Annotated in this window: 91 protein-coding genes (1 of these 91 cut by a window edge); 49 read left to right on the forward strand and 42 right to left on the reverse strand. The window is 73.4% G+C overall.

Going from position 1 to position 114,696, the window contains the following annotated elements:
* Positions 1-29: 29 nt before the first annotated feature.
* Positions 30-2,849 (forward strand): SNF2-related protein, encoded by a 2,820-nt coding sequence (locus ACIP4O_RS19715; protein WP_401576010.1) that lies wholly within the window; start codon positions 30-32, stop codon positions 2,847-2,849.
* Positions 2,846-5,029 carry a hypothetical protein gene (locus tag ACIP4O_RS19720; protein ID WP_401576012.1) on the forward strand — a complete coding sequence of 728 codons (2,184 nt, stop codon included), beginning with the start codon at positions 2,846-2,848 and terminating at the stop codon, positions 5,027-5,029. Before ACIP4O_RS19715 ends, ACIP4O_RS19720 begins: the two co-directional genes overlap by 4 nt.
* Positions 5,030-5,105: 76 nt before the next feature.
* Here ACIP4O_RS19720 and ACIP4O_RS19725 read toward each other — a convergent pair whose 3' ends face one another.
* Positions 5,106-5,849 carry an SDR family oxidoreductase gene (locus ACIP4O_RS19725; RefSeq protein ID WP_401576014.1) on the reverse strand — a complete coding sequence of 248 codons (744 nt, stop codon included), beginning with the start codon at positions 5,847-5,849 and terminating at the stop codon, positions 5,106-5,108.
* Positions 5,850-5,947: 98 nt separating this feature from the next.
* Between ACIP4O_RS19725 and ACIP4O_RS19730 the strand changes: the two genes are divergently transcribed.
* Positions 5,948-6,847 (forward strand): LysR family transcriptional regulator, encoded by a 900-nt coding sequence (locus ACIP4O_RS19730; protein WP_401576016.1) that lies wholly within the window; start codon positions 5,948-5,950, stop codon positions 6,845-6,847.
* A 123-nt stretch (positions 6,848-6,970) separates the two neighbouring features.
* On the opposite strand, the gene ACIP4O_RS19735 is transcribed toward ACIP4O_RS19730, so the two are convergent.
* Positions 6,971-7,867: an SDR family oxidoreductase gene (locus ACIP4O_RS19735; RefSeq protein ID WP_401576018.1), complete on the reverse strand. Its 897-nt coding sequence runs from the start codon at positions 7,865-7,867 to the stop codon at positions 6,971-6,973.
* A gap of 267 nt (positions 7,868-8,134) precedes the next feature.
* On the opposite strand from ACIP4O_RS19735, the gene ACIP4O_RS19740 reads away from it, so the two are divergent.
* The 4 genes from ACIP4O_RS19740 (at position 8,135) to ACIP4O_RS19755 (ending at position 13,323) form a co-directional block, all read left to right on the forward strand.
* Positions 8,135-8,488: a beta/gamma crystallin domain-containing protein gene (locus ACIP4O_RS19740; protein ID WP_401576020.1), complete on the forward strand. Its 354-nt coding sequence runs from the start codon at positions 8,135-8,137 to the stop codon at positions 8,486-8,488.
* Between the two features lie 166 nt (positions 8,489-8,654).
* Positions 8,655-10,523, forward strand: coding sequence for an ABC transporter ATP-binding protein (locus ACIP4O_RS19745; protein ID WP_401576022.1), 1,869 nt, complete (start codon positions 8,655-8,657; stop codon positions 10,521-10,523).
* Between the two features lie 275 nt (positions 10,524-10,798).
* Positions 10,799-11,695, forward strand: coding sequence for an alpha/beta hydrolase (locus ACIP4O_RS19750; RefSeq protein ID WP_401576024.1), 897 nt, complete (start codon positions 10,799-10,801; stop codon positions 11,693-11,695).
* Positions 11,692-13,323: an FAD-dependent monooxygenase gene (locus tag ACIP4O_RS19755; protein ID WP_401576026.1), complete on the forward strand. Its 1,632-nt coding sequence runs from the start codon at positions 11,692-11,694 to the stop codon at positions 13,321-13,323. The genes ACIP4O_RS19750 and ACIP4O_RS19755 overlap by 4 nt, the downstream gene beginning before the upstream one ends.
* A gap of 244 nt (positions 13,324-13,567) precedes the next feature.
* Here the strand turns inward: ACIP4O_RS19755 and ACIP4O_RS19760 are convergent, their stop codons facing one another.
* From ACIP4O_RS19760 to ACIP4O_RS19775, 4 genes are all read right to left on the reverse strand, one after another.
* On the reverse strand, positions 13,568-14,212 hold the full coding sequence (locus tag ACIP4O_RS19760; protein WP_401576028.1) for an NAD(P)-dependent oxidoreductase: 645 nt from the start codon (positions 14,210-14,212) through the stop codon (positions 13,568-13,570).
* A gap of 67 nt (positions 14,213-14,279) precedes the next feature.
* Positions 14,280-14,741 carry a hypothetical protein gene (locus ACIP4O_RS19765; protein WP_401576030.1) on the reverse strand — a complete coding sequence of 154 codons (462 nt, stop codon included), beginning with the start codon at positions 14,739-14,741 and terminating at the stop codon, positions 14,280-14,282.
* 386 nt (positions 14,742-15,127) lie between these two features.
* Entirely contained in the window at positions 15,128-15,709 is a 582-nt protein-coding gene (locus tag ACIP4O_RS19770; RefSeq protein ID WP_401576032.1) for a VOC family protein, read from the reverse strand.
* A 268-nt stretch (positions 15,710-15,977) separates the two neighbouring features.
* Entirely contained in the window at positions 15,978-16,667 is a 690-nt protein-coding gene (locus ACIP4O_RS19775; RefSeq protein ID WP_401576034.1) for a GntR family transcriptional regulator, read from the reverse strand.
* A gap of 621 nt (positions 16,668-17,288) precedes the next feature.
* On the opposite strand from ACIP4O_RS19775, the gene ACIP4O_RS19780 reads away from it, so the two are divergent.
* The 3 genes from ACIP4O_RS19780 (at position 17,289) to ACIP4O_RS19790 (ending at position 25,448) form a co-directional block, all read left to right on the forward strand.
* Positions 17,289-19,664 carry a transketolase-like TK C-terminal-containing protein gene (locus tag ACIP4O_RS19780; RefSeq protein WP_401576036.1) on the forward strand — a complete coding sequence of 792 codons (2,376 nt, stop codon included), beginning with the start codon at positions 17,289-17,291 and terminating at the stop codon, positions 19,662-19,664.
* A gap of 514 nt (positions 19,665-20,178) precedes the next feature.
* Entirely contained in the window at positions 20,179-24,762 is a 4,584-nt protein-coding gene (locus ACIP4O_RS19785; protein WP_401576037.1) for a glycoside hydrolase family 2 TIM barrel-domain containing protein, read from the forward strand.
* Positions 24,763-24,851: 89 nt separating this feature from the next.
* Positions 24,852-25,448, forward strand: coding sequence for a DUF998 domain-containing protein (locus tag ACIP4O_RS19790; protein WP_401576039.1), 597 nt, complete (start codon positions 24,852-24,854; stop codon positions 25,446-25,448).
* Positions 25,449-25,713: 265 nt separating this feature from the next.
* Here ACIP4O_RS19790 and ACIP4O_RS19795 read toward each other — a convergent pair whose 3' ends face one another.
* A complete protein-coding gene (locus ACIP4O_RS19795; protein ID WP_401576041.1) occupies positions 25,714-26,151 on the reverse strand; it encodes a DUF6278 family protein in 438 nt (145 codons plus the stop codon).
* A 611-nt stretch (positions 26,152-26,762) separates the two neighbouring features.
* Here ACIP4O_RS19795 and ACIP4O_RS19800 point away from each other — a divergent pair.
* Entirely contained in the window at positions 26,763-28,562 is a 1,800-nt protein-coding gene (locus ACIP4O_RS19800; RefSeq protein ID WP_401576043.1) for an SGNH/GDSL hydrolase family protein, read from the forward strand.
* Positions 28,563-28,587: 25 nt separating this feature from the next.
* On the opposite strand, the gene ACIP4O_RS19805 is transcribed toward ACIP4O_RS19800, so the two are convergent.
* The 3 genes from ACIP4O_RS19805 to ACIP4O_RS19815 all read right to left on the reverse strand — a co-directional run bounded on the left by ACIP4O_RS19805 (position 28,588) and on the right by ACIP4O_RS19815 (position 31,509).
* Positions 28,588-29,367 carry an exodeoxyribonuclease III gene (locus ACIP4O_RS19805; protein ID WP_401576045.1) on the reverse strand — a complete coding sequence of 260 codons (780 nt, stop codon included), beginning with the start codon at positions 29,365-29,367 and terminating at the stop codon, positions 28,588-28,590.
* Between the two features lie 157 nt (positions 29,368-29,524).
* Positions 29,525-30,157 carry an MBL fold metallo-hydrolase gene (locus ACIP4O_RS19810; RefSeq protein ID WP_401576047.1) on the reverse strand — a complete coding sequence of 211 codons (633 nt, stop codon included), beginning with the start codon at positions 30,155-30,157 and terminating at the stop codon, positions 29,525-29,527.
* 83 nt (positions 30,158-30,240) lie between these two features.
* Positions 30,241-31,509: an alpha/beta fold hydrolase gene (locus ACIP4O_RS19815; RefSeq protein WP_401576049.1), complete on the reverse strand. Its 1,269-nt coding sequence runs from the start codon at positions 31,507-31,509 to the stop codon at positions 30,241-30,243.
* Positions 31,510-32,122: 613 nt separating this feature from the next.
* On the opposite strand from ACIP4O_RS19815, the gene ACIP4O_RS19820 reads away from it, so the two are divergent.
* From ACIP4O_RS19820 to ACIP4O_RS19840, 5 genes are all read left to right on the forward strand, one after another.
* Complete coding sequence (locus tag ACIP4O_RS19820; protein ID WP_401576051.1) at positions 32,123-32,683, forward strand: RICIN domain-containing protein; 561 nt, start codon at positions 32,123-32,125, stop codon at positions 32,681-32,683.
* Positions 32,684-33,661: 978 nt separating this feature from the next.
* Positions 33,662-34,405, forward strand: coding sequence for an amino acid ABC transporter ATP-binding protein (locus ACIP4O_RS19825; protein ID WP_401576053.1), 744 nt, complete (start codon positions 33,662-33,664; stop codon positions 34,403-34,405).
* 15 nt (positions 34,406-34,420) lie between these two features.
* The gene (locus tag ACIP4O_RS19830) at positions 34,421-35,437 is read left to right on the forward strand and encodes a glutamate ABC transporter substrate-binding protein (protein ID WP_401576055.1); all 1,017 of its coding nucleotides are present in this window, start codon (positions 34,421-34,423) and stop codon (positions 35,435-35,437) included.
* A 244-nt stretch (positions 35,438-35,681) separates the two neighbouring features.
* Positions 35,682-36,326 (forward strand): amino acid ABC transporter permease, encoded by a 645-nt coding sequence (locus ACIP4O_RS19835; RefSeq protein ID WP_401576057.1) that lies wholly within the window; start codon positions 35,682-35,684, stop codon positions 36,324-36,326.
* Entirely contained in the window at positions 36,323-37,219 is an 897-nt protein-coding gene (locus ACIP4O_RS19840) for an amino acid ABC transporter permease (protein WP_401576059.1), read from the forward strand. The genes ACIP4O_RS19835 and ACIP4O_RS19840 overlap by 4 nt, the downstream gene beginning before the upstream one ends.
* A gap of 48 nt (positions 37,220-37,267) precedes the next feature.
* Here ACIP4O_RS19840 and ACIP4O_RS19845 read toward each other — a convergent pair whose 3' ends face one another.
* The 3 genes from ACIP4O_RS19845 to ACIP4O_RS19855 all read right to left on the reverse strand — a co-directional run bounded on the left by ACIP4O_RS19845 (position 37,268) and on the right by ACIP4O_RS19855 (position 42,850).
* Positions 37,268-38,833: an alpha/beta fold hydrolase gene (locus ACIP4O_RS19845; RefSeq protein WP_401576061.1), complete on the reverse strand. Its 1,566-nt coding sequence runs from the start codon at positions 38,831-38,833 to the stop codon at positions 37,268-37,270.
* Between the two features lie 291 nt (positions 38,834-39,124).
* Entirely contained in the window at positions 39,125-41,677 is a 2,553-nt protein-coding gene (locus tag ACIP4O_RS19850; RefSeq protein ID WP_401576063.1) for an ATP-dependent Clp protease ATP-binding subunit, read from the reverse strand.
* Positions 41,678-42,094: 417 nt separating this feature from the next.
* A complete protein-coding gene (locus ACIP4O_RS19855; protein ID WP_401576065.1) occupies positions 42,095-42,850 on the reverse strand; it encodes a hypothetical protein in 756 nt (251 codons plus the stop codon).
* Positions 42,851-43,040: 190 nt separating this feature from the next.
* Between ACIP4O_RS19855 and ggt the strand changes: the two genes are divergently transcribed.
* Positions 43,041-44,867, forward strand: coding sequence for a gamma-glutamyltransferase (gene ggt, locus ACIP4O_RS19860; protein ID WP_401576067.1), 1,827 nt, complete (start codon positions 43,041-43,043; stop codon positions 44,865-44,867).
* Positions 44,868-44,922: 55 nt separating this feature from the next.
* On the opposite strand, the gene map is transcribed toward ggt, so the two are convergent.
* Positions 44,923-45,690 (reverse strand): type I methionyl aminopeptidase, encoded by a 768-nt coding sequence (map, locus tag ACIP4O_RS19865; protein ID WP_361321415.1) that lies wholly within the window; start codon positions 45,688-45,690, stop codon positions 44,923-44,925.
* A 227-nt stretch (positions 45,691-45,917) separates the two neighbouring features.
* On the opposite strand from map, the gene ACIP4O_RS19870 reads away from it, so the two are divergent.
* Positions 45,918-46,181, forward strand: coding sequence for a helix-turn-helix domain-containing protein (locus ACIP4O_RS19870; protein WP_401576069.1), 264 nt, complete (start codon positions 45,918-45,920; stop codon positions 46,179-46,181).
* A 55-nt stretch (positions 46,182-46,236) separates the two neighbouring features.
* Here the strand turns inward: ACIP4O_RS19870 and ACIP4O_RS19875 are convergent, their stop codons facing one another.
* The gene (locus ACIP4O_RS19875) at positions 46,237-47,067 is read right to left on the reverse strand and encodes a hypothetical protein (protein ID WP_401576071.1); all 831 of its coding nucleotides are present in this window, start codon (positions 47,065-47,067) and stop codon (positions 46,237-46,239) included.
* A gap of 8 nt (positions 47,068-47,075) precedes the next feature.
* The gene (locus tag ACIP4O_RS19880; RefSeq protein WP_401576073.1) at positions 47,076-47,264 is read right to left on the reverse strand and encodes a hypothetical protein; all 189 of its coding nucleotides are present in this window, start codon (positions 47,262-47,264) and stop codon (positions 47,076-47,078) included.
* Between the two features lie 359 nt (positions 47,265-47,623).
* On the opposite strand from ACIP4O_RS19880, the gene ACIP4O_RS19885 reads away from it, so the two are divergent.
* The 8 genes from ACIP4O_RS19885 (at position 47,624) to ACIP4O_RS19920 (ending at position 60,225) form a co-directional block, all read left to right on the forward strand.
* Complete coding sequence (locus tag ACIP4O_RS19885) at positions 47,624-49,255, forward strand: hypothetical protein (protein WP_401576074.1); 1,632 nt, start codon at positions 47,624-47,626, stop codon at positions 49,253-49,255.
* 216 nt (positions 49,256-49,471) lie between these two features.
* The gene (locus ACIP4O_RS19890) at positions 49,472-50,317 is read left to right on the forward strand and encodes a nitrilase-related carbon-nitrogen hydrolase (protein WP_401576076.1); all 846 of its coding nucleotides are present in this window, start codon (positions 49,472-49,474) and stop codon (positions 50,315-50,317) included.
* The gene (locus tag ACIP4O_RS19895; RefSeq protein ID WP_401576078.1) at positions 50,260-51,600 is read left to right on the forward strand and encodes an aspartate aminotransferase family protein; all 1,341 of its coding nucleotides are present in this window, start codon (positions 50,260-50,262) and stop codon (positions 51,598-51,600) included. Before ACIP4O_RS19890 ends, ACIP4O_RS19895 begins: the two co-directional genes overlap by 58 nt.
* A 27-nt stretch (positions 51,601-51,627) precedes the next feature.
* On the forward strand, positions 51,628-53,034 hold the full coding sequence (hydA, locus tag ACIP4O_RS19900; RefSeq protein WP_401576080.1) for a dihydropyrimidinase: 1,407 nt from the start codon (positions 51,628-51,630) through the stop codon (positions 53,032-53,034).
* Between the two features lie 331 nt (positions 53,035-53,365).
* Positions 53,366-54,559: a ricin-type beta-trefoil lectin domain protein gene (locus ACIP4O_RS19905; RefSeq protein ID WP_401576247.1), complete on the forward strand. Its 1,194-nt coding sequence runs from the start codon at positions 53,366-53,368 to the stop codon at positions 54,557-54,559.
* 270 nt (positions 54,560-54,829) lie between these two features.
* Positions 54,830-55,831 (forward strand): TIGR03842 family LLM class F420-dependent oxidoreductase, encoded by a 1,002-nt coding sequence (locus ACIP4O_RS19910; RefSeq protein ID WP_401576081.1) that lies wholly within the window; start codon positions 54,830-54,832, stop codon positions 55,829-55,831.
* Between the two features lie 1,144 nt (positions 55,832-56,975).
* The gene (locus ACIP4O_RS19915; RefSeq protein ID WP_401576083.1) at positions 56,976-57,809 is read left to right on the forward strand and encodes an HAD family hydrolase; all 834 of its coding nucleotides are present in this window, start codon (positions 56,976-56,978) and stop codon (positions 57,807-57,809) included.
* 4 nt (positions 57,810-57,813) lie between these two features.
* Positions 57,814-60,225 (forward strand): glycoside hydrolase family 65 protein, encoded by a 2,412-nt coding sequence (locus ACIP4O_RS19920; RefSeq protein ID WP_401576085.1) that lies wholly within the window; start codon positions 57,814-57,816, stop codon positions 60,223-60,225.
* 154 nt (positions 60,226-60,379) lie between these two features.
* Here ACIP4O_RS19920 and ACIP4O_RS19925 read toward each other — a convergent pair whose 3' ends face one another.
* Entirely contained in the window at positions 60,380-61,444 is a 1,065-nt protein-coding gene (locus ACIP4O_RS19925; protein ID WP_401576087.1) for a biotin/lipoate A/B protein ligase family protein, read from the reverse strand.
* A gap of 292 nt (positions 61,445-61,736) precedes the next feature.
* Between ACIP4O_RS19925 and ACIP4O_RS19930 the strand changes: the two genes are divergently transcribed.
* On the forward strand, positions 61,737-62,657 hold the full coding sequence (locus ACIP4O_RS19930; RefSeq protein ID WP_401576089.1) for an inositol monophosphatase family protein: 921 nt from the start codon (positions 61,737-61,739) through the stop codon (positions 62,655-62,657).
* A gap of 93 nt (positions 62,658-62,750) precedes the next feature.
* On the forward strand, positions 62,751-64,181 hold the full coding sequence (locus ACIP4O_RS19935) for a phytoene desaturase family protein (RefSeq protein WP_401576091.1): 1,431 nt from the start codon (positions 62,751-62,753) through the stop codon (positions 64,179-64,181).
* 82 nt (positions 64,182-64,263) lie between these two features.
* On the opposite strand, the gene ACIP4O_RS19940 is transcribed toward ACIP4O_RS19935, so the two are convergent.
* From ACIP4O_RS19940 to ACIP4O_RS19980, 9 genes are all read right to left on the reverse strand, one after another.
* Positions 64,264-64,788, reverse strand: a complete 525-nt coding sequence (locus tag ACIP4O_RS19940; RefSeq protein WP_401576093.1) for an AAA family ATPase — start codon at positions 64,786-64,788, stop codon at positions 64,264-64,266.
* 130 nt (positions 64,789-64,918) lie between these two features.
* Positions 64,919-65,818, reverse strand: a complete 900-nt coding sequence (locus ACIP4O_RS19945) for a LysR family transcriptional regulator (RefSeq protein ID WP_401576095.1) — start codon at positions 65,816-65,818, stop codon at positions 64,919-64,921.
* 83 nt (positions 65,819-65,901) lie between these two features.
* Positions 65,902-67,110, reverse strand: a complete 1,209-nt coding sequence (locus tag ACIP4O_RS19950) for a glycine C-acetyltransferase (protein ID WP_401576096.1) — start codon at positions 67,108-67,110, stop codon at positions 65,902-65,904.
* A 65-nt stretch (positions 67,111-67,175) separates the two neighbouring features.
* Complete coding sequence (gene tdh / locus ACIP4O_RS19955) at positions 67,176-68,204, reverse strand: L-threonine 3-dehydrogenase (RefSeq protein ID WP_401576097.1); 1,029 nt, start codon at positions 68,202-68,204, stop codon at positions 67,176-67,178.
* Between the two features lie 226 nt (positions 68,205-68,430).
* Complete coding sequence (locus ACIP4O_RS19960) at positions 68,431-68,991, reverse strand: GNAT family N-acetyltransferase (protein WP_401576098.1); 561 nt, start codon at positions 68,989-68,991, stop codon at positions 68,431-68,433.
* A gap of 86 nt (positions 68,992-69,077) precedes the next feature.
* A complete protein-coding gene (locus ACIP4O_RS19965; RefSeq protein ID WP_401576100.1) occupies positions 69,078-70,019 on the reverse strand; it encodes a carbohydrate ABC transporter permease in 942 nt (313 codons plus the stop codon).
* A 3-nt stretch (positions 70,020-70,022) separates the two neighbouring features.
* A complete protein-coding gene (locus tag ACIP4O_RS19970; RefSeq protein WP_401576102.1) occupies positions 70,023-70,964 on the reverse strand; it encodes a carbohydrate ABC transporter permease in 942 nt (313 codons plus the stop codon).
* A 23-nt stretch (positions 70,965-70,987) separates the two neighbouring features.
* Positions 70,988-72,298 carry an extracellular solute-binding protein gene (locus ACIP4O_RS19975; RefSeq protein ID WP_401576104.1) on the reverse strand — a complete coding sequence of 437 codons (1,311 nt, stop codon included), beginning with the start codon at positions 72,296-72,298 and terminating at the stop codon, positions 70,988-70,990.
* Positions 72,295-74,169: a glycoside hydrolase family 2 protein gene (locus tag ACIP4O_RS19980; RefSeq protein WP_401576106.1), complete on the reverse strand. Its 1,875-nt coding sequence runs from the start codon at positions 74,167-74,169 to the stop codon at positions 72,295-72,297. The genes ACIP4O_RS19975 and ACIP4O_RS19980 overlap by 4 nt, the downstream gene beginning before the upstream one ends.
* 375 nt (positions 74,170-74,544) lie before the next feature.
* Here ACIP4O_RS19980 and ACIP4O_RS19985 point away from each other — a divergent pair, with 375 nt between their 5' ends.
* Both ACIP4O_RS19985 and ACIP4O_RS19990 read left to right on the forward strand, forming a co-directional pair.
* Positions 74,545-76,014, forward strand: coding sequence for an AlkA N-terminal domain-containing protein (locus tag ACIP4O_RS19985; protein WP_401576249.1), 1,470 nt, complete (start codon positions 74,545-74,547; stop codon positions 76,012-76,014).
* Positions 76,015-76,033: 19 nt separating this feature from the next.
* Positions 76,034-76,564, forward strand: coding sequence for a methylated-DNA--[protein]-cysteine S-methyltransferase (locus ACIP4O_RS19990; RefSeq protein ID WP_401576108.1), 531 nt, complete (start codon positions 76,034-76,036; stop codon positions 76,562-76,564).
* Between the two features lie 137 nt (positions 76,565-76,701).
* Here ACIP4O_RS19990 and ACIP4O_RS19995 read toward each other — a convergent pair whose 3' ends face one another.
* Positions 76,702-77,637, reverse strand: coding sequence for an NADP-dependent oxidoreductase (locus tag ACIP4O_RS19995; protein ID WP_401576110.1), 936 nt, complete (start codon positions 77,635-77,637; stop codon positions 76,702-76,704).
* A 111-nt stretch (positions 77,638-77,748) separates the two neighbouring features.
* Between ACIP4O_RS19995 and ACIP4O_RS20000 the strand changes: the two genes are divergently transcribed.
* On the forward strand, positions 77,749-78,306 hold the full coding sequence (locus ACIP4O_RS20000) for a TetR/AcrR family transcriptional regulator (protein WP_401576112.1): 558 nt from the start codon (positions 77,749-77,751) through the stop codon (positions 78,304-78,306).
* A gap of 110 nt (positions 78,307-78,416) precedes the next feature.
* On the opposite strand, the gene ACIP4O_RS20005 is transcribed toward ACIP4O_RS20000, so the two are convergent.
* Together ACIP4O_RS20005 and ACIP4O_RS20010 are read right to left on the reverse strand one after the other, a co-directional pair.
* Complete coding sequence (locus tag ACIP4O_RS20005) at positions 78,417-79,265, reverse strand: NAD-dependent epimerase/dehydratase family protein (RefSeq protein WP_401576251.1); 849 nt, start codon at positions 79,263-79,265, stop codon at positions 78,417-78,419.
* A complete protein-coding gene (locus ACIP4O_RS20010) occupies positions 79,262-79,762 on the reverse strand; it encodes an NUDIX domain-containing protein (protein WP_401576253.1) in 501 nt (166 codons plus the stop codon). Before ACIP4O_RS20010 ends, ACIP4O_RS20005 begins: the two co-directional genes overlap by 4 nt.
* Positions 79,763-79,968: 206 nt before the next feature.
* On the opposite strand from ACIP4O_RS20010, the gene ACIP4O_RS20015 reads away from it, so the two are divergent.
* On the forward strand, positions 79,969-81,069 hold the full coding sequence (locus tag ACIP4O_RS20015; protein WP_401576255.1) for a glycerate kinase: 1,101 nt from the start codon (positions 79,969-79,971) through the stop codon (positions 81,067-81,069).
* A gap of 102 nt (positions 81,070-81,171) precedes the next feature.
* Here the strand turns inward: ACIP4O_RS20015 and pssA are convergent, their stop codons facing one another.
* The 5 genes from pssA to ACIP4O_RS20040 form a co-directional block, all read right to left on the reverse strand.
* Positions 81,172-81,954, reverse strand: a complete 783-nt coding sequence (gene pssA, locus ACIP4O_RS20020) for a CDP-diacylglycerol--serine O-phosphatidyltransferase (protein WP_007820160.1) — start codon at positions 81,952-81,954, stop codon at positions 81,172-81,174.
* A gap of 85 nt (positions 81,955-82,039) precedes the next feature.
* Positions 82,040-82,687 (reverse strand): phosphatidylserine decarboxylase, encoded by a 648-nt coding sequence (locus ACIP4O_RS20025; RefSeq protein WP_401576114.1) that lies wholly within the window; start codon positions 82,685-82,687, stop codon positions 82,040-82,042.
* 321 nt (positions 82,688-83,008) lie between these two features.
* Positions 83,009-83,977, reverse strand: a complete 969-nt coding sequence (locus tag ACIP4O_RS20030; protein ID WP_401576116.1) for an HpcH/HpaI aldolase/citrate lyase family protein — start codon at positions 83,975-83,977, stop codon at positions 83,009-83,011.
* 57 nt (positions 83,978-84,034) lie between these two features.
* Positions 84,035-84,817: a methylmalonyl-CoA mutase family protein gene (locus tag ACIP4O_RS20035; protein WP_401576117.1), complete on the reverse strand. Its 783-nt coding sequence runs from the start codon at positions 84,815-84,817 to the stop codon at positions 84,035-84,037.
* A gap of 377 nt (positions 84,818-85,194) precedes the next feature.
* The gene (locus tag ACIP4O_RS20040; RefSeq protein WP_401576119.1) at positions 85,195-86,031 is read right to left on the reverse strand and encodes a TetR family transcriptional regulator; all 837 of its coding nucleotides are present in this window, start codon (positions 86,029-86,031) and stop codon (positions 85,195-85,197) included.
* Positions 86,032-86,289: 258 nt separating this feature from the next.
* Here ACIP4O_RS20040 and ACIP4O_RS20045 point away from each other — a divergent pair, with 258 nt between their 5' ends.
* Complete coding sequence (locus tag ACIP4O_RS20045; RefSeq protein ID WP_401576121.1) at positions 86,290-86,928, forward strand: adenylosuccinate lyase; 639 nt, start codon at positions 86,290-86,292, stop codon at positions 86,926-86,928.
* A gap of 56 nt (positions 86,929-86,984) precedes the next feature.
* Here ACIP4O_RS20045 and ACIP4O_RS20050 read toward each other — a convergent pair whose 3' ends face one another.
* Positions 86,985-88,106 (reverse strand): Rv2578c family radical SAM protein, encoded by a 1,122-nt coding sequence (locus tag ACIP4O_RS20050; RefSeq protein ID WP_401576123.1) that lies wholly within the window; start codon positions 88,104-88,106, stop codon positions 86,985-86,987.
* A gap of 191 nt (positions 88,107-88,297) precedes the next feature.
* On the opposite strand from ACIP4O_RS20050, the gene ACIP4O_RS20055 reads away from it, so the two are divergent.
* The 10 genes from ACIP4O_RS20055 to ACIP4O_RS20100 all read left to right on the forward strand — a co-directional run bounded on the left by ACIP4O_RS20055 (position 88,298) and on the right by ACIP4O_RS20100 (position 101,954).
* The gene (locus ACIP4O_RS20055) at positions 88,298-88,741 is read left to right on the forward strand and encodes an SRPBCC family protein (RefSeq protein WP_401576124.1); all 444 of its coding nucleotides are present in this window, start codon (positions 88,298-88,300) and stop codon (positions 88,739-88,741) included.
* 312 nt (positions 88,742-89,053) lie between these two features.
* Positions 89,054-91,525, forward strand: coding sequence for an MFS transporter (locus ACIP4O_RS20060; protein WP_401576126.1), 2,472 nt, complete (start codon positions 89,054-89,056; stop codon positions 91,523-91,525).
* Positions 91,526-91,907: 382 nt separating this feature from the next.
* On the forward strand, positions 91,908-91,997 hold the full coding sequence (kdpF, locus tag ACIP4O_RS20065) for a K(+)-transporting ATPase subunit F (protein WP_164288599.1): 90 nt from the start codon (positions 91,908-91,910) through the stop codon (positions 91,995-91,997).
* Positions 91,998-92,005: 8 nt separating this feature from the next.
* Positions 92,006-93,697, forward strand: a complete 1,692-nt coding sequence (kdpA, locus tag ACIP4O_RS20070) for a potassium-transporting ATPase subunit KdpA (RefSeq protein WP_401576128.1) — start codon at positions 92,006-92,008, stop codon at positions 93,695-93,697.
* Positions 93,694-95,790, forward strand: coding sequence for a potassium-transporting ATPase subunit KdpB (gene kdpB / locus ACIP4O_RS20075; RefSeq protein ID WP_401576130.1), 2,097 nt, complete (start codon positions 93,694-93,696; stop codon positions 95,788-95,790). The genes kdpA and kdpB overlap by 4 nt, the downstream gene beginning before the upstream one ends.
* 6 nt (positions 95,791-95,796) lie before the next feature.
* Positions 95,797-96,462 carry a potassium-transporting ATPase subunit C gene (locus ACIP4O_RS20080; RefSeq protein ID WP_401576132.1) on the forward strand — a complete coding sequence of 222 codons (666 nt, stop codon included), beginning with the start codon at positions 95,797-95,799 and terminating at the stop codon, positions 96,460-96,462.
* 310 nt (positions 96,463-96,772) lie between these two features.
* The gene (locus ACIP4O_RS20085) at positions 96,773-97,615 is read left to right on the forward strand and encodes a M55 family metallopeptidase (RefSeq protein ID WP_401576134.1); all 843 of its coding nucleotides are present in this window, start codon (positions 96,773-96,775) and stop codon (positions 97,613-97,615) included.
* Complete coding sequence (locus ACIP4O_RS20090; protein WP_401576136.1) at positions 97,608-98,954, forward strand: M20/M25/M40 family metallo-hydrolase; 1,347 nt, start codon at positions 97,608-97,610, stop codon at positions 98,952-98,954. The genes ACIP4O_RS20085 and ACIP4O_RS20090 overlap by 8 nt, the downstream gene beginning before the upstream one ends.
* 52 nt (positions 98,955-99,006) lie before the next feature.
* Positions 99,007-101,019: a prolyl oligopeptidase family serine peptidase gene (locus ACIP4O_RS20095; RefSeq protein WP_401576137.1), complete on the forward strand. Its 2,013-nt coding sequence runs from the start codon at positions 99,007-99,009 to the stop codon at positions 101,017-101,019.
* Positions 101,016-101,954, forward strand: coding sequence for an LD-carboxypeptidase (locus ACIP4O_RS20100; protein WP_401576139.1), 939 nt, complete (start codon positions 101,016-101,018; stop codon positions 101,952-101,954). The genes ACIP4O_RS20095 and ACIP4O_RS20100 overlap by 4 nt, the downstream gene beginning before the upstream one ends.
* A gap of 3 nt (positions 101,955-101,957) precedes the next feature.
* Here ACIP4O_RS20100 and ACIP4O_RS20105 read toward each other — a convergent pair whose 3' ends face one another.
* From ACIP4O_RS20105 to ACIP4O_RS20115, 3 genes are all read right to left on the reverse strand, one after another.
* Complete coding sequence (locus ACIP4O_RS20105; protein ID WP_401576141.1) at positions 101,958-102,482, reverse strand: MarR family winged helix-turn-helix transcriptional regulator; 525 nt, start codon at positions 102,480-102,482, stop codon at positions 101,958-101,960.
* Between the two features lie 82 nt (positions 102,483-102,564).
* A complete protein-coding gene (locus ACIP4O_RS20110) occupies positions 102,565-103,326 on the reverse strand; it encodes a metallophosphoesterase family protein (protein WP_401576143.1) in 762 nt (253 codons plus the stop codon).
* Positions 103,326-104,027, reverse strand: a complete 702-nt coding sequence (locus ACIP4O_RS20115) for an HAD-IA family hydrolase (protein WP_401576145.1) — start codon at positions 104,025-104,027, stop codon at positions 103,326-103,328. The genes ACIP4O_RS20110 and ACIP4O_RS20115 overlap by 1 nt, the downstream gene beginning before the upstream one ends.
* A gap of 47 nt (positions 104,028-104,074) precedes the next feature.
* Between ACIP4O_RS20115 and ACIP4O_RS20120 the strand changes: the two genes are divergently transcribed.
* Complete coding sequence (locus ACIP4O_RS20120) at positions 104,075-104,689, forward strand: GNAT family N-acetyltransferase (RefSeq protein WP_401576147.1); 615 nt, start codon at positions 104,075-104,077, stop codon at positions 104,687-104,689.
* Between the two features lie 2 nt (positions 104,690-104,691).
* Here the strand turns inward: ACIP4O_RS20120 and ACIP4O_RS20125 are convergent, their stop codons facing one another.
* Positions 104,692-105,063, reverse strand: a complete 372-nt coding sequence (locus ACIP4O_RS20125) for a DUF6204 family protein (protein WP_401576149.1) — start codon at positions 105,061-105,063, stop codon at positions 104,692-104,694.
* A gap of 57 nt (positions 105,064-105,120) precedes the next feature.
* Here ACIP4O_RS20125 and ACIP4O_RS20130 point away from each other — a divergent pair, with 57 nt between their 5' ends.
* The 3 genes from ACIP4O_RS20130 (at position 105,121) to ACIP4O_RS20140 (ending at position 108,025) form a co-directional block, all read left to right on the forward strand.
* On the forward strand, positions 105,121-106,017 hold the full coding sequence (locus tag ACIP4O_RS20130) for an arginase family protein (RefSeq protein WP_401576151.1): 897 nt from the start codon (positions 105,121-105,123) through the stop codon (positions 106,015-106,017).
* Between the two features lie 154 nt (positions 106,018-106,171).
* Complete coding sequence (locus ACIP4O_RS20135; protein ID WP_401576153.1) at positions 106,172-106,852, forward strand: HEAT repeat domain-containing protein; 681 nt, start codon at positions 106,172-106,174, stop codon at positions 106,850-106,852.
* Between the two features lie 72 nt (positions 106,853-106,924).
* Positions 106,925-108,025 carry a HEAT repeat domain-containing protein gene (locus ACIP4O_RS20140; RefSeq protein WP_401576154.1) on the forward strand — a complete coding sequence of 367 codons (1,101 nt, stop codon included), beginning with the start codon at positions 106,925-106,927 and terminating at the stop codon, positions 108,023-108,025.
* Between the two features lie 283 nt (positions 108,026-108,308).
* Here the strand turns inward: ACIP4O_RS20140 and ACIP4O_RS20145 are convergent, their stop codons facing one another.
* Positions 108,309-108,668, reverse strand: a complete 360-nt coding sequence (locus tag ACIP4O_RS20145) for a VOC family protein (RefSeq protein WP_401576156.1) — start codon at positions 108,666-108,668, stop codon at positions 108,309-108,311.
* Positions 108,669-108,969: 301 nt separating this feature from the next.
* Between ACIP4O_RS20145 and ACIP4O_RS20150 the strand changes: the two genes are divergently transcribed.
* A complete protein-coding gene (locus ACIP4O_RS20150) occupies positions 108,970-110,841 on the forward strand; it encodes a transketolase (RefSeq protein ID WP_401576158.1) in 1,872 nt (623 codons plus the stop codon).
* 141 nt (positions 110,842-110,982) lie between these two features.
* Here the strand turns inward: ACIP4O_RS20150 and ACIP4O_RS20155 are convergent, their stop codons facing one another.
* Entirely contained in the window at positions 110,983-111,810 is an 828-nt protein-coding gene (locus tag ACIP4O_RS20155; RefSeq protein WP_401576160.1) for a class I SAM-dependent methyltransferase, read from the reverse strand.
* Between the two features lie 118 nt (positions 111,811-111,928).
* Positions 111,929-113,416 (reverse strand): bifunctional phosphatase PAP2/diacylglycerol kinase family protein, encoded by a 1,488-nt coding sequence (locus ACIP4O_RS20160; RefSeq protein ID WP_401576162.1) that lies wholly within the window; start codon positions 113,414-113,416, stop codon positions 111,929-111,931.
* A gap of 104 nt (positions 113,417-113,520) precedes the next feature.
* Between ACIP4O_RS20160 and ACIP4O_RS20165 the strand changes: the two genes are divergently transcribed.
* On the forward strand, positions 113,521-114,696 hold the 5' portion of the coding sequence (locus ACIP4O_RS20165) for an ABC-F family ATP-binding cassette domain-containing protein (RefSeq protein ID WP_401576164.1). 444 nt of this gene lie beyond the right edge of the window; only the first 1,176 of its 1,620 coding nucleotides appear in the window; it begins with the start codon at positions 113,521-113,523; the stop codon falls past the right edge of the window.

Here is a 114,696-nt window from a genome sequence, read left to right on the forward strand (position 1 = left end):
CTACCTACGGTCGTCGCGAGGCCCCCGCGATGACGACGCACACCCCGCCCCGCCTCCACCACCTCGCCCCGGTCTTCCTGCCCGCCGAGCTGCCCCGCGCGGGCGCCTTCGCCTGGTGGGACCCGGCCGGGGGGCCGGTCCCCGACGCGCGGGACACCCTCACCGTCGTCCGCCTCCGCGCCGACGGACGCCCGCGCCGCGCCGAGGTCCCCGCCCTGCGGCTCCCGCTCGCCGAAGCGCTCCCCGTGCTCCTCGCGGCACCCGAGGCGGGCGCCCACCCGGCCGCCGCGTGCTGGGCGGGCGCGGCGCGGCTCGCGCTGCGGCTCGTGGCACGCGGCCGACTGCGGCCCGCGCTCGCACCGGGCGACCTCGACACGTGGCGCGCGGGGCCGCTCGACGCCGCCGAGACGGCGCAGGCCCGCGCCCTCGCCGCGGCCCTCCCCGCCGAGGGCTGCGCGGTGCCGCTGCCGGGAGCCGGGCCGCTGCGGCTGCCCGAACCGGCGGCCCTGGTGCGGGCGCTGCTCGACGCGGTCGCCGACACCCTGCCCCGCACGCCCGCGGCCCCGTACGCGCACGGCATCCCGTTCGCCGCGACGAAGGCGACAGCCCTCCCCGGGGCCAGGGACTGGGCCGCCGAGGCGGCGGCGACACCCGGCGCGGGCGTGCGGGTCTCGCTGCGCCTGGACCTCTCCGCGCGCACTGTCTTCGACGCGGGCCCGGGCACGGCGCACAGCCTCGGCTCGACGGTCCTCGTCCAGGTGCACAGCCTCGCCGACCCGACTCTCGTGACCGACGCGAGCACGCTGTGGCGCGGCGAGGCGGACCCCGCCTTCGGGCCCGCCGCGCAGGTCGAGGCCGCCCTCGCGCTGCGCCGCGCCGCCCACGTATGGGCCCCCCTCGCTCGCCTCGCCGAGCTCGACGTACCCGGCGTCCTGGCCCTCGACGAGAGCGAGACGGAGGACCTCCTCGGCCGCGCCGCGACCCGGCTCGACGCGGCGGGCATCGCCGTGCACTGGCCGCGCGAGCTGACTCGCGACCTCACCGCACAGGCCGTCGTGCACTCCGCGCCGGGCTCGGCCGCCAACGGCACGGGACTGCTCGACGGCGAGGGGCTGCTCCGCTTCGAGTGGCGGCTCGCGCTCGGCGACGAAGAGCTGACCGACGAGGAGATGGACCGCGTCGCGGAGTCGCACCGCGCCGTCGTACGCCTGCGCGACCAGTGGGTCCGCATCGACCCCGAGCTGGCCCGCCGCGCCCGCAGACGCCAGCTCGGGCTCCTCGACCCGCTCGACGCGCTCTCCCTCGCGCTCACCGGGAGCACCGAGATCGACGGCGAGAGCGTCGAAGCCGTCCCCACCGGCGCTCTCGCGGCCCTCCGCGACCGGCTCCTCGAAGGCGTCAAGGCCGCCCCCGAACCGCCCGGACTCCACGCCACCCTCCGCGACTACCAGAGACAGGGCCTCGGCTGGCTCGACCTCATGACCTCGCTCGGCCTCGGCGGCGTCCTCGCCGACGACATGGGCCTCGGCAAGACCGTCACCGTCATCGCCCTCCACCTCACCCGCGCCCGGGAGACCCCCAAGGCGGCGACGCTCGTCGTATGCCCCGCGTCCCTCCTCGGCAACTGGGAACGCGAGATCAACCGCTTCGCCCCGGGCACCCCCGTGCGCCGCTTCCACGGCGCGGGCCGCGACCCCGTCCCCCCGCCCGGCGGCTTCCTCCTCACGACGTACGGCACGCTCCGCTCCTCCGCGCCCCGGCTCGCCGCGCAGGACTTCGGCCTCGTCATCGCCGACGAGGCCCAGCAGGTCAAGAACCCGCACTCGGCGACCGCGCGCGCCCTGCGCACCGTCCCCGCCCGCGCCCGCGTCGCCGTCACGGGGACCCCCGTCGAGAACAACCTCTCCGAGCTGTGGGCCCTCCTCGACTGGACCACGCCCGGGCTCCTCGGCCCGCTCACCGCCTTCCGCGCCCGCCACGCCCGCGCCGTCGAGAACGGCGAGCACCTGGAGAACCCGGAGGCCGCCGAGCGCCTCGCCCGCCTCCTCAAGCCCTTCCTCCTGCGCCGCCGCAAGACGGACCCGGGCATCCTCCCCGAGCTGCCCCCGAAGACCGTCACGGACCACCCCGTCGCGCTCGGCGCCGAGCAGGCCGGGCTCTACGAGGCCGTCGTCCGCGAGTCCCTCGCCGCGATCGAGTCCGCCGAGGGCATGAGCAGGCGCGGCCTCGTCCTGCGCCTCATCACCTCGCTCAAGCAGATCTGCAACCATCCGGCGCAGTACCTCAAGGAACACCCCGACAGCGCACGCCTGCCCGGCCGTTCGGGCAAACTCGACGCGCTCGACGAACTCCTCGGCACGATCCTCGCCGAGGACGGCTCCGTCCTCGTCTTCACGCAGTACGTGCGGATGGCGCGGCTCCTGACCGCGCACCTCGCCGCCCAGGCGGTCCCCGCCGGGCTCCTCCACGGCGGCACGCCCGTCGACGCGCGCGACCACCTCGTGGACCGCTTCCAGAGCGGCGCCCTGCCCGTCCTCGTCCTCTCCCTCAAGGCCGCGGGGACGGGCCTCAACCTCACCCGCGCCGGGCACGTCGTGCACTACGACCGCTGGTGGAACCCGGCCGTCGAGGACCAGGCCACGGACCGCGCCCACCGCATCGGCCAGACCCGGCACGTCCAGGTCCACCGGCTCCTCGCCGAGGGGACCGTCGAGGACCGCATCGCCGACCTCGTCGCCGGCAAACAGGCCCTCGCCGACGCCGTCCTCGGCACCGGCGGCGAACCCGCCTTCACCGAACTCACCGACCGCGACCTCGCCTCGCTCGTCTCCCTGCGGAGGGAGGCGTGAACGAGGCACGGGAGCGCGGAGCGTACGAGGCGGAGCGGGAGGAGGCCGGGACCTCCGCCGTCGGGGCGGAGGACGAGAGCACCGGCATTCCCGCCGAGGCGGCGGGCGAGGGCGCCGGTATCTCCGCCGCCGGGACGGGGGAGGAGCGGGACGACGCCGCGACCCCCGCCGATTCCGCCGACGCCGCGCTCGTCCGCGCCGCCATCCGGCAGGCGCCCCGGCCCGCCCCGCTGGGACCGGCGGCCCGGGCCCGCGCCCGGCGTGCGGCGAGCGCGGCGGCGGCGCGGCGCAGGGACGAGGCGGCAGCGGGCGACAGCCCGGCCGACCGCGTGCGCGCGGAGCTGCGGCGGGCGGGGGAGCCGAGCGGGTACGGGGACGGGACGGCCCCGGGCGCCCTGACGGCGCACGCCGACAGCCCCCGCCCCGCCGACGCCGCCCGCGCGGCCCTGCGCGACAGCAGGCGCGCCACCGCACCGGACGGCCGGACACCCACACCCGGCGCCGAAGCACCCGCACCGCGGGACGGGGCGGCCGCACCCGAGGAGGGGGCGCCCGTACGCGGGAACGGGGCACCCGACGCCGAAGCACCCGCCCCCGAAGGTGGGGCGCCCGAACCCGAGGACACGGCGCCCGCACCCGAGGACACGGCTTCCGCCGCTCGGACCGCCGGCGATGACCCCGCGCCCGCCACGCCGGAACCTCCGCGTCCCCGACCCGAGCCCGCCCAGCCCGCCCGCCCCGCCGACCTCGCCCGCGCCGCTCTCCGCTCGGCCCGCGCCCGCTCCCCGCGGCCCGCACCGCGCACCCCGGAGACCGCGCCCGAACCCCGTACCCCGCACGTCCCGGCCACCTCGGTACCGGCCCCGGCGGAGGCGGTGGAGGCCCGGCCGCCGCGCCCCGCCGCGTCGACCGTCGCCCCCACCGGGGCCCGCCGCACGTACCGTCCCGGCACCGCGACCGGTGCCGGTGCGCCCGCGACGCCCTGGTCCGAGGGCTGGGAGCGGGCCGTGGCCGCGCTCGGCGCCGAGCCGGGACGGCTCGGGCGGGCGCAGGAGTACGTGCGCGAGGGCAGGGTCGGCACCGTCACGCTCACCTCCGGTACGGCCCTCGCCTACGTCCAGGGCGGCAGGGCCCGCCCGTACCGCGTGAGCCTGCGCACGCGCCAGCTGCCCGAGCCCGCCTGGGAACGCCTCACCGAAGCCTGCGCCGCGCGCGCCGACCGCCTCGCGGTACTCCTCGACGGCGGGCTGCCGGGCGCGCTCGCCGAAGCCGAGGGCGCGGCGCTGCTCCCCGCCCCTGGCGAGCCCGTGCTCGACTGCGCCTGCCCCGATCCCGTACGGCCGTGCAAGCACGGACTCGCGCTCGCGCTGCGCCTCGCCGGGCTGCTCGCCGACGATCCGCAGGCGCTGTTCCTCTTGCGCGGCCGCGATTCGGGGAGCTTCACCGCCGAGCTGAGCCGTCGTCACGCGCGCCTCGCGGCCCGGGGTGACGCGGGCGCGACCGCGCTTCCCGGCGTGAAGGCGGCGGAGTTGTACGGGCGCGATCCCGGACCGCTGCCACCGGCCCTGCCCGTCCCGGAGGCGACGGAGCCGCCCCCGGCGTACCCGGCGGGGACCGCGGTGCCCGACCCCCTCACCCTGGACCGCCTCGCGAGCGACGCGGGCACGCGCGCCCTCGCGCTCCTGCGCACCGGCACGGACCCGCTCGCGGGCCACGGCGTGTGGGAGGACGCGGTACGGCTCGCCGCCGACCACCCGGGCACGGGCCTGACCGGGAGCGGCCGCGCCCTGTACACGCGGCTCGCGCGCGCCGTCGGGGCCGAGCCGGGCGCGCTGCACCGGGCTGTCGCGGCCTGGCGCGGCGCGGGCGCGGCGGGGCTGCGCGCCCTGGAGGACCCGCCGTGGAACCCCCCGGCGGGCCCCTTCGACCGCGCCCGCTCCCTCCTCCTCGCGGCGGGGCACCCCCCGTACCGCCCGCACGACAACAGGCTCACGAGCCCGGACGGCACCCGCCAGCTCCGCATGGACCGCGAGGGCACGTGGTACGCGTACGAGTCCGAACCGGGCGCGCAGGACTGGTGGCCGCGCGGCACGGCGTCGAAGGACCCGGCGGGGGCCCTGGAGAGCGCGGAGCCCGAGCGGGACGAGGAGGAGGACGGCTGGGCGGACCCGTACGCCTGACGACGCCGTGCACGACGGACCCGCCTCTTCCTCCCGGGCCCCGGCCCACGGACCCGCCTCTCCCTCCGGGGGCGCCCTAGAGTTGCGACGCGCCTCCGTCGACAGGGAACTCCGCTCCCGTCGAGAAGGTCGCGCCGAACGCCAAGTACGCCGCCGCGGAGGCCACTTCCTCGCACGTCCCCAGCCGCCGCATCGGGATGGTGCTCCGGTAGTCGTCCTTCATCGCCTCGGCGACGTCGGCGGAAACGGAGCGGTCCAGGACGCCCGTGTCGGTCGGGCCGGGGCTCACGGCATTGACGCGCACCTTGCGGGGCAGCAACTCGCGGGCCAGGGTGCGTGTCATCGACCGCAGGGCCGCCTTGCTCGCCGAGTAGACGCTGAGCCCGTCCAGGCCCAGGACGTTCACCACCGACGTCGTGAGGACCACGCCGCCTCCCTGGCGCAACAGCGGTGCCAGCGCCTGCACCGTGAAGTACGGACCCTTGGCGTTGATGCCGAACAGCGCGTCGTACATCTCCTCCGTCGTCGAGCCGAACGGCGCGGACGCGGTGACGCCGGCGTTGACGAACAGCGCGTCCACCACGCCGAATCGCTCCCGCACCGTGTCGGCCAGAGCCTCGATGTCCGCCAGGGACGCGGCGTCGCTGCGGACGCCGGCCGCTCGGTCCCCCAACTGCTCCAGCGCGGTGTCCAGGGTGGACCGGGTGCGGCCGGTGATCATTACGTGCGCCCCGCCCGCCGCGAACAACCGGGCGGTGGCCAGGCCGATCCCGCTGCTTCCGCCCGTGACCACGATCTTCTTGCCTTCGTAAGTGCTCATGCCCCCAGCCAAACGGCCACCAGCAGACCGTGTCCAAGACCTGTTCCGTATGCCGTCATGCGCCGAAGGCATGACGGCGTGCCACGTACGCTTGCCGGATGGACGTCGATCTGCGGCTCGTGCGTTATTTCATGGTGGTGGCGGAGTACGGCAATTTCGGCAGGGCCGCCACCGCGCTGCACCTGGCGCAGCCGTCGCTGAGCCGCCAGATCCAGCGGCTGGAGGCTCAGGTCGGGGTCCGGCTGTTCGACCGTTCGCCGCAGGGCAGCAGCCTCACCGAGGCGGGGCGGGCCTTCCTTCCCCGGGCCCGGGTCCTGCTGCGGGAGGCCGAGGAGGCCGCTCGCGCGGCCAGAGCCGCTGTGCGGCCCCGTACGGTCACCGTCGGCTGCGGCGAGGGCCTGGTCATCACAGCCTGTACGCAGGAACTGCGCCGCCGGCACCCCGAGGTCCGGGTCCGTGCCCGCCACCTCGACTGGCGGGACACGCGCGCTCTCGCCGAGGGGCGGGTCGACGCGCTCGTCGCGTACCGGCCCCTGCCGTTCCCCGCGGGCGACTTCAGGGTGACCACGCTCCACGAGGAACCGAGGGTGCTCGTCACCTCGTCGAGTCATCCTCTGGCGCACGAGGAAGCGGTCGGCCTGCGGGCTCTGTCGGACGAGGAACTGGTGTCCTGCGTCAGCACTCCGGTGGTCTGGAGCACGCCCAGACCGGTCGGCGACCGCCCGGCGCCCCCTCCGCCCTCCGCCGACGACAGCTACGAGGACAAGCTGGAGCTCGTCGCCACCGGCCACTGCGTGGCGCTCTTTCCCGCCGGCGACCGACGCGCCGCCGTGCGCGAGGGCATCGCGCTCGTACCCGTCATCGACGCCGACCCCTGCGAGGTCGTCCTCGCCACGCGCGCCGACGACCCGAACCCGCTGCTCGGCTCCCTGGAAGAGGTCGCGCGGGCCTTGCTCGGCCCGGACTCCTGGCGAGAGGGCGCGCTGCCGGTCTGCTGACCCGGCGCGGCGGTGTCTTCGCGCGACGCATCGGACCCCTCGCTGCGCCCCCCGCACTCCTCGCCGGCCTTACCCGCGGGCCGCGCCTCACACCCCCGCGTCAGCCTCACCCCCGGCCGCGCCTCAGACCTCCGTATACGCCCCCGTCGCGATGTCCTCCAGCAGCGTCGGCCCGCTCGGGGTCCAGGTCAGCAGGTCGCGCGTGGCGGTGCTGTCTCCTGTCAGGGTCTGTCCGAAGAAGTGGCCGACGAAGCCGAAGTGCTTCTCCGCGTCTTCGGGGTCGACCGAGACGACCGGCAGGCCGAGCGCGGCGCCGATGGCCTCGGCGATCGCCTTGGTGGGAACGGCCTGTTCGCCGACCGCGTGCAGCCGGGTGCCCGCGGGGGCGGACTCCAGGCCGAGCCGGATGAGGCGGGCCGCGTCGCCCACGTGCACCGCCGACCACGCCCGCGTACCGTCCCCGATGTAGCCCGAGACGCCGTTCTCGCGCGCCGCCGCGGTCAGGAAGTTGACGAAGCCCCAGTCCCCGCGCCCGTGCACACTCGGCGCGAAGCGCACCGCGAGGGAACGGATGCCGCGCGAGACCGCGTCCAGGGCGAGGTTCTCGGAGCCGCCCCGGTCCGAGCCGGGGCCCACGGCGGGCGAGGCGTCGGATTCGAGCACCGGGCGGCCCTCGACGATGTCCGAGAGACCGTTCGCGATCACGAAGGGCTTGGTCGAGCCCGCGAGGGCGTCGAGCATCGCCTCGACCGCGAGCCGCTCGGCACGGTCGGTGCCCTCCGGGTCCGCCCAGTCGTGCTTGTTGGCCAGGTGGACGACGGCGTCCGCCCCGGCGGCGCCGCGCCGCAGCGAGCCGAGGTCGTCGAGGTCGCCGCGCAAGGCCTCGGCCCCCTTCGCGGCGAGCGAGTCCGCCGACGTGTCCGAGCGGGCGAGGCCGACGACCTCGTAGTCGTGCCGCAGCAGTTCGTCCACGGTCGCCGAACCGATCCAGCCGGTCGCACCAGTCACGAAAACGCGCATCACGCGCTTCCTCCTTCCGCCCTCCCGGGCGATGGTCCGCCCTGCCGGGCGGAGCGCGGGCGGTCTCGCCCGCATATACGAGTCACTGTGTATTGAAAAGGTAGCACGCCCCTTCCGTGCGGGTCGCCCGATCGTTTCGCGTGGTGCGGGGACAGGGTTGATGATCTTGTGGGGGACTCCCCGAACCCCTGTCTCTCCGTGTCCGCGTCAGGCGCGGTTCGTTCCCCGTGTGCTGTATCCAGCTACTTTCCGAAGTCGGGTGAACACGTGAACCAGAAGACGAAGAAGACCGTGCGTTCCGCGGTCGTGGCCTTCGCGGCCGCGACCGCGCTCGCGACGACGCTGCCCACGGGCAACGCCTACGCCATCGACCACATCCCCTGCCGTGCGGGCGAGAACTACCTCAAGATCTGGTCGCACCTCAACGGCAAGGACAGCGTCGACTGCTACGCCAACAAGGGGAAGATCTCCTTCGGCAACTGGTGGGTCGACCGCATCTCCACCGGCAACAACGACCTCATCTACAGCGACGCCAACGGCGACTCCGTACGGGTGAACCGCTGGACCGACATCACTTACCCGAACCGGCCCCCGAAGGTCTCGTACATCGAGATCCTCTGACGGGCCGAAAGGGTGGGGGCCGCCGCGCCGGTGGCCCCCACCCGCCCCCACCCGCCGCGAACCGCCCCCCGCTTCGGTGTCTGATTCTCGCCGGTCCGCGTTAAATGCCTGGACTGCGCGCCTTGCGCGACGCGAGACTTCCGCTTTCCGAACGACGGGGAGTGAGATGGGAACAACGGACACACAGGAGTCGAAGCCGCCGGGCAGGAGCGCCGTCATGCTGGCGCTGCGCCACTACGGCCTGGAACTGCGACGGCAGCGCGCCCTGGCGCTGCCCGCGCTCCTGCTGCCGGCTCTCGGCAACATCGGCATCCGCTACGTCGGCCCGCTGCTGATCGCCAAGCTCGCCGGGCAGGCCGTCGGCGAGCGCGGGCTCTCTCTCGGCCGGGCGGCGCCCTACATCATCGCCTTCGGCCTGACGCTGCTGCTCGCCGAGGTGCTGTGGCGCGTCGGGCTGCACTGCCTCAACCGCGTCGAGGCGCGCGGCATGGAGCACCTCTACGTACGGGGCATGGACGAACTCCTCGCCAAGGACCCGGCGTTCTTCCACGACAACTTCGCGGGCTCGTTGACCAAGCGCGTCCTCAGCTACGGCAAACGCTTCGAGGACGTCGTCGACACGATGATGTGGAACGTCCTCGGCAACCTTGTGCCGCTGCTCTTCGGCGCAGTGGTGCTGTGGCTCTACGAGCCGCTCCTCGTCGTCGGCCTCGTGCTGATGATCACGCTCACGGCCGCGGCGGCGACCCCGTTGATCCGGCGCAGGCAACGCATCGTCAACGAGCGCGAAGCGGCCATCGCCCGCGTCTCCGGGCACGTCGCCGACAGCCTCACCAACATGGAGACCATCCGCGCCTTCGCGGCCGAGGACAGGGAGGCGGGGGAACACCGGAAGCGCGTCGCCGAGTCCCGTCGCCTGACCCTCCGTTCGTGGGACTACGGCAACCTGCGCGTCGACACGCTCATCGCGCCCATGTCCGTGCTGACCAATGTCCTCGGCCTGGTGGTGGCCATCGCCTTCGCCGGCGGGGACGCGGGCGTCGAGGAGATCTTCGTGGCCTTCACGTACTTCGCCAACGCCAGCGCGATCATGTTCGACTTCAACCAGATCTACCGGCGTCTCGAAAGCTCGGTGACCGAGGCCGCCCAGTTCACCGAGCTGCTTCTGGAACCGGCCACGGTCCTCGACCCGCCGGACCCCGAACCGCTCGCCCCGAAGGACTCCTCCGTCCGCTTCGAGGCCGTGAACTTCGCCCACTCCGGTACACGGCCGCTCTTCCAGGGCCTCGACCTGGACGTGCCCGCGGGCGCGCGGATCGGGCTCGTCGGCAGGTCCGGGGGCGGCAAGACGACGCTGACCCGGCTCCTGCTGCGGATGAACGACATCGACGGCGGCCGCATCCTGATCGGCGGTCAGGACATCAGCCGGCTGCGCCAGCGCGACCTGCGCGCGCTCCTCGCGTACGTGCCGCAGGAACCCGCCATGTTCCACCGCAGCCTGCGCGACAACCTCGCCTTCGCCCGGCCGGGAGCCACCGACGCGGAGATCCGCGCGGCGGCGGAGGCCGCGCACGTCACCGAGTTCGCCGACCAGCTCCCCGAAGGCTTCGAGACGCTGGTGGGGGAGCGGGGGGTCAAGCTCTCGGGCGGCCAGCGCCAGCGCGTGGCGCTCGCACGGGCCATCCTGCGCGACGCCCCCGTCCTGCTGCTCGACGAGGCGACCAGTGCCCTGGACTCGGAGAGCGAGATCCTCGTGCAGGACGCCCTGTGGCGGCTCATGGAGGGCCGGACGGCGCTCGTCGTCGCCCACCGCCTGAGCACCGTGGCCGATATGGACAGCCTGGTCGTCCTCGACAAGGGCAGGGTCGTCGAACGGGGGAGCCACGAGGAACTGCTCGCCACGGGCGGCGCCTACGCGAGGCTCTGGCGCCACCAGTCCGGCGGCTTCCTCGCCGAGAACGCCGACGGGCTGCCCGCCGACACCCCCCTCGGCCCACCCCGCGGCGGGCTGCCCGGACCGGCACGGGTCCGCTGAGGCGGCGCGGGTACGGGGGGCGACTCCGTACGCGTACGGTGCCCGTCCCGTACGGAAGGAGCCCGGCCGCCGGTCGCACGCCGGTGACCGGGCTCCGCGCGGAGGTGTCTTCGTGTCAGGCCGCTTACCCCCGACCAAGAAGCCGCCGCTTGCACCGCTCCGGCACGAAAAACCTGTGCAGACGTCTTGCTGTTATCACATATACAGCCCTAGTCTCCCGGCAACCGGTCGCCGGCGCGCGCGGCCGTCCGGAACAAGCACACAGGAGCCCTCTGATGGCCACACCCCGCGAGCGATCGACCCTGGATGTCGAGGGGGCGACGCTCACCGCGCTCGTCGCCCGTCCCGAAGGGGCCCCCGAGGGCGGCCCGAAGCCGCTGATCGTGGCGCTGCACGGGGGGACGTACACCGCCGACTACTTCGCCGTCGCGGGCAGTCCCGCCGGGTCCTTCCTCGACGTGGCCGCCGCGCACGGGCACGTGGTCTTCGCCTTCGACCGCCCCGGCTACGGCGGCAGCACGGTCTTCCCACCGGCTGAGAACACCTTCACGCGTCACACCGAGGTCCTGGCCCGCGCGGTGGAGGCGGTCGCGAAGCAGGAGGGCGCGGAACAGGTGCTTCTCGTCGGGCATTCGATCGGCGGGATGATCGCGTTGATGATCGCCGCGCGTGCCCCGCGGCTTCCCCTCGTGGGTGTCTCGGCGACCGGTATGGGGGCCGCGATACCTCCGGGAGGGGCGGCCGAGGCGCTGGCCGAACTGCCCGCCGACGCGACCGTCGATCTTCCGTACGACCAGCGTGACCAGGTGATGTTCGGTCCGGCGGGCACCTACCGCGAGGAGGCGGTGCGTCAGGCGCACGGGAGTTACGCGCCCACGCCGGTCATGGAGCTGATCCAGGCGCCCGCGTGGCCGCGTGAGCATCTGGCGGCGGTCGCGCCGGAGGTTCGTGTCCCGGTGCACAACGTGCTGGCCGAGCACGACGCGTTGTGGGACAGCGCCCCGGAGAACGTGGCGCGTTTCGCCTCGCTCTTCACCGCCGCGCCGTTCGTCGACGCGAGCGTCGCGCGCGCCACCGGCCACTGCCTCGACCACCACCTCCTCGGCCACGCCCTGCACCTGCGTCAGCTGGCCTTCGCCGAGGAGTGCGCGGCCCTGGACGGTGTGCGGTGAGCCGGGCACTTCCCGCGCGCGTCCCCGTCCTCGTCGCGGGCGGCGGCCCGGTCGGTCTCGCCGCCGCCGTGGAACTGGGCAGGCGCGGCGTCGACTGCCTGGTGGTGGAGCCGCGGCGTACGGTCTCGCGTGCCCGTCCCCGTTGCAAGACGATCAACGTCCGCACGATGGAGCACCTGCGCCGCTGGGGGCTGGCCGGGCGTCTGCGCGAGCGGGCGCCGCTGCCTGTCGACTGGTCGCGCGATGTCGTCTTCTGCACCTCGCTGAGCGGTTGGGAACTCTCCCGCTTCACGGGGGTGCTCGGTCTGGCCGAGGACGGTGACCGTTTCGCCGAGACGGGTCAGCAGGCCCCGCAGTACGTCCTGGAGGACCTCCTGCGCGAAGCGGTCGACGAACTCGACGGCTGCCACCTCGCCCTCGGCACACGAGTGGTGGCCCTGGAGCAGGACACCGACGGGGTCACCGTCACCGTCACCGTCGAGGACGAGGACGGCACCGCGCACCGCGTCGTCGCCGATTACGTCCTCGGCTGTGACGGTCCGCGCAGTGTCGTGCGCGAGAGCATCGGTGCCCGGTACGTCGGCGGGAAGGCGCTGAGCCCGAACTTCGGGATGGTGTTCCGCAGCCGGGAGTTGTGGCAGCACGTGCGGCACGGGCCCGCGGTCCAGTACTGGGTCGTCAACTCCGTCGCCCCCGCCCTGGTCGGGCCGATCGACCGGGAGGGCACGTGGTGGGGCATCGCGTTCGGCGTCGACAAGGAGACCGGCGCGCGGCAGGCCCGGCAGCTCATCGACGCGATGGCGGGCAGGGCCCTGGACGCGGAGGTGTTGTCGACCGATCCGTGGACCGCCCGGATGCAGGTCGTGGACCGTATGCGCGCGGGCCGCGTCTTCCTGGCCGGGGACGCGGCGCACCTGAACCCGCCCTTCGGCGGGCACGGGCTCAACACCGGGATCGGTGACGCCGTCGACCTCGGCTGGAAACTCGCCGCCGTTCTCGAAGGGTGGGGCGGTACGGCCCTGCTCGACAGCTACGAGGAGGAGCGCCGGCCCGTGCAGGAGGCGGTGGTCCGGGAGGCGACCGCGAACATGCGGGTGCTGTCCACCGACCTCGTCGCCGGCGACCTCGACGCCGAGAACCCCGAAGGCACCCGCGCCCGCCAGGCGACGGGTGCCCGTATCCAGGAGACCAAGCGCGCCGAGTTCCACGCCCTCGGCCTCGTCCTGGACCTCCGCGTCGGTGAGGACTCGTCCGTCCTGCCCCCCGAAACGCCCGCCACCGGCACCGCCACCGGAAGCCCGCGCACCGGCGTCCGCCTGCCCCACACCCGCCTCTCCGACGGCCGCTCCCTCTTCGACCTCCTCGGCCCCGGCCACACCCTCCTGCGCCTCGGGGAGCACCCCGCCGACGAGCGTCTCGTGGCCGCCGCCGAGGCCTGCGGTCTCCCGCTCACGGTCGCGGAACCCGGACGGCTGCTGGGCGCCGCGTACAGGGACGCGCTGGGCGCTCGGCTCGTGCTCGTACGACCCGATCAGATGGTGGCCTGGTACGGGGACGAGGCGCCGGACGACGCGGAGCACCTCCTGCGCGTCCTCGGCGGACACGTCCCACGGGTGCCGGTGTCCTGAACGTACGCGTCCGGGGGCCGTCGCGCGCCGGGCGGAGCGTGGTGTCCTCGTACACCGCGTCGAGGGGCGCCATCGCCTCGCGCCGCCGGGCTGGTCCGAGGAGGTCGGCGACGAGGGTTTCCCTCGCCCCGAGCGCGCGCAGTGCGGTGACCGAGGGGGCGATGCCCAGGGCCCGGACGGGTTTGCCCTCACGGACGAGTGCCCGCACGAGGCCGCACCCGGTGCGTCCGGCGGCGGTGACCGCTCAGTGCGCGACGGCGAAGCGGGACCTGCGGTGCGCCGGGCGCTCGATCTCGTCCACGAAGGCGAGGGCGTAGTCGGCCCCCGAGATCGCCGACCTGCCCTCGGCGTCGCTCAGCGGCAGTTCACCGCCGAGCCGGTAGGTGCCGGTCGTCTCGCCCGGCGCGAAGGAGCCGAAGCCCATCGGCGGGGTCAGTACGAACCAGTCGAGGTCCGCCGCGCTCGAAAGGAGCCCCTGGAGCACCGCTTCGGCGACCTCCGAGTAGGGCCGGTACCGCGCCGGGTACTCGGGCAGCTCGAAGATCCTCGGGCCGTCCTCGGCGACCCGCAGGGTCCCGGCCCCGCCGATCACACCGAGCCGTGCGCCGCTCTGCCGTGCCAGCCCGGCGATCTTGGCGTTGACCTCCACGAAGGACCCGGCGAGGTCGCCGCTGGGGGCGAGCGCCACCACGAGCACCTCCGCTCCCGCGACGGCTTTGGCGAGCGCCGCGTCGTCGAGTGCCGAGCCGGTGACGACGGTGACGTTCGCCTGCTCCGCGGCCGGCGCGGTGCGGCTGAACGAGACGACGTCGTGACCGCGCGAGGCGGCCTCGCGGACGATGTGGCCACCGGCGTAGCCGGTGCCTCCCAGTACGGCGATACGGGTCATGCGCGCTCCTTCGACGGGCGCCGGACGCGGTGCCCCGGCGCGAGGCGACCCGCGGCGACGTCGTGCGTCATCGAGGGCTCTCGGTCGAGGTTACGAGCGGGCCTCCACTTACCCGCACGTACGCTTCCCTCACCGCCGGGACGAGCGCCCGGGACGCGGCGAGATCCGCCCTTTCGGTGCGCAGCCTGAGGATTTCCCCGGCCCGCCGGTCGGCCGGCACCTGGGGTGTGCGGGCGATGACGAGCGCGTGGAAGTGCGGGTAGTTCTCGCCGAACATGAGCATGTACGTGGTTTCCGCGCCGGTGGCGCGGGTGACCGCCTTGACGAGGTCCCTGGCCCTGCGCCCGAAGGTGTCCGCCTCCTCGTCGTCGAGGCCGGTGAGGCGCTCGGTGTGACGGCGGGCCCGCAGGAAGTACCAGCCGGGGACGTCGTAGCCGGGGACGACCTCGGCGGCCCACAGCTCGTCGCGGAAGACCACGTCGGTCTCCTCGGCGTCGTCCAGGCCGCAGATGAGGCAGTCGTCGTGCACGGGGTGTTCCTTCCGGTGGGGAATGCGGGTGGTGAGCGCGCCGATGCCCTCGATGCTCGTGACGAGGGTGTCGCCGGGCGGAGGAGCACGCGCGGCTCGCGGGCGAAGCCGATGCCGGCGGGGGTGCCGGTGAAGATTCACGTCGCCCGGCCACAGCGTGACGACCGCCGGGGATCTCGGCGTCGCTCATCTGCACGCCTTCCCCCGTCGCGGGACTGGCGGGCCGGAAGCCGGCCCCCTCGCGGGCCGGCCACGCGACGTGGTCGCGCGGGGCGCCCTCGTCGAGCGCTCCGGCACGGTGGAAGGCGTCAGCCCCATGGCGTGGGAGCCGGCCGGCAGCCGCTCGCGCGCCGCTTCGCTGCGGGTGGGCATCGTCCGCCCGCCGCTCAGTGGCCGCCGTGCATGAGCTGGCCCATGGGGTCCGGCAGTTCCTGCGCCAAGGCCCAGGAGCGGTCGGAGAGTTCCTCGGCGGACGCGCCGGCCCGGCGGTCGGCGAGCAGCTTCTCCGGGTCGAAGGAGGGGCCGACGGAGTCGCCCGCGTACTCGGGGCCGCGCATGTAGGCGGTGGCGTCGTCGGGCTCGGCGAAGCGGTCGATCTGCATCTCGACGAGGTTGCCGTCGGGGTCGCGGTAGTACAGGGACGTCGTCACCCCGTGCGCGATGCACACGGCGGGCAGTACGCCGTCGTCGCGGAGCTTGACGTACCGGTCGAGGAGGTCGTCCAGGTCGTCGAAGGTGTACGCGACGTGGTGCATCGCGGCCGTGTCGGGGGTCTTGCGCCGGAAGGGCTCGGGCGTCGGGGGGTGGAGGAGGGCGACCCGGTGGTGCTCCTCGTCGAAGGTGATGAAGGACAGCGCCTCGTCCGAGTAGACGACGTGGCCGTCCAGAACGGTGCAGTACCAGTCCCGCATCTCCTGCGGCTGGGACGTCTGGAAGACGACGTGGGCGAATTTGGGGCTCGCTGCCATGGCGGGATCTCCCTGGAATCGTGCGCTGACATGCGCTGGACCGCGGCAAGGGCCACTGCCGCGGCAGGCGCCTGCGATGCGGAACACCGTAGCGGTGATATGTGATAACAGAAACCCTCCGGAGTGACTTCTTTTACGTCGTCGCAATCTCCGGGTGCTGCCGGAAGGGCCCGCGCAGGCCGGGAACTGACGGGCCGTACGGCCGCCGACACCCTCGGCTGCCGCCGCCGTGCCTGCCTTGAGCTGGGGTTTCGTCCGCGCGGGGAGGTCAGTCCGCGATGGGGGCGATGCCCTGCTGGGCGATCTCCTCGTTGACGTCGAGGTGGTGCATGACGGCCTGGGCCGCGCGGACCGGATCGCGTGTCATGACGGCCTCGAGGAGGTCCGCGTGGGCGAGTTCGCGGCGGCGCGGCTCGTCCGGGTTGTCGTCGCGGCCCCCGAAGGCGAGGCGGATGTACCGCTCGGCCGCGTGCCACAGCATGCCGAGGATGCGCAGGTCCCAGTGGGTCGCGGCGGGCCGCAGGAGATCGAGGTGGAACTCGTGGTGCGCCGCGTAGATCTCGTCGAGCCCGAGCGACTGCTCGCCGAAGAGGGCGAGGTGGCCCGTGAGCCGGGCGTGGTCGTGGCGCGTGAGCAGAACGCAGGCCCTGCCCACGAGTTCGGGCTCGATGCGGCGGCGCAGGCGGTAGATGGCGGCGAGGTCCTCGTGACTGAGCGGCGCGACGACGGCGCTCTTGCCGCGCGCCGTGATGACGAGCCCCTGCCCCTCCAGCTGGCGCAGCGCCTCGCGGACGGGAATGATGCTGACGCCGAGCCGGCCGGCGATCTCGCGCAGCGAGAACTCCTGGCCAGGGCGCAGGTCGCCGGCGAGGATGGAGCGCCGGATCTCCTTCGTCACCTGCTCGACGATCGACACTGCCGCCACACGGCGCACGCCGGACGTACTGACACCCGTCACGACGGCCCTCCCCTCGGGACAGCTCTTCACCTGTTTCGCGCGACACCTGGCTCATGCGGCGCATTGATGTTATCAGGCATATCGATGCCCTGTCCCCTCTCATTTCCCGCCACTTGGCGCGTTGTCGCCGGTCGGCGCCGTTCCACCGGCGCCCCCGGCGAGCCCACACGACGGCCCCGCCCCACGCGACGGCCCCGCACCACGAAACGCCACTGCCCCGCCGTGCCTCTTGGCTCCCCCCGGCGAGGCGGTGCCCGCCCTGCCCGTCCTCGGCGTCCCGCGGGCCCCGGTGCGGGCGAACGGTGAGTCATTGAGCATGATGCGCATCTTCCCGCGCGCGGACCAGGGAATCCTGAGCAGACCGCACTGTTATCACGCAGGTTCTTGCGCACATTCCGAACGGGTGGTGTGCTCGTGAGCGACGGACCGGCGACCACCACGCGACAGGCCCGTCCCCGGTCACACCGGTCGTGGAGCCGCACCCCTTCAGGCACCCGCCTCCCGTCTTCAGGCGCCCGCGGCTCACCCGTCGCCCCCTTCCCGCGCCGCATCACTCCCTTCCCTTCCCACCCGACAACCCCGGCCCGCCGCCCGCGCGGCGGTCGCGAGGAGGTCTGTTCCATGACCACCGCCCAGCTCGGGGCCACCACGCCCCAGGCCCCGGTCCACCCGCCCGTGCCCGCCCGCGCGCACGGGAACCTCGTCCCGGACGGGGAATACGAGGCCCTGCGCGCCATCGAGGACCGCGTGTTGTGGCTGTCGAGTGCGATCGTGCACCACGCCAACCGGGTACGGCCCAACCCGAGCGGCCTCAAGGTCGGCGGGCACCAGGCGTCCTGCGCCTCGCTCGCCTCGATCATGACGGCGCTGTGGTTCCGCCACCTGCGCCCCGAGGACCGCGTCTCGGTCAAGCCGCACGCCTCGCCGGCCCTGCACGCGGTCAACCACCTCCTCGGCCGCCTCGACGCCGCGTACCTGCCGACCCTGCGCGCCTTCGGCGGCCTCCAGAGCTACCCCAGCCGCTCCAAGGACCCCGACCCCGTGGACTACTCGACGGGGTCCGTCGGGATCGGTGCGACGGCGACCATCTGGGGCGCGCTCGCCCGCCGTTACGCGTCCGGCGAGCCCGGCACTCCCCGCGGCAGGCAGTACGCGCTGCTCGGCGACGCCGAACTCGACGAGGGCGCCGTGTGGGAGGCCGTCCTCGACCCGCAGACCGCGGGCCTCGGCGAACTCGTGTGGATCGTGGACCTCAACCGCCAGTCCCTCGACCGCGTCGTGCCCGGCATCGCCGCCGACCGGCTCCAGGGGATGTTCGCCTCGGCGGGCTGGCAGGTGCTCACTCTCAAGTACGGTGCGGAACTGGAGGAGTTGTTCGCGAGGCCGGGCGGTTCCGCGCTGCGCCGCCGGCTCGACGCGATGCCCAATGCCGAGTATCAGCGACTGCTGCGCCGCACCGATGCCGAGGTGCGTGGACTGCTGCCCGGAGAAGGCCCGGACGCTCCCGCGATCGCCGCGCTCCTCGGCGGACTCGACGACGCGGGCGTGGGCCGGGCGCTGCGCAACCTGGGTGGCCACGACCTCCCCGCGCTCGACGCGACGCTCGGCGCGGTCGACGACGAGCGGCCCACCGTGATCCTCGCGTACACGATCAAGGGCTACGGCCTCTCCAGCCAGGGCCATCCCCAGAACCACTCCTCGCTCCTCACCGACACCCAACTCGCCGCACTGGCCGCCCGCGTGGGCGCGCACCCGGAGCGTCCCTGGGAGCCGCTGCCGGCCGGTTCGCCCGCGGCGCGGCTGTGCGCCGCGGCGGGGGAGCGGCTGCGCAGGGAGCCCGTGCCGGTACCGCCCCCCGTCCCCGTCCCCGCCGACATCGGCCGGACGCCGAGCGGGACGGCGACGACGCAGGCCGCGCTCGGCCGCGTACTCCTCGACCTCACGCGCGCCGCTCCCGAGACGGCCCGCCGCGTCGTCACCGTCAGCCCCGACGTCAGCTCCAGCACCAACCTGGGCGGCTGGGTCAACAAGGTGGGGGTGTGGGCGCCGCGGGAACGCGTCGACTGGTTCGGTGACGATGCCGAGACGCTGCTGCACTGGCGCGAGAAGCCCACCGGGCAGCACATCGAACTCGGCATCGCCGAGACGAACCTCGTCGGCCTGCTCGGTGAGCTGGGCGCGACCTGGAGCCGCTGGGGCGAGCCCCTGCTCCCCATCGGCGTCCTCTACGACCCCTTCGTGCAACGCGCTCTGGAACCCTGGTCGTTCGGCATGTACGCGGGAGGGCGCTCCGTCCTCGTCGGTACGCCCTCGGGGGTCACCCTCGCCCCGGAGGGCGGGGCGCACCAGTCGATCACGACGCCCTCGCTCGGCATCGAGCAGCCGGGCTGCACGACCTGGGAGCCGGCCTTCGCGCTCGACACGGAGTGGGTGCTGCTCGCCGCGCTCGCGCGGCTCACGGCGCCGGACGGCGGTTCGGCGTACCTGCGTCTGTCGACCCGGCCCGTCGACCAGTCGCTCGCGGGCGTGCCCGCCGATCCAGCGGCCCGCGAGCGCCGTCGCCGCCAGGCCGTCGCCGGCGCGTACGCGCTGCGGCGCGCCGAGCGCCCGCGCGTGACGCTCGCCGCGATGGGCGCCATGGTCCCCGAGGCGCTCCAGGCCGCCGACCGGCTCGCCGCGCAGGGCGTCGCCGCGGACGTCGTGTGCGTCACGAGCCCGGGCCTGCTCTTCCGCGCGCTCGACGCGCGCTCGGGGCACGGGCAGGCCGAGAGCTGGGTGCTCGACCAGGTCTTCCCCGCCTCCCGCGCGACCCCGCTCGTCACGGTGCTCGACGGGCACCCGCACACGCTCGCCTTCCTCGGGAACGTCCACCGCGTGCCGCTCAGCACGCTCGGCGTGACCCGTTTCGGCCAGTCCGGCGCCCTGGACGAGGTCTACCGCCACCACGGCATCGACACGGACAGCATCGTCGCAGCGGCCCTCGACCTCACGGACTGACGTCCTGGCGCCTTGACGGCTTGACCCCTTACGTCCTGACGCCCGCTCTGAGGGACGTGAGCACCGACCGGAAGGAGTACGCACCATGAAGGCCCTGAGCGGAGTCGCCCGCGTGTGGGCGGGGGCGCGCCCCCGGCACGAGCCCCCGCCCCCGCCACCCCCCGTCCGCGCGCCCCACCGCGCTCCCGGCGGCAGGATCGGGGTGGTCCCCCCGCGCCCCGAGCCTCGGCCGCGCCGGACGAGGAAACGGTGATCTCGCGGGACGACTGAGCGCGGGGGACTCTCCGAGTGCGCGGGCTCCCGGAGCCGAGGGGCGGGCGGGTCGGGAGATCCAACTCTCCGCATCCGCACGCCTGTTGTGCCGTGGCCAAGAAGCGCCGAGCGGAGAATCCAATGCCGTCCTGACGCTAGGCGACGCGGGGGCTGGTGGATTACGTTCGAGAAAGTTCTTTCCTGAGCGTTTCCTGTGCGGTTCTGTGAGTGGAGCCGCAGCCACGCGAGAGGTGAGCCCGTCATGCCGCACCGTCGCATGTTCCGAGGACTCGCCGTGCTGGCGGTGACCGCGGCGTTGGGCGCCGCGTCGCTGCCCGCGACGGCGGCCGATCCCGCACCGCCCGCACCACCGCCGGCCGATGTGTACCAGCTCCTGGAGAACCCGGAGATCACCGAGGTGGGCCAAGAGGCACCGCACGCCGACCTCACGCCGTACGCCGACGCGGCGGCCGCCCGCAAGGGGAGCGGCAAGAGCCCCTGGACCAAGTCGCTCGACGGCGACTGGAAGATCCACATGTCGGACCGTCCCGAGGACGTGCCGAAGAACTTCTACACGGAGGGCTACGACACGAGCGGGTCCGGCTGGCGCCGGGTCAGCGTCCCGCACACCTGGCAGACGGACGGCCTCGACCACCCGGTCTTCCGCAACATCCCCACCGAGATGTACCCCGACGACCCGCCGAAGGTCCCGCACGACGTCAACCCGACCGGCGCGTACGTCCGTACCTTCGACCTGCCGGAGAACTGGAAGGACCGCGAGACCCTCCTCCGCTTCGAAGGCGTCACCAGCGGTAACCTGACCTGGGTCAACGGCCGTTACGTCGGCTACGACCAGGGCGGCTACACACCCGCCGAGTACGACATCTCGCGCTACCTGCACCCCGGCCGCAACACCCTCGCCGTCCAGGTCCACCGCTGGGGTTCCGGCTCCCACCTGGAGGACTACGACCAGTGGCGGTTCGCCGGCATCTTCCGCTCGGTGCACCTTTACTCGACCCCGGCCACGCACGTCCAGGACGTCACGATCCGCACCGGCCTCGACGCGGCGTACCGCGATGCCACGCTCAGCGCTGACATCGATGTCACCGCTCCAGCGGCCGGTACGGCGCCCGGCAAGGTCACCGGCACCCTCTACGACCCGCGCGGTCGCGAGGTGACCGCCGTGTCCGCGCCCGTCGCACCGGCGGACGGCGCGGGGAAGGCCACGCTCACGGCGCGGGTATACGACCCGGCCAAGTGGACCGACGAGACACCGAACCTCTACACCCTCGTCGTGTCGCTCACCGACGCCAAGGGCCGTGTCACCCACACCACGAGCCAGCCCGTCGGCTTCCGGAAGATCGAGGTCAAGGACAAGAAGCTCCTCGTCAACGGTGAACGCGTCCTCGTGCGCGGCGTCAACCGGGCGGAGACCGACCCCGACACCGGCAGACACGCCACCCACGAACGCACCGCGTCCGACGTCGCGTTGATGAAGCGCCTCAACCTGAACGCCGTGCGCACCTCGCACTACCCCTCCGACCCGTATTTCTACGACCGCGCCGACACCGAGGGCCTGTGGATCGCGGACGAGGTCGACATCGAGACCCACCACCACGACAACTGCCCCGACAACTGCCTGGCCGACAAGCCCGAGTGGCAGAAGGCGTTCCAGGACCGCGCCACCGGCCTGTATGAACGCGACAAGAACCACCCCAGCGTGCTGATGTGGGACACCGGCAACGAGGCGGGCCTCGGCAAGGCGCACTACACGATGGCCGACTACCTCAAGAAGAACGACCCCGCACGGCCGCTCTACCACCAGTCCAACACCCCTGACGGCGACGCGCCTTACGCCGATATCTGGGGCCCGCGCTACCCCTCGCCCGACAGCCTGGAGGACAAGGCGAAGACCACGGAGAAGCCGATCGTGATGGGCGAGTACGCCCACGCGCAGGGCAACTCCCTCGGCAACTTCCGCGAGTTCTGGGACGTCGTCCGCAAGTATCCCGAGGTACAGGGCGGGTTCATCTGGGACTGGGCCGAACAGAACCTCAGGCAAGCCCTCGTCACCACCCCCGACTCCTCCGGGAACGACATCCTCACCTACCTGACCGGAAAGCCGGAACAGGTCACCGGGCACAAGGGGAAGGCCCTCAAGCTCTCCGGCCTCGACGACTTCGTCGAGGTCTACCGCGACGCGAAGCTCGACGCGGTCTCCGACGCCCTCACCGCCGATTCCTGGGTCCGGCCGGACGACTGGACAGGGGACTTCACCATCATGGCGAAGGGCGACCACTCCTACGCCCTGCGCATGAGGGACAAGGACACCCTGGAGTTCGCCGTCCAGGGCTCGGACGGCGAGCGGCACAGCGCCACGGCCCCCGTGCCCGGCGACTGGTACGGGAACTGGCACCGCGCCTCGGGTACCTTCGACGGCAAGACCGTCACCCTGCTGATCGACGGCAAGCCGGTCGCCACCGAGGACTTCGCGGGCACCGTCGCGTACTCCGCGCAGCCCGTCAACGTCGGCCGCAACCCCGAGACGGGCCAGGAGAACACCAACACGCGCATGGCCCACGGCACGATCGACCAGGTCCGCGTCTACCACAAGGCCCTCAGCCCGGCCCAGTTGGCCGCCGATCCCGCGCGCGAGGCCGTACTCGCCCTGGACTTCGACAAGTTCACCACGAAGGGCACCTACGAGACGTACGGGTCCGGGATCGGCGGCGTCGACGGACTCGTCGGCACCGACCGCACCCTCCAGCCCGAGACCCGCGCGCTCGCCGCCGTGCAGGCCCCGCTGCGCCTGTCGCAGACCGAGGACGCGCGGGGCAGGGCCGTCCCCGGCGGCATCACCGTACGCAGCGAGCGCGCCTTCACCGGCACCGACGACCTCGCCCTCCAGTGGTCCCTGACCGAGGGCGCCCGCACCCTCGCGAAGGGCACCCGGCCCCTCTCCGTCGCCCCGGGCGCCGAGGCCCGCCTCCAGCTCCCCGCACCCCCGGCCAACCCGAAGGACGCCGACCGCCAGCTGACCGTTCGAGCCGTGCGGAAGGCGAAGACCGACTGGGCGCCCGCCGGGCACACCGTCGCAGTCGAGCAGTTCGATGTCGGCGGCCACCAACTGGCGGGAGTCGTACGGGCACAGGCCCCGGGCGCGGTCCGCGCCGTGACGACGGGCGACCGCGTCACCGCGACCGGCGACGGCTTCTCGTACACCTTCGACCGCGAGAGCGGCGACCTCACCTCGATGAAGGCCGCGGGCAAGGAACTCCTCAGCCGCGGACCGGAACTCGACGCCTGGCGCGCGCCGCTCAGCAACGAGACCAACTCCGAGGACGGCGCCTGGCGCGACGCCGGGCTCGACCGGCTGCGCACCAAGCCCCAGGCCGTCGACGTGGGCGAGGAGGACGGAGCGGTCGTCGTCACCGTCCGCAGCACCGTGGCGGCCCCCGGCGTCGAGGACTCCTCCTTCGCCCAGACCCTGCGCTACACCGTCACGGGCAACGGGGAACTGCGCATCGACCACCGCGCCAGGGCCGAAGGGGCCGCCCGCTCCGTCCCGTACCTGCCCCGCATCGGCCTCACCCTGCAACTACCGGAGAAGTACGACGAGTTCAGCTGGTACGGGCATGGCCCCGAGGAGAACTACAACGACCGTGAGGACGGTTCGCCCACCGGCGTCTACCACACCGGCGTGGACGAGCAGTTCTCCGGCTACCTGCGGCCCCAGGACTACGGCAACCACGAGGAGGTGCGCTGGGCCGCGCTCTCGGACGGCAGGAACGGCGTCCTCGTCTCGGGCGACGGCGAGAACTTCTCCGCCGGAGTCACCCCGTACGAGGACATCGACCGCGCCGCCTACCCCTTCGCCCTCCAGCGCAGCTCCCGGGGCAACACACTGCACCTGGACCACGCGGTGAGCGGCGTCAGCGAGACCTTCCACACCGTGATGCCGAAGTATCAGGTCAGCGCCTCCAAGGAGTACGCGTACAGCCTGCGGCTGCGGCCCCTCACCACCGCCGAGGCACGCGGCGGGGCGCCCGAAGGCCCCGTGGTGTGCGCACCCGAGGCGAGCCTCGAACCGGCCGGCACCTCGGTGCCGCCCGGTGAGTCCACGACGGCGAAGCTCACCGTCCACAACCCCTGCGACCGGCCCCTGAAGGACGCCACCGCCTCACTCGGCCTGCCCGCCGGGTGGAGCGCCGAACCCGCCGTGCCGCGACTCGGCGACGTACCGGCGGGCGGGGACGCGAGCACCGAGGTCCGGCTCGTACGCGGCGAGGACGAGGAGAACGGGAGCCGACTCGTCGTCGCGACCGTGACCGCCGGTTCCACGGGCGGCGCCCGCGTCAGCACCCGCGCCTCGGCCGAGGTGTTCGCCACACCTCCCGCGCCCACCGGCACCACGGCCGTCTCCGACCTCGACCTCCTCACGACCGACAACGCCTGGGGCCCCGTGGAGAAGGACGCGAGCAACGGCGAGGACCGCGCGGGAGACGGCGGCCCCCTCACCCTCGGCGACACCACCTACGCCAAGGGCCTCGGCGTGCACGCCGCATCGACCGTCGAGGTGTACCTCGGCAAGGCGTGCACCACCTTCACGGCCGACACCGGCATCGACGAGGAGACAGGGAACAACGGCAGCGTCGTCTTCGAAGTACTGGCGGACGGCAAGAAGGTCTACGAAGGCCGCAAGCTCACCGGCGCGGACGCGCCCGTCCCCGTCGAGGCGGACGTGAGCGGCGCGGACCGGCTCACCCTGCACGTCAGCGACGCCGGCGACGGAAACGCGCTCGACCACGCGGACTGGGCGGAGGCCACCCTGCGCTGCGACACCTGACCGCGCCCGCGCGCACGGCCGGCCACGACAGGTATCACCGCCCGTCGTGGCCGGCCACTGTCGTGAAAAGTCTCCTTTATGGTGCTTTGATGCGCCTCATTCCCTGGTGGGCCCTGCTCTCCGCCTGCTGCGCCCCGGTCGTGCTCGTCAGCGCGTGGGCGATCGCGCAGGTCCTCCAGGGTCCCGGATACGATCCCGCCGACAAGACCATCAGCGTCCTCGCGTCCCACGGCGCCCCCGGCTACTGGCCGATGACCGCCGCCCTCCTCGCCCTGGGCGGTTGCTACGTCGCGACCGCCTGCGGCCTGCGCCCGGCCGCGCTCCCGGGCCGCGCCGCCCTCGCCGGCGGCGGACTGGCCGCGATGGGCCTGACCCTCGTCCCCGCACCGCTCCGGGGCGGCGACCTCGGCCACGGCACCGTCGCCACCACCGGCTTCGTCCTCCTCGCCGTCTGGCCGGTCCTCGCCGCGGACCGCCACCACCCGCACGCCCCCTGGGGCCTGCGCCCGCCCGTCACCGCGGCGGCCACCGCGGCCATGACCGCCGGGGCACTCCTGCTCCTGCTCACCCTCCTGCGGGGCTGGGCCCCCGGCATCGTCGAACGCGCCCTGACCTTCGCTCAGGCCCTGTGGCCGCTCCTCGTCGTCCTGTCCTGCCCGCGCGCGAGCAGAGGCACGGGACCCTGACCCCGGCGGGGGAGCGCCGGTGGCAGTCGTGTGGTCATCGACCGATGCCGCGCTTCCGCGGCAGGCGGCGATATCCGCCGAGCCGCAAGCGGCCGGGCGCACCGTCGCCCGGCCGAACCCGGGCGAACAGCTCCGTACGCGCTGCGAGCGACGCGCCAGTCCCCACCTGGGCCTGCTCGAACCGGCCCACGACCAGGCGTGCCTTCGTCCCTTCCAAGAAGACCAGGCCTGCCCCGCCCCTTCCCCGTCGCCCCCTCGCCCCTCTTCAGCCCTCCGAGACCTCCCCGTACACCTGCGACAGTTCCGGTGCCCCCGACTCCGCCCACGCCAGTCCGTCCTCCACCACCGCGAGTTCGCGGCCCGAGGGCAGCAGGACGACCGGGGTTCCGTCCCCGTCGAGCCGCCACACCGCTCCCGGCACGGTGCGCGCGACGACGGTGCCGAGGTAGAAACCGGCGTCGTTGCCGAGGTGGTCGAGGAGCTCGGGATCGGAGCGCCAGCGGGGCAGCAGCTGGTCGAGCGCTTCCAGGGACTCGGGGGAGTCGTCGAGCACGACCCCCGCCTCAGCGGCCTCCGCCCGCAGCAACTCGCACTCGGCGAAGAGTTCCACGGCCGCGCGCGGGTCCTGCTCCAGGAGTTCGCCGACCGGGCGCGGCGGCCCACCCACCCCGGCCGGCACCGCCGCGCCCTCGCCTCCCGCCATCACCGTCGCACCCCCGCCGACGCCCTCCCGGGGCACCGTCGCGGTCGCACGCGACGCCCCCGCGGCCTCCCCACCGGCCCCCGGCACACGACCCGAACCGCCCACGGACGCCTCCTCCTTCTCACCTCCCCCACGCGCCACGTCACCCGCACCGCCATCCACCGCGTCATCCGCACCACGACCGGCCTCATCCGCCGCACCGCGCTGCTCCGGGCGTCCACCGAAGAAGGGAATCCTCATACCGCCCAGCCTGACACCGGGCCACCTCCTCACACCACAGGGCACGCAGACGGGCTCTCCCAAGCGTTCACAAGCGATCGGCAAAACACAGACCCGATCAGTCTGTTCACCCCCCGGCCTCTCCGCCGCTCTGCCGCGCCGCCTCCGCGTTCCCCTCCACGCCTGCCCGCCCACCCCCCGCGCCTCTCCCCGCCAATATCCCGCCGCCATGATGCGTACCGGCCATTTTCTGGGCAGGAGTCCGCCCGAAGACGACAACTCCCGGCAGGAGTGGGCCACAACGATCACCGAACCACACCACCACCGCGCCCACCGCCCCCCACCCTCACCACCGCCCCTCCGTCCGCGCCCGCCACCCCAACGAGGAGCCCGTGAAAGAAGCCCGCGCCCGCGGCCCCTTCCGCAGCGCCGTGTCCCTGCTCGTCGTCCTCGCCTCCGCCGCCCTCCTCGGCTCCCCCACCACCGCCACCCCGCCCGAACTCCCGCCACGCCCCCTGACGCACCTCTACGACAACCACGGGATCGGGGCCGGCGCACGAGGCGGCGGGGCCGATCTCGACGGGCACGGCCGCGCCCTGTCCGCCGAGGCCCTGCGCGACGCGGGCTGGTCACCCGGCGCCGAGCTGACCGTGGCCGGCGCGCCCCTGCGGCTGCCCGCCCCCGCGCCCGGCGCCCCCGACAACGTGCGCGCGGACGGGCAGCGGGTGAGCGTGACGGGACGCGGCGACGCCCTCGCCCTCCTCGTCACGGCGACCGGCGGCCGGGCACCCGGGCGCGGAACGGTCGAGTACGCGGACGGCCGCCGCTCCTCGTACCACGTCGAAGCGCCCGACTGGCGCACCGGCACCCTCGCCACGAGCGCCCTCGCCCTGCCCCGCATCAGCACCACCGAAGGCCCCCGGAAGGCACGCGCCGCGCTGTACGTCGTGACCGTGCCGCTGCGGCACGACGCGGCGGTACGCGCCGTGACGCTGCCACGCGATCCGCTCGGGCCCGCGAGCCTGCACGTCTTCGCGCTCGGGGTGCGTCCGCGGGCGAGCGGCTGGACCGGCTCCTGGTCGGCGGCCACGGCGGCGCGGACGCCGGTCGGGCCCTGGCAGGACCCCACCCTGCGCCTCGTCGTACACCCCTCGGTGGGCGGGGAACGGGTGCGGCTGCGGTTCGACAACACCTTCGCCGCGGCCCCGGTCCGGCTCGGGCGGGTCTCCGTCGCGGTACGCGAGAAGGGGGCGAGCGCGCGAGGGAAGCCCGTGCCGCTGCGCTTCGGCGGCCACGAGGGCGTGCGGATCGCGGCCGGGGCACAAGTGCGCAGCGACCCGCTGCCCTTCCCCGTCGAGGCCGGAACCGATCTGCTGGTGAGTGTCTCGCTGCCGGGACGCGTCACCTCGTTGCCCGTGCGGACGGCGGCGAAGCAGCCGGGGTACGTCGCCGACGCCGCCGGTGACCGGACCGGGAGCCGCGAGGGCACGGGCTTCGCCGAGGAACTGGACTACTGGCCGCTGCTGACCGGACTCGACGTGGCGGGCGGGCCCGGCAGCGTCGTGGCGCTCGGTGACTCCACGACGACCGGCGCGAAGACGCGCACGGGGGCCGACGAGCGCTGGACCGACGCGCTCGCCGCGCGGCTGCGCGCCCAGGACACGGTCCCGCGCTACGGCGTGCTCAACCAGGCCCTCACGGCGAACCGCCTCCTGAAGGACCGCTACCCCGGCGCGGGCGTGGACGAGGACACGAGCGGCGTACGGCTCGCCCACCGCCTCGACCGCGACCTCTTCGCGCAGACCTCCGCGCACACCGCGCTCGTCTACCTCGGCCTCAACGACCTGCGCTGGGGCTCGTCGGCCGCCGAGGTGCGGACCGCTCTCGGCGAGGTCGCGCGGCAGGCGCGGGCACGGGGCGTACGGGTACTCGCCGCGACGCTCACGCCGTGCGGGGGCGGCAGCCGGTGCGCGCCCGAGGTGGACGCGCGCCGGCGGGCCGTCAACGCGTGGCTGCGCGAGGGAGGTGGCGGCTTCGACGCCGTCGTCGACTTCGACCGCGTCGTACGGGACCCCGAACGGCCCGGGCGGCTGCTGCCCGCGTACGACAGCGGGGACCACCTGCACCCGTCCGCCGAGGCGCTCGCGCGCATGGCGGACGCGGTGGACCTCGACGCGCTGCGCCCGCGCTGAGGCAGCCGCGAAACCCCGGGAGGACTCACACGTCCAGGTCCACCACCACGGGCGCGTGGTCGGAGGCCCCCTTGCCCTTGCGCTCCTCGCGGTCCACGTAGGCGTCCTTCGCGGCGGCGCGCAGGGCCGCGTTGGCGTAGACGAGGTCGATGCGCATGCCCCGGTTCTTGGGGAAGGCGAGCTGGCGGTAGTCCCAGTACGTGTAGGGGCGGTCGTACTTGAGGGGGCGTGGGACGAGGTCGTCGAGGCCCGTCGCGCGCAGTCCCGCGAGTGCCGCGCGCTCGGGCGGGGTGACGTGGGTGAGGCCCTCGAAGACGGCCGGGTCGTAGACGTCCTCGTCGCTCGGGGCCACGTTGTAGTCGCCCATGACGGCGAAGGGCCGCGAGCCCGCCGCGTCGCCCGCGACGGCCGTGCGCAGGGCCTCCAGCCACTCCAGCTTGTACGCGTAGTGCGGGTGGCCGACCTCGCGTCCGTTGGGCACGTACACCGACCAGACGCGGACGGGCCCGCAGGTGGCGCCGAGCGCGCGGGGCTCCATGACGCCGTCGTAGGCGGGCTGGTCGGGCAGTCCGCTCACCACGTCGTCGAGTCCCGCACGGGAGATCACCGCGACGCCGTTCCACCGGCCCGTGGCGTTCACGGCGGACTCGTAGCCCGCCTCGCGCAGTGCCTCCGTGGGGAAGTTCTCCGCGGTCGTCTTGGTCTCCTGGACGCACAGCACGTCGGTGCCGCTCGACTCCAGCCAGGCGAGCAGCCTCGGCAGCCGGGCGGTGATCGAGTTCACGTTCCACGTCGCGATACGCATGCCGACCAACCTACCGGCCACCTCCGACAACGCCGCCCGGCGCGGGGGCACGGGCCGCCGTGTCCGTGCCGGGGCGCACCGGGCACGGACACGGCGGCCGTCCCGTACGCGCCCGCCCCGGCCCCGTAGGAACGCGCCCGGCGCGCCCCGCGGCTCCTCAGACCGTCAGCCGCGTCCCCGGCTTGACGCGGTGGTGCTCCGCGCCGCCGAGCGCGCCGATCTGGCCCTCGTAGACGGGGGTCGCGAGGTCGGTGAGGAGGGCGTCGTGGACGTCGTATGCGCGCCGCGGGGCGACCTCGCGCACGTAGTCGATGACCTCGGAGAGCTTGCTCCACGGGGCCATGACCGGCAGGAGCAGCGTCTCCACGGGGCGCTCGGGGACGGTGAGGGCGTCGCCGGGGTGGAAGACGGTGCCGTCCACGAAGAAGCCGATGTTGGTGATGCGGGGGATGTCGGGGTGGATGACGGCGTGGAGTTCGCCGTGCACCTCGATGTCGAACCCTGCGGCCTCGAAGGCGTCGCCGTGCCCGACCGTGTGGACGCGCCCGGGGAAGGCGGCGGAGAGTTGCTCGGCGACGGACCGCAGCGTCCACAGCTCGGTGGCGGGGTTGGCCTCGAGGGCGGCACTCAGCTTGGCCGCGTCGAAGTGGTCGGGGTGCTCGTGGGTGACGAGGAGGGCGTCGGCACCCGCGGCGGCGTCCTGTTCGCTGAAGGCGCCCGGGTCGATGACGAGAGTGCGGCCCTCGTGCTCCAGACGGACGCAGGCGTGGGTCTTCTTGATCAGCTCCATGCGTTCCATCCTCGCGCACCGCGCGCGGGGGCGGCGGTTCAGGGGTCCGCCCCCGCGCGGCCGTGTCCGCGCACGAGCGCGACCTACTCGCGCGGGCTCGTCTCCTCCCGTACGACCGCGCGCGCGACCTGGAAGGCGCGTTCCGCGGTGGCGAGTCCGCAGTGCACACCGATCTGGAGCAGCGCCTCCTTGATCTCGGCGGGCGTGAGGCCGCTGCGCAGCGCGCCGCGCACGTGCACGGCGAACTGCTCGAAGTGCCCGGCCGCCGCGAGGGCGCCGAGGGCGACGCAGGCGCGGTGGCGGCGGTCGAGTCCGGGACGCTGCCACACCTCGCCCCAGGCGTAGCGGGTGAGGAGGTCCTCGAAGTCCTCGGTGAACTCGTCGGTCGCGGCGAGGGCCGCGTCCACGTGCGCGTCGCCGAGCACCTCGCGCCGCAGCCGCAGCCCGGCCGTGCGGGTGTCCGCGCCGCCGTCGGCGCCCGGCGTCCCGCGGTAGGGGGCGATCTCGGGGCGCGGGGCGGCGAGCGGCGGCGCCGCGGTGGGCGCGGCGGCGACGGGCAGCGCGGCCTGGGGCGACCAGCTGGTCGAGAAGTGCCGTACGAGCAACTCCGTCACGGCGGCGGGCTGTTCGACCGGTGCGAGGTGGGCGGCGCCGGGGACGAGCGCGAGACGCGCGTCGCTGATCCCGGCGACGAGGGTACGGGCCTGGGCGGGCCCCGTGAGGGTGTCCTCGGCGCCGACCACGACGAGCGTGGGCGTGGTGACGCGGTCGAGCACGGCGCTCGCGTCGAAGGTCGCGAGCGCCTCGCAGGCGGCGATGTAGCAGCCGGGGTCCGTGGTACGCACCATCTGCACCGCCCAGTCCGTGATGGCGGGCTGCGCGCCGGCGAACCCGGGCGTGAACCAGCGCTCGGGAGAGGTACGGGCGACGGGGTCGAGCCCGTTCGTACGGACGACGACGCCGCGCTGGCGGTGCTCGTCGGCCGTGCCGAAGCGGGGCGCGGTCGCGACGAGCGCGAGCGAGGCGAGGCGCTGCGGGTGGCGCAGCGCGAGATCGATGCCGATGGCCCCGCCGAAGGCGCAGCCCACGTACCCGAAGTGCCGTATCCCGGCGCTCTCCAGCGTGTGCACGAGCCGGTCCGTGAGCGCCCCCACCGAGTCCGCCGGATAGGCCGCGGCGCCGCCGTGCCCGGGCAGGTCGAACCGCAGCACGCGCCACTGTCTGCTCAGCTCCGGGACCTGCCGGTCCCACATGTGCCACGTGGTGCCGAGGGCGGGGCCGAGGACGAGGACCGGAGCGTGCTCCGGGCCGTCGAGGCGGTACTGGAGGGGGTTCGGTGATATCTCGCTCACCTGTCCGACCCTCTCATCTTTCGCGAGATCTCATAGCGCCGGTCCCGGCCTCACGCCGCTTGGCCCCTCTCGCTACGGCAGGGTCCGCACCGCCGGACCCCCCGGAGGTGGTGGGTGCGCGTACTTGTGACCGCGTCGACGGTGCTCCTGCGGGAGGGCGAACTCCCCTCGGCCCTGCGGGCCGTACGACTCGCCAGGGCACACGGCGGCAGGACCGGCCCGTTCTGTTCGGCGGCCGGACCTGCGAAGTGGTCACGGCACGAGCCGGCGACCGCCGGCGCGTGGGCTCCGTCGCCTTTCGCCCTGAGGGGGGACCTGGGCTGCCGGGTGGGTCACCCGCCCGTGCGAAACCGGCCGTACTTCTCCTTCTTCCGGTGCGGGTGAGCGGACTCCGCTCGCAGAAACGATTCCTCTCCGTGCCGGCTTGCGTTGCGGGGCGGGGGGAAGGGCGACTGAGCGGCTGGTCCGCCGCTTTTCGGCCGCGCACGGTGGCCGGTTGCGGCCTTCAGGCTGAGTGCGTGGTGCCGGCCGGTACGGCCACGGTTCGCTCCCGGCCGTCGCCGGCCGGCGCCGTGAGACGTCATTGCCGAAGAACCGCCATCGAAGGAGAACGATGCCCACGTTCCGCCCCCACCGTGCCCTCACCGCGGCCGCAGCCGCGGCCACCCTCCTCGCCACCTTCGGCGCGGGAACCGCCTCCGCTGCCGACCGCACCGGCCAGGACCTGATCAACCGGACCGACGGGAGCCGCCTCGCGCTGTACGGCGACTCCACGGCGGAGGGGGCCACCGCGGTCTCCCTCCGCGACCCGGCGTGGAAGCACAAGACCGAGGAATGGGACGAGGCCGACGGCCGGTGGGAGGGCGGCCGCTTCACGCTGACCTTGAAGAACAAGGCCGCCGACAAGTGCCTCCAGCCGTCCGACGCGAAGCCCACCCGCGGCACCACGATCGTCGTACGGACCTGTGACGGCTCCGATCTCCAGCGCTGGGTCCTGCGTCCCGAGGGCGACAACACCTCCCGCTGGTGGCTCTGGCAGCCCAAGGTCGACACCGACCTCGCCATGACCCTCAACCGCTACAACGACGGCAGCTGGAACACCCTCCACCTCGACACCTCTTACCCGAGCGCCGACCGCCTCTGGCACCTCGCGGACGACAACGCCAGCTGGTGACGGCAACCGCGCCTCCGCCCCGACCGGACCGGGCGGAGGCGCGGTCCGCTGTGCCGCCGAAGGTGCGTGGGGGACGGCTCGGTCACCTACTACGGCCGGGGCGGGGTCGCCGGCCTGTGCGTGAGGCCTGTCGGAGGATGGCAGGCGGCGGTTGCTGGGCGTGAGGTCTCTCGGAGGGTGGCAGGCGGCGGTTGCCGTCCTGGCCGCCCTCGGCCCACGCCGCACGGGCAGCGAAGAGCTGGTGGCAGGGGCTACGCGGTGGATCGATGCCCTTGGACGCCTCCCGCGAGGACGTACTGCCTTGCGCGATGCCGCGGGGATGGGCTCGTGAGCGGCTCAACTGGAGCGGGTGACGCCTGGACGGCTGGAGCTTCCTCTCTAGGGAGCTTCAGCTCCGTGGGGGTTCACTCCTTGCCGAGGGGGCGCCGGGGTGGCCCTTGTCCTCCTCGCTGAGGGGGCGTCGGGGCAGCCCTGTCCTATTCGCCGGGGGGCAGCGCCCGTCCTCCCCGCCAAGGGGCGTCGGGGCAGCCCCTGTCCTCCCCGCCAAGGGGCGTCAGCGAGCCCCCGTCCTCCCCGCCAAGGGGCGTCAGGGCAGCCCCCGTCCTCCCCGCCAAGAGGGGCGCCAGGGCAGCCCCCACCCTCCCTGGGGGCGGCCCCAACACCAGTCTTTCGCACCTCCCGCCGCCCCGCTCCCCATCCCGCCACATCTGTGGATAACTTCGCAAAATTCTTCAGCAGCTCACTCGTTGAGGTGAGTCGCTTTTCGGGTCTCCTTCCCGACCCGCCCTCGAAGGGATGAAGTCCTCGGCGTCTCAGGGCGCCTGGAGCCCTTCTGGCGCCCCGATCGAGAGGGGATATCCACATGCCCGGCCGCAAATACGGTTAATGCCCGGATGTGCGTGTCGCCCTCCAAGCCCCGTATCCAGGTGGGTAGTTTGCGCGGACCGATACCGCTACGGATGGGCTGGTCTCTTGCCGATGGCCGTCGAGCCACTGATCGAACTGCGTGACGTCAACAAGTACTACGGGCAGTTGCACGTACTTCAGGACGTCTCGCTCACCGTGCACCGCGGGGAGGTGGTGGTCGTGATCGGGCCCTCGGGGTCCGGCAAGTCCACGCTCTGCCGCACGGTCAACAGGCTGGAGACCGTCCAGTCCGGTTCCATCCTGCTCGACGGAGAGCCACTGCCGGACGAGGGGCGCGGCCTCGCCCGGCTGCGGACCGAGGTCGGCATGGTCTTCCAGTCCTTCAACCTCTTCGCGCACAAGACCGTGCTGGAGAACGTCTCGCTCGCGCAGATCAAGGTCCGCCACCGCAAGCGCGAGGACGCCGACAGGCGTTCGCGCGAACTCCTCGACCGCGTCGGGCTCGCGCCACAAGCCGACAAGTACCCGGCCCAGCTCTCCGGGGGCCAGCAGCAGCGCGTCGCGATCGCGCGGGCCCTCGCCATGGACCCGAAGGCGCTGCTCTTCGACGAGCCGACCTCCGCGCTCGACCCCGAGATGATCAACGAGGTCCTCGACGTCATGAAACAACTCGCCGACTCCGGCATGACGATGGTCGTCGTCACGCACGAGATGGGATTCGCCCGGTCCGCGGCGGACCGCGTCGTCTTCATGGACGGCGGACGCATCGTCGAGGACCGCACACCCGAGGAGTTCTTCACCGCCCCGGAGAGCGAGCGCGCCAAGGACTTCCTCTCCAAGATCCTCAAGCACTGAGGGAGGAGCCCCGCCGTGACGAGCACCCACACCCCGAACCCCGGCCGCAACTCCCGCAACCCCCCGCACCACCAGTCCCGCAAGCGCCCGGACTTCCGCGAGGCCAGGCACTCCCGCGATCCCCGCCGCCACTCCCGTCCCGTCGTCGTCCTCCTCACCCTCCTCTGCCTCCTCGCCGCCGCCTGCGGCAAGGAAGGCAGTCCGCCCGCGAAGGGGCCCAGCGCCGCCGAACTGCCGCGCTACCGCGTGGACTCCGGATTCCGGCTGCCCGGTTCGGCTACGTGGCGCAAGGCCAAGGCCCGCGGCCGGCTCGTCGTCGGCGCCAAGGAGGACCAGCCGTACCTGGGCGAGAAGGACCCGGCGAGCGGCAGGTACACCGGCTTCGACATCGAGATCGCGAAGATGGTCGCGGCAGGGCTCGGCTTCCCCTCGAACCGGATCAGTTTCCGCACTATCGCCTCCGCGAACCGCGAGACCTCGCTCCAGAACGGCCAGATCGACTACTACGTCGGTACGTACACGATCAACGACAACCGGAAGAAACTCGTCGGCTTCGCCGGGCCGTACTACATGGCCGGGCAGGGCCTGCTCGTGCGCAAGGACGAGGACAGCATCAAGGGGCCGGCCGACCTCGACGGCAAACGCGTCTGCTCCGCGGCCGGATCGACGCCGTACCAGCGCATCCAGCACGACTACCCGAAGGCCGACCTCGTCTCGTACGACACGTACTCGATCTGCGTCGACAACCTGCTCACCTACCAGGTCGACGCCGTCACGACCGACGACTCGATCCTGCTCGGCTACGCGGCCAAGGTGCCCGAGGAGCTGAAAGTGGTCGGCGAGCCGTTCTCGAAGGAGCCATACGGGATCGGCGTGCCCCGCAAGGACAACGCCTTGCGCCTCGCGATCGACGGCATCCTCGCCGCACGCGAGCGGGACGGCACCTGGAAGAAGGCGTACGAAGCGACCCTCGGCCTCTCCGGTGTCCCGGCCCCGAAGCCACCACCGATCGACCGCTACCCGGCCTCCTGACCCCCGGCCCCCTCCCGCACGCGGAAAGCGGCACCGCGCAGCACGCCACTCAGCGCGCGGAAAGCACCACGCCCGGACCAGGCCCCCGCACGCCGCACGACCCGCAAGGCGAGGCACCACCCAAGGCCGAGCCACCGCAAGCCAAGCCACCCGCAAGCCAAGGCGCCCCGCAAAGCAAGGCACCCCGCGAAGCAAGACACCACGCAAGCCAAGGCACCGCGCAGAAAGCACCCCCGGACCGCCCATGGACGTACTGACCCAGAACTTCTCGGAATACGGAAAGGGTTTCCTCGGCACGCTCGAACTCACCGTCTACGCCTCGCTGCTCGCCCTCGCGCTCGGCTTCGTCATGGCCTCCTTCCGGGTCGCCCCGATCGGCAGCCTGCGGGCCTTCGGTACCGCGTGGGTCACGGTGCTGCGCAACACGCCGCTCACCCTGCTCTTCTTCGCCGTGCTGCTGGGCCTGCCACGCTTCGGGCTCGTCCTGCCCTTCCAGCTCTTCGCCGTGCTCGCGCTCGGCTGCTACACCTCGGCGTTCATCTGCGAGGCGCTCCGCTCGGGCATCAACACCGTGCCCAAGGGGCAGGGCGAGGCGGCGCGTTCACTCGGCATGAGCTTCGGCCAGACCCTCACGACGGTGATCCTCCCGCAGGCGTTCCGCTCCGTGATCCCGCCCGTGGGCTCGCAGTTGATCGCCCTCGCGAAGAACTCGGCCATCGCGGGCGCCTTCAGCGTCACCGAACTCCTCGGCACGTACAAGACGCTCAACGAACTCGGCTTCAACATCGTGTGGGTCTTCGTCTGGATCGCCGTCGGCTACCTCATCCTGACCCTCGCCATCAGCGCCCTGTTCAACTACCTCGAACACCGTTGGGGGGTGCCACGGTGAAGTCCGTCTTCCCACGCCACCGCGAGCGCGGGGCCAGTGCCCTCTACGACGTTCCCGGGCCACGCACCCGTCGCAGGCACGCGCTCTACGGCGTGGCCGCGACCGCGGTGCTCCTCGCTCTCCTCGGCTGGCTCCTCTACCTGCTCTTCGACACCGACCAGTTCACGGCGGTCAAATGGACTCCCTTCGAGTACGTCGGCATCCAGGAGCTACTGCTGCGCGGGCTCGGCAACACGCTGAAGGCCTTCGCGATCTCGGCGGTGCTCGCCCTTGCCCTCGGCACCCTGCTCGCGGTGGGGCGCCTGTCCGAGCACCGCCTCGTCCGCTGGCCCGCGACCGCGCTCGTGGAGTTCTTCCGGGCGATGCCGGTCCTCGTGATGATCTTCTTCGTCTTCATCGCGCTGAAGGTGCAGCCCCTGCCCGCCCTCGTCACGGGGCTCACGCTCTACAACGGCTCGGTGCTCGCCGAGGTGTTCCGCTCGGGCATCGCGTCCGTCGACCGCGGTCAGCGGGAGGCGGCGTACGCGCTCGGCATGCGCAAGACGCAGGTCATGGCGTACATCCTGATCCCGCAGGCGGTCCGTGCCATGCTGCCGTCGATCATCAGCCAGCTGGTCGTGGCGCTCAAGGACACCTCCCTCGGATACCTGATCACCTATGAGGAGTTCCTCCATGCCGGGAAACTGATCGCGTCCAACCTCGACTACGACCTGCCCTTCATCCCCGTGGTGATGGTCATCTCGCCCGTCTACATCGGGATGTGCATGCTCCTGTCCTGGCTGGCGCACTGGCTCGCGCGGCGCGAGCGCCGCGATCCCAAGGCCAAGGCGGCCGCGACACCGGAGCCGGGCCCCGGTGCCCCGCTCCAGAACACCGCGTCCCCCGCCCGCTGAGGACGGAGGACGCGGAGGTGGTGTGACCCGTCCGGCGGCAGCCGGGGATCACTGCTCGCGCAGCGGTACCGACAGATACGAGGGGTCGGCCGCCGGCGAGGAGAAGGTCAGCTGCGCGCCGGCCGGGTTGTGCTCGATGTAGAGCGGGTCGACCGTGTCCACGACGAGGGCGAGTCTGTGGCCCGCCGGTACGTCGTACCCCGTCGCGAAGAGGTCCAGGTCGACGGCGAAGGGCTGCCCGGGGGTGCGGTCGTGGAAGGTGTACGGGGCGTGGGTGACGAGTTTGCCGACGCCGAGCGGGCCCACGTCGTAGAGGTACGCGACGAACGTGCCGTCCGCCTTGGTCGGGGTCACCGTCGTGTGCAGCCGTGCCGTGCCGCGTACGTGGCGCTCGGTCGTGTACGCCGATGACTGCCACACCCCTGTCCAGGCGCGGGGAAGGAGCGGCACCGAGACGGTGGGGGGCAGCTTGACGAGCTGGTCGAGCGCGTTGGAGAGGAGGGTGACGCCGCCGTCGGCGCCCGAGTCGAGGTTCGTGGCGATGCGCTGGCTGCCGCCGAGGTCGAGTTTCGCGGTGGCCTTGCCGACGTCCTGCCAGCTCGCGTAGTCCTCGTAACCGCCGCCCGAGCGCGAGGAGATGTGCACCGGCGCCTCGTTCTGCACACCGTTGTCGTCGCCCTTGAGGTAGTGGTCGAGCCAGCGGCGCGTGTCGGTCCAGGTGTCGTTGGGCAGCCCGAGCAGGCCCGTCGCCTCGGACGTCGCGTGGTCGCCGGGGCGGAACTCCAGGCGCTTGGGGCCCGTGAGCTTCGAGAAGAAGTCGGCGTACTGGTTCGGCGGGAAGAAGGAGTCGCCCCACGCGTTGCCGAGGAACACCGCGGGCTTGTTGCGGTTGATGCCATCGAGGTACGTCGCGGGGGAGCGGACCTTGCCCCACGCGATCATCTCGTCCTCCTTGGCCAGGTTCGAGCCGAGGAAGTCCTTCAGGATCTGCTGGAACTCGGCACTCGGCCGCCCCGTGAGGAAGCCGAGGCCACCGAGGAGCGCGCCCGCCATCGCGTGCTGGGTGCGACCGCTGTAGATCGAGTCGATCAGGTCCCCCCAGCCGCTCAGCGCCGCGACCGCCTTGATGCGGGGATCGTGGCCCGCCGCGAGCAGGCTGATCCCCGCCCCGTAGGAGACCCCGGCCATGCCGACGTGCCCCGCGTCCGCGGGGGTGTTGGCGAGGGCCCAGTCGATGACCGCCGAGGCGTCGGCCACGTCCTTCGGACCGCCGACCTCGATCTCGCCGCCGGACTGGAGGAAGCCGCGCGAGTTGTACGTGACGACGACGTACCCCGTCTCGGCAAGCTTCTGCGCCTGCGCCAGGTATTCGATCTGCGGCGTCGACCAGCTCGTGGGCAGGACGACGAGAGGATACGTGCGGCTCGTGTCGGCCGGGGCGACGACGTTGCCCTTGAGGACGGTGCCGCCGTCGCCCGGGATGTCGGCGAAGCGGACGGTCGGCGCCGCGCTCGCGGCGGCGGGGGCCGCGACGGCTCCGGCGGCGGCCGGTCCGGTGAGCAGGAGTGCCGCCGCGAGGACGGCGAGCGTGGGGGAGGAGCGGGGAGCGCGCATGGGTCACCTCTCGGGAAGGGTGAGCGACGCGGTGAGGACCGCTAAGTGACCCGACGGTAACCGCAGGGGCTTACTGGAGGTAACTGGTCGGTAGGTTACGCGCGAGTAACGATTGCGTGCCCGGCCGCTGGGCGCGAAGGGCCGATCCGCACGCGAAAGGCCGCCCGTACGCGCACGCGGCCCCCGCGCGAAAGCCGCCCCCGCGCGAAAGCCGCCCCCGCGCGAAAGCCGCCCCGCGCGAAAGCCGCCCCCGGCCCGTAGAGACCGAGGGCGGCTCGCGCCGCGTACCGCTCAGGCCGCGGCCTCCGCCTTCCCCGGAGGCTCCCCCGGAGCCGCCCCCGCTTCCCCCTTGCGCACCGAGGTCTGGAGCGACTCGTCCCCCACGTCCACGACCACCGTGTCCCCCGGGTCCGCCTCGCCGCCGAGGAGCAGGTCGGCGATGCGGTTGTCCAGTTCGGCCTGGATCGTGCGGCGCAGTGGCCGCGCTCCGAACTCCGGCCGCGTGCCGTGCGCGACGAGCAGCTTCTTCGCCGCCGGGGTGATCTCCAGGCCGAGGCCCTGGGCGCGGGCCCGCCGCTCGCTGCGCTCCAGAAGCAGGTCGAGGATCGAGGTCAGCTCGGTGTCGCCGAGGCCGTGGAAGATGATGACCTCGTCCACGCGGTTGAGGAACTCCGGCAGGAAGCGCCCCCGCAGGTCCTCCATCAGCTCGTCCCTGATGCCGCTGACGTCGCCGTGGTGATCGAGGATGCGCTGCGCCCCGATGTTGGACGTCATGATGACGACCGTGTGCCGGAAGTCGACCGTCCGGCCCTGCGCGTCGGTGAGCCGTCCGTCGTCGAGTACCTGGAGCAGTGTGTTGAAGACGTCCGGGTGCGCCTTCTCGACCTCGTCGAACAGCAGCACGCTGTACGGGCTGCGACGCACCTTCTCGGTGAGCTGCCCCGCCTCCTCGTGCCCGACGTAGCCGGGCGGGGCGCCGACGAGCCGCGAGACGGTGTGCTTCTCCTGGAACTCGCTCATGTCGAAGCGCACCATGCGGTTCTCGTCGCCGAAGAGCAGCTCCGCGAGCGCCTTCGCCAGCTCCGTCTTGCCGACCCCGGTCGGGCCGAGGAAGAGGAAGGAGCCGACGGGCCGGTCCGGGTCGCCCATCCCGGCCCGGTTGCGGCGCACCGCCCGCGCGACGGCGGTCACCGCCGCCTCCTGGCCGACGACACGCGAGTGCAGCGCCTCCTCCAGCTTCATGAGCTTCTGCTTCTCGTCCTCGGTGAGCCGCGCCACCGGGATGCCGGTACGGCGCGAGAGGACCTCCGCGATGTCGTCGACCGTCACCTCACGCACGCCCTCGCGCCGCTCGGCGATTCCGTCCAGCTCCGCGCGCGCGGACCCGATCTCGCGCTTGAGCCCGTCCGCCCGCTCGAAGTCCTCGGCCGCGACCGCCTGGTCCTTCTCGCGGTTCAGCTTCGCGAGCCGGTCCTCCAGCTCCGTCGCCTCCGCCGAGCCGCCGAGCGAGCGCAGCCGTACCCGCGCCCCCGCCGTGTCGATGAGGTCGATCGCCTTGTCCGGCAGGAAGCGGTCCGTGACATACCGGTCCGACAACTCGGCGGCCCCGGCGAGCGCCTCGTCGCTGAACCGCACCTGGTGGTGCGCCTCGTACGTGTCGCGCAGCCCCTGAAGGATCTGCACCGTCTCCTCGACGCTCGGCTCGGAGACCATGACGGGCTGGAAGCGGCGTTCGAGCGCCGCGTCCTTCTCGATGTTCTTGCGGTACTCGTCGATCGTCGTCGCGCCGACCACGTGCAGCTCGCCGCGCGCGAGCGCCGGCTTGAGGATGTTGCCCGCGTCCATCGAGCCCTCGCCGCCCGAGCCCGCGCCGACGACGGTGTGCAACTCGTCGATGAAGAGGATCGTCGAGTCCTGGGCCGCGCGGACCTCGTCGATGACCTTCTTCAGGCGCTCCTCGAACTCGCCCCGGTACTTGGAGCCCGCGACGAGCCCCGGCAGGTCGAGCGCGACGACGCGCCGGTCCTTGAGCGTCTTCGGCACGTCTCCGCTCACGACGCGCTGCGCGATGCCCTCCACGATCGCGGTCTTGCCCACGCCCGGCTCCCCGATGAGCACGGGGTTGTTCTTCGAGCGCCGCGAGAGGACCTCGACAGTCTGCTCGACCTCCTCCGCGCGCCCCACCACGGGATCGAGGCGGCCCGCCCTCGCTTCCTCCGTGAGGTCCCGGCCGTACTCGTCGAGCGTCGGCGTGGCGCTGTCCTCACGCCCCGCACCGCCCGCCCGCCCCGCCCCCGAGCCCTGCTCGCCGCCGCCGCGCCCGGTCTCCGCGCGCATCCGCTCCGCGTCGGCGCCGCTGTCGCCGAGCAGCCGTTCGACGGCCGGGGACGAGCCGTCGACCAGGCTCGCGAGGACGTGCTCGGGGCCGATGTACGAGACCCCCGCCGCCTGCGAGCGGGCGTGCGCGCCGATCAGGACGCGCTTCGCCGCGGGGGTCAGTCCCGGCTCGGCGGAGGGAACCGCGCTCTCGCCGGGCAGGACGTCAGCGAGCCGTTCGGCGAGCGCGTCCGGGTCGGCCCCCGCGCGGGAGAGCAGCGAACGGGTCGGCTCGACCTGGGTCGCCGCCCACAGCAGGTGCTCGGTGTCCAGGTCCGCGCTGCCGTCCTCCTCCGCCCGCCGCGACGCCCGCGCGAGCAGCTCGCGCGCCGAGTCGCTCAGCAGCCGCCCGATCGGCACCCGCTGCACGGCGGGCGGCGAGGAACCGGGGGACATCCCGAAGAAACGATTGAGCAGGTCGGAGAAGGGGTCCTGGCCGCCGAGTGACCCGAAGGACGACAGTGACATGGGCGCTCCCTGTGAACGGCACGCACGGATACCGGCCCACGTGCCGAGCGGGGACGAGCCCGGCGACGGGCGTACTCGTCACCACCGCACGTGTCCGGCTACGGGCGTATTCGCCCCCACCACCCAAACACCGACGTATGAGGGCTGCAAGCGGGGCGGGCGTGTGGAGCGAGCGGGGCCGGCACGGCGCCGGATCAGATGAGCGGGAGAGCCCCCGGACCAGGCGTGCCACGGCCCCACGGTAGCCTCGGCGCGGCGGGCGCGCGCCTGTCGTGCCCGGCGCTGTCCGGCGCTGTCCGGCGCTCGCCGCCACGAGGCGCCACCCGGCGGGACCTCACCCGGCCCCCGGCCGGTCCGCCGTGCCCCGGCGGTGTGGCGACTCGCCCGCACCGCGCTCCCTCAAGCCGAGGGCGGGTGTCACGCTTCCGTCGTGTTCTCCCGGCCCGTCTCCGGCGCGGTCTCGGCGCGGGTCATCGCCAACCGTGTGACGTCGCCGACCAGTTCGACGACGTCCGGGCCGTACGCCGCCGAGTTCACGACCCGCAGCAGCAGGACGAAGGAATCGCGGTGGTAGCGACGGCGCAGGCGTTCCTGGTGGGTCACGAGATAGCGCGCGGCTGCCTGGTTGTTCACCGAGCGCTGCCCGCACAGCAGGAACACCGGGCGCGTCAGCTCCTCGCGCCCCGTCGTGAGCCGCGCGAGCAGTACGTACTCCGACTGGCCGTGGTCGAGCGCGTACCGCTCGCCGCCGATGACAAAGGCGTTTCGCTCGGGGCTCGGGTCCGTCTCCACCCGTATCCCGGGCAGCAGCGCGGCCAGGTGCGCGGCCGTCCGGCGGTTCGAGTACGGTCCGCCCACGCAGAACTCCGCCAGCTCGCCGAAGCCGCGCCGGGCCTCGTCGTGGGCGAGGACCTGGGCCCGCGCCCCGCACTCCCTGATCAGCGCGGCGAGTTCGAGCAGCGCGTACGCGTCGAAGCGGGCGACGGCGAAGTCCGCGCCGCCCGAGTCCTTGTTCACCACGAGCAGCGCCTCGCTGTGCGCGGGCAGCCCGAAGAACTCCCTCGTACGGCCGAGGCGGCGGCGCCCGACGAAGGCGCGCGCCGACCAGGCGAGTGCGGCGCTGATGGCCGAGGCGAGGAGGCCGAGCAGGATGTCGCGTACGTCGTCCGTCATGGCGCGCGATCGTACCGGCTCGCAAGTCCAACCCGCCCGCGAGCGAGACGGGTTGGGGCTCGATCCGCGCGTCCGCGTCCGCGTCCGTGTCGTGGAGGGGGCGGGCGGTGCGGTGCCCGCGTGGCGTTCTGGTGGTGTGGTGGGTGCCAAGTTACGCTGCGCGGACGGCTGTTGACTGGAGGAAGACCGGATGTCACATTCCGCGGCGCGGCGCGCCGGGCGCCGCCGCACCCTCTCGTACCTGTCCCTGACCGCCGTCGTCGCCGGGGCGCTCAGCCTCGGCGCGGCACCACCCCCGCACACCCCCGGACCTCCCGCCAAGACCCCCGTCGCCACCGGCTGGGGCGGGGCCGTCGCGAGTGTCGACGCGGACGCGAGCGCCGCCGGGATCGAGGTGCTGCGCAAGGGCGGCAACGCCGTGGACGCCGCCGTCGCGACCGCCGCCGCACTCGGCGTCACCGAGCCCTACTCCTCGGGGCTCGGCGGGGGCGGCTACTTCGTCTACTACGACGCCCGCAGCCACCGCGTCCACACCCTCGACGGCCGCGAGACCGCGCCCCGCGCCGCCGACAAGGACCTCTTCGTCGAGGACGGCGCGCCGCTCCCCTTCGCCGACGCCGTCACGAGCGGCCTGAGCATCGGCACCCCCGGCACGCCCGCCACGTGGGACGAGGCCCTGCGCTCCTGGGGCCGGAAGTCCACCCGTGACGTCCTCGCACCCGCGACCCGCCTCGCCCGCCAGGGCTTCACCGTCGACGCCACCTTCCGCCAGCAGACCGCCGACAACGCGGCCCGCTTCCGTGACTTCCCCGCGACCGCGAAGCTCTTCCTGCCCGGCGGCGAGCCCCCGGCCGTCGGCACCACCCTCAAGAACCCCGACCTGGCCCGTACCTACGACACGCTCTCCCGCAAGGGGCTGCGCTCGCTGTACGGCGGCGCCCTCGCCCAGGACATCGTGCGCACCGCGACCCACCCGCCGCTCGCCCCGGGCTCGACCCGCGACGCGCGCCCGGGCAAGCTCGCGCTCGCCGACCTGCGCGCCTACGACGTCAAGCACCAGGCCCCGACCCGAACCGGCTACCGAGGCCTCGACGTCTACTCGATCGCGCCCTCCTCGTCCGGCGGCACGACCGTCGGCGAGGCCCTGAACATCCTGGAGAACGACGAACTCGGAAAGCTCTCGCGGGAGCAGTACCTGCACCACTTCATCGAGGCGAGCCGTATCGCCTTCGCCGACCGGGGCCGCTGGGTCGGCGACCCGAGCCGCGAGAACGTGCCGACGAAGGAACTCCTCTCGCAGCGCTTCGCCGACTCGCGCTCCTGCCTGCTCCAGGACGACGCGGTCCTGAAGAGCCCGCTCGCCCCCGCCGACCCGCGCCACCCCGGCAAGGGCTGCGCGCCCGCGGGCAAGGGCGTCGACACGACGTACGAGGGCGAGAACACGACGCACCTGACGACCGCGGACCGCTGGGGCAACGTCGTCTCGTACACCCTGACGATCGAGCAGACCGGCGGCAGCGCGATCACCGTGCCGGGCCGTGGCTTCCTGCTCAACAACGAGCTGACCGACTTCTCCTTCACCCAGGCGAACCCGGCCGTGCCCGACCCGAACCTGCCGGGCCCGGGCAAGCGTCCGCGCTCGTCCATCTCCCCGACGATCGTCCTCGACCGGCACGGCGAGCCCGTCGTCGCGCTCGGCTCGCCGGGCGGCGCGACGATCATCACGACCGTGCTCCAGACCCTCACCGGCTACGTCGACCGAGGCCTCCCGCTTGTCGACGCGATCGCGGCGCCGCGCGCCAGCCAGCGCAACGCCGCGGCGACCGAGCTCGAACCCGCGCTGTACGACAGCGCGGTGCGCGGCAAGCTGGAGGCGATCGGGCACGCCTTCACGCGGGTGCCCGAGATCGGCGCGGCGACCGGCATCGAGCGGTTGAAGGACGGCCGCTGGCGGGCCGCCGCCGAGCCCGTACGGCGCGGCGGCGGCAGCGCGATGGTCGTGCGGCCCGCCCCGTGACGATGCTCGCGGGCGGCCCACCCCGTATGCACGGGTCACGGCCGCCCGCGAGCGCTCACAGCGCCGTCAGGATCTGTGGCCCCTCCTCCGTCACCGCCACCGTGTGTTCCACGTGGGCGGCGCGGGAGCCGTCGTTCGTGCGCAGGGTCCAGCCGTCGGGGTCCGGGTGGTACCCGTCGGTGCCGCCCGCGATGACCATGGGCTCGATGGCGATGACGAGCCCGGGGCGGAGCACCATGCCGCGCCCTGGTCGCCCCTCGTTGGGCACGCCCGGGTCCTCGTGCATCGCGCGACCCACGCCGTGTCCGCCGAAGTCCTCCGGGATGCCGTACCCCTCCGCCCGGCACACCGTGCTCACCGCGTACCCGATGTCGCCGATCCGCGCGCCCGCCTTCGCCGCCTCGATCCCGGCCGCGAGCGCGCGCTCCGCCGTCGCGATGAGCTTGACGTCCTCGGGGCGCGGTGTCCCCACCGTGAAGCTGATCGCCGAGTCCCCGGCCCAGCCGCCGAGGAGCGCCCCGAAGTCCGCGCTCACGAGGTCGCCGTCGCGCAGCGGCTCGTCGCCCGGGATGCCGTGCACGATCGCGTCGTTGACCGAGATGATGAGAGTCGCGGGGAACGGCACCGGGGCGAAGTGCGGGTGGTAGTTCAGGAACGGCGAGTCCGCCCCCGCCTCCCGCAGCACCTCGCGTGCCACCTCGTCCAGCTCGCGTGGCCGCACCCCGGGCGCGGCGGCCTCCCGCACGGCGTGCAGGCCACGGGCCACGACCCGCCCGGCTTCGCGCATCTCAAGGATCTCGGCTGCTGTCTTCCTTCGCACCATGCCAATTACTATACCGCAATTCTTATACCGGTCGCGCCGGGCCGGTCACCGCGCGGGCCGGTCACCCCGCCGACCCTGGGCGGCCGCTCTTCCGGGCCCGGGCGGCCGCTGTGCCGGACCCGCCGGACCGACCACCGCCTGCGGTCGCCGGATCGGCCACCGCGCGCGTCAAGTGCCCGTCCTGATCGCGCCCCTCCGCACGCCGCGCTGCCCCGTAGAATCGTCGTATGGTCCGTACTCCGCTCACCCCCGAGGAACGCGCCCGCGGCGAACGGCTCGGGGTGCTCCTCCGGGACGCGCGCGGCGGGCGCAGCATGGCCGAGGTCGCCATCGAGGCGGGGATCTCCGCCGAGACCCTGCGCAAGATCGAGACGGGGCGGGCTCCCACGCCCGCTTTCTTCACGGTGGCCGCGCTCGCCCGCGCGCTGGAGCTGTCGCTCGACGACATCGAAGAGGCGTGCGGGGCGGCTCCCCTCAGCGCGGCGAGCTGACCTTCCCGGCGGGCCTTCGCGGGGCTCCGCCCCACGCCCCGCTCCGGCGAACTCCTCAGCCCCCCGCCGCTCGCCTCAGGGAGGCCACCAGCGCCCGCTCGAAGGCCGTGCGCGTCTCCTCGTCGAGCAGCCCGAGCGACAGGTACGGGTTGTGGTCCTCCAGTTCCACGAGCAGCAGGTCCCCCTCCGGTGTGCGGCACGCGTCCACGCGCTGGACGCCGTAGGGCAGGGCGTTCCACTCGATGAAACGGCGCGCGAAGGCGAGATCCGCCGCACTCGGACGGTACGGGACCAGCTCCCAGCGGCACGCGGGGTCCGGTGCGTACAGCGCGTACTGGAAGGCGTCGTCCACGAAGGTGAAGGAGACCTCGTACCGGAACGGGATGTACGGCTGGACGAGCGTCCGCGCGTCGGGGGTACGGGCGGCGAGCGCGGCCGGGTCGAGGTGCGCGAGGCCCACCGAGTCCGCGCCGTCGACCGGCTTGACGATGTAGGAGCCGGAGGCGGGCAGGTCGCCGGGCGCCGTGTCGCCCGCGTACGTCGGGATGACGGGCAGGCCCGCGCGCGTCAGTTCGACGAGATAGCCCTTGCCCGCCATGTCGGCGCGGCCCGTGAGCGGATTGTGGACGGGGGTGCCGCGACGCAGCGCCTCGGCGCGGAACTTCGCGTATGCGGCGCGGTAGTGCAGGACGGGGCCGCTGTTGCGGACGAGGACGACGTCGAAGCCGTCCAGGAGGCGGGCGGCGTCGCGCGGGTCGCACAGGGCGAGCGGGAAGTCGGCGCGCAGGCGGGCCGAGAGCTCCAGGTCCTCGTCCGCGTAGCGGCGGCCCGCCGCCCGGTAGGCGAGGTCGGTGACGTACAGCAGGCGCGGGCTGTGCCGGGTCATCCGGGGTGTCAGTCCTCGTACCGGGAGCGGGCCGGTGCGTCCTCGGCGGCAGCGCCGCCGTGCGAGCGGCTCATCTCGATGCGCAGCGGGACGGCGACGCAGACGACCGCCGCGGTCAGGAGCAGGCCGAGCGCGAGGAGCCAGTCGAGACCGGGTAGCGAGAGGCCGACCCAGGCCGTCCCGTCCTGCTGTGTCATCCTGTGCGACTCCTCCGTCGTGCCCGTCCGGGCTCTCCTGCCCCGCCCCGGCGGCGCCATGCCTCATCGCCGGCAGGGTCCACCATGCTCCGGAACGCCCGGTAACGGGAAACCGGGAAGGGGGACTCGCCCCGGTACGCCACGAAGATCACTTCGGGCCGGGGGTCGGGGCCGGGCAGGCGGGAGGAGCGCGAAGGAGGGAGGTCGTCGTGAGGGGGCCTGCGGCCGGGCGCCCTTCGCGCGCGGCGCGCTTGTCGCCCGTGACTCCGTCCCTCCCCGAAAAGCCCGTGTAGCCGCCGCGTAACACGGCGGGTGTTTCCTTCCGCAGCAAAGGACGCCGCAGTGGGAGCGGGGCACGCGTGGTGGGACAACTTCCCTTCCGTATCGACCAGTTCGAGAATTCCGAGGCACGTGACCCGGTCGCGGACTTCGCGCGCGCCTTCGGTGAGCTGCTCGCGGGACTGGACCCGGGCGGTGGCTGGTGCCAGGTCTTCTGGGCCCGTGACCCCCGGGGAATGCGGGCCTGCGTCGACGGTACGGAGACGCCTCCGTGGGACGTCGTCGAAGCCCTCGTCGAGGACCACGTGGCGCGCGCGGCGCCCGGGACGGCGCCGCGGCAGGCAGCCGCCGGGCTGCGCACGGCGTACCTGGCCGCCCTCTGCGCGCGCGACGCCCGCCCCGGCGCGGCCGGGGAACTCGCCCGCCGCCTCCCCGGCATGGTGCGCGAACGCGAGCGTGCCGCCGCACGTGTCGCGGACCTCGAACGCGGACTCGCGGGAGCGGACGGCTCCGCCGCGGCCCACCTGCACGGGCACCTCGCCTGGGCCCGCGACGACCTGCGGCGCGCGGAGGCCCGCAGCGCCGAACTCGCCTACCGGCTTGCGCGCTTGGAGCCGACGGACGGGTACGGGGAGCCGACGGACGAGTACGGGGCGGCGGGCGGTCCGGGGACCGCGGCGGAGCGGGGCGGCGGGGGAGCGCCCGTACGGGGGCGGGCCGGCACGCCAGTACGGGGCTGGGCCGGCGACGGGGCGTTCGTACCGGGTGGGGCCGGTGGCGGCGCGCTGGTTCCGGACGGGGCCGGTGACGGCGTGCCCGTGTCGTCGGGGAGCGGTCGGCGTTCCGCGGGGGCGCGCGCGCCGCGAGGCGGAGCCGTCTCGAACGGGCGCGCCGCCGAGCCCGTACGGGACCCCGCTCCGACCTCCTCGCCGCCCGCCCCCGCTCCCGGGCGCGAGCCCGCCGCAGGCGGCTCGGTGGAACCGGTCAAGCCCCGTGGGAAGCGCAGGCGTTCGGCCCGGTTCGCCGGGGTGGACGACGCGCTCGTGGAGCCGGGCAGTGTGCTGCCGCCCAGCGGCGCGCCGCTCGCGACGGGGGCCGCCGGAGCGCGGGAGTCGCTTACCGGGGCCCGATTCGCGGGGAGCACGGTGCGCGAGGGCGGTGAGGCGATCGCACCGGATGCCGAGGGGGCGCGGCGGGCCGGGGAACTCCTCCGCCTCCTGGACCGCTCGCGCGCCGAGGGCCGTGAGGGCGAGGCGCACCTGCTCCTCGTGGACGCCGCGCACTGGCCGCCCGCCCACGTCTGCGCGCTCGGCTCCCGCCTCGCCGCCGACGGGCTCGCCGCCGACTGGAGCACCGTGCTGTGGGAGGCCGCCGCGCTCCCGCTGCCGCCGCTGACCGCCCTCGCGACCGCGCTGGACGCCGCCGGGCAGCACGCCGATGCCGCGCGCATCCTGCGGCAGGGTGTCGTACGGCCGCTGGGGGAGGTCGCCGAGGCCCTCGCCGACCCCGCCGTCACCGGTGTCCCGGGCGCGCTCGACCGCCTCGCCGCTTCCTGCGTGAGCGCCCGCAGCGCCGAGGACCTGGCCCGTATCGCCGCCTCCGCGCCCGGCACCCTCACCGCCCCGCTCCTCGCCGCGGCGGCCCGCGCCTCGGGCCTCCGCCACGACGCCCTGACGCACGCGCTGCGAGTGGCGGGCGTGACCGGAGGCTGACCGGGGGCCAGGGGGAAGGGACGGCGGGTACGGGCCCGCGGGAAGGCTCCTCACCCCCACCCGCCCGGTCCCGCTCACCCGCCTGGGTGGCATCCCCCGTGTCCGCCGACCCGGCGGTCTTGTCCCCTCACCGCGCGGGGCTTACGTTCGTGCCTCTACGGCCCGGGGCTCCGGGCGGTAGCGGCTCTCTGACGTCTTGTCGAAGGAGCACTGCTCATGGCTGCCTCCGTCGTCCGCGCCGCACTCGTCCAGGCCACCTGGACCGGCGACACCGAATCCATGATCGCCAAGCACGAGGAACACGCCCGCGAGGCCGCCCGGCAGGGCGCCGGGATCATCGGCTTCCAGGAAGTCTTCAACGCCCCGTACTTCTGCCAGGTGCAGGAGGAGGAGCACTACCGCTGGGCCGAGCCCGTGCCCGACGGGCCGACCGTGAGCCGGATGCGGGACCTCGCCCGCGAGACCGGCATGGTGATCGTGGTGCCGGTCTTCGAGCGCGAGGCGGAGGGCTTCTACTACAACACCGCCGCCGTCATCGACGCCGACGGCAGCTACCTCGGCAAGTACCGCAAGCACCACATCCCGCAGCTCAGGGGCTTCTGGGAGAAGTTCTACTTCCGTCCCGGCAACGCGGGCTGGCCGGTCTTCGACACGGCGGTGGGCCGCGTCGGCGTGTACATTTGCTACGACCGGCACTTCCCCGAGGGCTGGCGCCAACTCGGCCTCAACGGCGCGCAGATCGTCTACAACCCCTCCGCGACCTCGCGTGGCCTCTCCGCCTACCTGTGGCAGCTCGAACAGCCCGCGGCGGCCGTCGCCAACGAGTACTTCGTCGCCGCGATCAACCGCGTCGGACAGGAGGAGTACGGCGACAACGACTTCTACGGCACGAGCTACTTCGTCGACCCGCGCGGGCAGTTCGTCGGCCAACCCGCGAGCGACAAGGCGGAGGAACTCGTCGTACGCGACCTCGACCTCGGCCTCATCGACGAGGTCCGCAAGCAATGGGCCTTCTACCGCGACCGCCGCCCCGACGCCTACGAGGGACTGACCCGCCCGTGAGCGAACTCCTCGCCCGGCACCGCGCCGTACTCCCCGACTGGCTCGCCCTCTACTACGACGAGCCCATCGAACTCACGCACGGCGAGGGCCGCCACGTGTGGGACGCCGAGGGCCGCCGCTACCTGGACTTCTTCGGCGGCATCCTCACCACGATGACCGCGCACGCACTCCCCGAGGTCACCGAGGCGGTCAGCGAGCAGGCCGCCCGGCTCGTCCACTCCTCGACCCTCTACCTCAACCGCCCGATGATCGACCTCGCCGAGCGGATCGCGCGCCTCTCCGGCATCCCCGACGCGCGCGTCTTCTTCACCACGTCCGGCACCGAGGCCAATGACACCGCGCTGCTCCTCGCGACCGCGTACCGCCGCTCCAACCAGATCATCGCGATGCGCAACAGCTACCACGGCCGCTCGTTCTCCGCGGTCGGCATCACCGGCAACAGCGGCTGGTCCCCGACGAGTTACTCACCTCTCCAAACACTCTGGGCCCACGGCGCCGTTCGCCACCGCGGTCCCTACGCGCACTTGGACGACAGCGAGTTCATCGAGGGCGGCGTCGCCGACCTGCGCGACCTGCTCGGCCAGGCACGCGGCCAGGTCGCCGCGCTCATCGCCGAACCCGTCCAGGGCGTCGGCGGGTTCACCTCACCGCCGGACGGGCTCTACGCCGCCTTCCGCGAAGTCCTCGCCGAGCGCGGCATCCTGTGGATCACCGACGAGGTGCAGACCGGATGGGGGCGCACCGGGGACCACTTCTGGGGCTGGCAGGCCCACGACCGGGCGGGACCACCGGACTTGCTCACCTTCGCCAAGGGCATCGGCAACGGCATGTCCATCGGCGGCGTCGTCGCCCGCGCCGAGATCATGAACGTCATCGACACCAACTCGCTCTCCACCTTCGGCGGTTCACCCGTCACCATGGCCGCCGGGCTCGCCAACCTCACGTACCTCCTGCAACACGACCTCCAGGGCAACGCGCGCCGTGTCGGCGGCCTGCTGCGCGAGCGGCTGCGGGCGGGGACGGCCGGCATGGCGCACGTACGGGAGGTGCGCGGACGCGGGCTCATGCTCGGCGTCGAACTCGTCGAGCCCGGCACGGACCGCGCCGACCCGGCGCGCGCGAGCGCCGTCCTGGAGGCCGCCCGCTCGGCGGGCCTCCTCCTCGGCAAGGGCGGCGGCCACGACACGAGCGTGCTGCGCGTCGCACCGCCGCTGAGCCTGACCATCGCGGAGGCGGAGGAGGGCGGCGACCTCCTCCTGTCGGCACTGCGCGCGACGGCCTGAGACCGACCCCATGGAGAAGGAGCCCCCATGAGCAACCGCACCCTGATCCGCGGCGGACTCGTCGTCACCGCCGCCGAGGAGACCCACGCCGACGTGCTCGTCGAGGACGGGCGGGTCGCCGCGCTCGCAGCGAGCGGTTCGGCGGCCGCCGGGGCGTGGACGGCGGAGCGGGTCGTCGACGCGAGCGGCATGTACGTGATCCCCGGCGGCGTCGACGGGCACACGCACATGGAGATGCCCTTCGGCGGCACCTACGCGTCCGACACCTTCGAGACCGGCACCCGGGCCGCCGCCTGGGGCGGCACCACGACCATCGTGGACTTCGTCGTGCAGAGCGTCGGCCACGGCCTGCGCGAGGGCCTCGATGCCTGGCACGCGAAGGCCGAGGGCAACTGCGCGATCGACTACGGCTTCCACATGATCCTCGCCGACGTCAACGAGGACACCCTCGCGGAGATGGACCTCCTCGTCGGCGAGGGCGTCACGAGCTTCAAGCTCTTCATGGCCTACCCCGGGGTCTTCTACTCCGACGACGGCCGCATCCTGCGCGCGATGCAGCGAGCGGGCGAGAACGGCGGCCTCACGATGGTGCACGCCGAGAACGGCATCGCGATCGACGTCCTCGTCGAACAGGCCCTCGCGGCGGGCCGTACCGACCCGCGCCACCACGGCGAGGTCCGCAAGGCGCTCCTGGAGGCCGAGGCCACGCACCGGGCGATCCAGCTCGCGCGCGTCGCGGGCGACGTACCGCTCTACATCGTGCACGTGAGCGCGCGGGAGGCCCTCGCCGAGATCGCCGCCGCCCGCGACACGGGCCTGCCCGTCTACGGCGAGACGTGCCCGCAGTACCTCTTCCTGTCCACCGACAACCTCGCCGAACCGGACTTCGAGGGCGCCAAGTACGTGTGCTCGACGCCACTGCGCCCCCGGGAGCACCAGGCGGCGCTGTGGCGCGGGCTGCGCACCGACGACCTCCAGGTCGTCTCGACCGACCACTGCCCCTTCTGCTTCAGCGGCCAGAAGGAGCTGGGCAGGGGCGACTTCTCGAAGATCCCCAACGGCATGCCCGGCGTCGAACACCGCATGGACCTCCTCCACCAGGCCGTCGTGGACGGCCACATCACCCGCCGCCGCTGGATCGACCTCGCCTGCGCGACGCCCGCCCGCATGTTCGGCCTCTACCCGAGGAAGGGCACGATCGCCCCGGGCGCGGACGCGGACATCGTGATCTACGACCCGCACGCGGAACAGGTCCTCTCGGCCGATACGCACCACATGAACGTCGACTACTCGGCCTACGAGGGCAAGCACGTCACGGGCCGCGTCCGCACGGTCCTCTCGCGCGGCGTCCCGGTCCTGGAGGACAGGGAGTACGTGGGACGGCCGGGGCACGGAGTGTACGTGCCGAGGGGGCTGGGGGAGTTCGTGCGCTGAGGGGTGGGGCCGAGACTGGGCGTTTCCGGGGACGGGGACGGGGGCGGGGACAGGGGGCGGACGGCGCAGTCGGGAACCAGCCTGTGGGAATGCCTCCCCCGGCTATCGATGAGGCGGTCAAGTGCGCTGCGATAGGCGGGAGTTGTCGGTATTTCAGGCCGAGTTCCGAGGCCCGTGTGCGGAGCGTTGACGGCGCGTCGCGCGCTGGATAGCTTCCGCTGAGAGCGCTCTCCGCAGGATCTCGTACGGGCCGTGGGACAACGATGTCACGGCCCGTACGGCGGCCTGCTCACCCGCACCACTGTCCCCCCAGCAGTGAGGACCCCCCATGATGAGACCGAGAGCCGCTCTGCTCACCCTGCTGACGGCCGCCGCCCTCGGCATGGGCACCGCCCTGCCGTCCACCTCCTCCGCCACCGCCCCAGCCGAAGCCACCTCCTCCGCCACCGCCCCGGCCGCCGCCACCTCGTCCGCCCGCGACGCCTCCGCCCCCGGCTCCTCCGCCGCGCCGGCCCCCCTGCGCGTGATGCCCCTCGGCAACTCGATCACGTGGGGGGTCGGGAGCCCGTCCGGCAACAGTTATCGAGGCTTCCTCTGGAATCAACTGACGGCGGACGGCTACCCGTTGGACTTCGTCGGCTCGGTCCGCAACGGACCCGTGCCAGACCCCGACAACGAGGGCCACTCCGGCTGGCGCATCGACCAGATCGCCTCGATCGCCGATTCCGTCCTCGCCCAGTACCGACCCAATGTGATCACACTGGAGATAGGGACCAACGACCTCAACGGCAACTACGAGGTCCCGACCGCCCCGGACCGGATGAGCGCCCTGATCGACCAGATCCTGCGCGACGCGCCCGACGCCACGGTGCTCGTCGGCACCGTGATCGTCTCCACGAGTGCCACGGAGGAGGCCACGCGTCCCGCGTTCAACGAGAAGCTCGCGCAGCTCGTACGGGCCAAGGCGGAGGCGGGCGCGCACGTGCGGCTCGTGGACATGAGCGCGGTGACGCCGGCCGACCTCTCCGACGCGCTGCACCCCAACGACAACGGGTTCAGCAAGATGGCCGACGCCTTCCACGCCGGGATACGGGCCGCCGACGAGGCCGGCTGGATCTCCGCGCCCGTCGCGGTCGGCGGCGCGGTGCGCTCCGGGATCAACGGCAAGTGCCTCGACGTCAACGCGGGCAGCTCCGCGAACGGGACGGCCGCGCAGATCTGGTCGTGCAACGGCACCGGCGCACAGGTGTGGACCGCGCGCGCCGACGGCTCCCTGCGGGCGCTGGGCAAGTGCCTGGACGCCCAGGGCGGCGGTACGGCCAACGGCACCAAGGCCGTGATCTGGGACTGCGACGGTGGCGCCAACCAGGTCTGGCAGGCATACCAGGGCGGCTACCGCAACCCGGTCTCCGGGCGCTGCCTCGACGACCCCGGCTCCTCCACCACGGACGGTACCCAAGTCGTGCTGTGGGACTGCCACGGCGGCCCGAACCAGCGATGGACCGCGCTTCCGGTCACTGCTTGAGAGCATGTGCGAGCGGCCCCGTACGGGAGACCTTCCCTGCGGGGCCGCTCGGTGCCCGCGTGTACGTACCGGGGTGATGGACAGCTTGTCGAACTGGTCGGTGCTGGACCTCTGGATGCCGACTCCACCGGGACTCGACTCCGTGAAAGGCGTGCGCGCCCCGTTCCGGTGTCCCCGTCCGTGGCACAATCGCCGGAACCCGCCACGTTTCGGACGGAACCCCGCACGACGGCCTCCAACCCAGGAGCCGCTGACCCCGGGAGCAGTGTCATGGACTTCGGACTCGTTCTCCAGACCGACCCGCCGGCCTCCACCGTCGTCGACCTCATGCGCCGCGCCGAACGGCAAGGCTTCACCCACGGCTGGACCTTCGACTCCGCCGTCCTGTGGCAGGAGCCCTTCGTCATCCACAGCCAGATCCTGGAACACACCGAACGGCTCGTCGTCGGCCCGATGGTGACCAACCCGGGCACCCGTACGTGGGAGGTCACCGCGTCGACCTTCGCGACGCTCAACGACATGTTCGGCAACCGCACCGTGTGCGGTATCGGGCGCGGCGACTCCGCGATGCGCGTCGCGGGCCGACCGCCGAACACCCTCGGGCGCCTCGGCGAGGCCATCGACACGATCCGCGACCTCGCCGAGGGCCGCACCGCACGCCTCGGCGACACCGAGGTACGGCTGCCGTGGGTACGGGAGGGGCGGCTGCCGGTGTGGGCCGCCGCGTACGGGCCGAAGGCGCTCGCCCTCACCGGGGCCCGCGCGGACGGCTTCATCCTCCAACTCGCCGACCCCTACCTCGCGGCGGCGATGGTCGAGCAGGTCCGTACGGCCGCCTCCGACGCGGGCCGCGACCCGGCCTCCGTCGCGATCTGCGTGGCGGCTCCCGCCTATGTGAGCGAGGACCTGCCCCGCGCCCGGGAGCAGTGCCGCTGGTTCGGCGGCATGGTCGGCAACCACGTCGCGGATCTCGTCACCCGCTACGGCAGCGAATCCTCCTCCGTGCCAGCCGAGTTGACCGCCTACATCGCGGGCCGTCAGGGCTACGACTACAGCCACCACGGCCGCGTCGGGAACAGTTCGACGGACTTCGTGCCCGACGAGATCGTGGACCGCTTCTGCGTCCTCGGCCCCGTCGAGGCGCACATCGAGAAGCTGCGCGAACTGCGGGCCATCGGTGTCGACCAGTTCGCCGTCTACGCGATGCACGACGCGCGCGAACAACTCATCGACGTGTACGGCGAGGAAGTCATCCCGGTCCTCAACTCTTGATGCCGCGGGAGCTTTTCCCCCGATTGCGCGACGCCGCGCGCGTACCCGTGTTCGCACGGCTCCCGCCGCCGCGTCGGTACGGCTCCCGCATCCGTACTTCGTACGAGCCCCCTCGCAAGGCGCCCGATCGCGGCAGCGATACCTCCCGCGCCGTTTTCTCCGAAGATCGAGCCATGACCGACGAGGCCGCCACTCCGCCGGGACGGTGGCCGCTCTCCCGTACGAGGGGGCGGTGGTGCGGGGATGAGTCGTCGCTTCGCGCGGGGATGTCGTGCCCCTGCCGCTGCCGCGGCCCCTGATGAGGTCCCGTGGTGGTGGCCGGTTCGCCGATGCTGGCGCGCCCCGGACACGTGCGAGCCGGGGGTGCGGAGTCGTTCCGCGTGAGTGAGTGCTCACTCACCTCTGGCCAGGTCACCCGAATGGCTGTGGACCAGTGGTCGCGTGAACGATTCTTCTGAGAGGGAGCGCGCAAAGCTCTCACTCCTTCGGGTGGGCGGCGTGGCGGGTTTCGCTGAGTTGTCCACAGATGGGGCGGGATGGTCATGGGGGCCGGCCGACTTGCGGAAGACTGTTAAAAGGGGAGCCCCCCAGGGCGGGTGGGGGCTGTTCGCAGGCTCGGCCGTGACGTGTGGGCTGGTGTGGGGGCTGCCCGCAGGCTCGGCCGGGACGCGTCGGCTGACTGGCGGCCGCCCGCAAGTTCGCCCGTGACGCATGGCAGACGCTGGAACCGTCCGCACGCTCAACCCTGAGACGTAACGACGACGCCGAACGCGCAGAGTCCTTCCCCCCACGCCTCACACCCCTCACCACCCGCCCCCACCGCCCCGCACGCCAAGCCCCCACCCCCATCGCCCCCCTCACCGCTCCCCGGCTGCGGCGCCCCGCCCCTGCGGTTAGCGTGGGCGGAGGGCTGGGCCCTCCCGGCCGGTCGGTCCCGAGCCGGAAGGACGTGTGCCATGCGAACGCCGCGTACCGGAACCCCCACCGCGCCCCCTGTCACCGGAACCAGTACCGCGATCCGTACTGGAATCCCTACCGCGCCCCCTGCTACCGACACCCGCACCGCACCCCCCACCACGCCCCCTGAAACCAGATGCCGCGCCGCGATCCGTACCGGCCGCCGTACCGCCCCCGGAGCCCTCCGGTGACCGCCGCCGAGCACGGGCTCGCTCCCGTCATGACCGGCATCGCGGCGATGGTCTTCGACGTCGACGGGGTTCTCACCGATTCCGCGCGCGTCCATGCCGAGGCGTGGAAGGAGGCGTTCGACGCCTGCCTCCGCGAGCATCCGCCCGCCGACAAGGCGCTCGACCGGCCCTTCGACGCCGCCGACGACTACCTCCGCTACGTCGACGGCAAGCCCCGGGTCGACGGTGCCGCCGCCTTCCTGCGCTCGCGCCGGGTGCCGATCCCGGACGGCAACCCGTCGGACGCCCCCGGCACGGACTCGGTCGCCGCCGTCGCCGCGCTCAAGGACGGCATGTTCACGCGCCGCATCCGCAGGAACGGCATCGAGCCCTTCCCCGGCTCCGTACGTCTCCTGAAGGCCCTGCGCGCCGCGGGCATCCCCATGGCCGCCGCCTCGTCCTCCCACCACGCCCGCGACGTCCTTGAAGGGGCCGGGCTCCTCGACTACTTCGTGACCCTTGTCGACGGCGACGAGTCCCACCGCCTCGGCCTGCCCGGCAAACCCGATCCCGCGCTCTTCCTGGAGGCGGCCGACCGCCTCGGAGTCGAGGCCGCGCACGCCGCCGTCGCCGAGGACGCCCTCGCGGGCGTCGAGGCCGGCCGGCGCGGCGGCTTCGGCCTCGTCGTCGGCGTCGATCGCGCCCACACCACCGACACCGCGAGGGACCTGCGGGAACACGGCGCCGACCTCGTCGTCGACGACCTCGCCGACCTCCTGCGCGCACCCGGCACCGAAGACGGCGCACCCGACACCCAAGGCCCCGCACCCGGCACCGACGGCAAGGAGTGACCGCATGTCCGAATGGACGTGGGAGTACGAGGGTTACGATCCCGCCGAGGAGACGCTGCGCGAGTCCCTGTGCAGTCTCGGCAACGGTTACTTCGCGACGCGGGGCGCGGCCCCCGAATGCGCCGCGGGCGGCCCGCACTACCCGGGCACCTATGCCGCCGGCGTCTACAACCGGCTCACCTCGGAGGTCGCCGGGCAGACGGTGTCCAACGAGGACATGGTCAACCTCCCCAACTGGCTGCCCCTGCGCTACCGCCTCGCCCCGCCCGAGGGCGGGAGCGGCGTCGACTGGTACACGCCCGACGACGCCGCGTTGCGCTCGTACCGCCAACTGCTCGATCTGCGCGCGGGGATCTACGAGCGCCACCTCGTGTACGAGGACGCCTCGGGGCGCAGGCTGCGGCTGCGCCAGTTCCGCGTGGTCCACATGGATGATCCCCATCTCGCCGCGCTGCGCACCGAGTTCACCGCCGAGAACTTCGACGGCACCCTCGAAGTCGAGTCAGCGATCGACGCCGGCGTCACGAACGACGGCGTGGCGCGTTACCGCGAGCTCAACGGCCACCACCTCGCCGAGATCACGAGCGGCTACCCCGAGGACTGCACCGTGTGGGTCCGCGCGCGCACGGCCAACTCGGGCATCACGGTGGCCGTCGCCGCCCGTACGTACAGCAGCGACGGCCCCTCGTGCGAGCCGCGCCCCTCCACGGGCACCCCGAACCGGCCCGCGACGCGCATCAACATCGCGCTGAAACAGGGTGAGACGGCGACGGTCGACAAGATCGTCGCCCTGCACACCTCGCGCGACTCGGCGATCAGCGACCCGCTCGACGCGGCGCTCGACGGCGTGCGCAACGTTCCCGGCTGGGACGAGTTCCTCCGTGACCACCGTCTCGCCTGGCAGCGCCTGTGGCACCGCGCGCTTCTCGAAGTCCCCGACGAGGCAGGCCACATCCTGCGCTTCCACCTCTTCCATCTGCTCCAGACCGTCTCCCCGCACACCGCCGACCTGGACGCGGGCGTGCCCGCGCGCGGCCTCAACGGGGAGGCGTACCGGGGGCACGTCTTCTGGGACGAACTCTTCGTCCTGCCCTACCTCAACCTGCACTTCCCCGAGGTCTCCAAGGGCCTGCTCCGCTACCGGCACCGCCGCCTGGACCGTGCTCGCCGCCTCGCCCGCGAGGCCGGGTTCGACGGCGCGATGTACCCCTGGCAGTCCGGCAGCGACGGCCGCGAGGAGACCCAGGAACTGCACCTCAACCCCAGCTCGGGACGCTGGCTCCCCGACAACTCGCGTCTCCAGCACCACATCGGCTCGGCCGTCGCGTACAACGTGTGGAGCTACGCGCGCGCCACCGGCGACACGCGCTTCATGGAGCACGAGGGCGCCGAGATGCTCCTCCAGATCTCCCGCTTCTGGGCCTCGAAGTCCGAGTGGGACAGCGGCCTCGGCCGCTACCGCATCCGCCGCGTCGTCGGCCCCGACGAGTACCACGACGCCTACCCCGACGCGACCGAACCCGGGCTCGACGACAACGCGTACACCAACGTGACCGCCGCCTGGGTCCTTCAGCGCACCCTCGAATCCCTCGCCGCGCTCCCGGAGGAGCGCCGCGCCGAACTCGCCGAGCACACCGGGCTCGACGACACCGAACTCGCCCACTGGGACGACATCTCGCGCCGCCTCCACGTCCCCTTCCACCAAGGCGTCATCAGCCAGTTCGACGGCTACGGGGAACTGCGCGAACTCGACTGGGTCGGCATGTCCACCAAGTACGGTGACATCCGCCGCCTCGACCGCGTCCTGGAGGCCGAGGGAGACAGCGTCAACCGCTACCAGGCGTCCAAGCAGGCCGACACACTGATGCTCGGCTACCTCTTCCCGCCCCGCGAACTCCGCGCCCTCTTCACCCGTTTGGGGCACCGGCTCGACGACGAGACCTGGCGCAGGACCGTCGAGTACTACGTGGCCCGTACGAGCCACGGGTCCACGCTCAGCGGCCTCGTGCACGCCTGGGTGCTGGCCCGGGTGCGGCCCACGCAGGCGTGGGGCTTCTTCCAGGAGGCGCTGCGCGGCGACGTCGCCGATCTCCAGGGCGGCACGACGGGCGAGGGCATCCACCTCGGTGCGATGGCCGGGACGCTCGACCTCGTGCAGCGCTGCCTCACCGGGCTGCGCATCCGCTCCGACGGGGCCCTCAGCCTCGACCCCGTGCCCCAACCGGAGCTGTCCGGCTACGACTTCGCCATTCACTACCGTCATCTGTGGGGCGTGCGCTTCCGTATGCGCTCGGGCGGCCTCGACATCAGTCTTCCGGGGACCAACCGGCCTTCGCTCGACATCCGGCTCGTGGACCGCACGGTGACACTGCGGCCAGGCGACTCCTTCCACCTGACCCTGCCGGAGGGGGACTGAGGGACCGGGTGGCGCGAGCCAGGGGTCAAGTACGCTTCGCCTTCGCGTACTTGACCCCTCGCCGTACGGCGTCACCGGCCCTTCCGCGACCCCAGGGAACCAGGCCGCCCGCGCGCGGAACCCCCGGAAGCCGAGCCGCCCGCCGCTCGGAAGCTCAGGGAACCCGCGCCGTCCACTCCTCGGAGTCGAACTTCGTCCGCGCCAGTTCCCGCGCCCGCGCCATCTCCTCCTCCGTCACGGACCCCTCCGCGAGCCCGTACCGGCTACGGAAGGAGGCGACCATGTTCGCGATGACCTGCTCGCGCGGCAGCCCCGTCTGCCGACGCAGCGGGTCGACGCGCTTCTTGGCGCTCGTCGTCCCCTTGTCGGAGAGCTTCTCCTTGCCGATCCGGAGCACCTCGGTCATCTTGTCGGCGTCCATGTCGTACGCCATCGTGACGTGGTGCAGCACGGCGGGCACCCCGCTCTGCGGCGCGGCGACGCGGCGCTGCGCCGCCCCGGCGATCTTCCCCGCCTCGGTCGCGATGTCGTTGAGCGGCTGGTACCACGCCTTGATGCCCATGTCGCCGAGCGCCGAGAGCACCCAGTCGTCGAGGTAGGCGTAGCTGTCGGCGAAGGAGAGGCCCTCGACGAGCGCGCTCGGCACGGAGAGCGAGTACGTGATGCTGTTGCCCGCCTCCATGAACATCGCCCCGCCACCCGTCACGCGCCGCACCACGGTCACGCCGTGCTTCGCCGCCCCGTCCGGGTCCACCTCGTTGCGCAGGGACTGGAAGCTGCCGATCACGACGGCCGGGTCCTGCCACTCCCACACCCGCAGCGTCGGCGGGCGGTGCCCGGCGGCGACCTCCTGCGTGAGGATCTCGTCGAGCGCGAGGTGCAGGCCCACGGGCAGCGGACCGTCGTGGATGAGCTGCCAGTCGTAGTCCGTCCAGTCGGTGGCCCGCGCGAGCGCCCGGCGCACCGCGACGCCGATGCCCTCGGCGGTCAGTCCGTACATCACCGTGCCGGGCGGCAGCGCGGCCTGCACGCGCGCGGCGAGACCGGCACCGTCCGTACCGGAGGGGGCGCCTTCGAGCGCGGCGTTGATCGAGTCGATCGCCTCGTCGGGTTCGAGGAAGAAGTCGCCGGCCACGCGCACGTCGCGCAGCACCCCGCCCTCCTCCTCGAGGTCCACCACCACGAGCTTTCCGCCCGGGATCTTGTACTCACCGTGCACGGCCGCCGCCTCCAACTCTTCGGGCCCGGGACGGGCACTTCGGTCATTTCCCTGCGGTCAGGGCAACGTTAGCGGGGAGTACCCGATTCCCGCGGCCGGGGCGGAGGCGGGTCGGAGTGGAGGGGGGTCGGGGCGGAGGGGGCAAGGCGGAGGCGGACCGAGGCGGACGCGGGTCGGGAGCGGGTCGCGGTGGTACGCGGCGCCCCCCTCCCGCGCCGTCCGTTCCCCTCCCCGCAAGCCCCCGTCTCCCCTCCCTCTCCCCGATGTCAGTGCCACGTGCTCTCATGAACCCATGCTCGAAGACCTGCGCGATTCCGCCCCGGCCCACCCCGCCACCAGCGCCTTCGCCTCTCCCGCCTCCGCGGCGGCGCTCGCCACCGCGCTCGACGCCGACGGCCTCTCCGCCGTCGAGACCGCCGTGCGCGCCGCCGTCGACCGCGCCGTGCTGCCCCGCTTCCGCCACCTCGCGGACGGCGAGGTCAGCACGAAGTCCGGGCCCCACGACCTCGTCACCGTCGCCGACCGCGAGGCCGAGGAACTCCTCACCGAGAGCCTGCCCGCCCTCCTCCCCGGCTCCGTCGTCGTCGGTGAGGAGGCCGTCGCCGGGGACCCCGCACGGTACGAGGCGCTGCGCGGCGCCGCGCCCGTGTGGATCGTCGACCCGGTCGACGGCACCCGCCAGTTCGTACGCGGCGAGCCGGGCTTCTGCACCCTCGTCGCGCTCGCGGTCGACGGCGAGGTCGTCGCCTCCTGGACGTACGCGCCCGTCCTCGGCCTCATGGCCGTCGCGGTACGCGGCAGGGGTGCCCTGCTCAACGGGGAGCCCCTGACCCGTACCGCCCCCGTGCCGGGCGAGCCGCTCAGCGTCGCCTGCTCGCACCCCGACTACACGACCGGTCCCCAGCAGGCCCAGCTCCGCCGCCTCGCCGTCCCCGGCCTCGCCCCACGCCACTGCGGCTCCGCAGGGCTCGAATACCTCGCGATAGCGCGCGGCGAGCTGGACGCCACCGCCTTCAGCTGGGAGCTGGCCTGGGACCACGCGGCCGGGCTCCTTCTCGTCGAGGAGACCGGCGGCGCACACGTGACGACCGACGGTGTCCCCTTCCGCGTCACCGGGGGCAACGCGCTGCCCTTCACCACCGCGCGCGACGCGGCGACGGCCGAACGGGTCCGCGCGCTGCTCGCCGGGGAATCGGGGGACAGCCCGGCGTGAGGGAGCGTCAAGGCACGGGAAAACGTGGCTTCGGGCGAGGCCGGGCGGCATATCCTGACCGCCGGGCCATCGGCTGACGTGAGGAGTCCGGAGGTGTCGACTTTGCTGGACGCGGTCGTCGTGGGAGCGGGACCCAACGGGCTCACCGCCGCCGTCGAACTGGCCCGCCGAGGCCTCTCCGTCGCCGTCTTCGAGGCCGCTTGCGAGATCGGCGGCGGCGCCCGCACCGAGGAACTGACCCTCCCCGGCTTCCACCACGACCCCTGCTCGGCGGCGCACCCCCTCGGCATCGCCTCGCCCGCCTTCCGGGCCCTGCCCCTCGCGCGGTACGGGCTGCGCTGGCTCCACGCGGGCCTGCCGATGGCGCACCCGCTGCCGGGCGGTGACGCCGCCGTGCTCGCCCGCTCCGTCGGCGAGACCGCGGCCTCGCTCGGCGCCCGCGACGCGGGGACGTACCGGCGACTCGTCTCCCCGCTCCTGCCGCACTGGGACGCCGTGCTGCGCGACTTCATGGCGCTCCCGTCCACGGCGCTGCCCCGCGACCCGCTCTCCCTCGCCCGCTTCGGCCTCGCCGGGCTGCCCCCCGCCCGCGTCCTCCTCGCCCGCTTCCGCGAGGACCGCGCCAAAGCGATGCTCGCCGGGCTCGTCGGCCACGTCATCGCTCCCCTGAGCGGCCCCGCCACCTCCGCCGTGGGGCTCCTCTTCGCCCTCGCCGCGCACACGCGCGGCTGGCCCGTCGCGGAAGGCGGCTCCGGCGCGATCACCGGCGCCCTCGCCGCGTACCTGGCCGACCTCGGCGGCACCGTCGAGACCGGCTTCGAGGTCCGCCGCCTCGACGACCTCCCGCCCGCGCGCGCCTACCTCTTCGACACCTCGCCGCACGCCCTCGCCCGCATCGCCGGACTCGGCGCCCGCGCCTACCCGAACTACCGCTACGGCGCCGCCGTCTTCAAGCTCGACTACGCACTCGACGGGCCGGTCCCCTGGACCTCCGAGGCCGCCCGCCGCGCCGGTACGGTGCAACTCGGCCCCGGCAGCCGCGACATCTCCCGCGCCCTCGTCGACGTCTCACGGCGCGGCGTGCCGCCCGCCGACCCCTTCCTCATCACCGTCCAGCCGAGCCTCGCCGACCCCGGCCGCGCCCCCCAGGGCAAACACGTCTTCTGGGCGTACGGGCACGTGCCGCACGGCTGGGAGGGCGACCTCACCGACGTCATCGAGCGCAAGATCGAACGCTTCGCCCCCGGCTTCCGCGACCTGATCCTCGCCCGCGCCACGGCGGGACCGCCCCAACTCGCCGCGCGCAACGCCAACTACGTCGGCGGCGACATCGCCTGCGGCGCCGCGAGCGGCCTCCAGCTCCTCTTCCGCCCCCGCCCCACCCTGCGCCCCTACGCCACCCGCCACCCCGCCGTCTTCCTCTGCTCCTCGGCGACCCCACCGGGCCCCGGAGTCCACGGCATGAGCGGGCACAACGCGGCGCGGGCGGTGTGGCGCGCGCTGAGAGCGCGGGACGCGGCGTGAGGGCCACCTCCTCGTACGCGCCCGGCGCCTCCCGCCCCGCCCCGCCGCGCCGCGCGCACGGACACCGCGGTCCGGACCGCCCTCACCCCGAAGACGGCCACCGCCATGCCGCCCACTCCCGCCACGTCGGCCACCCGGGAGGAGGAGCGTCCGCCGCGGAACCGCCGAGTTCCGTCGCGTCCGGCTCCTCGAAGTGGGCGCGGCCGAAGGCGATGTCCGCCTCCGTCATCGGGAACGTCTCCGAGGGCGTGGTCGCCCAGCGGTGCGCGATGCGGACGCGCCGGGTCTCCTCGGTGACCGGGAGGTGGACCAGGTGGAAGCGCGCCCCCTCGGCCTCCGTCAGGCAGCGGATCGCGGACCGCTCGGCACGGGACCAGCAGCCGTAGTCCAGGACGACGTTCGTGCCGAGCCGGACCGCCTCCAGCGCCAGCCACAGCAGCCGGCCCTCCAGCACGTCCCGTCTCCCGTCCGGGTCGGAGGCGCCGAAGAGCGGGAGCATCCACTCATCGGGCGTCAGGCGCAGCGCGCGGCGCTCGACGGCGAGTCGCCGGGCGAGGGTCGTCTTTCCGGCCCCCGGCAGGCCGACCAGCAGGAACAGGGCGGTCATCGCCCGTCCCCGGGCCGGGGACCGGCGATCAGCGGCGACAACTCGGGAGGGTTCAGAACTCGCACGCCAGAGATCTACCACCGGCCCGCGGCGCCCGCGAAGGGTTTTCCGACGGCACCGGGCCCGCCCCTCACCCCGCCGCTTTCCCCAGCGCCTCAAGGACCGGCCGGATCAGCGGGTGCTCCTCCGCCCCGCACCGCACCGCCGCGAACACCCTGCGGGTCGGGGCCACGCCGTCGACGGGGCGGACCACCGCGCCGTCGAGGTCCATGCCCCGCAGCGCCGAACGCGGGACGAGCGCGACGCCCGCGCCCGCCGCCGCGAGCGCGACCACCGCGCGGAAGTCGTCGGAGAGGTGTTCGATGGGCGGCTGGAAGCCCGCGTGCTCGCAGGCGAGGACGACGACGTCGTGGCAGGGGTTCCCCGGGAACGGGCCGATCCACGGGTCGGCGGCGAGGTCCGCGAGCCGGATGTGTGTGGCGCCGGCGAGGGCGTGGCCCGGCGGGAGGACCGCGTCGAAGGGCTCCGCGTAGAGCGGGACGCGGGTCAGGCGCGGATCGTCGGCGCCCGGGGCGCCCCGGTACTCGACGGCCACCGCGACGTCCGTACGGCGGTCCAGGACCATCCGCAGGCTCGCGTCGCCTTCGGCGTCCCGCACTCGTACCCGTATCCCCGGCGCCGTGCCGGCGAGCACCGCGAGCGCCGGGGCGACGACCAGGTTGATGCCGGTCGCGAAGGACGTCACCGTGACCGTGCCCGAGGCGCCCGTGCGGTAGGCGGCCAGCTCGGCCTCCGCGCGCTCCAGCTGGGCGAGCACCGCGTGCGTGTGCGCGAGCAGGATCTCGCCCGGCGGCGTGAGCCGTACGCCCCGGGCGCCGCGCTCGACGAGCCGGTGCCCGGTCTCCTGTTCCAGGGCGCTCAGCTGCTGCGAGACCGCCGAGGGGGTCAGGTAGAGCGCGGCGGCGGCCGCGGTCACCGTGCCGTGGTCCGCCACCGCGCGCAGGATGTGCAGCCGCCGTGCCTCGATCATGGGAACGATTGTCGCAAATCGGCGGAGCGGACGGTCCCGGGGCGATCCACCGCCCCGGAGCCGCCCGCCCGGTCGCCCTCGGCTCAGATCGCCGGCTTGTCCGTCTTCGAGGCGTCGCGCGCCGAGACGAACGCGGCGACGGCGCGGTCCACGTCCTGCGCCGAGTGCGCCGCCGAGAGCTGCACGCGGATGCGCGCCTGCCCCTGCGGCACGACGGGGTACGAGAACGCCGTCACGTACACGCCGCGCTCCAGCAGCAGCTCCGCCATGCGCCCCGCGAGGGCCGCGTCGTGGAACATGACGGGGACGATCGGGTGCTCGCCCGGAAGCAGCTCGAACCCTGCCTCGCTCATCGCCGTACGGAAGCGCGCGGTGTTCTCGCGCAGCCGTACGCGCTGGTCGGAGGCGCTTTCGAGGAGGTCGAGGACCTTGAGCGAGGCGCCCGCGATGACCGGCGCGAGGCTGTTCGAGAAGAGGTACGGGCGCGAGCGTTGGCGCAGCAGCGCGACGATCTCGGCCCGCGCGGCCACATAGCCGCCCGAGGCCCCGCCGAGCGCCTTGCCGAGCGTGCCCGTGATGATGTCGACGCGGTCGCTCACGCCCGCCAGCTCCGGGGTGCCGCGCCCGTTCTCGCCGACGAAGCCGACCGCGTGCGAGTCGTCGACCATGACCATGGCGTCGTAGCGCTCGGCGAGCTCGCAGATCTCCCGCAGCGGGGCGAGGTAGCCGTCCATCGAGAAGACGCCGTCGGTGACGACGAGGCGGCGGCGCGCGTCGCCCGCCTCCTTCAGGCGCTGCTCCAGCTCGGCCATGTCCCGGTTCGCGTACCGCAGGCGGCGCGCCTTCGACAGGCGGATGCCGTCGATGATCGAGGCGTGGTTGAGGGCGTCCGAGATGACGGCGTCCTCGGGGCCGAGCAGCGTCTCGAAGACACCGCCGTTGGCGTCGAAGCACGAGGAGTAGAGGATCGTGTCCTCCTGCCCGAGGAACGCGGACAGCCGCCCCTCCAGCTCCTTGTGCACCTCCTGCGTGCCGCAGATGAAGCGGACCGAGGCCATGCCGTAGCCCCAGCGGTCGAGCGCCGCGTGCCCGGCGGCGATGACCTCGGGGTCGTCGGCGAGGCCGAGGTAGTTGTTGGCGCAGAAGTTGAGCACCTCGCCGGGCAGGCCCCCGGCGGTGACGTCCACGGTCGCGGACTGGGGGGTGCCGATGACGCGCTCGGGCTTGTACAGGCCCTCGGCGGTGATCTCGTCGAGGGTGGTACGCAGCTGGTCGCGCACGGAGCCGAACATGGGGGATTCCTCCGGAGGGATGGATGCGGGGCGGTACGGAGCGGTTCAGGCCGCGGGGGAGAGGCTCACGCGGTCCAGTCCATGACGACCTTGCCGCCGTGCCCGCTCGCCGCGTCCGCGAACGCGGCCTCGAACTCGGCGGCCGGGTAGCGGCCCGTGATGACGGGGGCGAGGTCGAGGCCGCCTTCGAGGAGGACGGACATCGCGTACCACGTCTCGAACATCTCACGGCCGTAGATGCCCTTGATCGTGATCATCGAGGTGACGACGCGGGCCCAGTCGACGGCGAACTCCTGCGCGGGCAGGCCGAGCATCGCGATCTTGCCGCCGTGCGTCATGTTGGCGAGCATGTCGCGCATCGCGGCCGGGTTCCCGGACATCTCCAGGCCCACGTCGAAGCCCTCGCGCAGGCCGAGGAGTCGCTGGCCGTCCGCGATGGACGCCGAGGAGACGTCGAGCGCGAGATCGGCGCCGACCTTGCGGGCCAGGTCGAGCCGCGCCTCGCTCACATCCGTGATCGCGACGTTGCGCGCCCCCGCGTGCTTGGCGACGGCCGCCGCCATGAGACCGATGGGGCCCGCGCCCGTGATGAGCACGTCCTCGCCGACGAGCGGGAAGGAGAGCGCGGTGTGCACGGCGTTGCCGAAGGGGTCGAAGATCGCGGCGATGTCGAGATCCACCGGGTTGCGGTGCACCCACACGTTGGCGGCGGGCAGCACCACGTACTCGGCGAAGCAGCCGTCCCGCCCGACGCCGAGCCCGACCGTCGCGCGGCACAGGTGGCGGCGGCCCGCGAGGCAGTTGCGGCACGTGCCGCACACGAGGTGGCCCTCACCGCTGACGAGGTCCCCCGCCTCGATGCCGGCCACGTCGCGGCCGACCGAGACGACCTCGCCGGAGAACTCGTGACCGACGACCAGCGGCGCGCTGACGGCCTGCTGCGCCCAGCCGTCCCAGGCGCGGATGTGCAGGTCCGTGCCGCAGATCCCGGTGCGCAGCACCTTGATGAGCACGTCCCCGGGACCGGCCTCGGGCTCCGGGACCTCCACGAGGCTCAGTCCCGGCGCCGCCTTCTCCTTGACCAGTGCCTTCACTCCGTGGCTCCTCTTCTGTGCGCCCCGCACCGCGCGACCGGGCGGACCGGCGGGTACGGAGGGGTGGGGGACGGCCGCGGCCCGAGAGCGCGCGCACGACCGGCATCAAGATCCTGCCGCCCGGCACGCCACCAGGTCCATCGAGGTTTTCTTAACCGCGCCTGCGGCTTTCCTACATGCCGCGGGCGCCCGGTGACGTGTGCGGCACGCCGTCCCCGCCGGGCGCTCAGCGCGGCGGCAGGTCGTTCAGGAGGATCTGGAAGAGCTTGTGGTCGCGCCAGGCGCCGTCGATGTGGAGCATGAGCGGGGCCACGCCGAACTCGGTGAACCCGGCCTTGGCGAGGACGCGCTGCGAGGCGTGGTTGTCGAGCAGGGTGCCGGCCTCCAGGCGGTGCAGGCCGAGCACCTCGTTCGCGTACCGGACGACGAAGGCGGCGGCGGCGCCGGTCAGGCCGCGGCCCGCGTACTCCTTGTCGACCCAGTAACCCAGGTTCGCGCTGTTGAGCGGGCCGCGCACGAGCTGCGAGAGCGTGATCGTGCCGATGATCCGCTCGCCGTCCACGAACACCCAGCCGAAGAGTGCCCCGGCCTCCTGCGCCGCGAGCTGGTTCGCCAGCCGCTCGCGCTGACCGGCGAGCGTGTAGAACTCCTCGGTCCGCACCGGCTCGAACGGCTGGAGGTAGGAGCGGTTGCGCACGTAGGCGTCGAGCAGCGCGGGGGCGTCGCCCCCGGCGAGCGGGCGGAGCAGGATGCCCTCGGAAAGGATGGTGTGATCATCGTTCGACATGCCGGGAGGCTATCCGACCGGCGAGAACGCCGTACGGGGCCGCGGCCCGCCCCGCGCGGCGCGCCCCGGCCCCGTACGACATGCCCTCACTGCCCTCCGAGCCCCGTCGTCGCCACGGACTTCACGATCTGGCGCTGGAAGATCATGAAGACGATCACGAGCGGCAGCGAGGCGAGCATCGCCGCCGCCGCGGACTGCGCGTACTGGAGGCCGTAGGAGTCCTTCACCGTCGAGAGACCGACCGGGAGCGTCATGAGGTTCGGGTCGCTCGTGCTGATGAAGGGCCACAGGAAGTTGTTCCACGTCGTGATGAACACGAAGATCGCGACGGCGGCGAGGATCGGCCGCGACAGCGGCAGGATGATGCTCCAGAAGACGCGCAGGCTCCCGGCCCCGTCGATGCGCGCGGCCTCCTCCAGCTCGCGCGGCACCCCGTCGAAGAAGCGCTTCAGGATGAACACCATCGCGGGCGCCACGACCTGCGGCAGGATCACCGCCCAGTACGTGTCCGCGAGGTGCGCCGTGATCATCTCGCGGAACAGCGGCACGATGAGGATCTGCGGCGGCACCATGATCGACGCGAGGGTCAGCGCGAGGAGCGCCTTGCGGCCCCGGAAGAGGGTGCGCGAGAAACCGTACGCGGCGAGCGCGGAGACGGCGACGGTCAGCGCCGTCACGACGAGCGTGATGAGCAGGCTGTTGAGCGCCCACAGGGGCAGGTTCCCCTGGTCGAGGATCTTGCGGTAGGCGCCGAGCGTGAAGCCGTGCGCGGGTATCCAGCCGTCGTCCGGGGTCGCCGCGTCCGTCTCGCTCTTGAAGGACGTCACGAGTCCCCACGCGAGCGGCAGCAGCCACAGCACGGTCGCCGCGAGCAGGACGAGCAGCGCGACGATCTTCGGCAGCGGCCCGGTGCCGAGTACGGGCCCGGGGCGGACGGAGAAGCGCTGCCCGCGCGGGACCGGCGAGGTCGAGCGGCGGGGCGCGGACACGGGCGGCCGTCCGGCGGACGGAACAGTCTGGGTGCTCATGTGTCACGCCTCCTTGCGCGAGAAGAGCTTGAACTGCGCGAGCGACAGGATGACGAGGATCGCGAAGAAGACGTAACTGATGGCCGAGGCGTAGCCGAGCCGGTAACCGGTGAAACCGGTGTCGTAGATGTACTCCAGGATCGGCCGCGTCGAGCCGTTCGGGCCGCCGCGCGTCAGCAGGTAGATCTGGTCGAAGACCTTGAGCGAGGCGAGGACCTGGAGCACGGCGATGAGTCCCGTCGTGCGCTTGAGCTGGGGCAGCGTGATGGACCACAGGCGCCGCCAGGCACCCGCGCCGTCGAGCGCGGCGGCCTCGTAGAGGTGGTCGGGCACGGCCTGGAGCGCGGAGAGGTAGAGCAGGAAGTTGAAGCCGGCCGTCCACCACACCGTCACGAGGACGACCGCGTACATCGCCCACTTCTCGTCCACGAGCCAGCCGACGCTGTCCAGACCGATCGCGCCCAGGAAGTTGTTGACCAGCCCCAGATCGGGCTGGAACATCATCGACCACACCTGCCACACGACGGCGACGGGCAGCACGTACGGCGCGAAGAACGCGAACCGCCACAGCCACTGCCCCGGCAGATTCGCGTGCACGAGCAGCGCCATCGCGAGCGCGATCACGACCAGCGGCACGGAGGAGAGCACCGTGAAGAGGGCGGTGTTGCCGAGGCTCTTCCACACCTCGGAGTCGGTGAGCGCCTCGGTGTAGTTGCCGAGCCCGGCGAAGGAGCTGTCGCCGTGCCCGGTCAGGCTCGCGTCCGTGAAGCTCATCCAGAGCCCGTAGACGAGCGGGACGAGCAGGAAGAGCCCGAAGAAGATCATGAACGGGGCGACGAAGAGGCCGCCCGAACCGCCCTTGCGGAAGCGGTTCTTGAGAGTGCGCGGGGGCGCGGAGGCTCCGGGGGCGGGGGTCGCCGGGCCCGTGGTGGGGACCGTACTCATCGTTGAGTGCCTTTCTGTCCCGGTCAGGCCGGATTGGGCTTGGAGAGGAAGAAGTCGAGGCCGGAGAGCATCTCGGCCACCGTCCCCTTCGCGGAGTCGGCCCCGCGCACCCCCTGCTGGAGGGCGCTGCACATCCGGGCCTGGAAGTCGGAGCCCGCGCCCGTGAACCAGGCGGGCGGGTCGATCGCGGGGTGCTCCGCCGCCGGGGCGTACGAGGATTGCGGGTCGAGCTTCGCGTACGCCTTCGACCCGACGACCGGCAGGTAGGCGGGGATGTGGCCCGCCTGCGCCCACGTCATGCTGCCCTTGAGGAGTTCGGCGACGAGCTGGTGCGCCGCGCGCCGCCGCCCCTCGTCGGCGTGGTCCTGGTGCGGCAGCACGAAGGAGTGGCTGTCGGCGTACGAGGCCGGGGAGCCGAACAGCGTCGGCATCGGCGAGGCCCCGAGGTCGAACTTCGCGCCCTGGAAGGTGGGCAGTTCCCACTCCCCGGAGAAGATGAACGGGGACTGCCCGGTGGTGAAGGCGGCGACCCCGGCGGGGTAGTCCATCGTCCGCGAGTCGACGACGGCCTTCTTGAAGAACTCCACCACCTCGACCATCTTGTCCCGGTCGACCCCCGGCTTCCCGCCCGAGAGGTCGAACGCGCCACCGGTCTGGCTGTACAGCCCCCAGAACATGCGCCATGCCTGCGCGGTGTCGTTGAACAGGCCCATGATCGGGCCGAGTTTCCCCTTCCGCTTGCGCAACTGCTCCGCCATCTCCAGGAAGTGCGCGGGCGACTCGGGCGGCAGCAGCCGCCCGTCGCTGTCGAGCAGCCCGGCCTTGTCCATGACGGCGCGGTCGTAGAAGACGACGAAGGGGTGCGTGTCGAGGGGGATCGCGTACGGCTCTTTCTCGTACCTACCGAGCGCCCGCACGCGCGGGTTGATCCGCTCCTGCGGGACGCCGAACTCCTCCAGGAGCGCGGTGTCCCAGGGGTCGAGCAGCCCGCCCGGCGCGTACCCGGCGAGCCGCGAGAGGTGCATGATCGCGAGGTCGGGGGCACGGCCGCCCGCCGAGGCCATCGCGAGCTTCGTGTAGTACGCGGCGCCCCAGTCCAGGACGGTGTCCTCGGGGTCGAGCCCGGGGACGTCCTCGCGCACCTTCGCGAGCATCTGGCGCATGAGCGCCCCGTCGCCACCCTGGAAGAGGTGCCAGAAGCGCACCTTGCCCGCCGAGGAGGACACCGAGCCCGCCACCGAGCCGCAGGCGGACAGGGCCGGTGCGAGCGCGGCGGCCGAGAGCCCGGCGAGGGTGCCGCGCAGCAGACCGCGTCTCGTCGTCGTGACGGTCACCGCGCGTCCCCCTCCGTGCCCCGCTCGTAGGCGGCGGGCCGCAGTTGGGCCTCGCGCACCCGGCTGACGTCGAGCTTCTCCGAGCGGTCGAAGCGGTAGACGCCGTTCTGCTCCTGGAAGACGTCGGTGAGCTGCGTGTAGCAGTAGCCGAACATGAGCGGGTCGTCGAGCAGGACGCCCGTCAGGCCCTCGAAGCGCGTGTGGAACTCCTCCTCGTCACGCGGCCGTTGCCCGTACCCCCACGAGACATCGCGGTCCTCGCCCGCCGCCGCGGCCTCCTCCGGGTGCCACCAGATGCCGCCGAACTCGCTGACGAAGTAGGGCTGTCCGCGGTACGGGAGCGACCACACCTCGTCGGGGTTCTGGTCCTGCGGGTTCATGAACGGGGTGCCCTCGGCGAGACCTTCCATCTGCTTCGCGAAGGCGGCCGGGTCCTGCTCGTAGCTGTGCGAGTCGTACACGTCCGTCTCGGCGACGCGGTGCGCGTAGCCGGAGGCGTCGATGACCGGGCGCGAGGAGTCGGCGGCCTTCGTCGCGAGGAACATCGCGCGCGTCACGTCGTCGAGCTGCGTGCGGCGGTCGTGCAGCCGCTGGTGCGTCTCGTTGAGCGGGCACCAGCCGACGATCGAGGGGTGCGCCTGGTCGCGCTCGACGGCCTCCAGCCACTGGTGCACGAAACCGGCGGTCGGCTGCTGGTTGTCCCAGGCGGTGCCGCCGCCCGTGTGCGCGCCCCAGTCGCCGAACTCGCCCCACACGAGGTAGCCGAGCCGGTCGGCGTGCCACAGGAAGCGCTCCTCGAAGACCTTCTGGTGCAGCCGCGCCCCGTTGAAGCCCGCCGCGAGGGAGAGCTCGATGTCGCGTACGAGCGCCGCGTCGTCCGGAGCCGTCATAAGGCCGTCCGGGTACCAGCCCTGGTCGAGCACGAGGCGCTGGAAGACCGGCTTCCCGTTGAGCAGGAACCGCTTCCCGTCGAGCGAGACCGCGCGCAGTCCCGCCGTGCTCACGGCCCGGTCGACGACCTCTCCGTCCGCGTCGGTCACTTCGAGCAGCACCTGGTACAGGTGCGGGTCCTCGGGCGACCACGTCCGCTGCCGCGCGGGCGGTACGGCGAGGACGAGGCGGGGCGCGAGGTCGAGATCGGCCCGTACCGCCGCCTGCGCGACCGTCCCCTCCGCGTCGAGCAGCCGCGCCCGCACACGGTGTCCCGGGCGGTTGGCGGAGAGCGGGAGTTCCAGGTGGAAGCAGCCGCCCGCGAGGTCCGGCGTGACGCGCGGGCGGCGCAGGTGCACCTCGGCGACCGGTTCCAGCCACACCGTCTGCCAGATGCCCGTCACCCGCGTGTAGTTGCACGCGTGGTTCGCGTACTCGGTGGACTGCTTGCCGCGCGCCTGCGGGCCGTGCGCGGCGTCCCGGGCGCGCACGACGATCACGGCCTCCTCGCCCGGCGCCGCGACCCCGCCCAGATCCGCGCTGAACGGGGTGAACCCGCCGCTGTGCCGCGCCACCTCGGTGCCGTTGACCCACACCGTCGCGTCGTGGTCGACGGCGCCGAAGTGGAGCACCGGGCGTCGCCCGGCCCACTCGGCGGGGATCGTCACGGTACGGCGGTACCACACGGCGTGCAGGAAATCGGTGTCCCCGATTCCCGACAACTCGGACTCGGGACAGAACGGCACGGTGATCCGCTCGGGCAACTGCCGCCCTGCGAGGCCGCGTTCGAGACCGCTGTCACCGGGGTCGCGCGCGAACTCCCACGTGCCGTTGAGATTCAGCCACTCCGCACGCGCGAAAGAGGGACGCGGGTACTCGGGCCGGGGCACCTCGGGGCCGGCATCGAGCGGATGCGGACAGATGCCGTCGTACTCGGGCATGAACTCTCCTCGCGGGGACACCACTTGGGAAGACAACTTGGTGGGATCACATGTCAGCACTCGGATTACATCGTTGTAAAGAGGTGGTGGCGGGGTTTCCTGCGTGTGACGGAAGGAGCACGGAACGCCCCGTTCCGGGGGTGGGGGCGAAAGGGACGAATCGGGGAGGTGGTCGGGGTGAGGTGCTCGGGGCGAGGCGGGGCGAGACGTGCCCGCCGCCGCACACGCGTCCGCCCGGGGTCCGCGCATCGCCATGTCGGATTTCCGCCAGCCCCGCCCCCCGGAATGTCGCATGCTTGAGGCATGTCAGTCACTCCAGGGGCGGCCCCGGAAACCGCCGCGACCAGCGCCCTCGTCAGCGGCCCGCAAGGCGCTCTGCACGCCGACCGGGACCGGTGCGTGCGCGCCGTCCGCTCGCGCGACGCGCGGTTCGACGGGTGGTTCTTCACCGCCGTCACGTCGACCGGCATCTACTGCCGCCCCAGCTGTCCGGCCCTCACCCCCCGGCCCGAGAACATGGTCTTCCTGCCGAGCGCCGCCGCGTGCCAGCAGGCCGGTTTCCGCGCCTGCAAGCGGTGCCGCCCCGACGCGAGCCCCGGCTCGCCCGAGTGGAACCACCGCGCCGACCTCGTGGCCCGCGCCATGCGGCTCGTCGCGGACGGCGTCGTGGACCGCGAGGGCGTGCCCGGACTCGCCGCACGCCTCGGCTACAGCGCCCGCCAGATCGAGCGCCAGCTGGGCGCCGAACTCGGCGCCGGACCGCTCGCCCTCGCCCGCGCCCAGCGCGCGCAGACCGCGCGCCTGCTCATCGAGACGACCGCGCTGCCGATGGCGGACATCGCCTTCGCCTCGGGGTTCTCCTCGATCCGCACCTTCAACGAGACCGTCCAGGAGGTCTACGCCCTCGCCCCCTCGGCGCTGCGTGCCCGCGCCGGGGGCACCGCCGCGCCCGGCGCCGGTACGGTACGGCTCCGCCTCCCGCTGCGCGGCCCCTTCACCCCCGACAACCTCTTCGGCCACCTCGTCGCGACCGCGGTGCCCGGCGTCGAGGAGTGGCGCGACGGCGCCTACCGCCGCACCCTCGACCTCCCGCACGGACCCGGCATCGTCGCGCTGAGCCCCACCCCCGAGTACGTGGACTGCCGCCTGCGGCTGCGGGAGCTGCGCGACCTGCCCGCCGCGATCAGCCGCTGCCGCCGCCTCCTCGACCTCGACGCCGACCCGGAGGCCGTGGACACGGCCCTCGCGGCCGACCCCGACCTCGCGCCGCTCGTGCGCAAGGCACCGGGCCGCCGCCTACCGAGGACGACGGACGAGGCCGAGTTCGCGGTACGCGCCGTGCTCGGGCAGCAGGTCTCCACCGCCGCGGCCCGCACCCACGCGGGACGCCTGGCCGAGGCGTACGGCACCCCGGTCGAGGACCCCGACGGCGGCCTCACACACCTCTTCCCCAACCCGGCCGCGCTGGCCGCGCTCGACCCCGAACAGCTCGCGATGCCGCGCAGCCGTCGCCGCACCCTCCTCGGCCTCGTCGGAGCCCTCGCCTCGGGCACGCTCGCGCTCGGCGCGGACAGCGACTGGGACCTCGCCCGCGCGCGGCTCGCCGAGCTGCCCGGCATCGGGCCCTGGACCGTCGAGATCATCGCCATGCGGGCGCTCGGCGACCCCGACGCCTTCCCCGTCACCGATCTCGGCGTCCGCCAGGCCGCCGAAGCCCTCGGCCTGCCCGCGACCCCGGCGGCCCTCACCCGCCGCGCCGCCGCCTGGCGCCCCTGGCGCGCCTACGCGACGCAGTACCTGTGGGCGACGTCCACGCACCCCATCAACCTCATGCCCACCGCCTGACCCCGAGGACGTGTTCTCCGTGCACCGCGTACACACCCTGACCGACAGCCCCCACGGCACCCTCACCCTCGTCGCGACGGACGGCCTGCTCAGCGGCCTCTACCTGCCGCGGCACCGCCACCGCCCCGCCGAGGAGACCTTCGGCGAGCGCGACGAACGCCCCTTCGGGCCGGCGCTCGACCAGCTCGGCGCCTACTTCGCGGGCGAGGTCACGACCTTCGACCTGCCGCTGCACCAGGAGGGCACGCCCTTCCAGCGCACCGTCTGGGACGCGCTCGTCCGCATCCCGTACGGCGAGACCCGGAGCTACGGACAGCTCGCCGCCGCCCTCGGCAAACCCGGCGCCTCCCGCGCCGTGGGCCTCGCCAACGGCCGCAACCCGATCAGCATCGTCGTCCCCTGCCACCGCGTCGTCGGTGCGAACGGCAGCCTGACGGGGTACGCGGGCGGCGTCGAGACGAAGAAGTCGCTGCTCGCCTTCGAGCGGGGGCGGACGGGGGCGACGGAGAGCGGGTCGCTCGGCGAGGAGACGCTGTTCGCGCTGTCCTGACCGGCGGGTTCCACACTCCTGACCGGCGGGTCCGGCCCGGACGGAGCCCGGACGCCGGGTTCCTGCGAGGATGCGGGAGACCTTGTCCGGGCGCGCCTCGTCGGCGGAGACGGAGGCGGAGGCGGGGCCGCCCCGACTCACCGCACCCGCAGCACGAGCTTGCCGCCCGCCCTCCCCGACAGGCTCCGCCCGGCCGCCGTACGCCAGTCCTCCAGCGGGTGGACGCCCGCGAGCGGGACCGCGAAGCGTCCCTCGGTCGCCCGCCGCGCGTACACCGGCAGGGCGTGGTGGTGGTACGCGTTGCCCTCCTCGCCGAACTGGTAGCGCACGCCCAGCTCCTCCGCCGCCGCGAAGTCGCTCATCGTCATGATGTCGCGCGGCGCCGCGACGGTACGGATCAGCTCCGGCAGCCCGCCGCTGGGCGGCGCCGCGTCGAGGGCCAGGTCCACGTCGCCGCCGGCCAGTTCCCGTACCCGGGCCGCCATGCCCTCGCCGTACGGGGTGACCTCCGCGCCGAGCCCGCGCAGCTCCTCCGCCCGCCTCTCCCCGGAGGTCGCGAGGACCCGCGCGCCCTGGTGGAGCGCGATCTGCACGGCGGCGTGGCCCACGGTCGAACCGGCGCCGTGCACCAGGACGGTCAGCCCCGGCGCGGTGTCCGCGGTGACGCCGAGCCCGGCGAGGCCCCGGTGCGCCGTCTCGACGGCCATCGGGAGCGCGGCGGCCTCGGCCGGGTCGAGCTTCTCCGGGCGCGGGAACCACACGTCCAGGAGGGCGTGGTCAGCCGCTCCCGCGCTCGGCCCGGTGAAGGGCACGGGCCCGAAGACCTCGTCGCCGACCGCGACGCCGCTCACGTCCGCGCCGAGCGCGTCGACCGTGCCCGCGACCTCCAGGCCGATCCCGCGTGGCAGTTCCCCGGCGAAGAGGCCGCCCGCGAGCGCCCAGTCGGCCGGTGTCAGGCCGCACATCGTCACGGCCACGCGGATCTGCGCGGGCCCCGGCTCGGGCGCGGGGGCCTCTTCGAGCCGGATCACGTCGAGCGCGGGTCCGTGCGTGTGGAAGCGCAGAGTACGCATGAGGGTCTCCCGGTGGGTGCGCCGAAGTGACAGCAGGTGCTGTCGTCACTCCACCGTAGCAAAGTGACGACAGCACCTGCTGTCACTCGGGATTCTCCCTACACTGGCCCCATGGCACGCTGGGAAGGCAATACGCGCGGGCGGCTCGAACGAGCGGCGCTCGACCTCTTCACGGAGCAGGGCTACGACCGCACGACGGTCGCGGAGATCGCCCGCCGCGCGGGGCTGACGGAACGGTCCTTCTACCGCTGGTACACGGACAAGCGGGAGGCGCTCTTCGGCGGCGGCCAAGAACTGGAGGAACTGCTCGTCGCCGCGGTCGCCGAGGTCCCCGAGGGCACGGCCCCGCTCGACACCCTCCTGCGCGCCTTCGCCAAGGCCCCCGAGGTCTTCCGGCCCCGCGAGTTCCTGCGCGCCCGCGCCGCCGTCATCGCGGCCAGCCCGCCCCTGCGCGAACGCGAACTGATCAAGACGGCCTCCATGTCGGCGGCGCTCAAGAAGGCACTGGAGAACCGGGGGCACCCCCCGGTGTCCGCCCGCCTCGCGACCGACGCGGCCATGGCGATCGTGCGGGTCGCGGGGGAGCGGTGGGCGGCCGACGAGTCGGCGGACTACGGGACGCTCCTGCACGACGCGGAGAAGGAACTGCGGGCGATCGTCTGCCCCTGAGCCCTGCGGGCGTTCGTCTGCCCCCGAGCCCCGCGGGCATTCGTCGCCCCGAGCCCCGCGGGCCCTGAGGCCGCGTCCGCCCGATCCGGTTCCGGAGTGGGTCCTGCGGCTCAGAGCAGCCCCTCGCGCACCGCCCCGCGCACGGTCGGCACGCTCGCCACGTAGCCGAGTGAGCGCAGCAGGCCGCCGTCCGTACGGCCGTTCCACGGGTCCTCCAGGGGCTCGGCGGACGGAGGGTACTCGGCGCCCACGAGAGCGGCGGCCTCGTAGGTCGTGACGGGGGCCTCGTCCACGAGGTTGACCGTCCGGCCGTCCATGGCCCCGGTGAGCGCCAGCCGGACGGCGCCCGCGACGTCGCGGTGGTGCACGAGGGAGTGCGCCTGTGCGGGGTGCGTCTTCCAGGAGGCGGCGAGTCCCGGCAGGCTTTCGAGGTGGCCGTCCCCCTCGCCGTACACGAAGCCGAAGCGCAGGACGGACCAGTTCAGGCCGCTCTCCCTGACCAGCGCCTCGGCGAGCAGCTTCGTCGCGGGGTAGGGGGCCTCGGCGGTCGTGGGGTCGTCCTCGCCCGCGGGGCGCGTGCGGCCCGCCCCGTAGACGAGACTGGTGCTCGCGAGCAGGAAGCGTGCCTCGGGCGCCTGCGCGCGCACCGCGTCGAGGAGCGTGCGGGTGCCCTCGACGTTGACGCGGCGGATGGTCTCGGCGTCGGGCGTGCGCAGGACCGCGGCCAGGTGCAGGACGTCGGTCACGCCCTCCAGCGCGCCTGCGAGCGAGTCCGGTTCGAGGATGTCGCCGTGGACGGGTGCGACGCCCTCGGGGAGGGTCTTGTCCGCCCGGACGAGCGCGCGGACGTCGATGCCGGCCGCGACGAGACGGGGCAGGAGGCGCGTGCCGACGAGCTCCCGGCGGGGGACTCGAGGCGTGCTCCCCGCGGACGCTTCGCCGTCCGGCCGCTCGCTCAGCCCTCCGTCTCGCCCGGCAGCACCCCGTCCACCAGCTCCACCGTCCCCTCGCCGCGGTCGAGCACGTCGAGCGCCGCCGTCACGCGTGCCGCCAGTGGCGGGGGAAGGAACTCGGCGAGGCGCGTCCTCGGCACCATGCGCCACGAGAGCAGCTCGGACTCCTGGAGCCGGATCGCGCCGAGCTGCCGCTCGGTCAGCACCCCGCCGTCGTACAGGTGCATGACGATCGGCGGGCGCCCCGGACCGCGCGCCCAGTCGACCGCGAGGAGCCGCCCGAGCGGCAGGTCGAGGCCGATCTCCTCCAGCGTCTCGCGCCGTGCCCCCTCACGCGGCGACTCGCCCGTGTCCGACTCCACGGTCCCGCCGGGGACGCCCCAGCCGGGCCGGTAGTCGGGCTCGACGAGCAGCACCCGCCCCTCCGTGTCCCGGAAGAGCGTCGCCGCCGCCGCGAGTACGCGGGGCAGGCCCGCGATGTAGTCGGCGTACTCGCTGTCCACTTCGTCCTGACTCACGGTCACCAACCTAACCTCCACCGCGCGGGCCCGCCTCGACTTCCGCCCACTCCCCGGACGCGCCCGGGCCGCCGCGCGCCCCGCCGGTTAGGGTCGCTGCGGTGTGCGCGACCGGGGAGGTACGGCGGCGCGTACGCGACGAAGCCGCGTGAAGGAGTGTTGTGACCGAGGAGCAGGGGCGCCCGACGAGGGTGCTGATCGCCGCCGACAAGTTCAAGGGCTCGCTCACCGCCGTCGAGGTGGCGGAGCGGGTGGGCGCCGGGCTGCGGTCCGTGCGGCCGGGGCTCGCCGTCGAGGCGCTGCCGGTCGCGGACGGGGGCGACGGTACCGTCGCCGCCGCCGTCGCCGCGGGGTTCACGCGGCACGAGGCGGCCGTGACCGGTCCGCTCGGCGAGCCCCGTACCGCCGCCTTCGCCCTGCGCGCGGACACCGCCGTCGTCGAGATGGCCGAGGCGAGTGGCCTCCAGCACCTGCCCCCGGGGCGCTTCGCGCCGCGCACCGCGACGACGTACGGGACCGGTGAGTTGCTGCGCGCCGCGCTCGACGCGGGCGCGCGGAGCATCGTGCTCGGCGTCGGGGGCAGCGCGACGACGGACGGCGGGGCGGGGATGCTCACGGCGCTCGGCGCCCGGTTCCTCGACGACACGGGCGCCCAGGTCGGCCCGGGCGGCGGCGGGCTCGCCGCGCTCGCGCGCGCGGACCTGAGCGGCCTCGACCCGCGCCTGGCCGCCGTGGACCTCGTCCTCGCCTCAGACGTCGACAACCCGCTGACGGGCGAACACGGCGCCGCCGCCGTCTACGGCCCGCAGAAGGGCGCGGACCCCGAGGACGTCGCGGCGCTCGACGCGGCGCTCGCGCACTACGCCCGGGTCCTGGAGGCGGCCGAGCACGCCGCGGCGCCGGGCGCGGGCGCGGCGGGCGGCCTCGGCTACGGCGCGCTCGTGGGGCTCGGCGCGCGCTTCCGGCCCGGCATCGAGGTACTGCTCGACGTCCTCGGCTTCGCGCCCGCGCTGGAGCGCGCGGACCTCGTCATCACCGGAGAGGGCTCGCTCGACGCGCAGACGCTGCGCGGCAAGGCGCCCGCCGGGGTGGCCGCGGCGGCCCGCGCGCGCGGCGTCGAGGTCGTCGCCGTGTGCGGCAGGCTCGCGCTGGCAGCGGAGGAACTGCGCGCGGCGGGCATCGCGGCCGCGTACCCGCTCACCTCGCTCGAACCCGACGTGGACACGTGCGTCCGCGAGGCGGGCCCGCTCCTGGAGCGACTCGCGGCCCGCATCGCGCACGAGCATCTGTAGCGGGCACGGGGCTGACCCCCAGGGCCGATCCCCCGGGCCGACGCGAAGGGCCCCGCACCTCCGGGCAGGAGGTGCGGGGCCCTTCGCACGACGTGAATGCCGTTACGGCAGCCGTACCGCCCGTGCCTCGCGACGGTTGCCCCGGAAGTTGTTGACCCGGCGCGCGGTCGCGAAGAGCGGGATGACGGCGGCGAGCACGAGCTGGAGCGCGCAGCCCGTCTGGAGCAGCAGCTGTCCGCCCGGGGCGTCGAAGGCCCAGGCGGCGAGGAGCCCCATCGCCGCGACGATCCAGCTGAGCATCGCCACGGCGAGCGGCCCGCGCGGCTTCGGGTACTCGACGCGGCTCACCATGAGCCACGCCGTCCCGATGATCGCGAGCAGCGTCGCCACGAACGGCAGTTCCAGGAGTACGACGGACACGACCGTGAGCGCCCCGAACGGGCTCGGCATCCCCTGGAAGACGCCGTCACGCAGCGTCACGCAGGAGAAGCGGGCGAGCCGCAGCACCACCGCGAGGAGCACCACGATCGCCCCGAGCGCGGCGACTCTCTGATGCGCGTCGTCCGCGACGAGCCCGTACACGAGCACGAAGTAGGCCGGCGCCAGACCGAAGCTGATCAGGTCCGACAGGTTGTCCAGCTCGGCGCCCATCGGCGAGCTGCGCAGCTTGCGGGCCACGAGGCCGTCGAAGAGGTCGAAGACCGCCGCGCACAGCATGAGGATCACCGCGGTCGCCGCCGAGTGACGCGCCATGCCGAACTCGTCACTGCCGGTGAGGTGCGGGATGAGGATGCCCGTGGTGGTGAAGTACACCGCCATGAACCCGCACGTCGCGTTGCCGAGCGTGAGGGCGTCCGCGATCGAGAGGCGCAGGGAGAGGGGCATCTCGGGCTCGCCCGCCTCGTCGGCGTCGAGCCCCCACGGGTTCCCGGTCTCCGGGTCGTGTGTCTCGCGGTCGTGGGTACCGCGGTCAGTCACGGTCAATGCGAGTCACCCCCGCGAGCGTCGGCTGCCCGACCTCCACGGCGACCTCGACCCCCTCCGGCAGATAGAGGTCCACGCGGGAGCCGAAACGGATCAGCCCGATCCGCTCGCCCTGCTCGACCTTCGTGCCGCTGGGCACGTACGGGACGATGCGGCGCGCCACGGCCCCGGCGATCTGGATCATCTCGATGTCGCCGAGCTCCGTGTCGAAGTGCCACACGACGCGCTCGTTGTTCTCGCTCTCCTTGTTGAAGGCGGGCACGAAACCACCGGGGAGGTGTTCCACGGAGGTGATGGTGCCGGCCAGCGGAGCGCGGTTGACGTGCACGTTGAGCGGGCTCATGAAGATCGCCACGCGCGTGCGGCCGTCCTTCCACGGCATGACGCTCTGCACCACTCCGTCGGCGGGCGAGATGACCCTGCCCTCGGAGATCTCGCGCTCGGGGTCGCGGAAGAACCACAGCATGCCCGCGGCGAGGGCCGTGGCCGGTACCGCGAGCGCCGCCGCGCGCCCGGAGCGGCGGGCGCGGCCGAGGGAGAGGGCCGCCGTGGCGACGGTGGGCAGCAGCCAGGGAGAGGCGCCGCGGGCCAGGCGGACCCGGCCGCGAGTTACAGGGGTGTGGCTGTCGGGCATGGATGACCTTCGTAGCGGATGAATGCCGCGCGGACGAGACGGGGGACGGCGGCTTTCCGGGGATGGTATCGGTTGCGGCCCGCAACTGGGCAAGCCAGGAAGCGAGTCGACGGGCGAACAGCCCTCACCGGATGTGATCAGGGGCACCTCCGCGCAGGCGAGGCAGACCCGTCGGTCCTTCCGTCGGTCTTCTCATCATCCCACGCCAACTTCCTGTGTGACAGGGATCTCGCCGGGCGGTACGGGGCACGGGCGGTACGGAGCACGGCCGGACGGAGCGCGGGCGGGGTGCCGCGCCGCGCGGCCCCGCGCACGCGCCCCTCACTCCGGCGCCACGAACGAGGTCGTACGGCTCAGGCCCGCCGCGCGGCCCTTGCCCGCGACGACGAGCGCCATCTTGCGGCTGGCCTCGTCGATCATCTCCGTGCCGAGCATCGCCGCACCCCGTGCCCCGCCCGCGGCCGAGGTGTGGTGGGCGTACGCGTCGAGGATCAGCTCGGCGTGGTCGTAGTCCGCCTGCGCGGGCGCGTAGACCTCGTTCGCCGCCGCGATCTGCGCCGGGTGCAGGACCCACTTCCCGTCGAAGCCGAGCGCGGCGGAGCGCCCCGCGACGGCGCGGAAGCCGTCCTCGTCGTGGATCTGGAGGTAGGGGCCGTCGATCGCCTGGAGCCCGTGGGCGCGCGCGGCCATGAGGATCTTCATGAGGATGTAGTGATAGGCGTCGGCGCCGTACCCGGGCGGCTGCTCGCCGACGACGAGCGTCTTCATGGCGATCGAGGCCATGAAGTCGGCCGGGCCGAACACGAGGGTCTCCAGGCGCGGGGAGGCCGCGGCGATCGCGTCGACGTCGACGAGCCCCCGCGCGTCCTCGATCTGCGCCTCGATGCCGATACGCCCCACCTCGAAGCCCATGGCCCGCTCGATCTGCGACAGCAGCAGGTCGAGGGCGACGACCTGCCCCGCGTCGCGGACCTTCGGCAGCAGGAGGCAGTCCACGTGCTGCCCGGCGCCCTCGACGACCGTCACGACGTCGCGGTAGGTCCACTGCGTCGTCCAGTCGTTGACCCGCACGACCCGCGTCCTGCCGCCCCAGCCGCCCTCGTTGAGGGAGCGCACGACGTTCTCGCGCGCCTCCGCCTTCGCGAGCGGCGCCACGGCGTCCTCCAGGTCGAGGAAGACCTCGTCGGCGGGCAGCGACCGCGCCTTGTGGAGGAAGCGCGGGTTGCTGCCGGGCACGGCGAGGACGGAGCGGCGCGGGCGGACGGGACGCGTGCCTGGCGTGCCGGTCATGCGGGACCTCCGGGAGGAACGGCTGGTACGTGCTCCTCCCGACCCTACGGGGGGTGATCACCGCACTCCGGCGGGGGCACGGTGACGCCCGGCGCGGGAGGCGGCGGGGGCCTTGTGCGCCCCGTGCTCGCGCGCCGCGGGGGCTGGGGGCGCCGCCGGGGACTCGTACGTGCCGAGCGCCGCCCGCAGCGTGCCCGCCCACTCGCCCGTCGTGACGCCGGCGCGCACGCAGTCCAGTGTCGCGTCCATGAGGCAGTCCCCGTCGAGGGCCGCGTCGGCGAGCCCGTCGAGGCTCTGGCCCACGCTCGGCCACAGGTAGGGGTCGGCGAGGCCCTGCCTGTCGGTGGACTCCTCGCGGGTCTCGCGCCAGCGCGCGAGCGCGGCGACGGCGGCCGCCTCCTCGCCCGGCCAGGTGTCCGAGGCGCGGCGCGAGGGCAGGGCGCCGGGGCGGAAGGCCCAGCGGGGCAGGGAGGCGGAGGTGTACGCGGCCAGGTCGCCCCGCAGCCGCAGTGCGAGCGCGGTCGCCGCGGGCCGGTCCTCGTACGTCGTGCCGCTCAGTTCGTCGGCCCCGAGGCCGTGTTCCTCGGCGGCGACCAGGCACAGGGCGAGCAGCCACATCCCGGTGGGGCCGCCGGGGAGCGCGAGCCGCACGCGGCCGAGCGGGACGCCGTCGAACAGCCGCCGTACGTCGCCGAGGTGAGCGAGCGCCACACCCTCGCGCCCGAAGGCGCCGGCCGCTGCCGGGTCGCCCGGGTCGAAGCCCGCGCGCGTCGGCGCGTCGCACACGAGGGCGAGGGTGGCCGTACCAGTGGTCCTGGAGAGGTCGAGGGTGTCCTTCACGGGTGCCTCCGGCGGGGGGCTGTGGCGTGGCGGCCCGTGGAAGGACCGCCCGGACTTCCTCAACGTATGGCACGCGGTGTCAGCCAGCAAGGAGCTTTTGCTACTCGCGAGTATCGATATGGCAAAGGTGGCGCTCGGATGAGCGATGATCGATCATCCCAAGTGGGGCAAGGGTTATGTCCGGCTGATGGGCGGAAATGATCGATCGCGCTGGCGCGGGGTGAGGGCTTTCCCGCCCGGGTGCGGTCGTGGCACGATGGGCGGGTAGAGGTGATCTTGGCACTGCGTGCCGCACCTGCGGGGGTGGTGCGGGATGCGGGAAAGGGGCGGCGGGACCGTACGGCCCGCCACCCCTCGCGGTGGAAGTTCTCCGACGCTCAGTCGCCCTGCGGGCGCAGCGCCTCCTTGATCGTGCGCATCACCTCGTCGAGCGGCGCGTCCGTGCGCGCCACCGTCACGAGCACCTCGCCGCGCGCGCTCGCCGTCGCGGCGGGCCCGGGCCTGCCCGGCGTGAGCCCGCCGACCGCGAAGTTGGCGCCGACCGTGGCCCGTACGATCGCGAAGGCGCGGTCGAGCTGGGACATGACATCGCCCTCGCCGCCGACCCGCAGCCAGCGCCGCAGGACGTGGTTGTGCGCGGTCACGACGGCCGAGGCCGCGACCTCGGCGAGCAGCGGCTCGTCGTTGCCGTTCTGCTCGTGCTCGTCGAAGTGGCCGAGGAGATAGCGCGTGAAGAGGCGCTCGTAGCGCGAGACGGAGGCGATCTCGCGCTCGCGCAGCGTCGGCACCTCGCGCGTCAGCTTGTAGCGCTCGACGGAGACCTGAGGCGCCGCCGCGTACATCTTCATGACCTCTTTGATGCCCCGGCAGACCGTGTCGAGCGGATGCTCGTGCGCGGGCGCCGCCTTCAGTACGTCCTCCACGCGCACGAGGGTGTCGTCGTGGTCGGGGAAGATCGCCTCCTCCTTGGAGCGGAAGTGGCGGAAGAAGGTCCGGCGGGCGACCCCGGCGGCGGCGGCGATCTCGTCGACGGTCGTCGCCTCGTACCCCTTCGTCGCGAAGAGCTCCATCGCGGCGGACGCCAGCTCGCGGCGCATCTTGAGGCGTTGGGCCGCGGCCCGGCCGCCGGAGCCGTTCTCGGTACCCGCCGGGGCCGGTGGCGGGGCGGTACGGGACGCGGAGGGGGGCGACGGAGGCGTGGCCGACTGGGACATGCACCCGAACGTACTGCATCGCGCCGCGCGCGTGTGCGCTGGCCGCCGCTCGCGGCCCCTCCCGCGCGCCCCTCGCCCGCCCCCCGCGCCGGCCGCGCCCGCACCCCCGCTCCCCGCTCCGATGAGCGGCGTTCGCGCGTGATGAGCGGGCGGGTGTGTCCGCTGTCCCCGGACGGGTGAACTGGTCAACGAGGAAGGGGGTTTCCTTCTCCCTGGCCCCCTGACCCGGCACCGCTTCAGCCGCTACGCTCGGCTGCCATGAACAAAGAGTTGCGTGCGCTCACGGACCGCTTACGGTGCGAGGCGGTGGTGGAGGGGGAGCGGGCGGTCGAGGAGTGCGAACGACTGGCACGCGCGGCCGGGCCCGAGGAACTGGCCGGGGTGCTCAGCGACCCGGGCCGCCCGCTGTGGGCCAGGGAGCTCGCGGCCTACCGCCTCGGCACCGCCAAGGACCCGCGCGCCTTCGAGACCCTCGTCCTCTTCCTCAACCACCGGGACCCGCAGCGCTGCGCCACCGCTGCCCAGGCCCTCGCCGCGCTCGGCGATCCCAGGACCGCGCGGGCCGCCGCCGCGCTCGCCACCAACGAACTGCGCGTCGCCTACGCGGGGCAGGCCGTTCGGCTCCTCACCACGCTCCGCGCGCCGGAGTCCGTGCCCGCGCTCATCGCGACGCTGGAGCGGCGGCTCGTGCGCAACGACCCCTACCGCAACGTGGCGCTCGCGTGCGTCGCCGGGCTCGGCGTGCTCGGCGACCGGCGGGCGCGCCGCGTCCTCCAGGCCGCCGAACAACACCCGGGACTCGGCGCCGCCGCCTCCGCCGCGCTCGCCCGCATCCCGGCCCCGCGCAACCGGCGCCCCGCGGAACTGCGCAAGAAGGAGGCGGGGGCCGGGGGCTGAGACCGGCCCCGCGCCGACGGCCGGTCCCGGGGGCGTACGGGCCGTGCGCCACCGGCTCACAGAAGGCTGAGCTGGGTCGGGCCCGCCGGCTCGGACCCCCGCGCGTGCTCCGGGGCGTGCGAAGGCGGTACGTGCGCCTGGGGGGTGGGCGGTGCGCCGTCCCCCGTATCGCCGTGCCGTCCGCCGCCCCCGCTCCGCTCGGCGCGCCACGTGGCGGCGCGGCGTTCGCCCATGCCGTAGGCGCGGGCGAGTTCGTGGACCTGGCGCGTGATGCGGCGCTGGTACCACGTCGGCGCGTAGGCGCCGTCCCCGTACAGGCGCCGGTAGGGCCCGACGAGGCGCGGGTGCTCGCGGGCGAGCCAGGACATGAACCACTCGCGCGCGCCGGGCCGCAGGTGCAGGACGAGCGGTGTGACCGAGGTGGCGCCCGCTTCGGCGATGGCCCGCACCGTCGCGTCCAACTGCTCGGGGCTGTCGCCCAGGTACGGGATGACGGGGGCCATGAGGACGCCGCAGTCCAGGCCGCGCTCGCCGAGGCGCCGTACGACGTCGAGCCGCCGCGCGGGAGCCGGGGTGCCGGGCTCGACCGTGCGCCACAGCGTCTCGTCCGTGAATCCGACGGAGACGGAGACGCCGACCTGCGTCACGCGCGCCGCCTCGGCGAGCAGCGGCAGGTCGCGGAGGATCAGGGTGCCCTTGGTGAGGATGCTGAAGGGGTTGGCGTAGTCGGTGAGCGCCGTGATGATGCCCGGCATGAGCGCGTACCGGCCCTCGGCCCGCTGGTAGCAGTCCACGTTGGTGCCCATCGCGACGTGCTCGCCGTGCCAGCGCGGGGAGGCGAGGCGCTTGCGGAGCAGTTCGGGGGCGTTGACCTTGACGACGATCTGGCTGTCGAAGCCGAGGCCCGTGTCGAGGTCGAGGTAGCTGTGCGTCTTGCGCGCGAAGCAGTAGACGCAGGCGTGCGAGCAGCCCCGGTAGGGGTTCACGGTCCATTCGAAGGGCATCCGCGAGGCGCCGGGGACGCGGTTGACGATCGAGCGGGCGCGTATCTCGTGGAAGGTGATGCCCGCGAACTCGGGGGTGTCGAAGGTACGGGTCGTGACGGACTCGGCGGAGAACAGCGCGTTCCTCGCGGTCGTGGTGTCGGTGGCGGTGTCGGTCAGGTTGTCCCAGCGCATGGCGGCCTCCTCGGGGTAGCGGACCGGCTGCGTGTGCGAGCGAGTCGCTCGCTTTCGAACAATAGAACACTTGTTCCCTTGATCGCTGGGAGGCTGGATTTGGCGGCGTGGCCCCGCGGTGGTTGGGTGGGCCCCACCGCCGCATCGGCGGGCGTGTGAGAACACCCGGTGAAGTCCCTGGAGGTAGTGCAATGGCGCAGGTCGAGGCGACGACGGAGCGGATCATCGCGGCCGGCCCCGAGGACGTCTTCGACGCGCTCGCCGACTACAGCGGCACGCGCGAGAAGCTCCTGCCCGAGCAGTTCAGCGAGTACGAGGTGCGCGAGGGCGGCGACGGCGAGGGCACCCTCGTGCACTGGAAGCTCCAGGCGACGAGCAAGCGGATCAGGGACTGCCTCCTGGAGGTCAGCGAGCCGCAGGACGGCGAACTCGTCGAGAAGGACCGCAACTCCTCGATGGTGACGACGTGGACCGTGACCCCGAGCGGTGAGGGCGCCTCGCGCGTCGTCGTCACGACGACGTGGGACGGGGCCGGGGGCATCGGCGGGTTCTTCGAGAAGACGTTCGCCCCGAAGGGACTGGCGCGGATCTACGACGCCGAACTCGCGAAGCTCGCCGCGCACTTCGGGGGCTGACTCCGCGCGGTGCGTCCTCGCGGGCTCTGCCCCGGACCCCGCTCCTCAATCGCCGGAGGGGCTGATCCTGTCGCCCCTCCGGCGATGCGCCGCCCCTCCGGCGTCAACACGCTGCTGCGCCTCCCGCCGTTCCGGTGTCACTGAGATGAGTGGATCTCCGTGTCCCCTCTGCCATACGCCGTAAGGCCCTCACCGGCGCAGATGTCCGCGCGCCCGCGCACAACCACCCCTTCCTCCCCACTCTTCGTACTTGCGTCGCCACGGAACGCGATGCGAGAACTGTCCCCGCACGGGCGGACGAAGGGGACAAGGGTGAGCGGTACGACGCTGGCGGAGAACTGGCCGGGGCTCGACGAGCGGGGTGGTGCGCCCCTCGCCAAGCCGGCGCCCCCTCTCCCCGTACCCTCGCGGGCGGACGAACCGCCGCCACCGCAGGCGCCGCCGGAGCTGACCCGCGCGCAGCTGCGCACCGTCTTCCTCGGGCTCATGCTCGCGCTGCTCCTCGCGGCCCTCGAACAGATGATCGTCGCGACGGCGCTCCCGAAGATCGTCGGCGAGTTGCACGGCCTCGACCGCATGTCGTGGGCGATCACCGCGTACCTGCTCACCTCGACGGTCGGGCTGCCGATCTACGGAAAGCTCGGCGACCTCTTCGGGCGCAAGGGCGTCTTCCAGTTCGCGATCCTCGTCTTCGTCGTCGGCTCCGCGCTCGCGGGCTGGTCCCGCTCGATGGACCAGCTCATCGCCTTCCGCGCCATCCAGGGCATCGGCGCGGGCGGGCTGATGATCGGGGTGCAGGCGATCATCGGGGACATCGTGCCGCCGCGCGAACGCGGCAAGTACATGGGCCTCATCGGCGCCTCCTTCGGTCTCGCCTCCGTCGCGGGACCGCTCCTCGGCGGCTTCTTCACCGACCACGTCTCCTGGCGCTGGTGCTTCTACTTCAACGTCCCCTTCGGTCTGCTGACGCTCGTCGTCGTCACCCTCGTCCTGAAACTGCCGCGGCCGCGCCGCAAGGCGAAGCTCGACGTGCTCGGCGCGACCCTGCTCGCCATCGCCTCGGCGTGCCTCGTGCTGCTCACGAGCTGGGGCGGCACCGAGTACGCGTGGGGCTCGCGCATGATCATCGGGCTCGGCGCGGGCGCCGTCGTGAGCTCCGCGCTCTTCCTGCTCGCCGAGCACTACGCCACCGAACCGCTCATCCCGCTGCGCCTGTTCCGCGAGCGCGCCTTCAACGTCACGGGACTCGTCGGCGCCGTCGTGGGCGTCGCGCTCTTCGGCGCGGCGAGCTACCTGCCGACCTACCTCCAGATGGTCGACGGGGCGAGCGCCACCGAGTCCGGGCTGCTCATGCTGCCGATGATGGGCGGCGTCGTGATCGCCTCGATCGTCGCCGGACAGCTCATCACACACACCGGGCACTACCGGATCTACCCGATCCTCGGCGGCGTCCTCTCGACGCTCGGCATGTGGCTCCTGTCCCGCCTGGAGATCGGCACCTCGCGGTTCGCGTACAGCGTGTGGATGGCCGTGCTCGGCGCCGGGATCGGGCTCATCATGCCGGTCCTCGTCCTCGCCGTACAGAACGCCGTACGCCCCGGCGACCTCGGCACGGCGACGAGCGCGAACAACTACTTCCGGCAGATCGGCGGCAGCGTGGGGGCCGCGATCTTCGGCACCCTCTTCGCGAGCCGCCTCGCCGACGCGCTCGCCGACCGGCTGCCCGCGGGCGCCGGTGACACCCTGCCCGACCCCGAGTCCGTCACCCCGCAGCTCGTGCACCACCTCTCGGCGCCGCTGCGGGACGGATTCATCCAGGCGTACGCCGACGCGATGCCGAGGATCTTCCTCTACCTCGTGCCGGTGCTCGCCCTCGGCCTGCTGATCGCCTGCTTCCTGAAGGAGACCCCCCTCGTGTCCACCGCCGCAGCCCACACCCCCGCCGAGCCCGCCGGGCCGGGGCCCGAGGCGCTCGCCGACACCACCGAAGTGCGCCTCCCCGCGAGCCGCGCCCCGCACGCGGGCCCCGGGGTCCCGGTGTGCGGCAGCGTCCAGCACCCGGACGGCAGCCCCGTCCCGCGCGCCGCGCTCACGCTCATCGACATCGGGGGCCAGCAGGTCGGGCGCGGCGCGAGCGGCGAGGACGGCAGGTACGCGCTCGCGACGCCCGGCATCGGCTCGTACGTGCTCATCGCCGCCGCCGGGGGCCACCAGCCGCAGGCGGTCACGGTGACGGTCGCGGAGCGGCCGGTGGAACTGGACGTCGTGCTCGGCGGGGCGGGGCGGCTCGCGGGGCGGGTCAGGACGGCGGACGGCACACCGGTGGCGGGCGCCTCGGTGACGCTCACGGACGTACGCGGCGAGGTCGTCGCGCACGCGCGCTCGGAGCACGACGGGGCGTACGTGCTCGACGACCTCGTCGCGGGCGAGTACACGCTCGCCGCGAGCGCGACCGCCTTCCGCCCCGCCGCGCTGCCGCTCACCGTGCAGGCGGCGCGCGAGACCCGGCAGGACGTCGAACTGGCCGGGGGAGCGGTGCTGCGCGGCACGGTACGGGCCAGGGGCGGGCGCCCCGTCGAGGACGCGCGCGTGACGCTGCTCGACGCGGCGGGCAACGTCGTGGACTCGCTCACGACCGAGGCCGACGGCAGCTTCCGCTTCGTGGACCTGTCCTCCGGCGAGTACACGGTCATCGCGGCGGGCTACCCGCCGGTCGCCACGGTCCTCCAGGTGGCGGGCGGTGGCCGCACGGAACGCGACCTGCTCCTGGGGCACGAGGACTGACCGCCTCCCCCGCGACCGGCGGTCCCGGCCGCCTCCCCTGCCGGGCCGTCCCGGCGCCCGTCCTCCTCCCGCGGTGTCGTCCGGGAGGAGGACGGGCGCTTTTCGGCCGGCCGCACCCACCCGGCGCACCCCCCCGCACTCCCCGCGCACGCCGCCCGCGTACGGAATCCGTCAAGAGCGCCCCGCGCGCCATATGGACGGCGTCAACAGCGCTCCCGAGCGCCGGAATCCGCGTTTCGATCGGAACGTATCCAACCGTTCAGATCCGTGGAAACGCACGGCTTAGCTCTCAGGAGTCAACGATGGCCGATCTGGCCTTCGTGGCCACCATGCTCGCGGTGTTCGCGCTCGTGGCCCTCGTCGCGAAAGGGGTGACGAAGCTGTGACCGCCGAAAACATCACCGGGCTTCTCGTCGCCCTCGCCCTCCTCGTGTACCTCGTCCTCGCGCTGGTCCGTCCGGAGAGGTTCTGAGCGGCGACATGAGTCCTGTTCTGGCAGGAATACTCCAGTTGCTCGCGCTCGTCGTCGCTCTCGGCCTCTCGTACCGGCCGCTCGGCGACTACATGGCGCGGGTGTATTCCTCGCCCCGCCACCTCCGGGTGGAGAAGTGGATCTACCGGGTCATCGGCGCGAATCCGGACACCGCGATGCGGTGGCCCGCCTATCTGCGCGGTGTGCTCGCCTTTTCCCTCGTGTCCCTCCTCTTCCTGTACGCGCTCCAGCGTCTCCAGGGAATCCTGCCCGGCTCGCTCGGTTTCTCCTCGATCGACCCGGACCAGGCGTTCAACACCGCCGCCTCCTTCGTCGCCAATACCAACTGGCAGTCCTATTACGGTGAGCAGGCGATGGGCCACGTCGTGCAGACCGGCGGCCTCGCGGTGCAGAACTTCGTCTCGGCCGCCGTCGGCATGGCCGTCGCGATCGCCCTCGTCCGGGGTTTCGCCCACCCGCGTCTTCTGGGCCGCAAGCTCGGCGCGGGCAACGGTGAGCTGGGCAATTTCTGGTCCGATCTCGTGCGCGGCACGGTCCGCGTCCTGCTGCCGATCGCCGCCGTCGCCGCCGTGCTGCTCGTCGCGTGCGGCGCGATCCAGAACTTCTCCGGCATCCACGAGGTCGGCCAGTTCTCGGGCGGGACGCAGCAGTTCAACGGGGGAGCGGTCGCCTCGCAGGAGGCGATCAAGGAACTCGGCACGAACGGCGGCGGCTATTTCAACGCCAACTCCGCGCATCCGTACGAGAACCCGAATCCGCTCTCCAATCTCCTGGAGATCTTCCTCATCCTGGTGATTCCGTTCTCCCTCACCCGCACCTTCGGCCGCATGGTCGGCTCGGTACGGCAGGGATACGCGATCCTCGCCACGATGGGCCTCATCTGGCTCGGTTTCACCGCGCTCATGATGTGGACCGAATTCGCCCACCACGGCCCCGCCTTCGACCTCGCGGGCGGCGCCATGGAAGGAAAGGAGACGCGGTTCGGGATCGGCGGTTCCTCGCTCTTCTCCGTCGCCACGACCCTCACCTCGACCGGCGCGGTCAATTCCTTCCACTCGTCCTTCACGGGACTCGGCGGCGGAATCACCATGCTGGGCATGCAATTGGGGGAGATCGCACCCGGTGGTGTCGGCTCCGGGCTCTACGGAATGCTCATCATCGCCGTCATCGCGGTATTCCTCGCCGGGCTCATGGTCGGCCGCACCCCCGAATACCTCGGCAAGAAGATCGGGCCGCGCGAGATCAAACTCGCCGCGCTCTACATCCTCGTCACCCCGGCGCTCGTCCTGTGCTTCACGGCCGCCGCGCTGGCGCTGCCCACGCCGGGGAACTCGATGACGAACTCGGGCCCGCACGGCTTCTCCGAGATCCTGTACGCGTACACCTCGGGCGCCAACAACAACGGCTCCGCGTTCGCCGGGCTCAACGCCGACACGCAGTGGTTCAACACCACGATCGGTCTGGCGATGCTCCTCGGCCGCTTCCTGCCGATGGTCTTCGTCCTCGCCCTCGCGGGCTCCTTCGCCACCCGGCGCCCCGTCCCCGAGACGGCCGGCACGCTCCGTACCGCGAAGCCCCTCTTCACCGGGGTGCTCACCGGCACCCTCCTCATCGTCACCGGACTCACCTACTTCCCCGCGCTCGCGCTGGGACCGCTCGCCGAAGGGCTCGCCTCATGAGCACCATCACCCCCGTCCGGCAACCGGCGCCGGACCAGCCGGAGCCCCCGGACACCACGGAACGCGTCGCCGGCGGCCTCTTCGACCCCGCTCAGCTCCTGCGGTCCCTCCCCGAGGCGCTGCGCAAGCTCGACCCGCGCGTCATGGTCAAGTCCCCGGTCATGTTCGTGGTCGAGATCGGCTCCGTCCTCACGACGGTCTTCGCCTGCCTCCACCCCGGGGACTGGTTCGGGTGGACGATCGCCGCGTGGCTGTGGCTCACGACGCTCTTCGCGAACCTCGCCGAGGCGGTCGCCGAGGGCCGCGGCAAGGCCCAGGCCGCGGCCCTGCGCCGTACCCGCGGCGAGACCGTCGCGCGCCGCCTGAACGGGACGGCCGAGGAACAGGTCTCCGGCGGCGCGCTGCGCGTCGGTGACCTCGTGGTGTGCGAGGCCGGGGACGTCATCCCGGGCGACGGGGACGTCGTCGAGGGCGTCGCCTCGGTCGACGAATCGGCCATCACGGGCGAGTCCGCGCCCGTCATCCGGGAATCGGGCGGCGACCGCTGCGCCGTGACCGGCGGGACCCGCGTCCTCTCGGACCGCGTCGTCGTCCGGATCACCGCGAAGCCCGGCGAGACCTTCATCGACCGCATGATCGGCCTCGTCGAGGGCGCCGCGCGTCAGAAGACCCCGAACGAGATCGCGCTGACGATCCTGCTCGCCTCGCTCACGATCGTCTTCCTCCTCGCCGTCGTCACCCTCCAGCCCTTCGCGCGTTACGCGGGCGCCGAACAGTCCGTCACGGTCCTCGTCGCGCTCCTGGTCTGCCTCATCCCGACGACGATCGGCGCGCTGCTCTCCGCGATCGGCATCGCGGGCATGGACCGTCTCGTGCAGCGCAACGTCCTCGCCACCTCGGGCCGCGCCGTCGAGGCCGCGGGCGACATATCGACACTGCTCCTGGACAAGACGGGCACGATCACGCACGGGAACCGCCGCGCGAGCGCCTTCCGTCCCGTCACCGGCGTCACCGAGGCCGAACTCGCCCGCGCGGCACGCCTGTCCTCGCTCGCCGACGAGACGCCGGAGGGCCGCTCCATCGTCGCGCTGGCACAGGAGCGGGAGCCGGGCCCGTACGAGCAGAGCCCCGCCGGGACGGTGACTGTGCCGTTCACCGCGCAGACCCGCATGTCCGGTGTGGACCTGCCGGCCGCGGGGACCCGCGTCCGCAAGGGCGCCGCGGGTTCCGTACGCGACTGGGTCCGCGCGTGCGGCGGCGAGCCCGGCGACGAGGCGGCCCGGATCGCGGACGAGATCGGCGGGAGCGGCGGTACCCCGCTGCTCGTCGCGGTCGAGGACGCGCACGGGGCTCGTGTCCTCGGCGTCGTCCACCTCAAGGACGTCGTGAAGGCGGGGATGCGGGAGCGGTTCGCGGAACTGCGCCGCATGGGCATCCGCACCGTCATGATCACGGGCGACAACCCGCTGACCGCCGCCGCCGTCGCGAAGGAGGCGGGCGTCGACGACTTCCTCGCCGAGGCGACCCCCGAGGACAAGCTCGCGCTCATCCGGCGCGAGCAGGCGGGCGGGCGGCTCGTCGCGATGACGGGCGACGGCACGAACGACGCGCCCGCGCTCGCCCAGGCGGACGTCGGCGTCGCGATGAACACCGGGACCTCGGCCGCCAAGGAGGCCGGGAACATGGTGGACCTCGACTCCGACCCCACCAAGCTCATCGAGATCGTCTCGATCGGCAAGCAACTGCTCATGACCCGGGGCGCGCTGACGACGTTCTCGATCGCCAACGACGTCGCGAAGTACTTCGCGATCATCCCGGCGATGTTCGCGGCGACGTATCCCGGGCTCGACAAGCTCAACCTCATGCGCCTCGACTCGCCCGAGTCGGCGATCCTCTCCGCCGTGATCTTCAACGCGCTGATCATCGTGGCGCTCGTCCCGCTCGCCCTCAAGGGCGTGCGCTACCGCGCGGCCGGAGCGGACCAGTTGCTCCGCCGCAACCTGGGCCTCTACGGCCTCGGCGGCCTGATCGCCCCCTTCCTCGGCATCAAGCTCGTCGACCTCCTCGTCTCGCTCATTCCCGGAATCGGGTGACCCGCCATGAACTCCACCGCAGGCACCACGGGACGACTCCTGTGGGCCGGGCTGCGCGCCCTGCTCGTCCTGACCGTCGTCACCGGGGTGCTCTACCCCCTCGCGATCACCGGCGTTGCCCAGGGCCTCTTCCACGACAAGGCCAACGGCTCCGAGATCGAGGAGAACGGCAAGGTCGTCGGCTCCGCGCTCATCGGCCAGCGCTACGACCTCCCCGCGAAGAAGGGCGAGGACACCCCCCGCCCCGACCCGCGCTTCTTCCAGCCGCGCCCGTCCAACGGCCTCGGCACGAACAGCGTCAACACGCGGTACAAGCTCACCCTCTCGGGTGCGACGAACCGCTCGGGTGACAACAAGGAGCTGATCAGCTGGGTCCGGGACGCCAAGTCGGCCGTCGTACGGGACAACTCGGTCCCCGGCCACCCGGTGGACCCCGCCGACGTCCCCGCCGACGCCGTCACCTCCTCGGGCTCGGGCCTGGACCCCGACATCTCCCCGGAGTACGCCGCCCTCCAGACTCGCCGCGTCGCCGAGCGCAACGACCTGCCGCTGAGCAGGGTCCGGGCACTGGTCGAGGCCCACACGACCGGGCGGACGCTGGGCTTCGCGGGGGAGCCGAGGGTGAACGTCCTGGAGCTGAACGCGGCGCTGCGGGAGGCGGCCCAGCACTGACCCGCACCACAATCCGACCCGCGCGCAAAATGCGACCCGCACCAAAAACCAGCCCCTCTGGGGGTACCTCCCGGCCGAAGGCTGGGGGAGCTTGAGGAGCGGGGCCCGGGGCGGAGCCCCGAACAGGGGATGCGGGGGCGAAGCCCCCGCAAGGGGCCCGGGGCGCAGCCCCGGGCCTCCCTCCACCGGTACGCCCATTGGCGGTGCCGCCACCCCGACGGGAAGGGCATTGACCTGCGCACCTGCCGCAAGATCTACTCTGACGGGGCCGCCCGCCAAGGGCCCGCCCCCGACGAGAGGAGGAGGACGCGTGCGGATTCTGATCAGCGCCGACATGGAGGGCGCCACGGGGGTCACGTGGCCCGGGGACGTCCTGCCGGGGACCCCGCTCTGGGAGCGGTGCCGGCCGATGTTCACCTCCGACGTCGACGCCGCCGTGCGCGGCTTCTACGACGGCGGCGCGGACTCCGTGCTCGTCAACGAGGCGCACTGGTCGATGCGGAACCTGCTCATCGAGCGGATGGACGAGCGCGTCGAGATGCTCACCGGCAAGCACAAGGACCTCAGCATGGTCGAGGGCGCGCAGTACGAGGGCGCCCGCGCCGCCGACGCGATCGCCTTCGTCGGCTACCACGCCGGGGCCGGAATGGAGGGCGTCCTCGCGCACACCTTCCTCGCCAATCAGATCACCGGCGTGTGGCTCGACGGGCGGCGCGCGAGCGAGGGCCTGCTGAACGCCGCGCTCGTCGCCGAGTACGGCGTCCCCGTCATCCTCGTCACGGGCGACGACCTCGCGTGCGAGGACGCCGAGGGATACGCGCCCGAGGCCCGCAAGGTCGCCGTCAAGGACCACGTCTCCCGGTACGCGGCGATCTGCCGCACCCCCACCCGTACCGCGAAGGACATCCGCGCGGCGGCGAAGGAGGCCGTCGCGCTCGCGGGCCGCCGCGAGCCCGTCCCCGCCGCGCCGCACACGATCGACGTCGAGTTCGACGCCGCGCACCTCTCGCAGATCGTCACCTCGGTCCCCGGCGTCACCCGCGCGGGCGAACGCAAGGTCTCCTTCGAGAGCCCGACCATGTACGAGGCGTACCGCACCTTCAAGTCGGTGTGCTCGATCGCCTCGGGAGCAGTGGAGGAGCAGTATGGCTGAGCAGCAGACCCCCGCCGCCGAGGGCCCGGACGCCCTCTCCCTCGACGAGGTCGTCACCTACACGTCCGACCTCATCCGCATCGACACCACGAACAGGGGCGGCGGCGACTGCCAGGAACGCCCCGCCGCCGAGTACTGCGCGGCCCGCCTCGCCGGGGCCGGGCACGAGCCCGTGCTCCTGGAGCGCACCAAGGGCCGCGCCAACGTCGTCGTACGCGTCCCCGGCACCGATCCCACCGCGCCGGGGCTCCTCGTCCACGGCCACCTCGACGTCGTGCCCGCGCAGGCGGCGGACTGGAGCGTCGACCCCTTCTCGGGCGAGGTGCGCGACGGACTCGTGTGGGGGCGGGGCGCCGTCGACATGAAGAACATGGACGCGATGATCCTCGCCGTCCTCAACTCCTGGCACCGCACGGGGGTACGGCCCCGGCGGGACGTCGTCGTCGCCTTCACCGCCGACGAGGAGGCGAGCGCCGAGGACGGCTCCGGGTTCCTCGCCGAGGAGCACGGCCACCTCTTCGAGGGCGTCACCGAGGGCGTCAGCGAGTCCGGGGCCTTCACCTTCCACGACGGCTCGGGCAACGAGCTGTATCCCATCGCCGCGGGGGAGCGCGGCACCGCCTGGCTGGAGCTGACCGCGCGGGGACGCGCGGGGCACGGCTCCAAGGCGAACGCGGAGAACGCCGTGAGCCGCCTCGCCGCCGCCGTCACCCGCATCGGCGCCCACAAGTGGCCCGTCCGCCTCACCCCCGTCGTGAGCGCCGCACTCAAGGACATCGGCGCGGTCTACGGACTCGAAGCCGACCTGGACGCACCGGACTTCGACGTCGACGCCTACCTCGCCAAGCTCGGCCCGGCCGCCTCGCTCGTCGCCTCCACCGTCCGCAACAGCTCCAACCCCACGATGCTGAACGCCGGTTACAAGGTCAACGTGATCCCCGGCAGCGCCACGGCGATGATCGACGGCCGCTTCCTGCCCGGCCACGAGGACGAGTTCCGCGCCACGATGGACGAACTCACCGGGCCCGACGTCGCGTGGGAGTTCCACCACCGCGAGACCGCTCTGACCGCCCCGCTCGACTCGCCCACCTACGCGCGGATGCGGGCAGCGGTACGGGAGTTCGCGCCCGAGGGCATCCCGGTCCCGTACTGCATGTCGGGCGGTACCGACGCGAAGCAGTTCTCGCGCCTCGGCATCACCGGCTACGGCTTCTCGCCGCTGCGGATGCCGCCCGGACTCGACTACAACGCGCTCTTCCACGGCGTCGACGAGCGCGTCCCCGTGGACGCCCTCCACTTCGGCGTCCGCGTCCTGGACCGCTTCCTGCGCACCGCCTGAGCCGCGAGGCACCGCACCCGCCGCACGCACGCACCTTCCGAGAGAGGCACCCATGGGCAGCACCCCCGCCGAACTCCCCTACGGCACCTGGCCGTCACCGATCGACGCGGCGACCGCCGCGAGCCACGACGGCTCGCCCGACCACCTCGGCCACATCGGTGAGGAGTTGTGGTGGACCGCGCCCCGCCCCGCCGAGGGCGGTCGCAGGACGCTCGTGCGGCGACGCGCGGACGGCACCGAGGAGAGCGCGCTGCCCACGCCGTGGAACGTGCGCAACAGCGTGATGGGGTACGGGGGTTTCCCGTGGACGGGCCGCACGGGCGCGCACGGGCCGCTCGTCGTCTTCACGCACTTCGGCGATCAGCGCCTGTACGCGGTCGAGCCGGACGCCCCCGACAGCGAGCCGCGCCCGCTCACCCCGCTCTCGCCCCTCGGTGGTGGACTGCGCTGGTGCGAGCCGGTGTTCGCCCCCTCGGGTGACGAAGTGTGGTGCGTACTGGAGGAGTTCACGGGTGAGGAGCCGACCGACCTGCGGCGCGTGCTCGCGGCCGTGCCGCTCGACGGCTCGGCGGCCGAGGACCGCACGGCGGTGCGCGAACTGACCGACGAGGCACACCGGTTCGTCACCGGGCCCAAGCTCTCCCCGGACGGCACGCAGGCCGTGTGGCTCGCCTGGGACCACCCGCGCATGCCGTGGGACGGTACCGAACTGCGGCACGCGAGCATCACCCCCGAAGGCACCCTCACCGACGCCCGCACGCTCATCGGCGGGCCCGGGGAGGCCGTCGCGCAGGCCGAGTTCACGCCAGAGGGGGCACTCCTCGCGGCGACCGAGCGCGGCAACTGGTGGAACCTGCACCGCGTCGACCCCGCGAGCGGCGAGGCGATCAACCTGTGCCCGCGCGAGGAGGAGACCGGCGGCCCGCTGTGGAAGGCGGGGATGCGCTGGTTCGCCCCCCTCGAAGGCGGGCTCGTCGCGATGCTCCACGGGCGCGGCGGCAACGCGCTCGGCATCCTCGACCCCGCCGCGGGAACCCTCGTGGACGCCGTCGGGCCCTGGACCGAGTGGTCCCCGACGCTCGCCGTGCACGGCAGCCGCGTCGCCGGGATCGCCGCCGGGCCGGTCTCGGGTGCCGAGATCGTCGAACTCGACACCGGCACCGGACGCGCCCGCGTCGTCGCCGCGCCGCACCACGACGCCGTGGACCCGGCCTACTACCCGGTCGCGGAGGAGCGCGTCTTCACCGGCCCAGGGGGCCGCGACATCCACGTCCACCTGTACCCGCCGCACCACCCCGAGGCCACCGGGCCCGCCGGGACACCCGCGCCGTACGTGATGTGGGCGCACGGAGGGCCCACCGGCTACGCGCCGTGCGTTCTGGACCTGGAGATCGCCTACTTCACCTCGCGCGGCATCGGCGTCGCGGAGGTCAACTACGGCGGCTCCGCGCACTACGGCAAGGAGTACCGCGAGCGGCTGCGCGAGCAGTGGGGGATCGTGGACGTCGAGGACTGCGCCGCCGTCGCCCAGGCCCTCGCCGACGAAGGGCTCGCCGACCCCGAGCGCCTCGCGGTGCGCGGCGGCAGCGCGGGCGGCTGGACCACGGGCGCCTCGCTCGTCTCCACCGACGTCTACGCCTGCGGCACGATCCTCTACCCGATCCTCGACCTCACGGGCTGGGCCACGAGCGGCACGCACGACTTCGAGTCGCAGTACCTGGAAGGACTCATCGGCCCGCTCGCCGAGGTCCCCGAGCGGTACGAGGAACGCTCGCCCGCGAACCACCCCGAGCGGGTCGGCGCGCCCTTCGTCCTCCTCCAGGGCCTGGACGACCCCATCTGCCCGCCCGTGCAGTGCGAACGCTTCCTCGCCGCGCTCGCGAGCGCCCCGGGCGGCGGCGTCCCGCACGCCTACCTCACCTTCGAGGGCGAGGGCCACGGATTCCGCAGGCTCGACACCCTCGTCCGCGCCCTGGAGGCCGAACTCTCGCTGTACGCGCAGACGTTCGGCTTCGAGGCGACGGGCGTGCCGCAGCTGGAGCTGCGCACGGCGGAGCAGCGGTGAGCCTCGTCCCGCTCACCCGCCCCGCCCGGCTCGTACCCGGCGCGCGCGTCGCGGTCGTCGCCCCGAGCGGCCCCGTACCCGAGGACCGGCTCAAGCAGGGGCTCGACCTCCTGCGCGAGTGGGGCCTCGACCCCGTCGTCGGCCCGCATGTCCTGGACAGGCACCCGGAGTTCGGGTACCTCGCGGGCACGGACGCCGACCGCGCGGCGGACCTTCAGGCGGCCTGGTGCGACCCGTCCGTGGCCGCCGTGCTGTGCGCGCGCGGGGGGTACGGGGCGCAGCGCATGAGCGACCTGCTCGACTGGGACGCGCTGCGCGCCGCGGGGCCCAAGCCCCTTCTCGGCTTCAGCGACATCACCGCGCTCCACGAGGACTTCGCGACCCGCCTCCACCTCGCCACGCTGCACGGCCCGATGGCCGCGGGGATCGACTTCCTCCACCACGAAGCCGCCCGCGCCCACTTGCGCGCGAGCCTCTTCGCGCCCGAGGCCGTCCAGGTCCTGCACGCCGCCGAAGGCGCCCGCGCCCTTGTGCCCGGGCGGGCGGAAGGCGTCACCTTCGGCGGCTGCGCCTCGCTGCTCGCCGCCGAACGCGGCACCCCGCACGCGCGGCCGAGCGGCGCGGGCGGCCTGCTGCTCCTGGAGGACGTCGGCGAGGAGGCGTACCGCCTCGACCGCATCCTCACGCAACTCCTGCGCACCGGACTGCTCGACGGGTTGCGTGGCATCCTCCTCGGCTCCTGGGAGGGGTGCGGCCCGTACGAGAGCGAGATCCGGCCGCTGCTCGCCGACCGGCTCGGCGGTCTCGGCGTGCCCGTGATCGAGAACTTCGGCTTCGGCCACGGGAGCGGCGCGCTCACGATGCCGCTCGGGGTCCGGGCCGTGCTGGACGCGGACGCGGGGACGCTGACGCTCGCGGAGCCCGCGCTGGCCTGAGGCTCAGCCGCGCGCCTCGTCGTCGAGCCCGGCGCGGGCGAGGCGTTCGAGGAGCGCGATGGCCTTGTGAACGTCCGGGCGCTCCTCGGGGCGGACGACCTCGTCGATGGCACGCGCGAGGAAGGCGGCACGGCCCGCGAGCAGCCGCTCGATCAGCTCGGCGGCCGAGGGGGCCGCGCTGGTGAGCTTCTTGCGGCCGTCCGAGGGGTCGGGCTCGGTACGGACCAGCCCGGCGGCCTTGAGCGCGGTGAGGCTCTGCGCGATGGACTGCGCGCTGACGTGGTCGAGCGCGGCGAGCCGCGCGGCGGTCACCGGCCCCTCGCGCACGACGCTCGCGAGGACGGTGAGCTGGGTGGGGGTGAGGCCCGTCGCGTGCTGACCCGACTCGGTGCGCAGCCGGGCGCGGAGCCGCCGGATCGCGTCGTTGAGGCGCTGGGCGGTGTCGGCGGTGGTGCCGGTGGCGCGCGCGGCGGCAGGCGGTGGGGCCGAGGCGGACTGCGGGGCGGAGGGCCGGGGCGGGCGGGACATGCGGGCAGGCTAAAAATGCGCAAGAAACTTGTCAAGATTCTTGTGCGTCCGCACCCTCGTGACGCCGGCGCCGGTAGCACCGTCAGCCCCGCCCGTCGCGCGGACCGAACGCCGAGAGTGCCTCCAGGTCGCCCACCTCGGCACGCAGATACCCCTCCGCCCAGGCCCGCGCGTCCGGGTACGCCGAGCCCGCGACCACCGCCTCGATCGCCGCCGGTACGTCCACGGGGGTGTGCCGCAGCGAGACCTGCCCGTCGCGCAGGAGCACCCAGGAGCCTCCGGGGCGGCCGTACGGCATTCCGATGCTGCCCGGGTTGACGACGAGGCGCCCGCCGACGAGCCGCGCGAAGGGCATGTGGGTGTGCCCGCACACCACCGTCCGCACCTCCGCGGGCAGCCCGGCGAAGACCTCCGCCCACTTCGTGGGCCGCGTGTCCACGAGCACCACTTCCTCGTCGTCGCGGGGGGTGCCGTGGCAGAACACGACGGGACCGAAGCCCGCGACCTCGCGCACCACCGGGTGCGGCAGGCCGTCGAGCAGGGCGAGGTGGGCGGGGGCGAGTTGCCGGGCGGCCCACAGGTCGACGGGCCAGGCGGTGTCGGCGGTGAGGGTGCCGCGCGCGAGGCCGACGAGTTCACGGTCCGCGTTGCCCCGTACGAGCAGGGCGCGCTCCCCGAGGGCCGCAAGACGGTCCAGGACCGCGACGGGCTGCGGACCAGCCGCCAAGTCGCCCGTGAAGACCAGGAGGTCGGCCTCGCGGACCTCCGGCTCGGCGAGGACCGCCTCCAGGACGGGCAGGACGCCGTGGACATCGGAGAGGACGGCGACGGAGTGTGGGGTCATCACCTCATGCTCGCCGGGCGCTCCCCGGATTCCAAGCCCCGGCGTGGGCCCGGGGCGGGGAGTACGCCGAGGGCAAAGAGCGCGGCGCGGACCTCCGTGTGGCTCGCGGCGTGCGTGTGCGCGGCCGGGAGCGCGTCGGCGCCGTACGCGGCGGTGAGCCCGATGACGCGGCACCCGGCCGCGCGCGCCGCCTCGGCGCCCGCCGGGGCGTCCTCGACGGCCACGCACGCCCGCGGTGGCACGCCGAGCCGGGCGGCGGCGAGCGCGTAGCAGTCGGGCGCGGGCTTTCCCCGTACGACGTCCTCGCCGTACACGCGCACGCGCGGCAGCGGCAGACCGGCGGCCGCGAAGCGGGCGGGGACGGTGGCGCGGCCGCCCGAGGTGACGAGCGCCCACGACACCCGCGCGGCCTCCAGCGCGGCGAGCAGCCCGCCCGCCCCGGGCACGGGCGGTACGGCGTCCCCCTCCGCCGCCAACAGTGCGTCGAGCAGGCGTCGTTCGGCCGTCGGGTCGAGCGAGGGCGCCGCCGCGCGGACCGTGTCCTCGGGGCGCCTGCCGAAGGTCAGCGGCCACACCGCCTCCGGGTCGAGCCCGTTCCGTACCGCCCACGTGTCCCACACGCGGCGGTGCAGGGCCGCCGAATCGAGGAGAACTCCGTCCACATCGAGGAGTACGGCTCGGGCCGGGGGAGTGTCGCGCATGTGCGTGAGCCTGCCATGGACCGCGCGGGCTTTGCTAGCGTGCGCCGGTGACCGAAGGACTCGTACACCCCGCGCCCGACACCGCCGCCTTTCCCGAATTCCCGCTCGCTCCCGCCCCGGCCCCTGCCCCCGTCCTCGCCGAGGGGCCCCGCACGACCCTGCACGCGCTGCGGCACGCGGACGGGCCCGCGTTCGTCTCCCGCGTGCGCGAGAGCCGCGCCCTGCACCACCCCTGGCTGTCGATGCCCGACGACGCGAACGCCTTCGCCGCCTACGCGGACCGTCTCAGCGAGCCCGCGCGGGCCGGATTCCTGCTCCGTACCCGCGCGGACGGCGCCCTCGCCGGTTTCGTCAACATCAACAACATCGTGCACGGCGCCTTCCGTTGCGGCGCGCTCGGCTACGGGGCCTTCGCGGGCGCCGAGGGGCGCGGCCTCATGACCGAGGGGCTCGGTCTCGTCGTCCGCTACGCCTTCACCGCGCTCGGCCTCCACCGCCTGGAGATCAACGTCCAGCCGGAGAACGCCGCTTCGTGCGCGCTGGCCCGTCGGCTCGGCTTCCGCCACGAGGGCCACTCGCCCGACTTCCTGTACGTCGACGGAGCCTGGCGCGGGCACGAACGCTTCGCGCTCACCAGCGAGATGGCGCTTTTGGGCGTGTGACGTCAGCCGCGCCGCTTCCGGTTGACCTTCATCGTGTCCAGGTCGGTCACCGCCGCTCGCAACTCGCCGCAGTGCAAGCCGCGTTCCCGCAGAACGTGCTCCAGGCGCTCCTCGGCGAGCGCGGCGGCCATCTCCTCGCCGTCCTCCGCGTCCGAGCGCAGTTCGACACGGAAGGAGAACGCCTTCAGCGTGCGGTCGTAGGAGAGCGAGCCGTCCGGCGTGAACCGCATCGCACCGAGACCGTCCGCCTCCGCGAGCCCGGCCCGCAGCGTCTCCCGCTCGGCCTCGTCGCGCGGCGCCCACACTCCTCGCAGGGTCACGCGGTAGGTGTGCCGCTCGTTCTGCGAGCCGGTGGGGAGGGCGGGGCTGCTCATGGTGCCTTCTCGGAAATCGGGGTGAAGCGTGCCGCGCCACCGTAGAGGATGGGCCCCATGCGACGCACGGTGATAATCGACGCGCCCTCCAACCTCGGCCTCCGGCCCCCGGCGCCCGGGGAGGTGCCCGGCTGCCACGGCCTCGCGGCGGCGCTGCGCGCGCGGGACCTGCCCCGGCGGATCGGCGCCCACGACGGGGGCGTCGTCCCCGCCCCCGCGTACGGCAGAGGCGACTGGCGCCCGGGCGACGGCGTCTTCCACGCGCCGCAACTCGCCACGTACACCCGGCGGTTGGCGGACCGGATCGGCGCGCTTCTCGACGCGGGCGACTTCCCCGTGGTGCTCGGCGGCGACTGCGCCATCCAGCTCGGGGCCTCGCTCGCGCTGCGCCGCAGGGGTCGCTACGGGCTCCTCGCCGCCGACGCCTCGGCCGACTTCCGTCACCTCGGCAACGCGCCCGCCGTCGGCGCCGCGGCGGGCGAGGAGGTCGCGATCGCCACCGGGCGCGGGCAGGCGGACCTCGCGGACATCGACGGCCTGCGGCCCTACCTGCGCGAGGAGGACATCCGCTACGCGGGCATCAGGGACGGCGACGTGGACATCCCCGAACTGACCTCGCTCGGGATGGGCGTCGTCACGGTGGCCGCGCTGCGCGAGCGGGGCCCCGGGGCGGTCGGCGCGGCGCTCGCGGAGGAACTGGGCGGCGGGGGACGGGCCGGGTACTGGGTGCACTGCGACGCGGACGTACTCGACCCGGCCGTCATGCCGGCCGTGGACAGCCCCGACCCGGGCGGACTGGAACCGGGCGAACTCGCCGACCTGCTGCGGCCCTTGCTCGCGCACCCCGGCTGCGTCGGCCTGAACGTGACGATCTACGACCCGGACAAGGACCCGGAGGGGACGGCGGGGGACACGCTGGCCGACCTGCTGGTGGCGGCGTTCCCGCGGGGCTGAAGCGACTCCTTCCGCTGCCCGTACCGCCCCGGCTCCCCGCTGAATCGAGGGCGTCCCCGCGCCCCTGCTCCGGGCACTTGACCTTGACACCGTGGCAAGCCCTTCACTGGGGGACTCGACGACAAGCCCTTCAGGGGCGGGGAGGCGGAGTGCCATGACCATGCCCGGAGCGGTTCCCCGCACGACACGGATCGTGCGGGCGCTGGCGAGCGACGACGGGTCCGTACGGCTGCGGGCGGCGCTCGCGGCGGGTACGCACCCCGACCCGGCGTACGTCGGCACCCTCGTGGCGCGGTGCGCGGTCGAGCCCGAGTTCGGCGTGCGGGAGATGCTGACGTGGGCGCTGATCCGGCACCCGGACACGGCGACCGTGCCACCGCTCGTCGCCGCCTTGCGCGCGGAGCCCGCGCAGGCGCGCGCCCAGGCCCTGCACACGCTCTCGAAGATCGCCGCGCGGGGCACGTGGGAGGCGATCACGCCCGCCCTGCTGGACGACCCGGACGACGAGGTGGCCCGCACCGCGTGGCGCGCGGCGGTCGGCCTCGTCCCCGAGGGCGAGGAGGCCGCGCTGGCCGTAGCGTTGTCGGCACAGCTCGGACGGGGCGACCCCGACGTGCGGCTCAGCCTGAGCCGGGCACTGATCGCGCTCGGCGAGGCGGCGCTGCCGGTCCTCGCGCAGCGGGAGAGGGCCGCGGACCCGGAGGTGCGCGCGCACGCCCTGGCCACGGAACGGCTGCGCCAGGACCCCTCGCTCGGCTTCGCCCCCGCGATCGAGGCGGTGAAGCGCGTCGTCGCGCTGGGACCGGACGGCCCGGCGGGCCGGGACGAGCGGTGAGGGCCCCCGGGCGCCGGGGGCTCGGAAGCGGGGCACGACGACGGCCGCGACGGCCCGGAGGAGCGGGGCACGGTGCTGATCGGTGAGCTGGCGCGGCGCTCGGGCGTCAGCGCCCGCATGCTCCGGCACTACGAAGCGCTCGGCCTCCTCCGCCCGCGGGGCCGTACCGGCTCCGGCTACCGCGAGTACGTGGCCGACGACGTGCGGCGCGTCTTCCACATCGAGAGCCTGCGCTCGCTCGGCCTGTCGCTGCGCGAGGTGGGCCGTGCGCTCGACGACCCGGACTTCGCTCCCGCGCGCCTCGTCGAGGAACTCGCGCGGCGGGCGCGGGAGCGCATCGCGGCGGAGACCGAACTGCTCACCAGGCTCGACCGCATCAGGGCCGCCGGACCGGCCGACTGGGACGACGTCCTGCGCGGCGCCGCGCTGCTGCGGGCGCTGGGCGCGTGGAGCGCGGACGCCAGGCAGCGGGCGGCGCTCGCGTCGGCGCAGGGCGGCCCCGTACCGGCGGAGGTGCTCGCCGACGCGGTGCTGCGCGAGCCGGACCCGTACGTGGCGGGGGCGCTGCGCTGGGCGCTCGCGCGGGCGGGCGAGAACGCGCTCGCGCCGCTGGCCCGGGGCCTGGACGCACCGGAGGCGGAGGTACGGGAACGAGCGGCGCGCTCCCTCGCGGCGCTCCCGGCCGACCACGGGACGACGGCGCTGCTGCGGGAGGTTCTCGACCACCCCGACGCCGACGTGCGCGACCACGCGGCGTTGGCGCTGGGAGCGCGGGGACACGCGGAGGCGGTGCCCGCGCTCGTGGCGATGGTCGCGGCGGGGCGGCGGGATGTGGATGCGGGGGAGGCGTTGAGCCGCTTGGCGGGTGGGGGAGGAGGAACGGGGACGGGTAGTGAGGGTGGGGTGGGTGGTGAGAGTGGTGCGGTGGGTGGCGGCGCGGGGGCCGGCGGTGACGCCGCCGTGCGCGAGCGCGTCGCGGGGCTGCTTGCCGGGTGCGTCGTGCCGGGGGATGCGGAGGCTCCGGTGAGGCGGCGGATCGCGCAGGCCCTCGCGGACATCCCGGGCGAGTCCGCGAGGCGGACTCTCACCGCGCTCACGCGGGACGACGACCGGGGGGTCGCGGTCACGGCGGCGTACGGGCTGGGGCGGCGGGGGAGTGGTGGGGCGGGGTGAAGAGGGGTGGGGCGTGCGCGCGTGCCTTCGTACGGGGCGGTGAACAGCCCCCTCCCGCCCGGGGGGCGACCCCTATACCAGTCTCCCAAACCCGCACCCCCCACCCCCGCCCTCCCGCCACATCTGTGGACAACTTCGGCGAACTCGTACACCGCCTCACCGGAAAGAGTGAGACGTTGCGCGGGTTCGCCGAAGTTGTCCACAGGCGCGAGGTGGGTGAGCGCTCACTCACCTGCCCGAGAGGGCCGCCGCCGCCCTCGGCAGCCGTCCTCCTCCGCCCCTCTCATCCCCGTCCCGCCCCACCCCGGTCGGCGTACTCGAAAACGCTCCCGTCCTGGTGCAGTGCCACCAGCGTGCGCCCCGCCGGGGAGCCGATGGGCCCCGCCAGCACGCGTCCACCCGAGGCCAGGAGCGCGACCGCGGCCTCCTCCACGTCGGGGACCGCGAGCGTCGCCCGTACCTGGCGCAGCACCTCGATCTCGGCCGCCGGGCCGCTCATCAGCAGGAAGCAGCCCACGGCGGCGACCGAGACGTTCCCGCGATCGAAACGCTCGGCGGGCCGGCCGACGAGCCGTTCGTAGAACGGGACCGTGCGGTCCAGGTCATCGACGCAGACGCGGAGCGTGGTACCCAGAATCTCCATGGGTCCGAGCCTAGTTGGCGCGACCGCGCGAGGTGATCGTTTCCGGCCGCCGACCGCTTTCCCGGCCCGGGCCCGCCCCGTCGCCCGCGATGCCCCGCCCGCCTCCCCGCTACCGCGCACGGCACCGCGACCGGGCCCCGCCCCGCTCGCCGCGCGCGATGCCGCGTCCCTTTCCATACTGGGAGAATTGGGAGAAACGCCCCGGGTGCACGTTTGCCCGTCGTACCCCAGGGGACCCGAAGAGCCGCGCCTGTGCACGACCCGTGCACCCCGCGTACGAAAGCGTACGAAAGGAGCCACCATGCCGAGTGAAACCGGCACCGCCACGCCGCTCGACCCGGAGAACCTCGACGCACTCGCGGAACTCGGCCAGCAGTTGCGGGTGGACTCGGTGCGTGCGACCGACGCCGCCGGCTCCGGGCACGCGACCTCGTCGATGTCCGCGGCGGATCTCGTCGCCGTGCTCTTCGCCCGGCACCTGCGCTACGACTTCGACGCCCCCGACCTGGCGACGAACGACCGCTTCGTGCTCTCCAAGGGCCACGCCTCACCGGTCCTCTACGCCGCCTTCAAGGCCGCCGGGGCCGTCAGCGACGAGGAACTGCTCACCTTCCGCAAGGAGAGCAGCCGCCTCGACGGGCACCCCACGCCGCGCATCCCCTGGGTCGATGTCGCGACGGGCTCGCTCGGCCAGGGCCTCCCGGTCGGCGTGGGCCTCGCGCTCACCGCGCGTGACCTGGACCGTACCGACAGCCGGGTGTGGGTCCTGTGCGGGGACAGCGAGATCGCCGAGGGCTCCGTGTGGGAGGCGGCGGAGGCCGCGGGCGCCCTCCACCTCGACGGCCTCACCGCGATCATCGACGTCAACCGCCTCGGCCAGCGCGGCCCCACGCGCCACGGCCACGACCTCGACGCGTACGCCCGCCGCTTCCGGGCCTTCGGCTGGCACACCATCGAGATCGACGGCCACGACGTCCACGAGATCGACGCCGCCTACCAAGAGGCCGAGTCCACGCGCGGCGAACCCACCGTGATCCTCGCCCGCACCATCAAGGGCCAGGGCGTGCGCGCCGCCGCCGACCACGAGGGCCTGCACGGCAAGCCGCTGAAGGACCCCGAGGGCGCCATCGCCGAACTCGGCGGCGTCCGCGACATCCGCGTCTTTGTCCAGAAGCCGAAGGACTCCCCGGGCCAGCGCAACCCCGCCACCGCCCCCCTCGCCCTGCCCCGCTGGGACAAGGGTGGCGACGAGGTCCCCACACGCGACGCCTTCGGCGAGGCCCTCACCGCGCTCGGCACCTCCCGGCGCGACGTCGTCGTGCTCGACGGCGAGGTCGGCGACTCGACCCGCGCCGAGTTCTTCGCGAAGGAACACCCCGAGCGGTACTTCGAGATGTACATCGCCGAGCAGCAGATGGTCGGCGCGGCCGTCGGCATGGCGGCGCGCGGCTGGCGGCCCTACGCCGCGAGCTTCGCCGCCTTCCTCACCCGCGCCCACGACTTCATCCGCATGGCGGCGGTCAGCCAGGTCAGCCTCGCGCTGTGCGGCTCGCACTCGGGCGTCGCGATCGGCGAGGACGGCCCCTCGCAGATGGGCCTCGAAGACCTCGCGATGATGCGCTCCGTGCACGGCTCGACGGTCCTCTACCCGGCCGACGCCAACGCCGCCGCGCACCTGACCGCCGCGATGGCCGACACCGAGGGCATCTCCTACCTGCGCACCTCGCGCGGCGCGAGCCCCGTCCTCTACGGGCCCGACGAGACGTTCCCGGTCGGCGGCTCCAAGACGCTCCGCTCCGGCAGCACGGACAAGCTCACCCTCGTCGCCGCGGGCCAGACCCTCCACGAGGCCCTGGCCGCCGCCGACCGGCTCGCCGCCGAGGGCATCGCGGTACGGGTCGTGGACCTGTACTCGGTCAAGCCCGTGGACCGCGAGACGCTGTGGAAGGCCGCCGAGGAGACCGGCTGCCTGGTCACCGTCGAGGACCACCACCCCGAGGGCGGCATCGGCGACGCCGTCGCGTCCGCCTTCGACGACGGCCGCCCCGCCCCGCGCCTGGTCCGCCTCGCCGTACGCAACATGCCCGGCTCGGCCACGCCCGAGCAGTGCCTGGCGGCGGCGGGCATCGACGCGGACGCCATCACGGCCTCGGTCCGGATGCTGGTGAACTGAGGGCGTCGCGCGCGGGGCGCGCCGGCGGTACGGGTACGGGGACGACGCCGACGCGCCCCCCGCCCCGCCCCGGACGCCCCGTGCCCCGCCCCGGACGCCCCGTGCCCGGCCCCTGACTCGGCCGGCCGGGCCGCCGCTGCCTCACACCCGGCAGAGGATCTCCCCGTGGAGCACCCCGAACCACGCGTCCGGGCTTTGCCCCCACTCCCGCCACGCCGCCGAGATCGCGTCGAGCCCGGCGGCGTCGGTGTGCCCGCCGCTCGTCGCGCGCTCCGCGTACGCCGAGGCGAGGGTGCGGTCCGCCCACAGGCCGCTCCACCACGCCACCTCGTCCGGCTCCGCGTAGCACCACGTGCTCGCCGACGACGTGACCTCGGTGAAGCCCGCCTCACGGGCCCAGGCGCGCAGCCGCCGCCCCGCGTCCGGCTCCCCGCCGTTGCCGCGCGCCACCCGCTCGTACAGGCCGAGCCAGTCGTCGAGCCCCGGCACCTCGGGGTACCACGTCATCGCCGCGTAGTCCGCGTCCCGTACCGCCACGATGCCGCCCGGCTTCACGACCCGCCGCAGCTCCCGCAGCACGCCCACTGGATCGCCCACGTGTTGGAGCACCTGGTGCGCGTGGGCGACGCAGAAGGTGTCGTCGGGATACGCGAGCGCGTGCCCGTCCCCGGTCGCGAAGTCCACGTTGCCGAGCCCGAGCCGCTCCGCCTCCGCGGCCGCCTTCGCGAGCACCTCTCGGGAGGCGTCGATCCCGGTGACGTGCCCCCGCGGCACGAGCGCGGCGAGGTCCGCGGTGATCGTGCCCGGGCCGCAGCCCAGGTCGAGCACCCGCATGTGCGGCTTGAGGTGCGGCAGCAGGTAGGCCGCCGAGTTCCCGGCGGTGCGCCAACTGTGCGAGCGGAGCACGGACTCGTGGTGGCCGTGTGTGTAGACGGCGGTCTCGGCGGGGGTCTCAGCGGTTTCTCGCATGACGGAACTCCTTCGGTCCCGGAGGATTCGGTGCGTTCACGCTACGCCGCATGTCGCTTGGTGAGACGGGCGTCTTGCGATACGAGACGAGCGCCTTCCGGGACCGAGGGAGCCGCCCTCACACGTCTATCGGCCGGTACACCGTCAACGCCTCGTGCATCTTGTCCAGTTCGACCACGCTGCCCGCTTCCGCCACCTCGCCGTCGTGCGCCAGCGGCGTCCCCGGCTCGATGCCCGTGACGCGCAGGCGGTGGAGGCGGCGGGCGGCGTGGAAGGGGGAGCGGGTGAGGGGGCCGGCCAGGGCCGCGCCGAGGAGGCGGGCCGAGGGGCGGCCTCCGCCCCGTACCGTGCGGACGTCCAGCAGGCCGTCGGCCAGGTCGGTGCGGCGGCCCGCGGTGAGCCCCGGGCGGCCGTAGAGGCCGTTGCCCGCGAAGAGGAGCCACAGCGGTTCGCGGTGGCCGCCGATGTCCGCGAGGAGCGGGCGGTCGCGGCGCAGCACGTGCACGGCCGCCACCACGTCGGCGAGCCGGCCGCCGAGCTTGCCCGACCACTTCTCGCGCTCCCGCACCAGCTCCGGGTACACGCCGAGGCTGAACGTGTTGAGGAAGAGCCCCGAGGCCCAGCCGTCCTCGGCGTCGCGGCACTCGGTGCGCCAGCGCCCCACGTCCACGAGCACCGCCTCGCCCAGCTCGACGGCCCGGTAGGCGTCCCGTACATCCTCTATCCCGAGGTCGTACGCGAAGTGGTTGAGCGTTCCGCCGGGCAGCACGACGAGCGGCAGCCCGTGCCGCAGCGCGACGGCCGCCGCCGTGTTGATCGAGCCGTCACCGCCGCTGATGCCGAGCGCCGTCGCCCGCCGCGCCGCCTTCTCCAGCTCGTCCGCGAGCGCCGGGCCCTCGCACTCGACGACCTCCGCCTCGGGCAGCGCGTCGCGCAGGCTCCGTACCCGGTCGGGCGAGCCGGCGCGCGTGTTCACCACGACGACGAGCCCGGCCCCGCGCGGCAGCCGGGGCGCGCCCACGGTGAGGCGCGCGGGCACCGGCATCTGGGCGCGCGTGGGCACGAGACCCCGTACGGCGAGTGCCGCGCCGACGCCGAGCGCGGCGCCCGCGAGGACGTCGCTCGGGTAGTGGACCCCCGTGTAGACGCGCGAGGCGGCGACCGAGAAGGCGACGGGGGCGACGAGGGCGCCGAGCGCGCGGGACTCCAGGGCGACCCCGGCCGCGAAGGCGGCGGCGGAGGCGGCGTGCCCCGAGGGGAACGAGGTCGTCAGCGGCTGGCGCTTGAGCTGCCGTACGAGCGGCACCGCGTCGCGCAGCGGCCGGGCGCGGCGCACCGCGCGCTTGCCGATCGTGTTGACGGTCGCCGAGGCGAGCCCGAGCGAGACGAGGCCGCGCACGGCGGCGCGGCGGGCGCGCGGGGAGCGCGTCGCGTAGAGCCCGGCCCCCGCGGCGAACCACAGCACGCCGTGGTTCGCGGACCGGCTCAGCCGGGGCAGCACCTGCTCGGCGCCCGGCCAGCGGTGGGTCGCTGCGACCCGGAAGACGGTGGAGTCGAGCGAGGTGAGCCGGTCCCGCCAGGGCGAGGGTGTGACGTCTGCGGTCATGGCGCACACGTACCCCGACCGCCCCGCCTCACCCCTGGCGACCTGCGCGGGGCGACCCGAAATGAGTTTGCCCGGCACCCGGACGGACGCGGACAATGCCCGGCATGGGACATCTCGAAGCCGGTCACGTGGAGTACTTCCTTCCCGACGGGAGGCCGCTGCTCGGGGACGTGTCGTTCCGCATCGGCGAGGGCGTCGTCGCAGCCCTCGTGGGTCCCAACGGGGCGGGCAAGACGACGCTCCTGCGCCTGCTCTCCGGTGAACTCCAGCCGCACGGCGGCGCGGTCACCTCCAGTGGCGGGCTCGGCGTCATGCCGCAGTTCGTCGGCTCCGTACGCGACGAGTCCACCGTGCGCGACCTGCTCGTCTCCGTCGCCCAGCCGCGTATCCGCGAGGCCGCGCGCGCCGTGGACGAGGCCGAGCTCGCGCTCATGACCGTCGACGACGAGGCCGCGCAGCTCGCGTACGCGCAGGCCCTCTCCGACTGGGCGGAGGCGCGGGGCTACGAGGCCGAGACGCTGTGGGACGTGTGCACGGTCGCCGCGCTCGACATCCCCTACGAGCGGGCGCAGTGGCGCCAGGTGCGCACGCTCTCCGGCGGCGAGCAGAAACGGCTCGTGCTCGAAGCGCTGCTGCGCGGCCCCGACGCCGTCCTCCTCCTCGACGAGCCGGACAACTACCTCGACGTGCCCGGCAAGCGCTGGCTGGAGGAACAGCTCGAACAGACCCGCAAGACCGTCCTCTTCGTGAGCCACGACCGCGAACTCCTCAACCGCTCCGCGCGCCGCATCATCAGCGTCGAGCCCGGCGCGGACGGCGCCGAGGTGTGGACGCACGGCGCCGGTTTCGCCACGTACCACGAGGCGCGCAAGGAGCGCTTCGAGCGGTACGAGGAACTGCGGCGCCGCTGGGACGAGAAGCACGCGCAGCTCAAGAAGCTCGTCCTGGACATGCGCCAGTACGCGAAGAACAGCGACGCGATGGCCTCGCGCTACCACGCGGCGCAGACGCGGCTGCGGAGGTTCGAGGAGGCCGGCCCGCCGCCCGAGCCGCCGCGCAAGCAGGAGATCACGATGCGGCTGCACGGCGGGCGCACCGGGGTGCGCTCCGTGACGTGCGAGAAGCTCGAACTGACGGGGCTCATGAAGCCCTTCGACCTGGAAGTCTTCTACGGCGAGCGCGTCGCGGTCCTCGGCTCCAACGGCTCGGGCAAATCGCACTTCCTGCGCCTCCTCGCGGGCGAGGACGTCGCGCACACGGGGACGTGGAAGCTCGGCGCC

Source organism: Streptomyces sp. NPDC088923 (assembly GCF_044749745.1).
In the GTDB taxonomy this organism is placed as follows: Bacteria; Actinomycetota; Actinomycetes; order Streptomycetales; family Streptomycetaceae; genus Streptomyces.

Excerpts from the sequence above, each read along its gene's own strand:
- ACIP4O_RS19715 (WP_401576010.1), top strand. The coding sequence starts at position 30 with ATGACGACGCACACCCCGCCCCGCCTCCACCACCTCGCCCCGGTCTTC.
- ACIP4O_RS19725 (WP_401576014.1), bottom strand. The coding sequence starts at position 5,849 with ATGAGCACTTACGAAGGCAAGAAGATCGTGGTCACGGGCGGAAGCAGC.
- ACIP4O_RS19730 (WP_401576016.1), top strand. The coding sequence starts at position 5,948 with ATGGACGTCGATCTGCGGCTCGTGCGTTATTTCATGGTGGTGGCGGAG.
- ACIP4O_RS19735 (WP_401576018.1), bottom strand. The coding sequence starts at position 7,867 with ATGCGCGTTTTCGTGACTGGTGCGACCGGCTGGATCGGTTCGGCGACC.
- ACIP4O_RS19745 (WP_401576022.1), top strand. The coding sequence starts at position 8,655 with ATGGGAACAACGGACACACAGGAGTCGAAGCCGCCGGGCAGGAGCGCC.
- ACIP4O_RS19750 (WP_401576024.1), top strand. The coding sequence starts at position 10,799 with ATGGCCACACCCCGCGAGCGATCGACCCTGGATGTCGAGGGGGCGACG.
- ACIP4O_RS19760 (WP_401576028.1), bottom strand. The coding sequence starts at position 14,212 with ATGACCCGTATCGCCGTACTGGGAGGCACCGGCTACGCCGGTGGCCAC.
- ACIP4O_RS19770 (WP_401576032.1), bottom strand. The coding sequence starts at position 15,709 with ATGGCAGCGAGCCCCAAATTCGCCCACGTCGTCTTCCAGACGTCCCAG.
- ACIP4O_RS19780 (WP_401576036.1), top strand. The coding sequence starts at position 17,289 with ATGACCACCGCCCAGCTCGGGGCCACCACGCCCCAGGCCCCGGTCCAC.
- ACIP4O_RS19785 (WP_401576037.1), top strand. The coding sequence starts at position 20,179 with ATGCCGCACCGTCGCATGTTCCGAGGACTCGCCGTGCTGGCGGTGACC.
- ACIP4O_RS19790 (WP_401576039.1), top strand. The coding sequence starts at position 24,852 with ATGCGCCTCATTCCCTGGTGGGCCCTGCTCTCCGCCTGCTGCGCCCCG.
- ACIP4O_RS19795 (WP_401576041.1), bottom strand. The coding sequence starts at position 26,151 with ATGGCGGGAGGCGAGGGCGCGGCGGTGCCGGCCGGGGTGGGTGGGCCG.
- ACIP4O_RS19805 (WP_401576045.1), bottom strand. The coding sequence starts at position 29,367 with ATGCGTATCGCGACGTGGAACGTGAACTCGATCACCGCCCGGCTGCCG.
- ACIP4O_RS19810 (WP_401576047.1), bottom strand. The coding sequence starts at position 30,157 with ATGGAGCTGATCAAGAAGACCCACGCCTGCGTCCGTCTGGAGCACGAG.
- ACIP4O_RS19820 (WP_401576051.1), top strand. The coding sequence starts at position 32,123 with ATGCCCACGTTCCGCCCCCACCGTGCCCTCACCGCGGCCGCAGCCGCG.
- ACIP4O_RS19825 (WP_401576053.1), top strand. The coding sequence starts at position 33,662 with ATGGCCGTCGAGCCACTGATCGAACTGCGTGACGTCAACAAGTACTAC.
- ACIP4O_RS19835 (WP_401576057.1), top strand. The coding sequence starts at position 35,682 with ATGGACGTACTGACCCAGAACTTCTCGGAATACGGAAAGGGTTTCCTC.
- ACIP4O_RS19845 (WP_401576061.1), bottom strand. The coding sequence starts at position 38,833 with ATGCGCGCTCCCCGCTCCTCCCCCACGCTCGCCGTCCTCGCGGCGGCA.
- ACIP4O_RS19850 (WP_401576063.1), bottom strand. The coding sequence starts at position 41,677 with ATGTCACTGTCGTCCTTCGGGTCACTCGGCGGCCAGGACCCCTTCTCC.
- ACIP4O_RS19855 (WP_401576065.1), bottom strand. The coding sequence starts at position 42,850 with ATGACGGACGACGTACGCGACATCCTGCTCGGCCTCCTCGCCTCGGCC.
- ggt (WP_401576067.1), top strand. The coding sequence starts at position 43,041 with ATGTCACATTCCGCGGCGCGGCGCGCCGGGCGCCGCCGCACCCTCTCG.
- map (WP_361321415.1), bottom strand. The coding sequence starts at position 45,690 with ATGGTGCGAAGGAAGACAGCAGCCGAGATCCTTGAGATGCGCGAAGCC.
- ACIP4O_RS19870 (WP_401576069.1), top strand. The coding sequence starts at position 45,918 with ATGGTCCGTACTCCGCTCACCCCCGAGGAACGCGCCCGCGGCGAACGG.
- ACIP4O_RS19875 (WP_401576071.1), bottom strand. The coding sequence starts at position 47,067 with ATGACCCGGCACAGCCCGCGCCTGCTGTACGTCACCGACCTCGCCTAC.
- ACIP4O_RS19880 (WP_401576073.1), bottom strand. The coding sequence starts at position 47,264 with ATGACACAGCAGGACGGGACGGCCTGGGTCGGCCTCTCGCTACCCGGT.
- ACIP4O_RS19890 (WP_401576076.1), top strand. The coding sequence starts at position 49,472 with ATGGCTGCCTCCGTCGTCCGCGCCGCACTCGTCCAGGCCACCTGGACC.
- ACIP4O_RS19895 (WP_401576078.1), top strand. The coding sequence starts at position 50,260 with ATGGGCCTTCTACCGCGACCGCCGCCCCGACGCCTACGAGGGACTGAC.
- hydA (WP_401576080.1), top strand. The coding sequence starts at position 51,628 with ATGAGCAACCGCACCCTGATCCGCGGCGGACTCGTCGTCACCGCCGCC.
- ACIP4O_RS19905 (WP_401576247.1), top strand. The coding sequence starts at position 53,366 with ATGAGACCGAGAGCCGCTCTGCTCACCCTGCTGACGGCCGCCGCCCTC.
- ACIP4O_RS19910 (WP_401576081.1), top strand. The coding sequence starts at position 54,830 with ATGGACTTCGGACTCGTTCTCCAGACCGACCCGCCGGCCTCCACCGTC.
- ACIP4O_RS19920 (WP_401576085.1), top strand. The coding sequence starts at position 57,814 with ATGTCCGAATGGACGTGGGAGTACGAGGGTTACGATCCCGCCGAGGAG.
- ACIP4O_RS19930 (WP_401576089.1), top strand. The coding sequence starts at position 61,737 with ATGCTCGAAGACCTGCGCGATTCCGCCCCGGCCCACCCCGCCACCAGC.
- ACIP4O_RS19940 (WP_401576093.1), bottom strand. The coding sequence starts at position 64,788 with ATGACCGCCCTGTTCCTGCTGGTCGGCCTGCCGGGGGCCGGAAAGACG.
- ACIP4O_RS19945 (WP_401576095.1), bottom strand. The coding sequence starts at position 65,818 with ATGATCGAGGCACGGCGGCTGCACATCCTGCGCGCGGTGGCGGACCAC.
- ACIP4O_RS19950 (WP_401576096.1), bottom strand. The coding sequence starts at position 67,110 with ATGTTCGGCTCCGTGCGCGACCAGCTGCGTACCACCCTCGACGAGATC.
- ACIP4O_RS19960 (WP_401576098.1), bottom strand. The coding sequence starts at position 68,991 with ATGTCGAACGATGATCACACCATCCTTTCCGAGGGCATCCTGCTCCGC.
- ACIP4O_RS19965 (WP_401576100.1), bottom strand. The coding sequence starts at position 70,019 with ATGAGCACCCAGACTGTTCCGTCCGCCGGACGGCCGCCCGTGTCCGCG.
- ACIP4O_RS19970 (WP_401576102.1), bottom strand. The coding sequence starts at position 70,964 with ATGAGTACGGTCCCCACCACGGGCCCGGCGACCCCCGCCCCCGGAGCC.
- ACIP4O_RS19980 (WP_401576106.1), bottom strand. The coding sequence starts at position 74,169 with ATGCCCGAGTACGACGGCATCTGTCCGCATCCGCTCGATGCCGGCCCC.
- ACIP4O_RS19995 (WP_401576110.1), bottom strand. The coding sequence starts at position 77,637 with ATGCGTACTCTGCGCTTCCACACGCACGGACCCGCGCTCGACGTGATC.
- ACIP4O_RS20000 (WP_401576112.1), top strand. The coding sequence starts at position 77,749 with ATGGCACGCTGGGAAGGCAATACGCGCGGGCGGCTCGAACGAGCGGCG.
- pssA (WP_007820160.1), bottom strand. The coding sequence starts at position 81,954 with ATGCCCCTCTCCCTGCGCCTCTCGATCGCGGACGCCCTCACGCTCGGC.
- ACIP4O_RS20025 (WP_401576114.1), bottom strand. The coding sequence starts at position 82,687 with ATGCCCGACAGCCACACCCCTGTAACTCGCGGCCGGGTCCGCCTGGCC.
- ACIP4O_RS20030 (WP_401576116.1), bottom strand. The coding sequence starts at position 83,977 with ATGACCGGCACGCCAGGCACGCGTCCCGTCCGCCCGCGCCGCTCCGTC.
- ACIP4O_RS20040 (WP_401576119.1), bottom strand. The coding sequence starts at position 86,031 with ATGTCCCAGTCGGCCACGCCTCCGTCGCCCCCCTCCGCGTCCCGTACC.
- ACIP4O_RS20045 (WP_401576121.1), top strand. The coding sequence starts at position 86,290 with ATGAACAAAGAGTTGCGTGCGCTCACGGACCGCTTACGGTGCGAGGCG.
- ACIP4O_RS20050 (WP_401576123.1), bottom strand. The coding sequence starts at position 88,106 with ATGCGCTGGGACAACCTGACCGACACCGCCACCGACACCACGACCGCG.
- ACIP4O_RS20055 (WP_401576124.1), top strand. The coding sequence starts at position 88,298 with ATGGCGCAGGTCGAGGCGACGACGGAGCGGATCATCGCGGCCGGCCCC.
- kdpA (WP_401576128.1), top strand. The coding sequence starts at position 92,006 with ATGAGTCCTGTTCTGGCAGGAATACTCCAGTTGCTCGCGCTCGTCGTC.
- kdpB (WP_401576130.1), top strand. The coding sequence starts at position 93,694 with ATGAGCACCATCACCCCCGTCCGGCAACCGGCGCCGGACCAGCCGGAG.
- ACIP4O_RS20080 (WP_401576132.1), top strand. The coding sequence starts at position 95,797 with ATGAACTCCACCGCAGGCACCACGGGACGACTCCTGTGGGCCGGGCTG.
- ACIP4O_RS20090 (WP_401576136.1), top strand. The coding sequence starts at position 97,608 with ATGGCTGAGCAGCAGACCCCCGCCGCCGAGGGCCCGGACGCCCTCTCC.
- ACIP4O_RS20095 (WP_401576137.1), top strand. The coding sequence starts at position 99,007 with ATGGGCAGCACCCCCGCCGAACTCCCCTACGGCACCTGGCCGTCACCG.
- ACIP4O_RS20105 (WP_401576141.1), bottom strand. The coding sequence starts at position 102,482 with ATGTCCCGCCCGCCCCGGCCCTCCGCCCCGCAGTCCGCCTCGGCCCCA.
- ACIP4O_RS20110 (WP_401576143.1), bottom strand. The coding sequence starts at position 103,326 with ATGACCCCACACTCCGTCGCCGTCCTCTCCGATGTCCACGGCGTCCTG.
- ACIP4O_RS20115 (WP_401576145.1), bottom strand. The coding sequence starts at position 104,027 with ATGCGCGACACTCCCCCGGCCCGAGCCGTACTCCTCGATGTGGACGGA.
- ACIP4O_RS20125 (WP_401576149.1), bottom strand. The coding sequence starts at position 105,063 with ATGAGCAGCCCCGCCCTCCCCACCGGCTCGCAGAACGAGCGGCACACC.
- ACIP4O_RS20130 (WP_401576151.1), top strand. The coding sequence starts at position 105,121 with ATGCGACGCACGGTGATAATCGACGCGCCCTCCAACCTCGGCCTCCGG.
- ACIP4O_RS20135 (WP_401576153.1), top strand. The coding sequence starts at position 106,172 with ATGACCATGCCCGGAGCGGTTCCCCGCACGACACGGATCGTGCGGGCG.
- ACIP4O_RS20145 (WP_401576156.1), bottom strand. The coding sequence starts at position 108,668 with ATGGAGATTCTGGGTACCACGCTCCGCGTCTGCGTCGATGACCTGGAC.
- ACIP4O_RS20150 (WP_401576158.1), top strand. The coding sequence starts at position 108,970 with ATGCCGAGTGAAACCGGCACCGCCACGCCGCTCGACCCGGAGAACCTC.
- ACIP4O_RS20155 (WP_401576160.1), bottom strand. The coding sequence starts at position 111,810 with ATGCGAGAAACCGCTGAGACCCCCGCCGAGACCGCCGTCTACACACAC.
- ACIP4O_RS20160 (WP_401576162.1), bottom strand. The coding sequence starts at position 113,416 with ATGACCGCAGACGTCACACCCTCGCCCTGGCGGGACCGGCTCACCTCG.